Here is a 115,343-nt window from a genome sequence, read left to right as displayed (position 1 = left end):
CGCGCAGCGGATCGGCATCCCGCTCGCGTCGGTCGCCGCCGCGCTGGCGTCCTTGCCGGAAGAACGTACGCCCACCAGGGACGACTGGACCCGGCTGTCCAGCCTGTGGCGGTGCGAACTGGACGACCGCATCGCGCAACTGACCCGCTTGCGCGACCAACTGGACGATTGCATCGGCTGCGGCTGCCTCTCGATTGTGGCGTGCAAGCTACGCAATCCCCTCGACCAATTGTCGGAGCAGGGGCCCGGGCCGCAGCGCTTGTGAACGTGCAGCCCGTATAGACAAATAATTTCTTTGAGTTAATGAACAAAAGATTGCTTATCGGAACTACTTAATTATATGATGATTTAAATCAGTAACCTATTTTGGGGGTCTCATGTTGCGATGTGTATCGATGGGCAGTGCCGTGTTCTTGAATCGGATTTGCGGGGCGGACGCAGCATGAACTTCAACCAAATGCGTGTCGCCAGCCGCCTCGGCATCGGTTTCGGCTTGATGGCTATCCTGCTCGTCGCCGCCACGGTGCTGGGCTTGAACCGGATGGCATTCATCAAGGGGCAGGCGGACAATATTACCAAGGTCAACAACGTGGAGTCTCGCCTCGTCGCGGCGATGGACCTGACGGTGACGGAGCGGGCGCTCGCGATGCGCAACCTCATGTTGTTGGAAAGTACCAACACGAAGGAAGTGCAGATGGAGGTGGACCGCGTCGGCGAACAAGGCCGGAAATACGCGGACGCGGCACAGAAATTGAACGCAATGTTCGACACTGTCCCCGGCACGACCGCCAAGGAAAAGGAATTGATGAAGCAGATCGGCGAGCAGGCGGCGCTCGCCGCGCCGTTCTACCCGCGCGCCGTCCAGCTCGCGCTCGACGGCAAGAAGGACGAGTCCTACCAGCTGGTGCGCTTCGATTTCCGGCCGGTGCAGAAAAAGTGGTGGGCCCTGATGCGGGAACTGGTCGCCTTCGAGCAAAAGCAGAACGATGTCGCGTTGCAAGCGGCCGACGACGCCTACCGGGCCGCGCGCACGCTGATGATCACGTTCGGCTTGCTGGCCCTGGTCACGGGCGTCCTGGCCGGCTGGCTGATCTCGCGCAGCCTGCTGCGCCAGCTCGGCGGCGAACCGGCGGACGCGGTGCACGTTGCGAGCCGCATCGCGGAGGGCGACCTGGCCGTCGACATCGACATCCACGGGGACAATGACAAGAGCCTCATGGCCGCCATGCGCACGATGCGCGACAGCCTGGCCGGCATCGTGAGCCAGGTGCGCACCGGCACCGATACCATCGCGACGGCCTCGTCGCAGATCGCGGCCGGCAACTTCGACCTGTCCGCGCGCACGGAGCAGCAGGCCAGCTCGCTCGAGGAAACGGCGTCGTCGATGGAAGAGATGACGTCGGCCGTCAAGCAGAACGCCGACAACGCGCGCCAGGCGAACACCCTCGCGGTGTCGGCGTCCCACGTCGCCGAAAAGGGTGGCGACGTGGTGTCGCAGGTCGTGACCACGATGGGCGCGATCAACCAGTCGGCGCAGAAGATCGTGGAAATCATCGGCGTCATCGACGGCATCGCGTTCCAGACCAACATCCTCGCGCTGAACGCGGCCGTCGAGGCGGCGCGGGCCGGCGAGCAGGGCCGCGGCTTCGCCGTCGTCGCGACCGAAGTGCGCAACCTCGCCCAGCGTTCCGCCGCGGCGGCCAAGGAGATCAAGGCCCTGATTTCCGACTCCGTCGAGAAAGTCGATTCCGGCAACAAGCTCGTCGAGGAAGCCGGCGCCACGATGCACGAAGTGGTGGACAGCATCAAGCGCGTCACCGACATCATGTCCGAGATCGTGGCCGCGAGCGAAGAGCAGGCGTCCGGCATCGACCAGGTCAACCAGGCGATGACGCAGATGGACACCGTCACCCAGCAGAACGCGTCCCTCGTCGAGGAAGCGGCTGCCGCCGCTCAATCCATGCAGGAACAGGCCGAGCACCTGGCCCGCGTGGTCGGCGTGTTCGTGCTGTCCGCGGCCCAGCGCACCGCCGGGCATGCCGCGGCGGCGCGCACGGAGCCGCTGCTGGCGCCGGTCGTACGGCTCGAATCCAACCGCACGGCGTCGTCCGCGCCGCGCCGCCGGGAGCGCAAATACGGTAGTTGAGCGGGCCGGCGGGCGCCGCGCATGTCTTGGAAGGCCAATATTCAGCAACTCACGTGGGAGCGTCGATGAGCAACGAGATGGCGGTACAGGAAGCAGAACCGAAGTATGGGCCCGCGCTGGCGGATTCGAATATCTACTGGCACGCCGGCAAGGTGACCCCGGCGCACCGGCGCCAATATTTCCGGCACGAGCCGGCGACGATCTGGCTCACCGGCCTGTCCGGGGCGGGCAAGTCCACGTTGGCCTACGAGCTGGAACATCTGTTGCTCGAACAGGGCCATCCGAGCTTCGTGCTCGACGGCGACAACGTCCGCCACCATCTCAACCGGGACCTCGGCTTTTCGGCCGACGACCGGCGCGAAAACATCCGCCGCACGGCGGAAGTGGCCCGCCTCATGAACGAAGCCGGCCTGTTCGTCGTGACCGCGTTCATCTCGCCCTTGCGCGCCGACCGCGAGGTGGCGCGCGAGATCATCGGGCCCGAACGCTTCGTCGAGGCCCACGTCAGCACCAGCATGAAGGTGTGCGAGGCGCGCGATCCCAAGGGCTTGTACGCCCGCGCGCGCGCCGGCGAGATCCCGAATTTCACCGGCGTGTCCGCGCCGTACGAGCCGCCCGAACGTCCCGACGTCGAGGTCGACACGGGGCGGATGTCGCTCGAACAGGCGACGCGCGCGCTGTACGACCACCTGGCCCGGCGCCTGGGCTAGCCATGACGACGGCACGCTACGACGTGTTCAACGGCGACGCTGACGGCATCTGCGCCCAGCATCAATGGCGTCTCGCCTATCCGGGCGCCGGCACGCTCGTTACCGGCGTCAAGCGCGACGTCGCGCTGCTGCAGCGGGTGCCGTGCGGCGCGGCCGACGTGACGGTGCTCGACATCGCCGTCGACGCCAACGCTGCGCCGCTGCGGCGCCTCCTCGACGCCGGCGCCCACGTGACCTGGTTCGACCACCATTCGGCCCGCCAGGCGTTCCCGCACCCGCGCCTGCGCCTGTTCTGGGACGATGCGCCCACCGTGTGCACCAGCCTGCTGGTCGACCGCCACCTGGTGGGCCGTTACCGGCCCTGGGCCGTCGCCGCCGCGTTCGGCGACAATCTGGCCGGCCCGGCGCGCAGCCTGGCGCAGGGCATGGGCTGGTCCGAACAGCGGATCGGCGCTCTCGAGGAACTGGGCACGGTCCTGAACTACAACGCCTATGGCGAGTGCGTCGACGACCTGCACCTGGCGCCGGATGCGCTGTACCGGGCACTGGCGCCGTACGCCGATCCGTTCGATTTCATCGGCGCGTCGAACGAGTACCGGATGCTGGCCACGGGCTATCGCGACGACGCCGCGCGCATGGTCGGCCTGCGTCCGCACGTGGAGTGGCCTCACGGCGCGGTCTACGTGCTGCCCGACACGTGCTGGGCGCGGCGCGTGTCCGGCATCTTTGCCAACCGGCTCGCGGCCGCGGACGGCGAGCGCGCGTTCGCCGTGCTGACGGGATGCTCGGACGGCGCGTACGTCGTCAGCGTGCGTTCGGGCGCGCCGGCCACGCATGCGGCCCACGGCCTGTGCGAGCAGTTCGAAACCGGGGGTGGGCGCCGCGCGGCGGCCGGCATCAACCGCCTGCCGGCGGGCGACGTCGACCGCTTCGTGCGCGTTTTTTCCGATTATTTCGCGGCATGCGGAGGGCGCGTGCATGCGCAATGACGGGGCGCCCCCGTCGCTGGCGTCCCTGGGCGCCCTGTTCCTGCGGATCGGCTGCACCAGCTTCGGCGGCTACATGGCGATGGTGTCGGTGATGCAGAACGCCGTCGTGGCGCGGCGCAAGCTGCTGACGGACCAGGACGTGCTCGACGGCGTCACGCTCGCCTCGATCCTGCCCGGACCGATCGCGCTCAACACCGTCGCCTACGTCGGCTACCGCGTGCGCGGCGCGGCGGGCGCCTGCGTGTGCATGTGCGCGGCGCTGCTGCCGGCGTTCCTGTGCATGGTGGCGCTGGCCGCCCTGTATTTCCGCCTCGGGCATCTGCCGCAGGTGGACCGGGTGTTCATGGGGATCATCCCGGCCGTCGCGGCCGTGGTGCTGGCCGCCGGCTGGCGCATGTGCCGGACCACGGTGCGCGGCTGGCGCGAGGCCGTGCTGGCCGGGGCGGCGGTCGTGCTGGTGCTGTCCTTCCGCGGCCTGCTGGTGACGCTGGCCGTCGTCGTCGCCGCCGCGCTGGCCGGCCGCCTGTGGTTCCGCGAAGCGGGCACCGCGCCCGCGTCCGCACCGTCCGCACCATCCGCACCGTCCGCGCCCGGCAAGGCGGGCTTCCTGTTCGCGACGCCGCTGGTGCTCGTGCCCCTGTTCGCCGGCCACGCGGGCGTGGCGGCCAGGCTGTTCGCCGCGTTCGCCGGCATCAGCCTCCTGATGTTCGGCGGCGGCTATGTCTCGATTCCCGTCTTGCAGCACGCCGTGGTCGACACCTATGGCTGGGTGACGGCGCGCGAATTCGCCGACGCGATGGCATTGACCCAGCTGACGCCGGGCCCGGTGCTGATCGGCGCCGCGTTCATCGGACTGAAGGCGGGCGGCCTGGCCGGCGCGTTCGCCGCGACCGTGGGCGTGTTCGCGCCGACGGCGCTCCTGACGGTCGCGTGCGCGCACAAGCTGCAGCGCTGGTACGCGTCCGCCGCCGTGCGCTCGGCGCTGCGCGGCGTGCGCGCGGCGGGCGCCGGCATGGTGATCGCGGCGGCGTTCACGATCGGCAAGATGGCGGCGCCGGCGTGGTCGTCGCCCGTACTGTTCCTGCTGGCCTGCCTGTTGTTGCTGCGCTGGCGGGTCGAGGCGTTCTGGGTCGTGCCGCTGTGCGGCGCGATCGGTTATTTTCTACTGTGAGGAGAAAGCATGGAATCGAAAACGGCAGTTGCGAACAAGCGTCCCCGCCCGTTGCTGATGATGCCGCTGCGCCGCTGCGGCAGCCACGCGCTGCGGCTGCGCATGAACTTCAATCCCGAATTCCACTCGCCTTATCCGCTGCACATCGTCGACTTCATGCCGCTCGTGCCCCTGTACGGCGACCTGGAGGACGACCGCGCCTATTTCCGGCTGGTCGTGGACGTCATCGGGCTGCAGGCCGTCAGCATGGTCAAGTGGCCGGACATGGTGTACGACCCGGTCGAGATCTTCGAACAGCTGCGCCACGAGCCGCGCAGCGTGCACCGCATCGTGTGGGAGCTGCTGCTGCGCGCGGGCGAGCGCACGGGCGCGAAGATCGTCATGGACAAGTCGCTGGACAGCGTCCACTACGCCGATGAATTGATGCGCCTGTTCCCGGACATGCTGTTCCTGAACGTCGTGCGCGATCCGCGCGGCCAGGTGGCGTCGATGAACCGCGCCATCATCCACGATTTCGACAGCACCCTCAACGCCCGCACCTGGGTCCAGGCCCACGACGCGGCGCGCGCGCTGCTGGACCGCTATCCCGAGCGCACGCTCACGATCCGCTACGAAGACTTCCTGAGCGACCAGGAGGCGACGCTGCGGAGCGTCTGCAGCTTCGCCGGCATCGACTTCCTGCCGCAGATGCTCGACGTGGCGCATTCGCCGGAAGCGCGCAAGATCTCGAAGCTGTCGGCGCTGTGGTCGTCGAACTGCTTCGCGCCGATCCCGGCCAACGCCGACAAGTTCAAGCAGCAGCTCAGCGTCGACGACATCCGCGTGATCGAGACCCTGGCCCGCGACTACATGCAGGCGTACGGCTACGAATTGATGACGGGCGCGGACGCCGTGCTCACGGAAGCGTCGTTCGAGGCCGCCCGGGCGCGCTCCGAGACCGCGAAGCAAGCCGCGTGGCGCGAGCTGGAACAGGCCAACTTCCGCGACTACGTGCTGCGCAAGGCGCGCGCCGACTACCTGGCGCAGGTGCGCGGGCGGCTCGAGCAGGCCGCGGGCGGGCAGGGCAGCGCCGGCGCGACGCCCTATAAACTGGACGTGCTGGAAGAAGCCTTCGAAGTCACGGACTAAGAGTCTATTTCGGCAGGCGTGAACTGGTAGGGTGGGCGGGGGGGTAATGCCGGGGGCATTGCCCCCGCCCACCAAACGTATGCGTCGCAGTAACGCATGGTGGGCACTGGGGTGCCCACCCTACTGGGATAGGTTCCAAGCCTCGTGCCGCGCTGGCGGCCGGTAATAATTAGTGATAATGTTGTGCTATCGACATCGGTATGCCAACACGATCGCCCATGACCCGGCCGCCCCGTCCCCGCCGTCCCACGATGACCGACATCGCCAAGCTGGCCGGTGTCTCGCAATCGACGGTGTCGCTGGTCATCAACCACATGAGCGGGGCGAAGGTGTCGAAGGTGACGCGCGAGACGGTGTTGCGCATCGCGCGCGAGCTGGGCTATCCCGTCGAGCGGCACGCCCACCAGGCCGCCGCGCTGGCCCAGACGCGCAACCTGATCGTCTACCTGACGGACGAACTGACGACGAGCCCACACGCCATGCAGACCATCGACGGCGCCAAGGACGGCGCCTGGGAGCACGACTGCCTCGTCGCCGTGTTCGCCACGCGGGGCGATCCGGAGCTGGAAGCGGCCGTGTTCGCCCGCATGCTGGACCATCCCGGATTGCTGGGCGTCATCTATTCGACGATCTTCACGCGCGCCGTGACGGTGCCGGCGGCGCTGGCCGACACGCCGGTCGTCCTGCTGAACTGCCACACGCGCGACCGCGCCCGCGCGTCCGTCGTGCCCAGCGAACTGCTGGGCGGCTACGCGGCGACGATGCACTTGATCGAGAACGGCCACAGCCGCATCGGCTTCATCAACGGCGAACACTGGATCGAGGCGGCGGCCGAGCGCCTGAAGGGCTACCGGCAGGCGTTGTCGACGGCCGACATCCCGTTCGACCCGGTGCTCGTGCGGGCCGGCGACTGGCAGGTGGCGGCCGGCTACGACCATGCGCTGGACCTGCTGGACTTGCCGCAGCGCCCGACGGCGTTGTTCTGCGCCAACGACTTGATGGCGATCGGCGCGCTCGACGCCGCCCGCGAACGCAACCTCGCAGTGCCGCGCGACTTGTCGGTGGTCGGCTACGACGACCAGGACATCGCCCGCTACACTCACCCGCCGTTGACCACGGTGTTGTTGCCAAACTACGAAATGGGCCGCTGGGCGGCCGATTCCCTGATCGCGCAAGTGCGCGGAAACCACACCACCAAAGCCGTCATCAAGATGGAATGCCCTCTGGTGGCCCGCGATTCCGTGGCCCCGCCGCGGCTCTGAACGTCTTGGCGCCCGGGTTCAAGCGTGCGTCGGTCCGCCCGCTTTTGCGTTAGCTTCATGATAAAAATTATTACTAATAATTGAAGCGGGGAGAATCGCATGAGCACGTTCCAGCGCCGGCCCGTGTGCGCGGCCATCCTTTTGTTGGTGGCGCAGGCGGCCGGCGCCCAGACCAATGATGATCCGGCGGCGGCAGCCGCACCCGTGCAGATCCAGACGGTGACCGTGACTGGCCTGCGCAGCAGCATCCGCAGCGCCGAGGCGATCAAGCGCGACGCCGTGCAGGTCGTCGACGCCATCAACGCGGAAGACATCGGCAAATTCCCGGACCGCGCGGCGGGCGACGCCTTGCAGCGCATCGCCGGCGTGCAGGTGGGCCGCGACCGCGGCGAGACGAACCAGGTCATCATCCGCGGCCTGCCGGACATCGTGACGACGCTGGACGGGATGGAATACTTCACGGGGAACGGGCGCCGGCTGCAGTACCAGGACCTGCCCGTGCAGTCGATCGGCGGCATGGACGTGTACAAGACGGCGACGCCGAACCAGCTCGAGGGCGGCATCGCGGGCGGCATCGACGTGCGCCTGCGCCGGCCGTTCGACCAGAAGGGCCTCGCCGTGACGGGCTATGTGGAAGACCGGCGCCAGAAGGTGACGGGGTCCAGCGCCACCGACACGAAGAACAATCCGGGCGCCGGCTTCTCGGCCAGCGACCGCTGGCACACGAGCTACGGCGAGATCGGCGCGCTGTTCGACGTCGCGTTCAACCGCGAGCACTGGGGCTATCCCGTGCAGTGGGTGGACCGGCCGGACCGCGTCCATTCCGTCGACGCGAACGGCGTCGGCACGCGCCTGAACGACGGCCCGCTCGCGCCGGGCGCCCGGCTGGGCGAGCTGCCGAACGTGGGCGGCATCTACAACGCGGGCGACCGCGACCGCGGCAGCATCCACGGCGCCCTGCAATGGAAGGTCAACCCGACCCTGGAAGCGAACGTGCAATACCTCGGCACGGGCTACCGCGCGCGCAGCGCCGTCGACTATATCCTCGCCATCACGACGTGGACGCCGACCCTGTACAACGTGCAGCTGGCGCCGCAGGGCGCCTACTGCGACACGCCCGAGGGCGTCGTGTGCCCGATCCAGTCGGCGTACGCGCAGGCGAAGCAGTTCGGCGGGCCGTACGACTGGGACCCGTACACGGCCACGTCGACGTGGGGCGTGAAGGAACACACGACGACGCACTTCCTCGACCTGGGCCTGAACTACCGCGAAGGACCGTGGAAGGCGAGCTCCAACTTCGGCTGGACCAGGTCGACGTTCGTCAACGACACCGTGATCGTTGACCAGCAGATTCCCGGCGCCAGCGTCGGCGTCTATACGTATGGCGCGGACGGCCACGGCGGCTATTCGAGCGTGAGCACGCCCACGAGTCCCGACGCGCTGCGCGACCCGAACGCGTTCGTGCTGCGCGGGATGGTGCAGAACTGGGGCGTCTCGAAGGGCGAGCAGGTGCAGTGGCGCGGCGACGCGTCGTACCGGCTGGGCGACGGCTTCATCTCCGGCATCGACGCCGGCGTGCGCTTGTCGAACCACCGCGCCAGCTTCCACGGCGCGGAAGGCCACAGCGACAAGACCGGGGCCGTGCGCGCGAATCCCGTCGCCGCGTTCGGCCCCGGCTTCGAGTCGCTGGTGCCGGGCCTCGACCGCCTGGGCGGCCCGTGGCTCACGCCGTCGCGCGAGTTCCTGATCGACCAGGCCGATACCGTGCGCGCGTTCTACGGCGCGGCGCCGGGCCGCGTGGCGGTCGACCCGACGCGCACCTTCGAGCAGCGCGAAAGCACGAGCACCGTGTACCTGGCCGCGCGCTGGAAGGCCAAGGCGGGCACGATCGACCTGTCCGGCACCGTCGGCGGACGCTATGTCCGCGTGGCGCGCAACCTGAACGGCAACAGCCGCATCGGCGACACGATCACGCCGATCGCCGTCGATTCGACGGAGAACAACTTCCTGCCTAGCGCCGCCGCGGTCATCGGCTGGCGCGAGAACCTGCAATCGCACATCGCCATCGGCAAGACGATCACGCGGCCCGACTTCGCGTCGCTGAACCCGGCGCTGTCCTTGATCCCGCCGACCGTCAACGCGCCCGGCACCGGCTCGGCCGGCAACCCGAACCTGCGGCCGACGCGGTCGATCAACACGGACGCGACGCTCGAATACTACTTCCCGAAGAACGGCTATGCGCAGATCGCGCTGTTCCACCGCGACATCAACGGCTATCTGCAGAACATGGAGTCGAACGAAGTCATCGGCGGCCAGAACTACCGCGTGACGCGTCCGCAGAATTCCGGCACGGGCTCGTTGCGCGGCGCCGAATTCGGCATCCAGAAATTCTTCGATTTCCTGCCTGGCCCGTGGCGCAATTTCGGCGCCCAATTCAACTACACCTGGATAGCCGGCGACAACCAGACGCTCGTCGCGCCGACGGGCACGACGTACCGCACGACGGCGTTGACGAACGTCGCGAAGAAGAACTACAACTTCGCGCTGCTGTACGAAGGCAACGGCATCACGGGCCGGTTGACCGCGACGCACCGCGGCGACTACGTCGAGCAGATCGCCGAGCCGCGCTTCAATATGGACCGCATCGTCAAGGCCAGCACGTTCGTCGACCTGAGCGTCTCGTACGCCATCCACAAGAACGTGTCGCTGCAGTTCGACGCCATCAACCTCACGCACGAAAAGTACGAGAGCTACCTGGCGTCGCCGATGATCCCGCGCGACATCCGCTACAACCCGACCACGTACGGCCTCGGGCTGCGCTTCTCGCTGTGACGATGAAAACCTACCGCAATCCGGTCTGGCCCGAGGCGATGGCGGACCCGTTCGTGCTGCGCCACGACGGCGTCTACTACGCGTACGGCACGGCGCCGGGTGCGGCCGACGGCCGCCAGGTGCCGGTGCTGCGCTCGCCGGATCTCGTGACGTGGGAAGCGCTGGGCCACGCGCTGCTGCCGATCGGCGCAACCGACTATTGGGCGCCGGAAGTGGCGAGTCACGACGGGCGCTTCACCATGTACTACTCGGCCGGATCGAACCCGGAGGGCACGGACCAGAAGCTGCGCGCGGCGGTCGCCGACCATCCGGCCGGACCGTTCGTCGACAGCGGCAAGCTGCTCGTCCCGGACCGGCCGTTCGCCATCGACGCGCATCCGTTCCGCGCCGCCGACGGCCAGTGGTATCTGTTCTACTGCGTCGACTTCCTCGAGACGGCGGACGATTGGCGGATCGGCACGGGCATCGTCGTCGACCGGCTCGTCGACATGACGACATTGGCGGGCGATGCGCGCATCGTCGTGCGCCCGCACGAGGACTGGCACGTGTTCCGCAAGGGCCGTGCGATGTACGGCGCCGTTTACGACTGGCACACGGTGGAGGGCGCGGCCGTGCTGTGCCACGGCGGCCGCTATTACTGCTTCTACAGCGGCGGCGCGTGGGAGCGCGAGAACTACGGCGTGAGCTGGGTCGTGGCCGACGATCCGCTGGGACCCTACACGCGCCCCGAGGGCGGCCACGAGGCGCTGTTGATGCGCACGCCCGGCGGCGGGGACCTGCTGGGGCCCGGCCACAACTCGTTCACCGTGGGGCCGGACGGGCGCACGTGGATCGTGTACCACGCATGGGACCGCGCGCGGACGGCGCGGCGCATGTGCATCGACCGGCTCGATTGGGTGGACGGCAAGCCGGCGACGAACGGACCCACGTGGACAGAGCAACCGGCGCCGTAGGGGGGCATGAAATGCGTGCCCTGCGTCGCGGCGGTTCAAGGTGGGCACGGGGTGCCCACCCTACACGAGGTAAGTGGCGTCAGCGCCGTAGGGTGGGCACCCTGTGCCCACCAAACGCGTGGGTCCCGACGAAACGGGACATTAATCCCAGTCGCTGCCCGCTTCCTCGTCGAACGCCTTGCGGTCGCGCGACATCATCGCCTCGAGTTCCTCGCGCGCCTGCTTGGCGACCGACACGAGCCGCTCCCGGTCCTTGTAATACGGGTAGACCGCATCCAGCGTCTGCTTGTTGTAGCGCCTGAACTTGAGGGCCGCCTGGCGTGTCGCGTACGCGTTCTGGCCGAGGCCCGCCGTCATGACCGAGCGGCCCAGGCGCAGCGCCGACTCGAACGTCTCGCGCTCGATGAGTTCCACGCCGCGATCCATCAGCTGGTAGTAATGCGTGACGTTGCGGGCGCGCGCGAACACGGGCAGGCCGGGGTAGTCGCGCCGCACCGCGTCCACGAGTTTCAAGCTGTCCTCGACGTCGTCGATCGCGACGACCACCGCGCGCGCCTTCGCGGCGCCGGCCGCGCGCAGCAGGTCGGGGCGCGTCGCGTCGCCGTAGAACACCTTGAAGCCGAAGGTGCGCAGGACGTCGATCTGGTCCGGGTCGTGGTCGAGCACCGTCAGGCGCACGCGGTTCGCGTGCAGGAAGCGGCCGACGATCTGGCCGAAGCGGCCGAAGCCGGCCACGATCACGTGGTCCTCGTTCGGCTCGATGCGGTCGGCGTCGCGCTCGCTGCGTCCGCATTCGCGGCCGGCCGCGACGCGGTCGTAGGCCATCAGCGCGAGCGGCGTGACGACCATCGACAGCGCGACGACGACGACGAGGATCGACGCCACGTCCGGCGCGAACACGCGGGCCGTGGCCGCCGCGCCGAACACGACGAACGCGAACTCGCCGCCCTGGGCGAGCAGCAGCGCGAACTGCAGGTGCTGGCCGCGCGCGATGCCGGCCAACCGCGACAGGCCGTACAGCACCGCGACCTTGATGACGAGGAAGCCGGCGACGAGGCCCAGCACGAGGCCAGGGCGGGCCAGGAACACCGCGAAGTCGACGGACATGCCGACGGCAATGAAGAACAAGCCGAGCAGCAGGCCCTTGAACGGCTCCAGGTCCGTCTCGAGCGCGTGGCGGTATTCGGAATCGGCGAGCAGCACGCCGGCCATGAACGCGCCGAGCGCCATCGACATGCCGACCCATTGCATCAGCAGCGCGATCGCGATGACGAGCAGCAGGGCGAACGCCGTGAAGATCTCGCGCGCATCCGTCTTGGCGATGATGCGCAGCAGGGGCCGCATCAGGAAGCGGCCGGCGACGACGAGCCCCGCGAGCACGCCCGCGACCTTGAGCGCGGCGAGCCACGCATTGCCTCCGCCGCCGGCCGCTTCCGGCACGCCCAGCAGCGGCACGATGGCGATCATCGGGATCGCGGCGATGTCCTGGAACAGCAGGATCGCGAACCCGGCCTGGCCGGCCGGAGTCGGCATCAGGTTGCGCTCTTCCAGCGACGCGAGGGCGATCGCCGTCGACGACAGCGACAGGCCGAGGCCCGCGATCAACGCGACTTTCCAGTCGACGCCGGCCAGCAAGGCGGCGCCGAACAGCCCCGCCGCGACGCCCGCGACCTGGGCGCCGCCCCAGCCGAAGATCGGCCGGCGCAACGCCCACAGCCGGCTCGGCTCCAGTTCGAGGCCGATCAGGAACAGCAGCAGCACGACGCCGAATTCGGCGAAGTGCAGGGCGTCCTCGCCGTGCGCGATGAGGCCCAGGCCGAACGGTCCGATCACGATGCCGGCCACGAGATAGCCCAGCACGGCGCCCATGCCGAGCCGCTTCGCCAGCGGCACGACGAGCACGGCGGCGCCCAGGTAGACGACGGCGTTCTGCAGCAGGTTATGCTCCATGGGGGCGCTCCTCCCGGGCAGCGGCCGCGAGGCCCGCATAGCCTTCGAGCCGATGCCGGAACTCGGCCGCGTGCGCGTCGACGGCATCAAGCCCGGCCTGCGCCGCGCCGTGCATGACGAGCGGCGCGATCCAGTCCATGCCGCACAGCGCGGCCGTGGCTTCGTACGGCGCGAGGAAATCGGCGAAAGGCCGGCCGTGCAGGCCGCCGGCGCGGTAGGCGTCCGGCCCGCTGCCCGTCGTCGTGACGAGCCAGAAGCTCTTGCCGCGCAGCGCGCATTCGCCCGTGTGCGCGGCGTCGTTGTAGGCCCAGCCGGGCTGCAGGACGACGTCCATCCACTCCTTCACGAGCGCCGGCATGCCGTACCAGCGGAACGGGTGCAGGAAGACGAGCAGGTGCGCCGCGGCCAGGTGTTCGCGTTCGCGCTCGCCGTCGATGTCGAAGTCGGGATAGAGGTCGTACAGGTCGCGCACCTCGACGCCGGGGAGCGCGCGCGCCGTCTCGGCCAGGCGCCGGTGGACGGGCGAGCGGTGCGGCGCCGGGTGGGCGTAGATCACCAGGATGTTCGGTTCGTTCATGCGGTTGTTATTGTTTGCAACACAGTTTTATAGCATATCCGAATGGCCGGCTTGGACAGGCATGCTTTGCGTCATTCTCGCCCGACATGTCCTACAAGCCAGCCGGGTCCAGGCCTATAGCCCGCCCATGGCGGAGGATTATGATGATCATCAAGGACAACAAATGGAGAGTGCGATGTCCATGCAGAGCGAAGGCAAGGACGCCAAAGGGCGCAACTACGACCAGGTGACGAAGGACGGCACGAGCGCGGCCGAGACGCTGGGCGTGGGCGGGACGGGCGAAACCGGCACCCGGGCACGGTCGGATACGGGCGGCAATCTGCAAAAAGGCCGCACGGACGATTTGCTGAGCAATGACGCCGAGCGTGACAGCGGTGGCGAAGGCTATGTCGGCGAGGAAGCGGGCGAGCTGCAAACCGGACTCGGCGGCATCGGCAGCCTGAGCACCGGCAACGCGGGCAGCCGCCAGTCGGACAGCGAGCCGGAGGACGCGGGCGGCCGGCGCGGGCGTAGCTGACATCGTAGCAAGGCCCGGCCTGGTCCGGGATCGGGGGCGTGCCAGCGGCCTGGCGCGCAGCGCGGGTGGGATGCGTCGGGGGCGGCGTATCCCACCCGCGCTTTTGCGCGCGGCGGGTCAGACGTGCAGCGCGTGCCCCAGCGCGCGCAACGCCGCCTCCTGCACGGCTTCGCCGAGGGTCGGGTGAGCGTGGATCGTGCCCGCCACGTCCTCGAGCTGCGCGCCCATCTCGATGGATTGCCCGAACGCGGCCGCCAGTTCGGACACGCCGGCACCGACGGCCTGCCAGCCGACGATGACGTGATCGGCCTTGCGGGCGACGACGCGCACGAAGCCGTCCGGCGCCTCCAGCGTCAGCGCGCGGCCGTTGGCGGCGAACGGGAAGCTCGCGGCGATGCACTCCACGCCCAGTTGCGCGGCCTGTTGCGGCGTCATGCCGGCGACGACCACTTCCGGGTCCGTGAAGCAGACGGCGGGAATCGCGGCCGGCGTGAAATGGCGGCGCTTGCCCGCGACGATCTCGGCCACCATCTCGCCCTGGGCCATCGCGCGGTGGGCGAGCATCGGTTCGCCTGTCAGGTCGCCGATGGCCCACACGTTGCGCATCGACGTGCGGCACTGGTTGTCGATGCGGACGAAGCGCCCGTTCATGTCGAGCAGCAGGCTCTCGAGCCCATACCCGTCCGTGCGGGGCCGGCGGCCGACGGCGACGAGCACGCGGTCCGCTTCCAGCACCGTGTCTTCGCCGCCGCCGTTTTTCATGCGCACGCCGCGGCCGTCGGCGGCCGGACCGAGCACGCTGGATTCGAGGTGGACGGCGATCCCCAGCCGCTCGAGGCTCGCCGCGACGGGCTTTGCGAATTCGTCGTCGTAGGCGGGCAGCACGCGGCCGGCCGCTTCCACGACCGTGACCCGCGCGCCCAGCTTGCGGTAGGCGATGCCCAGCTCCAGCCCGATGTAGCCGGCGCCGACGACGACGAGGTGGCCGGGCAGCGTGGCCGGCGCCAGCGCCTCCGTCGACGACACGACGGCGCCGCCGAACGGCAGGAACGGCAGCTCGACCGGCACGGACCCCGTCGCGAGCAGCAGGTGCTCGCAGCGGATGCGCAAGGTGTCGTCGCCCTGGGCCACTTCGACCGTCTTGCCGTCGAGGATGCGCGCCCAGCCGCGCACGACCTTCACGCCGTTCTTTTTCAACAGCGCGCCGACGCCGCCCGTCAGCCGCTTGACGATGCCGTCCTTCCATGCGACGGTTTGGGCGACATCGATCGTCGGCGCGCCCGCGCGGATGCCGAGCGGCGACTCGTGCGCCAGGTGCGCGGCCTGGTGGAATGTGTCGGCCGCGTGGATCAGGGCCTTGGACGGGATGCAGCCGATGTTCAGGCAGGTGCCGCCCAGGTCCGCGCCTTCGACGAGGACGGTCGGGATGCCCAGCTGGCCGGCGCGGATCGCCGCCACGTAGCCGCCCGGGCCGCCGCCGATGACGAGGAGGGTGGTGGTGTCGTTCGTCAGTGCCATGCGTTCACTCCACGAACAGGGTGGCGGGCGATTCCAGATAGCCGCGGATCGCCTGGATGAATTCCGCCGCCACCATGCCGTCGATGACGCGGTGGTCGAACGACGACGACAAATTCATCAGCTTGCGCGCCACCATGCCGCCGTTTTTGATGACGGGCCGGTCGACGATGCGGTTCACGCCCACGATCGCCACTTCCGGATGGTTGATGACGGGCGTGCTGACGATGCCGCCCAGCGCGCCGAGGCTCGTGATCGTGATCGTCGACCCGGACAGCTCGTCTCTCGCCGCCTTGCCGTTGCGGGCCGCGTCGGCCAGGCGGGCGATTTCGGACGCGGAGGACCAGGGATCGCGCGCCTCGGCGTGGCGCACGACGGGCACCATCAGGCCGGCGTCCGTCTGCGTCGCGATGCCGATGTGGACCGGCTGGTAGCGCGTGACGACGTTCGCCTCGTCGTCGTAGCGGGCGTTCACGTCCGGGAACTGGCGCACGGCGAGGACGACGGCGCGCATCAGCAGGGGCAGCAGGGTGAGCTTGCCCCGTTCCTCGCCGTAGCGCGCGTTCAGCTGGGCGCGCAACGTTTCCAGGTCCGTCACGTCGATCTCCTCGACGTAAGTGAAGTGGGGAATCCGGCGCTTTGCCAGCTGCATTTTTTCCGCGATCTTGCGGCGCAGGCCGATCACGGGGACGGCTTCCTCGCCTTCGAGATGCGCGTAACGGCCGTCCGCAGCCGCCGGATGGCCGCGCCGCTGGCCGCTCGCATACGCGTCGAGATCGGCGTGCGTGATGCGTCCCGCCGGGCCGCTGCCGGCCACGTATTGCAGTTCGATGCCCAGGTCCCACGCGCGCTTGCGCACGGCCGGCGCGGCCAGCGGCTTGTCGCCGGCCGCGCGCAACGCGGGCGCCGGCGCACGCGCGGGTGCGGGGCGGGAAAGCGGCGGGGACGCGACGGCGGCCGGGGCCTCGGCGACGCTCGCCGCCCCTTGTGCCACGCGCGGCGGCTCCGGCACGTAGCCGTGCGGGACGTCGGCCGGTTCGTCGGCCGGCTCCTCGGCCGCTTCGTCCGCGGCGGCCGCGGGCCGCGCGACGGGGGGCGCATTGCCCGCGCCTTCGACCTCGAGCCGGATCAGCTCCGCGCCGACGGCCAGCGACTCGCCCACCTTGCCGCCGAGCGCGACGACCGTGCCGTGCACGGGCGACGGAATCTCCACGGTCGCCTTGTCCGTCATGACGTCGGCCAGGATCTGGTCCTCGACGATTGCGTCGCCGGGCTGCACGCGCCACGCGACGACTTCCACTTCCGCGATGCCTTCGCCCAGGTCCGGCATCTTGATCACATGCTGTCCCATCCTCAGGCCTCCATCGCTCGCTTGAATGCCGCGCCCACGCGGTCGGGTCCCGGAAAATACGCCCATTCCTGCGCGTGCGGGTAGGGCGTGTCCCAGCCCGTCACGCGCTCGATCGGCGCTTCCAGGTGGTAGAAGCAGTGTTCCTGCACGAGGGCCGCCAGTTCCGCACCGAAGCCGCTGGTGCGCGTCGCCTCGTGGACGACGACGCAGCGGCCGGTTTTTTGCACGGATGCGACGACCGTCTCCAGGTCCAGCGGCCACAGGGTGCGCAGGTCGATGATCTCGGCGTCGATGCCGGTCTCGTTGGCGGCCGCTTCCGACACCCAGACCATCGTGCCGTAGGTGAGCACGGTGAGGTCGGCGCCTTCGCGGAACACGGCGGCCTTGTCCAGCGGGACCGTGTAATAGCCTTCCGGGACGTCGCCGCGCGGATGCTTGGCCCACGAGACGACGGGGCGGTCGTGGTGGCCGTCGAACGGGCCGTTGTACAGCCGCTTCGGCTCCAGGAAGATCACCGGGTCGTCGTTCTCGATCGCGGCGATCAGCAGGCCTTTCGCGTCGTACGGGTTGGACGGCATCACCGTGCGCAGGCCGCACACGTGGGTGAAGAACGCTTCCGGGCTCTGGCTGTGCGTCTGGCCGCCGTAGATGCCGCCGCCGCAGGGCATGCGGATCGTCAGCGGCGCCGTGAAGTCGCCCGCCGAGCGGTAGCGCAGGCGCGCCGCCTCCGACACGATCTGGTCGGTGGCCGGATAAAAATAGTCGGCGAACTGGATCTCGACGACGGGCCGCAGGCCGTACGCGGCCATGCCGACCGCGGTGCCGACGATGCCGCCTTCCGAGATCGGCGCGTCGAACACGCGCTGCTTGCCGTACTTCGCCTGCAGGCCGTCCGTCACGCGGAACACGCCACCGAAATAGCCCACGTCCTGGCCGTAGATGACGACGTCGTCGCTACGTCCCAACATGACGTCCATGGCCGATCGGAGGGCCTGGATCATCGTCATCGGGGTCGTCTTGTCCTGCTGCGCCGGCGCCGCCTGCCCGCCGACGGTATCCTTGTCGATGTCGCGCTTCATTAGACCCCCAGTTGTTGGCGTTGACGGCGCAGGTGTTCGGGCATGTCCTTGTAGACGTCCTCGAACATCGACGCGGCGCTCGGCACGCGGCCGTCGATCAGCGTGCCGTAGCGTTCCGCCTCCTTCTGCGCGGCGACGACTTCCGCTTCCAGTTCGGCCTGCAGGGCCTCGTGTTCCGCGTCCGACCACCAGCCCTTCTTGACGAGGTGGCGGCGCAGGCGGGCGACCGGGTCGCCCAGCGGGAAATAGGTCCATTCGTCGGCGGGGCGGTAGCGCGACGGGTCGTCCGACGTCGAGTGCGGGCCGGCGCGGTACGTCACCCATTCGATCAAGGTGGGGCCGAGGTTGTTGCGCGCCCGTTCCGCGGCCCAGCACGAGGCGGCGTAGACGGCGAGGAAATCGTTGCCGTCCACGCGCAACGACGCGATGCCGGCGCCGACGCCGCGCGCGGCGAAGCTCACGCTCTCGCCGCCGGCGATCGCCTGGAACGTGGAGATCGCCCACTGGTTGTTGACGACGTTCAGGATCACGGGCGCCTGGTACACGTGGGCGAACGTGAGGCCCGTGTGGAAATCGCTTTCGGCCGTGGCGCCGTCGCCGATCCAGCCGGATGCGATCTTGGTGTCGCCCTTGATCGCGGACGCCATCGCCCAGCCGACGGCCTGCGGGATCTGCGTGGCGAGGTTGCCGGAAATGGAAAAGAAGCCCTTGGCCTTCACGGAATACATGACGGGGAGCTGGCGGCCCTTCATCGGATCGCGCTCGTTCGACAGCAGCTGGCACACCATGTCGACGAGCGGATAGTCGCGCGCCATCAGGAGGCTTTGTTGCCGGTATGTGGGAAAACACATGTCGCCGTCGCGCAGCGCGAGCGCGTGGGCGCTGCCGATCGCTTCCTCGCCGAGCGCCGTCATGTAGAACGACAGCTTTTTCTGGCGCTGGGCGATGACCATGCGCGCATCGAAGATACGCGTCTTCATCATCGTGCGCAGGCCGAAGCGCAGGATATCGCGGGACAGGCCCGGATCCCACGGCCCGACGGCGTCGTCGGCGTCGTCCAGCACGCGGATCATGCCGGCGGCGAGTTCGGCCGTGTCCTGGTAGCGGACGTCGACCGGTGGCCGGGGCGTCGTTCCGGCCGGGCGGATATCGAGATAAGAAAAATCGGTCTTGCAACCCGGGCGGCCGGTAGGCTCCGGGACGTGCAGCGACAGAGGTTGACTCTGGCTCATAAACGCTCCCCCTTGGTAAGGTGTGTGCGGCAGCAACATAATAATTCCTGGCGGACAGCGCACGGGAGCTTTCGCCAGGATTTTTCGTGCTGCCCCGCAGCATGCCGGCGCGGGATCGCCGCGCGGCGGCGTGCCGCATCAGGCCCGGACCTTAGCATGCGGTGCAGCGAAGGTGGGCCGATTCGGACAAGGGGATGGCCGGTCGTCCGGCCGATGCGGCAAGCTCAGCCGTGCACGGCGGCCGCGCGCGCACCGCCGCGGCAGCGGGCGGCGGTGGCCGCGATGAAGGCGGCCGTGGCCTCAGGATTGGTCATGGGCAGCATGTGGCCGCCCTCGACCAGTTCCAGCCGCGCGCCGCGGACCTTGTCGGCCAGCGCCTGGCCGTGCGCCTGCGGATCGAGGATGCGGTCGTCCTTGCCGTACAGGATGGACACGGGCAGGTCCAGTTCGGCGTAGCGCGTCTGTTGCTCGGGCAGGCAGTCGGGGAGGAAGCGCAGGTCGTCCGATGCGGCCAGGAAGGCGCCCGGCCGCAGGCCGAGCAGGCCGCCGGCGCGCGTGGCGAAATCGTCCGGCACCGGTTCGGGACCGAACACCGCGTCCAGCGTCGCGCGGCTGTTCTTGATCGAGACGGGCGTCGCGAGCGTCCAGGCGACGATGGTGCGCCACACGGGCGACAAAATCGTCAGGCCCTCGAACACGGACGGCACCCGGTCCTGCATGTGCGTCAGCGGCGCGACGAGGGCGAGTGCGCCCACGTGGCGCGGGTGGTCCAGCGCGAGGGCGAGGGCCAGCGCGCCGCCCAGCGAGTGGCCGACGACGAGCGGCCGCTCGAGCCCCAACTGCTCGATCAGCGCGGCGAGGGCGGCCGCCTGCGTGCGCAGGTCCGCCGGCACGCCCGGCGCGCGCGTCGAGTAGCCGGAGCCCGGCCGGTCGACGGCGACGAGCCGGTGCCGCCCCTGCAGGCGTCCCGTCACGCCGAAGGTGAAATGGGCCAGCTGGCCGGTGAGGCCGTGCACGAGCAGGATCGCCGGCGCGCCCGGGGCGCCGCCGGCGAACTCGCGCACGTGCAGGCGCGCGCCGGGCACGTCGACGCAGCGGCCCGTCGGCGGCAACAGCGCTTCCACCTTGCGCGCCACGTACGCCGTGAACAGGACGCTCAGCAGGACGGCCAGGGCCAGGATGCCCGCGGCGGACAGGACGTAGTTCATCGCACGATCGCTTTCTTTTGGAGGTTCCGCTAAAGGTTGAGGCAGGCTTGATTGACACATAATATTGTCACATTTGGCGTCCATTGTTCTGTGAGAAAATAGAAGAATGCCTCCAGAATCTTCACAAACTGCCCGGCCCTATCGCGGTGTCCCGCAAGATGAACGGCGCGCCCAGCGCCGTTCCCAGTTGATCGGGGCTGCGGTCGCCGTCTACGGCGACCGCGGCTATCGCCAATCCACGGTCAAGGCCGTGTGCGAAGCCGCCGGGCTCACGGAACGTTATTTTTACGAATCCTTCGCCAACAGCGAAGAGCTGCTGATCGCCTCGTTCAACGCCGTCACGTACAGTGTATTGGGCGAAATCCGGGAGGCGGGACGCCGGGCCGGCCGCAGCCGGGTCGCGCGGGCGCGCGCGATGCTGCGGACGTATTTTGCGGCGCTGCAGCGCGAGCCCCGTTCGGCGCGCGTGTTCCTCGTCGAGATCCGCGGTGTCAGCCGGGCCGTCGACAAGGCATTCGATGCCGCGCTGCGTGCCATCGGCGAACAGGTGGGGCGCTACGTCGTGCCGCCGGATGTGCCGCCCGATCCTCTGCTGGAAGCGGGCATTGTCGGCGGCGTGATCCACATCGCACTGCGCTGGATCGAGGATGGCTACACGCCCGACATCGACGTCGTCACCGAGAGCGCGCTGCGCCTCGGCATGGTGCTGGGTCGGCCGCCGCTGCGGCGCCAGGCCGCAGGCTGACGCTCACCCAAGCTTGGGCCAGTCCAGCTCGATCCACGTGGGGGCGTGGTCGCTGGGCTTGGTGCGCCCGCGCACGTCGCGGTCGACGCCGGCCGCCTTCAGCTTCGGTGCCAGCGCCGGGCTGACGAGCAGGTGGTCGATGCGCAGGCCCGCGTTGCGGCCGTACGCGTCACGAAAATAATCCCAGAACGTGTAGATGACTTCGTCCGGATGCAGGGCGCGCAGCGCGTCCGTCCAGCCCTGGTCGAGCAGGCGCCGGTAGGCTTCCCGCGTCTCCGGACGGAACAGGGCATCGTCGACCCAGCGCTCCGGCTTGTAGACGTCGAGTTCGGTCGGCATCACGTTGTAGTCGCCCGCGATGACGACGGGCGCCCCGGTGGCGATCAACTCTTGCGCGCGCACCTGCAGGCGCGCGAACCAGCGCAGCTTGTAATCGAATTTGGGACCCGGCGCCGGATTGCCGTTCGGCAGATACAGGCAGGCGACGAGGATGCCGTTCACGACGGCCTCGATGTAGCGGCTCTGTTCGTCGTCCGGATCGCCCGGCAGGCCGCGCTGCGACTCCTGCGGCTCCGTCCCGCGCGCGAGGATCGCGACGCCGTTCCAGCTTTTCTGGCCGTGCCAGATCGGGCAATAGCCGGCAGCGCGGATCTCCATCTCGGGAAATTTTTCCTGGGGCGCCTTGAGCTCCTGCAGGCAGGCGACGTCCGGCTGCGTTTCCTCCAGCCATTGCAGCAGGGCGGGGAGGCGGCTGTTGATGCCGTTGACGTTGAACGTGGCGATACGCATGTGGTCTCTCGTGGATTGTGTTTGCCGCTATTCTGACCCGAGAATGCCGCGGGTGCCGCACAACAGTACGGAAGTAGTCAAACTACGTTTTGGTTTGCCGTATTTTACGCACATCCTCCCATGCGTGTAGCTTTGCTACGTTAACCGGGTAAAATTCTTCCATTCCAACAACGACAACGACGGGAGACCATGAAACCCATTCCCCACGCCGTGCTCGCCCTGTGCCTGGCCGCCGCCCTCCCGGCCCGCGCGCAGAATGCCGACCGCGCCTACCTCGGCTACCGCAACGACAACGGCACGCTGGACGTCGCCACCAGCGACGGCCGCTACCTGATCCGTGCCTACGACGCGAACATCGTCGAGACGAGCTTCGTGCCGCGCGGCGAGCAATTCGACCCCGTGTCGCACGCCGTCGTGCTGGCGCCCGGCCAGGCGAAGGCGGTGGTGAAGGAGGCGGACGGCCGCATCGAACTCGTCACGGACGGCATCACGGTGACGGTCGAGAAGTCGCCGTTTCGCATCAGCTACGCGTACAAGGGCAAGCCGCTCGTCGCGGAAAAACACGGCTACGGCCATGACGACGGCCTGCAGAGCATCGAATTCTCGCTGCGGGGCGACGAAGCGCTGTACGGCGCAGGGTCGCGCGCGGCCGGCATGAACCGCCGCGGCCAGCGCTTCCGCCTGTACAACAAGGCGTCCTACAGCTTCGGCAACCACGCCGACCAGATGGGTTACGGCATCCCGATGGCCGTGTCGTCGCGCAGGTACGCGCTCCATTTCGACAATCCGCAGGCCGGCTGGCTCGACTTCGACAGCCGCATGGACGGCACGCTGCGCTACGAAGTGATGGGCGGGCGCAAGACCTACCAGGTGATCGCCGGCGACGACTGGGCGCAGCTGATGGACGAGACGACGCGCCTGACGGGCCGCCAGCCGCTGCCGCCGCGCTGGGCGTTCGGCAATTTCGCGAGCCGCTTCGGCTACCATACGGAAAGCCAGGCGCGCGCCGTCGTCGACAAGTTCATCGCCGACAAGATCCCGCTGGATGCGATCGTGTTCGACCTGTACTGGTTCGGCAAGACCGTCAAGGGCACGATGGGCAATCTCGCCTGGGACCGCGACAGCTTTCCCCACGCGGAAGCGATGATGGCCGACTTCGACAAGAAGGGCGTCAAGACGGTCGTGATCACGGAACCGTTCGTGCTGACGACGTCGAAGCGCTGGCAGGACGCCGTGCAGCACGGCGTGCTGGCGACGGATGCGGCCGGCAAACCGTACACGTTCGACTTTTTTTTCGGCAACACCGGCCTCATCGACGTGTTCAAGCCGCAGGCGCGCGACTGGTTCTGGAACATCTACAAGGAACTCAAGGCGGGCGGCGTCGCGGGCTGGTGGGGCGACCTGGGCGAGCCGGAGATGCACCCGTCCGGCGCGCACCACGCGACCGGCACTGCGGACCAGGTCCACAACATCTACGGCCACGAGTGGGCGCGCCTGATCGCGGACGGCTATGCGCGCGATTATCCGCAGGAGCGGCCGTTCATCCTGATGCGCGCGGGCTGGTCGGGGTCGCAGCGCTTCGGCATGATCCCGTGGTCCGGCGACGTGCACCGGGGCTGGGACGGCTTGCAGTCGCAGATGGAGATCGCGCTGCAGATGGGCATGCAGGGCCAGGCATACATGCATTCGGACCTCGGCGGTTTCGCGGGTCCCGTGCTGGACGACGAGCTGTACGTGCGCTGGCTGCAATACGGCGTGTTCCAGCCGATCTTCCGCCCGCACGCGCAGGAGGACGTGCCGTCCGAAGCCGTGTTCCGCACGCCGGCCGTGGAAGCGCTCGCGCGCGACGCCATCCGCCTGCGCTACGCGATGCTGCCGTATAACTACACGGCCGCGTTCGACGACAGCCGCACGGGCATGCCGATGATGCGGCCGGTGCTGTTCGAGGACCCGGACGACGACATGCTCCCGACCGCCGGCGTGGCGTCGACCTACCTGTGGGGCCCCGACTTCCTCGTCGCCCCCGTGACGGCGCCCGGCGCGACCCGCCAGGACGTCGTGTTCCCCCGCAAGGGGAGCAGGTGGTTCGATTTTTACACGGACGCGCCGCACCGCGGCGGCATCATCGAGACGGTCGCCACGCGGCCGGACCGCATCCCGACGTTCGTCCGCGCCGGCGCCTTCGTGCCGCTCGCGCCGCCCATGCAGAGCACGCGCGACTATTCGACCGCGAAGTTGGACCTGCATTACTGGCACGACGCCGGCGTCACCCGGGCCGAAGGCCATCTGTACGACGACGACGGCCGCACGCCGCACGCCTACGAGGCCGGCATGTACGAACTGGTGCGCTTTTCGAGCCGGCTGGCCGACGGCCGCCTGGCCTTGACGATCGCGCCCGAGACGGGCGCCGCGGCGACTCCCACGGCCCGGACGTTCGACCTCAAGGTGCACAACGTGGCGGCCCGGCCGCGCGCCGTGCGGGCCGCCGGACGGGCGCTGGCGTTCCGTTGGGACGCCCGGCGCCGCGTGCTCGACGTGCCGCTGCCGGCCGTGCGTTCGGCCCCGCTGGAGGTCGTCGTCACCCTGTAGCGGTCAGGCGCGCTCCGCGCTTGGCCGGGATTCGGTACACTGCCCATCCGGTTATCCGGATTGCGCATCGCACCATGAAGACCCAATTGTTGCAGGACTTCCAGGAAAGCGGCTCGGCCCAGGCGCCGCCGCCGCACCCGCCAGAGCCGCCGCCACAGGGCGAGCCCGCTCCGGCGGTGCCCGCACGGCCCGCGCGGCCGGCGGTGTGGCACGGCCCCGGCGCGCAGCGCCCCGGCGCCGGCCCGGCCGAGCAGCGGGCGGACCCCGGCGCCATGCAGCGCGCTCCGGACACGCAGGCGCGTGGCCTCGGCGTGGCGATCGAGGCGTGGGCCGAGCGGGCCGCGCAGCACCGGCCGCCGCCGCCCACGGCGCCACTGCCACCCGCGGCGGCGCCGCCGGCCGGCGAGCCGACCGTGCCCGGCGAGCAGGCGCGCGCCAGCCACGTGCCGCCGCCGCGCCAGCGGGAGCCGTCCCCGCGCGCCTTCGCCGATCACGTGCCGCCGCCGCGCCCGCCCGAGCCGGCCCCCGAACCGCGCAGCGATGCGGGCATCGACCCCGGCACGATCCCGCGCCCCACCCAGCCCGACGCGGAAGCCGAGTGGCTGGCCGCGCGCCTGCGCGACGACGCGGCCCGGCGCGAGGAGCCGGCCTGGAGCAGCGTGTGGAAGCGCCGCCTCGTCACCTGGAGCATCGCCGGCAGCCTGCTGGCGGCCCTGGCGGCGGGCGGCTTGTGGCTGTATGAGGAAAACCGGGTCGACGGCGCCCTCGTCGTCGTGGCGAACACGTCGCCGGCAAGCCCGGCACCGGCACCGGCACCGGCGTCACGCGGCGCGCAGGCGTTCGCGGCGGGCTCGCCGGCTCCGGTGTCCCCGTTGCCGGTGCAGAGCCCCCCGGCGGACGCCGTGAAGCCGCTGCCCGCGCCGCCGGAACCGGATGCCGCAACGGCGTCCGCACCCGCACCCGCACCCGCGCCGGCGCTCGACGCGCCCGCGGCGCCGGCGGCCGGTGGCACCGCGGCGCCGGTCGACGTCAGCCAGCCGCCCCGGCGCACGCCACATCACACATCGTCCGCGCGCAGGCATGCCGCCGCTCAGGCCCGCCGCGCGCCCGTCCAGGACGAACCGGCGGCCGCCGCCGCGCCGTCGGCGCGCCAGCGCCGCGAAGAAACCCTGATGCAATGCCGCGCCCACGGCTACGACGAGCGCCAGTGCTACCAGCACGGCTGCATGATGACGCGCTACGGCCTCGCCTGTAGGGGATAGCGGGTGCCCGGCCGTCGACGATGGCCGGGCACCGCGATCGTGGCGAATACACAATCTTGTCTCGGCGGCTACAAACGTTTCATTTAATGCATGGAAATTTCCAGAATGTTATAATGAGACCGCCGACGTTTGACTTTTCGCCGCCATGACCTCCGATTTCACCACCCAGCGCCGCATGCAAATGCTGATCGAGCGCGTCGCGGACTACGCGATCTACATGCTGAATCCCGACGGCACCGTCGCCAGCTGGAACGCCGGCGCCCGCCGCTTCAAGGGCTATTCGGAGGCCGAGATCCTGGGCGAGCACTTTTCCCGGTTCTACACGCCGGCCGACCGCGCCGCCGGCCTGCCGGAACGCGCGCTCGCCACGGCGCTGGAAATGGGGCGGTTCGAAGCGGAAGGCTGGCGCGTGCGCAAGGACGGCAGCCATTACTGGGCCTCCGTCGTCATCGATCCCATCCTGGACGACGAAGGCCGGCTGCTCGGCTTCGCCAAGATCACGCGCGACATCAGCGACAAGAAGCTCGCGCGCGAAGCGCTGCGCCGCAGCGAGGAGCAATTCCGGCTGCTGGTCGACAGCGTGATCGACTACGCCATCTACATGCTGTCGCCGGAAGGCCTCGTGACGACGTGGAACGCGGGCGCGCGCAATATCAAGGGCTACACGGCCGACGAGGTGATCGGCACGCATTTCAGCCGCTTCTACACGGACGACGACCGGCGCGCCGGCCTGCCGGAGCACGTGCTGGTGACGGCGCGCGAGCTGGGCCGCTTCCAGGGCGAGGGCGTGCGCGTGCGCAAGGACGGCACGCGCTTCCGGGCCGACGTCGTCGTCGATGCGATCCGCGACGCGGACGGCCGCCTCGTCGGCTTCGCGAAGATCACGCGCGACGTCACCCAGCGCGTCCAGCTGGAAGAGGCGCGCCACGCGCTGCAGCACGCGCAGCGGCTGGAAGCGGTCGGCAAGCTGACCGGAGGCGTCGCCCACGACTTCAACAACATCCTGCAAGTGATCGGCGGCAGCCTGCAACTGCTGGGCGGCGCCGTGGCCGGCCAGCCCGCCGCGCAACGCCATCTGCAGATGGCCCTGGGCGGCGTCGACCGGGGCGCCAAGCTGTCGTCGCAACTGCTCGCGTTCGCGCGCCGCCAGCCGCTGCAGCCGTACGTGCTGAACCCGGGCCGCGTCGTGCGCAACATGGAGGAACTGGTGCGGCGCGCCGTCGGCGAGCACGTCGAGGTGGAGACCGTCGTGTCGGCCTCGCTGTGGAATGCGACTCTCGATCCGCACCAGCTGGAAAACGTCGTGCTGAACCTCGCCATCAACGCCCGCGACGCGATGCCGGGCGGCGGCAAGCTCACGGTGGAATTGTCCAACACGATGCTCGACGATACGTACGTGAGCGCGGCGCACGAGGTGCCGCCGGGGCAGTACGTGCTGCTCGCGATCACCGACACGGGCACGGGCATGGCGCCCGACGTGCGCGAGCGCGCCATCGAGCCGTTCTTCACGACCAAGAGCGAAGGGCAAGGCACGGGCCTGGGGCTGTCGATGGCGTTCGGCTTCGTCAAGCAGAGCGGCGGCCATTTCCGCATCTACAGCGAAGTGGGCCACGGCACCACGATCAAGGCCTATTTCCCGCGCGCCCTGGAGGCGGAACAGACGCTGCCCGAACCGGTCGCGGGCGAGGCGCGCGGCGGCACGGAAACGATCCTCGTCGTCGAGGACGACCCGAACGTCCAGGCCACCGTCGTCGGCATGCTGTCCCAGCTGGGCTACCGCGTGCTGCGCGCCGACGATGCCGAGATGGCGCTGGCCGTTCTCAAGGCCGGCGTGCGCTGCGACCTGCTGTTCACGGACGTGGTCATGCCCGGCAAGCTCAATAGCACGGAACTGGTGCGCCAGGCGCGGGCGCTGCTGCCGGACATGAAGGTCCTGTACACGTCCGGCTACACGCAGAACGCGATCATCCACGGCGGCCGCCTCGACCCGGGCGTGGAGCTGCTGTCGAAGCCGTACCGGCGCGAAAAGCTGGCGGGCAAGGTGCGCCAGCTGCTGGGCGGCCCGGCCCGGGCGGACGGCCCGCGCGTGCTGCTCGTGGACGACGACGCCCGGGCGCGCGAGCTGTATCGGGGGATCCTGCTGGACGCCGGCTTCCAGGCCGACGAGGCGGCGACGGCGGGCGAGGCCATCGAGCTGCTGGCGCGCGGGCGCTACGACGCGGCCGTCGTCGACTACAGCCTGCCGGACCAGGACGGCCTGAGCTTGGCCCGGCGCATCGTCGCCGGCCATCCGGACGTCGCCATCGTGTTCGCGTCCGGCTACGGTAACCTGGTGGCCGGCGTGGCCGACGTGACGGCCCGTGTGCTGACCAAGCCGTTCACGGATCTGCAGCTGAAACAGGCGCTGCTGGCCGCCATGGCGGACCGCGCCGCCACCGGCAAGCTGGCCTGATCAGACGCGGATATCGCCGAAGAAGCCCAGTTGCAGGCTCGAGGCGATGCGCTGGGCCACGGCCAGCGCCTCCGTCGCGCCGTCGATGCCGAACACGTCGACCGCCGTCAGCCGGAACAGCGTGAGCCAGCGGACGAAGTGCTCCGTCTCGATGCCGGACAGGGCCATGTGCTTGCCGAACACATTGCCCTGGAACTCGCCCGTGCCCAGCAAGACCTTGGTCCAGAACGCAACCATGCGCGGCATGTGCTCGTGCCAGCGGCCGGCCAGCTTCGCTTCGAACACGGGGGACAGCACGGCGTCGTCGCGCACGCGGGCATAAAACGTGTCGACCAGCTGGACGATCGACGATTCGGTGATGGCGGGGGAGGGCATGCGTGGCCTGCGGTAGAAATGGAAACGGCGCCGGGATCGATTATTGACCATCGACCCGGCACCATCATTCTACCAAAGATGCATTTAAAATGCAGTTATTGCCGGCCTGGATTTACTTGGCCAGGCTGGCCGTCTCCTGCGCCGAGGGCCGTGAACGCGGTCTCGACGTTCTCCTTGCGATCGGTGGGGACGGGCAGCATATAGGCAGTCTCGTCGAAGCTCGTGTACGCGTTCAGGTCGCAAATACGCGTATTGTCGCTGAGATATTTCAGTTGTGGCGATGAAGCAGTTTGGTCGCAGGAGCACGATGATGTCTTGCCGGAACGTGCGTCGGCCGGTTAAGGTACGAAGTTCATCCGGGCCGCGCGCACGTTTTCAATCCGACGCCATTGAACGGATTGTTGTGCTAGTCTTTCTTAGCGGCAATCTCAGTGAAAGGAGCGGCGTGGAATCCCAAGTCAAATCTTCCGTGATGGACGCGATCGGCGACACCCCCGTCGTCAGGCTGGGACGTCTGTTCCCCGGCGTGGACGTGGTGGCGAAGCTGGAATACATGAACCCGGGCGGCAGCATCAAGGACCGGATGGTGCGCTTCATGCTGCAAAGCCTGCCGGCGGGCACGGCGCATGTCGTCGAGAGCTCGTCCGGCAACACGGGGGCGGCGCTCGCCATGGCCAGCGCCGTGCTCGGCCTGCGCTGCGACGTCACCGTGCCGCAGACGACGAGCATCGAAAAGATCAAGCGCATCCGCGCCTACGGGGCCGAGGTGCACCTGTGCGCGCCGGAGGACGGCCGCGATCCCGCCGGCGGCTACCAGGCCGTGGCCGAGCGGCTCGCGCAGGGCGAGAACATCCACTACCTCGACCAGTACCGCTCAGCGCTGAACCGCGAAGCCCATTACCGCGACACGGGACCGGAGCTGTGGCGGCAGGTGGCCGGCGAGGTCGACGTGTTCGTGTGCGGCATCGGTTCGGGCGGCACGATTTCCGGCATCGGCCGCTACCTCAAGGAACAGAAGCCGGACGTGGTCGTGCTCGGCGTGGAACCGCGCAACTCGGCATACCGCAAGGTCGTCTCCGACGTGTCCGCGGAAGGGCCGTTCGTGAGCGTCGTCGAAGGCGTGGGCAAGTGCCAGGCGTCGCGCAGCTTCGACCCGGACGTCGTGGACGACGTCGTGCAGATCGCGGACGAAGACGCGCTGGAATGGTGCCGGCGCCTCGCGGCGGAGGAGGGCATCCTGGCCGGCGGATCGAGCGGCTGCGTCGCGGCCGGCATCGCGCAGCTGCTGCCGCAGCTGGCGGGCAAGCGTGTGGCCACTGTGTTCCCGGACTCCGGCGTGTACTATCTGTCGAAGTATTTCTGACTCACTCTGATCCTGGAGGCTGCGGTGTCGGACCTCGTTGCCCTGCTCGGTGCCCGCATCCCCGCCAACCTGGCGCCCTTCATGCTGGCCAACGTCGCGACGCCCGCCGTGCGCGGCTTGCGGCACGGCCCGGATTGTCTCGCGCGCCGGCTCGGGTGCCCGTGCGGCAGCTGGGAGCTGAGGCTGCGCACGGCGCGGCGGCAGGAGCGGCGCGGCCTGTTCGGCCGCAAGACGGTCGCAGCGCCCGTCGCACCGGTCCACGCGGCGTGTCCCGTGTGCGGGCGTGACGTGCTGCTGTTCGACCCGGCCCGGCACGGCTGGAGCGGCCGCCACGGCGACGGCGTGCGCCCGCACGCGGACGACGAGGCGTGGTTCGGCCCCGTGGCCGGCGAAGTCGTCGTCGTGTATTCGTACGAAGCGGAAGACGATTACCGGGCGATGCTGGCCGATGGCTGCCCCGATCCGCAGGACTGGTTCGACTGCTTCGCGATCGTGTTCCGCGCGCCGGGCGCGCAGCCCGTGCTCGTGCTGGCCCAGGCGCGCGCCGGCGCCTAGCGGCGGCCGGCCAGGTATTCCACGCCGTCCGGGCCGTAGCTTTCGCGGTGCGGTTCGTCGCGGCGCAGGTGGAACACGTCGCCGGGGCGGTAGATCTTGATTTCGCCGCCCGCGTGGATGCGGACTTCGCCCTTGAGGATCAGCGCCTTCGCTTCGAACGGATGGGCGTGGTCGTCGAGGCGGCCGTCCGGTTCGCGCCGCACCAGCACCGGCGCCGCATAGCCTTCCGCCTCCAGGGTGTCGAGAAACTCTTGTTGTTCCATGCTCGGCTCGCAACTCGTCGCTTTTGGAATGGGCCGAGTGTAGCATCCATGACGGGACACGCGGCGTACGCGCCGCCAGCGGCCGCTAGGCGCCGGCGCGGGCGAGGCGGGCGCGCCGGCCCTCCGCCGCGCGGTAGCCCGCGGCCAGCGCGACGAGCCAGGCGGGGATCAGCCACACGGACAGGCGCAGTTCCGGCGTCGCATACATGACCGCGACGATCCCGCCGAGATAGAGCAGGCAGGCCCAGTTCGTGAACGGATAGAGCGGGCTCGGGAACGCCGTCCGCTGGCCCGCGGCGCGCTTGGCGGCGCGAAAGCGCAGGTGCGACCAGCTGATCATCGCCCAGTTGATCAGCATGCCGGCCACGGCGAGGCCCATCAGCAAGCCCAGCGCCTTGCCCGGCACGGCGTAGTTGACGCCCACGCACAGCGCCGTGGCGACGGCCGACACGCCCAGCGACGCGAGCGGCACGCCGCGCTCGTTCACGCGCAGCAGCGCGCGCGGCGCGTGGCCCTGCACGGCCAGGCCGTACAGCATGCGGCTGTTGGAGTACACGCAGCTGTTGTAGACGGACAGCGCGGCCGTCAGCACGACGACGTTCAGCACGTGCGCGACGACGCCGGCATCCAGCGCCTTGAAGATCAGCACGAACGGGCTGGCGCCGGGCACGATCTGGTCCCACGGATACAGCGCCAGCAGCACGGCCAGCGCGCCGACATAGAACACGAGGATGCGCCACAGGGTCTGGTTCGTCGCGCGCGGGATCGAGCGCGACGGATCGGCCGCCTCGGCCGCCGTGATGCCGATGACTTCCAGGCCGCCGAACGAAAACATGATGATCGCCATCGACATCACGAGCCCCTTGATCCCGTGCGCGAAAAAGCCGCCGTGCGTCCACAGGTTGGCGACGGACGCCTGCGGTCCCGCCCCGCCGCTCGCGAGCAGGAACACGCCGTAGACGATCATCGCGACGATGGCCGCCACCTTGATCACGGAAAACCAGAACTCGCTCTCGCCGAACGCGCGCACGTTGATGAGGCTGATGCCGTTCGCGAGCAGGAAGCATCCGAGCGCCGACACCCATGTGGGCACGCCCGGGAACCAGTACTGCACGTAGATGCCGACGGCGGACAGCTCGGCCATGCTGACGAGCACGTACAACACCCAGTAATTCCAGCCGGAGACGAAGCCGGCGAAGCGGCCGCAATACTTGTCGGCGAAGTGGCCGAACGAGCCGGCCACGGGTTCGTCGACCATCATCTCGGACAGCTGGCGCATGATCAAAAAAGCGATCAGGCCGGCGATGGCATAGCCGAGCAGGACCGAGGGACCGGCCAGGCGGACCGTCTCCGCCACGCCGAGGAAGAGGCCCGTGCCGATGGCGCCGCCGAGGGCCATCAGCTGGATGTGCCGGCTCTTGAGGCCGCGGTGGAGTTGGGTGTCGTCGGAGGCCATGATGTCCGCTTGCTAAAAGACAAGGATTCTAAAGCAAACGGCGCCGCCTGGCGCGGGCGTCGGGAACGCCATTTTGTGGCAAAAAAACTGCCTTGCAAAAATGCGGTGGATCAAGCATTCTTGAACCGGCTGCACTTCGACAAGATGACCGGCTTATTCCGCAATGTATCCCGAACGCGGCTTTTAGGAATGTCATGATTCAACCGTCCGATGCCGGGTTTTCCGCGCTGTTCCAGGCGCATCCCGTACCCATGTGGGTGTACGACCTCGAGACGTTCCGGTTCATGGCGGTCAATGCGGCGGCGATCGTGCATTACGGTTACGCTGAAGCGGAATTCCTGGCCATGACGCTTCACGATATCCGTCCGGCGGAAGAGCGGGAGCGGCTGAACGACAATCTGCGACAGCCATCCGTACCGAGTATCGAGAAATCCGGAATCTGGCGCCACGCCAGGAAGGACGGCACGCTCATCGATGTGGAAATCACGTCGCATCCCCTGTGGTTCAACGAACGCGCTTGCCGGTTCGTCCTCGCCCATGACGTCACCGAACGCCTGCAGGCGCAGGACAAGATCGTGCGGCTCAGCCGGATCTATGCGGTGTCGAGCGGGATCAATGCCGCGATCACCCGTATTCATACGCGCGACGCTTTGTTCGACGAGGTCTGCCGGATTGCCGTGCACGTCGGTGCATTCAAGACGGCGTGGATCGGCGTGTTCGATCCGGGGGCGCTCGACGGACGCGTCGTGGCATGGTGCGGCTGCGACCGCCGCGCTGTCGACCGGCTGCGCCTGACCTTGCGTGCCGACAGCGTCGACAGTGCGAGGCCGGCATGCGTTGCGGCACGCGAGGCGCGGACGGTGATTTGCAATGACGTCGGAGCGGATGCCGGGCTGGCGCCGCTGGCAAGGGAACTGCTCGAGCAAGGCCATGTCGCCATCGCCGCGCTGCCGCTGTCGTCGGCCGGCCGCGTCGTCGCCGTGATGGTGTTCCTTGCGGATACCGTCGGGTTCTTCAATGTCGAGGAAGTCAAACTCCTCGATGACCTGGTCGGCGACCTCGACTTTGCGCTGCAGTTTATCGACAACAAGGAGCGGCTCAGTTATCTGGCGTATTACGACGTGCTGACCGGACTGGCGAACGCCAGGCTGTTCGAGGACAGGCTGGCGCAATTCATTCTCGCCTCGCCGGCCGGGCAGCACGTCGGCACGATTCTGGTGAATATCGATCGATTCACGCAATTGAACGATGCGCTCGGACGCCACATGGGCGACGCGCTGCTCAAGCAGGTCGCGCAGCGGCTCGACGCGGGGCTCCCGGGCGGCGTCAGCCTCGCCCGGATCGGCGGCGCCACCTTTGCGATCGCCATCGCCGAACTGGCGCAGGATGCCGATCTTGAACGCGTCGTGGAAGACGCGATCCTGGGGGCGATCAACCAGCACTTCCAGCTCGATGGGAACGAGGTCCGCATTCACGCGCGCGCCGGGCTGGCGCTCTTTCCCCGCGATGGCGGCGACGCCGAGCAGCTGCTCAAGCACGCGGAAGCGGCATTGCAGAGCGCCAAGCGCCGCGGCAAGACGTATCTGTATTACTCGCCGGCGATGAATGCAGCCCACGCATCCAGGCTCGCGCTGGAATCGGAGCTGCAGCGTGCCCTCGATGCGCAGGAATTCGTCGTGTACTACCAGCCGCGGGTCGACCTGGTGAGCGGACGCATCGTCAGCGCCGAAGCGCTGATCCGGTGGCGGCATCCCCGGCGCGGACTGGTGTTTCCCGGAACCTTCATTCCGCTGGCGGAAGAGGTCGGATTGATCGAACCGATCGGCGCCTGGGTGGTCGATACGGTCTGCGCCCAACAGGCGCGTTGGCTGCAACGGCAGGTCGACGTCGTGCCGGTCGCGGTCAATCTGTCTGCTGCGCAACTCAAGAATGGCAACATCGTGCAGAACATTTCCGATGCGCTCGCCAAGCATCGGCTCCCGGCCCGCCATATCGAATTCGAGCTGACGGAATCCATGGTGATGAACGACCTGGATATGGCAGCATCCAATCTCCGGACCTTGAAGGAGCTGGGCATCCAATTGTCCCTGGACGATTTCGGAACCGGCCATTCTTCGCTTGCCCACCTGCAGCGTTTTCCGTTTGACGTGGTCAAGATCGACCGGGCGTTCATTCGTGACGTGAATGCCGATACCGGCAACGCGGCGATTGCGACGGCGATCATCGCCATGGCACACAGCCTGCATCTGCGTGTGATCGCGGAAGGGGTCGAGACCGAAGCGCAACTGCAATTCCTGCGCCGGCGCCGCTGCGACGAACTGCAGGGCTTTTACTTCAGCGAGGCGGTGCCGGCCGAGCAATTCGAGACGATGCTCGTCGAGAAAATGCAGCTGGCGCTTGGACAACTCGTCGACGAAGATACTTTGCTGATCGTCGACGACGAACCCAGCAACCTGTCGACGTTGCGGCGACTGCTGCGGCGGGAAGGATACCGCGTACTGACGGCCGGCGGGGGACAGGAAGGTCTCGAGCTGCTCGCCGTGAACAAGGTGCAGGTCATCATTTCCGACCAGCGCATGGCCGGCATGTCCGGGACCCAGTTCATGGGGATCGTCCGGGAGCTCTACCCGGATACCATCCGCATCATCCTGTCGGGATTTACCGACCTCGCGGCGGTGACGGACAGCGTCAACCAGGGGGAACTCTTCAAGTTCATGACCAAGCCGTGGGAGGATGGCGAATTGGTCAGAAATGTCCGCGACGCATTCCGGCTGCACCGGCAACGCAACGGCTAGGGATCGGTCTGCATTCAGTCTCCAGGATGGCCGATGGCCGCGCGGATACGCTCGGCCACTTCGAATACCGCCATGCCGGCCGCCATCGCCGCGACGAACAGCAGCGTGGACCGCCCGCCGACCGCCAGCGCCGTCAGCGCCGGACCGGGACAATAGCCGATCAGGCCCCAGCCGACCCCGAACGTCAGGCTGCCCAGCACGAGCCGCGCGTCGATGCGGCCCGCGCCCGGCAGGTGGATGACGCTGCCGAACAGCGGCCGCACGCGCGTGCGCGCGACCCGGAAGGCGATGGCGGCGACGAGGATCGCGCCCGCCATCACGAACAGCAGCGACGGATCCCACGTGCCCGCCACGTCGAGGAAGGCGAGCACCTTGGCCGGGTTGCTCATGCCGGACAGGATCAGGCCGGCGCCGAACAGCAGGCCGGACAGGAAAGCGGTGACGAGGTTCATGGCGCGCCTCCCAGCACGTGGCGGACGACGTAGACGGTGACGAAGCCGGCCGCCACGAAGCACGCCGTGGCCAGCAGCGAGCGGGGCGACAGGCGCGCGATGCCGCACACGCCGTGGCCGCTCGTGCAGCCGGACCCGAACCGCGTGCCGATCCCGACCAGCAGCCCGCCGGCCGCGAGCAGCGCGGGCGAGTGGTCGATCTGCGCGGGCGGCATCGCGCGCAGCGTCAGCCACACGATGGGCGCGAGGAACAGCCCGGCGATGAAGGCGACGCGCCAGGCGAAGTCGCCTTTCGCGGGCCGCAGCAGCCCGCCGAGGATGCCGCTGACGCCCGCCACGCGGCCGTTGGCGAGCAGCAGCAGGGCCGTCGCCAGGCCGATGAAGATGCCGCCGGCAAGGGATGCCCAGGGCGTGAAATGGAGCCAGTCGATGCGCATGTCATGTCCTCCTTGCAGCGGGATGCCGCCTGTCGTGTGATGGACATGCGGCGCGTGCCCGCGGTTCCGCCGGCTCAGGCGCGGCTCGCGAGGAGCCGGTCGATCCGGTTGCCGTCCATGTCCACGACTTCGAACCGCCAGCCGTCCCAATCGAGCCGGTCGCCGGGGCGCGGGATCACGGCCAGCTGGTACAGCAGGAAGCCGGCCAGGGTGTGGTAGGCGCCGCTGTCCTCGTCCGGAAAGCGGATGGCGGCGCCCGTCAGGTAGCGGAAGCGGTCGAGCACCATGCCGCCGTCCACGAACCAGCTGCCGTCCTCGCGCTGCACGGCGTCCGGCTGGCCGTGGTCCACGGACGGCGTGACGTCGCCGACGAGCGCGTTCATGACGTCCGTCAGCGTCACCATGCCCTGGATGTCGCCGTATTCGTCGACGATCATCGCCAGCTCCGTGCGGCTCTGCTTGAGTTGTTCCAGCAGGTCGATGGCGCTGCTCGATTCCGGCACGTACAGGATGGGCTCGACGGCCGCGCCGATGTCGATGCCCTGCAGCGATTGGCCGCGGATGGCCTGGCCGAACAGGTTGCGCGCGCGCACGATGCCGAGCACCTGCGAGCGGTCGCCCCGGTAGACGGGGAAGCGGCTGTACGGCGACTCCGCGATGCGCGCGAGATTGCGTTCCAGCGGCTGGTCGAGGTCGAGGAATTCCAGGTCGACCCTGGGCGTCATCAGCGCCCGCAAATGCCAGTCGTCCAGGCGCAGGGCGCGCGCGGCGATGTCGTACTCGGCTTTCTCGAACACGCCCGCGTCCGCGCTTTCCTTGATCATGCCCGTCACTTCTTCCTCGGTCGGGGTCTCGTCCTTCTGGCGGTGCATGCCGAGGAGGCGCATGATGGCGTCCGTCGTCATCGCCAGCAGCCGCACGAACGGGTGCGCGAGGCGCGACAGCACGTGCAGCGGGCGCGCGGTCGCGGCCGCCAGCGTTTCCGGATACAGGATCGCGATGCGCTTGGGCACCAGTTCGCCCAGCACGACGGAACAGAAGGCGATGCCGACGACGACGACGGCCAGCGCCACGGGCCGCGCATAGTCGTCCCGCACGCCGAGCGCGGCCAGCCTGGGCGTCAGCCGGGCCGTCAGCGACGCCTCGCCGTACGCGCCGATGAAGATGCTGATGAGGGTGATGCCGACCTGCACCGTGGACAGGAAGCGGCTCGGGTCTTCATGCAGGGCGAGCGCGGTGCCGGCACCGGCGCTGCCCTCGGCCTTCATCTTGTCCAGTCGCAAGCGCTTGGCCGAGACGATGGCGAGCTCGGACATGGCGAACGCGCCATTGAGCAGGATGAGGGCAAGGATGATGACGACGTCGGCCATGCGGGTCCCGGGCTCGGCCGGGACGGCCCATGCCGCCTGCCGGCGGGTCGATCATCGCATGTCGGCAATCGTGCGCCAACGGGCGCACCGTTGCGCGCTCAGGGTTTTGCCGGATTGAAATGCTTCGCGATCCCGGCCCAGCAGTCCTGGTAATTCGCCTGCAACTGCGGCGATTGCAGGGCGTACGGCGTCGCCACGAGCGGGTTGCGGGTCTCGAACATGAACGCCATCGTGTCCGTGACCTTGTGCGGCCGGCTCGTGTCGGCGCTGCTGGCCTTGTCGAACGTGGCGGCGTCCGGGCCGTGGCCGCTCATGCAGTTGTGCAGGCTCGCGCCGCCCGGCACGAAGCCGTCCGACTTGGCGTCGTAGGCGCCGTGCACGAGGCCCATGAATTCGCTCGCGACATTGCGGTGGAACCAGGGCGGGCGGAACGTGTCCTCGCCGGCCAGCCAGCGGGGCGGGAAGATGACGAAATCGAGGGTGTCGACACCCGGTGTGTCGGACGGCGCCTGCAGCACGAGGAAGATCGACGGGTCCGGGTGGTCGTAGCTGATCGAGCCGATCGTGTTGAAGTGGCGCAGGTCGTATTTGTACGGCGCGTAATTGCCGTGCCAGGCGACGACGTCCAGCGGCGAGTGGCGGATGCTTGCGCGCCACAGATTGCCGCCGAATTTCGCGACCAGTTCGAAATCGCCTTCGACGTCTTCGTAGCGCGCCACCGGCGTGAGGAAATCGCGCGGGTTGGCGAGGCCGTTCGAGCCGATCGGGCCCAGGTCCGGCAGGCGCAGCAGGGCGCCGAAGTTTTCGCAGACATAACCCCGTGCTTCGCCATCCGGCAGGTCGACGGCGAAGCGCACGCCGCGCGGGATCACGGCGATCTGCTGCGGTTCCACCTCGACGAGGCCGAATTCCGTCGCGATCGCCAGGCGCCCCTGCTGCGGCACGACCAGCAGTTCGCCGTCGGCCGAATAGAAATAGCGGCCGCGCATGGCTTGGTTCGCCGCGTACACGTGGATCGCGCAGCCGGACATGGCGGCGGGCGAGCCGTTGCCGGCCATCGTCACGAGGCCGTCGATGAAGTCGGTGGGAGAGTCGGGCATCGGCAGCGGACTCCAGCGCATCTGGTTCGGCGAGGCGGCCATGCCGTCGAAGCCCGCGGCGATGCGGCCGTTGACCATCGGCGCGAACGGGCCGTGCAGCGCGGCCGGGCGGATGCGGTACAGCCAGGATCGGCGGTTGTGGCTGCGCGGCGCGGTGAACGCCGTGCCCGAGAGTTGCTCCGCATACAGGCCGTAGGCGGCCCGCTGCGGCGAATTGCGGTGTGCCGGCAGGGCGCCGGGCAAGGCTTCCGTCGCGAATTCGTTGCCGAAGCCGGACATGTAACCTTCAGTCGATGCAGTCAAGGGTTTCTCCAGATTCCGTGGTGTTTACGACACTGTAGAGGAGTGCGGCCGATTTTACGAGGTGAATACAAAAATGTAGACTATTTAGTCCATCAATAACACTATCTCGTGCATGATCGAACCCACTAGCATCGACCTGAATCTGTTGTCGGTATTTCAGGAGGTCTACCGCGAACGCCAGATCTCGGCCGCCGCACGGCGTCTGGGCCTGACGCAATCGGCCGTGAGCAACGCGCTGGCGCGGCTGCGGCGCACGTTCGGCGACGAGTTGTTCGTGCGCACGGCGCACGGCATGCAACCGACGCCGCTCGCGCAGCAGATGGCCGAGCCGATCGGCGCCGCGCTGGCCCAGGTGGCGCTGGCCCTGTCGCAGCGCAGCCGGTTCGAGCCGGCCACGAGCGGCCGCCGGTTCACGCTGGCGATGACGGACGTGGGCGAGGTGTACTTCATGCCGGTGCTGATCGAACGCTGCCGTGCGGCGGCGCCGAACGTGGAAATCGCGTCGATCCGCGCGAACGGCCTGACGTTGAAGGACGACATGGAGACGGGCCGGGTCGATCTCGCCATCGGCGCGTTCGAGGACGTGTCGGAAGCCCTGTATCACCGGGCCTTGTTCCGCCAGCCGTTCGTGAGCATGTTCCGCAAGGACCATCCGCTGGCGAAGGGCGACGTGGACCTGGCGCGCTTCGTGGCGGCGCCGCACCTGATCGTCGATGCGGCCCAGAGCCCTTACGACCGCATCAATGGATTGCTGGAAAAGGCCGGGGTGACGGCCGGGGCCCGGTTCCGGGTGCCGCATTTCACTGCGGTGCCGTACATCGTCAGCACGAGCGAGCTGGTGGTGACGGTGCCCCAGAAACTGGCCGAGAGCGCGGCAAGCCCGTTCGGCCTGAAGTGGATCGAGCCGCCGCTCGCCCTGCCGACGTTGCAGACCAACGTCTTCTGGCACCGGCGCTTCAACCACGATCCCGGCAACCAGTGGCTGCGGGGACTGATCGCCGACGTGTTCGCCGAATGACAGGTGAACGCGCCGGGAGGCGCGAACATTTTAATGAAAAGAGGATAGACAATGGCCGACCTGTTTGACAATCCGATGGGGCTGATGGGCTTCGAATTCGTGGAATTCGCATCGCCCACGCCGGGCGTGCTGGAACCCGTGTTCGAGGCGCTGGGCTTCACCAAAGTGGCCGTGCACCGTTCGAAGGACGTCGTGCTGTACCGCCAGGGCGACATCAACTTCATCGTCAACAACGAGCCGAAAAGCGCGGCCTATTATTTCGCCGCGGAGCACGGCCCGTCGGCCTGCGGCATGGCCTTCCGCGTGCAGAACGCGCACAAGGCCTATGCCCGCGCGCTGGAACTGGGCGCCCAGCCGCTGGACATCCCGACCGGCCCGATGGAACTCCGCCTGCCCGCCATCAAGGGCATCGGCGGCGCGCCGCTGTACCTGATCGACCGCTTCGAGGACGGCAAGTCCATCTACGACATCGACTTCGAATGGATCGACGGCACGGAACGCCACCCGGCCGGCCACGGCCTGAAGCTCATCGACCACCTGACGCACAACGTCTACCGGGGCCGCATGGCGTATTGGGCCGGCTTCTACGAGAAACTGTTCAACTTCCGCGAGATCCGCTACTTTGACATCAAGGGCGAGTACACGGGCCTGACGTCGAAGGCGATGACGGCACCGGACGGCATGATCCGCATCCCGCTGAACGAGGAAGGCAAGGCGGGCGGCGGCCAGATCGAGGAATTCCTGCTCAAGTACAACGGCGAGGGCATCCAGCACATCGCGCTGCTGACGGACGACATCTTCGCGTCGGTCGACGCCCTGCGCGCCGCCGGCGTGCCCCTGATGGCGGCGCCGCCGGCCACGTATTACGAAATGCTGAACGACCGCATCCCGGGCCATGGCCAGGACATCGACGCGCTGAAGGCGCTCGGGCTGCTCGTCGACGGCACGGTCGAGGGCGGCAACCAGCGCTTGCTGCTGCAGATCTTCTCGGAGACGCAGCTGGGGCCCGTGTTCTTCGAATTCATCCAGCGCAAGGGTGACGAGGGATTTGGCGAGGGCAATTTCAAGGCCTTGTTCGAATCGATCGAGCGGGACCAGTTGCGCCGCGGGGCCCTGAAAACGGCCGCGTGACGGCATGGTGGGTGTTTGATGCCGGGGGCATCAAACACGGGCGCCCACCCTACCTGCGCAAAACCATCAACGTTTTCAGCCGTAGGGTGGGCACCCCGTGCCCACCAAAATTCCGTCGCGAACTAAAACATCAATATTTTCAATGTATTGAGCGATTTTTCGCGAACACGCGTGCGCTTCATTTCCAGACAAATATCTGAATGTTGCGCCCATGTCTCATTCTCGGGTTTCCCACAGATTTTCCCACCGGTTTGTAACCAAAAGCGTCTGGGTCGGCACTAGAATTTCCGTACGGCATCACTGCCGACCGACTTTCGACAACCCATTCCCGAGATCATGAGCACCCGACATCGCCCGGCCCCGTGGCCGACCCGGCGCCTTGCCCCGTTGACCCTTCTGCTGGCGGCCGCCGCCCCGTGCGTGCACGCCGCCGACGCCGCCGCGGGCAGCCCGCTGACCACGACGCTGTCCGTCAGCTCGCAATACATCTCGCGCGGCATCCGCCAGACGTGGGGTAAGCCGGCCGCGCTGGCGGAGGTCGACTACGCCCACCCGAGCGGCTGGTCCGCGGGCACCCTGGTCACCAACGTCAGCGACCGCTTCATCGAGAACGGCACCGTCGAATGGGACCTGTACGGCGGCTACAGCGGCACGGCCGGCCCGCTGGGCTGGTCCGCGACCGTCTACTGGTACAAGTATCCGGGCGCCCGCATCGGCGCGACGGACACCGCGTTCGACTACGGCGAACTGTCCGCCGGCATCAGCTGGAAATCGCTGTACGTCCGCTACAACACCACGTACAGCCACGACTTCTTCGGCATCCAGAACGCGCGCGGCACCGGCTACCTGGACGTGGGCGCCGACCACCCGCTGACCGAGAAGCTGACCCTGAACCTGCACGCCGGCGACGGCCGCGTGGCCGGCAGCGGCAACGATATCTGGAACTGGCGCGACATCAAGGCCGGCCTCACCCGCCAGCTGGAGGACGGCTGGACCGTTGCCCTGAACTACACCCGCGCCATCGGCGCGACGGGCGTCTACGACCGCTACACGACGGGCGTGCCGCGGGCCGACGGCCGCCTGGCCGTGTCCAACGTGGCGCACCGCGCCGTCGTGGTGTCACTGACCCGCAAATTCTGATCCGAGGAGAGAGCATGAGACGCAACCCCCTGTCGTCGTTGTCGTTGTCCCTGACGGCGAAGATCTGCGCGACGGCCACCACGCTCGTCGTGCTGAGCCTCGCGGTCACGTCCGCCGTCATCGCCGTGCGCAGCAGCGACAACGCCGAGGAGGCCAGCATGCAGCAGGCGCGCACGTCCGCGCGCGAAGCGGCGGCCGCCGTGCAGGCGCAGCTGGGGCCGAAGCTGGGCGCCGTCTTGAACCTCGCCGCCGCCATGAGCGCGCTGCGCGAGGAGGACATCGCCCCCGCGCGGCCGCAGGTCGCCGCCATGACCCGGGCGACGGTGCGCACGTCGGACGACTTCATCGGCGGCGCCGTCACGTGGGAGCCCAACGCGCTGGACGGCAAGGACGCCGACTACGCCGGCAAGGCGCCGGAATACGACGCGTCCGGCCGCTACATGCCGTACTACACGCGCAACGCGGACGGCACCATGCACGTGGAACCGATCATCTGGCCGACCACGCCCGGCGCCAACGACTGGTACGACGTGCCGAAGCGCACGCGCAAGGTGTTCTTCACGGAGCCGTACTCGTACCCGATCGACGGCAAGGACGTCATGCTGGCCTCGCTCGTCGCGCCGATCCTCGTCAAGGGCGAATTCCGCGGCACGGCCAGCGCCGACTTCAAGCTGGCGCACCTGGGCGAGATCCTCGGCCGCATCAAGGTGCTCGACGGCGGCCGCCTGGCGCTCATCTCGAACGGCGGGCTGTACGCCAGCCACCCGGACGCGGCGAAGAACGGCAAGAAGGCGGACGACCTGCCGCCCGCCGCGCTGGCGGCCGTGCGGGCCGGCCGGACCTATGAATACATCGACCATGCCGGCATCGTGCACCTGGTCGAGCCGCTGCAACTGCATCCGGACATCGCGCCGTGGGCGGTCAAGCTGTCGTTCCCGCACAGCGTCGCAACGGCGGCCGCGCGCCGGCTGATGGGCTATTCGCTGTTCGCGTCGCTGATCTGCGCCGTCGTGGCGGCCATCGTGATGGTCACCGTGCAGCGCCGCCTCACCCGGCCGCTGCGCATCCTCGGCACGACGATGACGGACCTCGCCAGCGGCAACGCCGACCTGAACGCCCGCCTGGACGAGAAGGGCCGCGACGAGCTGGCGCTGATCGCCGCCGGTTTCAACGGCTTCGTCACCAAGATCCAGGACGTGCTGTTGCAGGTGCGCGAGAGCGCCGGCAGCGTGGCCGCGGCCAGCGTCGAGATCAGCCGGGGCAATATGGACCTGTCCGGCCGCACCGAGCAGCAGGCCGGTTCGCTGGAAGAGACGGCGGCGTCGATGGAAGAACTGACGTCCACCGTCAAGCAGAACGCCGACAACGCGCGCCAGGCCAACCAGCTCGCGCTGTCCGCGTCGGACACGGCGCGCCGCGGCGGCGCCGTCGTGGCCGAAGTCGTGGACACGATGGCCGCCATCGACACGGCGTCGCGCAAGGTCGTCGACATCATCGGCGTGATCGACGGCATCGCGTTCCAGACCAACATCCTCGCGCTGAACGCGGCCGTCGAGGCGGCGCGCGCCGGCGAGCAGGGACGCGGCTTTGCCGTCGTCGCCACCGAGGTGCGCGCGCTGGCGCAGCGCAGCGCCGGCGCGGCGAAGGAGATCAAGGCCTTGATCGGCGACGCGTCCGGCAAGGTGGAAGCGGGCAGCGCGCTCGTGCAGGACGCGGGCCGTACGATGGAGGACGTCGTCGCGAGCGTGCGCCGCGTGAGCGACATCGTGGCCGAGATCACGGCCGCAAGCAGCGAGCAGAGCATGGGCATCGGCCAGGTCAACCAGGCCATCGCGCAGATGGACGGCACGACGCAGCAGAACGCGGCCCTCGTCGAGGAGGCGGCTGCCGCCGCGGACAGCCTGCACCAGCAGGCCGACCTGCTCGTGGCGCTGGTGGGCCGGTTCCGCCTCGACGGCGCTGCCGCGGCGGCGGACCGCCCGGCCATCGCGGCCCCGCCTGCGCGCAAGGCCCTCGCCGCGGCGTGAACGCCGGCGGCTGCGCGCCGCCGGTAACGCACGCCCGTGCGGCGTTGCTGCTATCCTTGGGCATCCATGGATGTTCGCCGAAGGAGGTCTCTTGCTGCTCGCGTTTGCCGTACTACTCGTCTTCCAGTGTCTCGGGGAGGGTCTCGTGTTCCTGGCCGGGGTGCCGGTGCCCGGACCGGTCGCCGGCATGCTGCTCCTGCTCGCGGCGCTCGTCGCGTTCCCGCGCCTGGCCGGGATCGTGGAGGCGGGCGCCAACGAATTGCTGCGTCATCTGTCGTTGCTGTTCGTGCCGGCCGGCGTCGGCATCGTCGTGGCGGCGGCCAGCGGCAGCGGGCACTGGCTGGCGATCTGCGCGGCCGTCGTCGGCAGCACGTTGTCGACGCTCGCCGTCACGGCGCTGGTGCTGCAGGCGCTCACGCCCGCGCATAAGAGAAAGGAGGGCGGCGATGTTTAAGTTCGCGGAACTCACCCATTTCTGGGTCTACCTGTCCGCCTCGCCGCTGCTCGGACTGACGATCACCCTGTGCGCCTACGTGTTCGCGCAATGGGTGTACGCGCGCTGCGGCTTTTCGCCGCTCGCCAATCCCGTCGCCATCGCGATCGCGCTCGTGAGCCTCGTGCTGGCCGCGAGCGGCATGTCGTACCCGCGCTATTTCGCCGGCGCGCAGTTCGTCCACTTCCTGCTCGGCCCCGCCACCGTGGCCCTCGCCGTGCCGCTCGCGCGCCAGGTGCCGCGGCTGCGCCGCAGCCTGTTCCCGCTCGCGTGCGCGCTGCTGTCCGGCTGCGCGACGGCGATCGTCAGCGCCGTCGGCATCGCCGTGCTGATGGGCGCATCGCCGGAGCTGGCGCGTTCGCTGGGCCCGAAGTCGGCGACGACGCCCATCGCGATGGCCGTGTCGGAGCACCTGGGCGGCGTGCCAGCGCTGACGGCCGCTCTCGTGATCTCCACGGGCATCTTCGGCGCCGCCACGGCGCGCTTCCTGATGCAGGCATTGCGGATCGAGTCGCACGCGGCGCAGGGCCTTGCGCTGGGCGTCGCGGCGCACGGCATCGGCACGGCGCGCGCCTTCCTGGTCAGTCCGGAGATGGGGGCCTATGCCGGCCTGGGGATGGGCATGAATGGGGTGCTGACGGCGCTGCTGGCCCCTTGGCTCGTGCCGTTGCTGCTCGGCTGGATGGGGCAATGAAGAAGCCCGCAACCGCGTGCGGACGCGGTTGCGGGCAGGGCCGGCGCGAGGTCACGCCATGCCGGGGGAGCGCAGACGGCCTCTCGCCGCTGCGAAAAACGCCTGTCGACCGGCCTTCAAGCCGGCTTGCGGGTGAACGCGCGGGCCGCGAACAGGGCGCTGGCGACGCCGACGACGATGGCGGCCGTGCTGCCGGAAAAGCCGACGGCCGTGTTGGCGGCGATCTTGCCCGCTTTCGGCGTCACCAGTTCCAGGCGCCGCTTCGTCATCTGCGCGCCCAGCTCGCACAGGCGCTCGTGGCTCAGCGACTGCTCGGCGTCCGGCAGCAGCACGGTTTCCTCGTCGGCCACGTGGTGCTGGACGTCGCGCATCAACTGGAACACGAGTTCGTCGTGGCGCGGCGATTTCGGATCGGTGCGGCGCAGTTCGGCGATCACGGCGCGCATCTCGTCGTGTTCCGGCACGCTCTTGTCCATGACCTTCTGGTCGTGGGCGCGCGGGCGCAAGGCGGGATAAAAGATTTCTTCCTCGAGCGTCGCGTGGATTTCCAAGGCGTCGCAGATCGTTTCCGCCAGCGCCTTTTTGACGCTGGGCCGCTTGTCGCGCGTGTATTGGTGGAACGTCACCATCACGTGCGAGTGATCGAAGCGGATCATGTCGGTGATGGATGGACTGAGTTTTTTCAGGGAAAACATGAAGGTCTCCTGTGCGCTGGTTGGACCGTGGGCTCGTTAGATGCATGGTAGTGCGGGCGCTAGAGCTGCCGCGTAGGAGGGCGCCGCACGGTCTTGTCGGCCGATGACGCATGGGGCGTCCGGCCCAGGCTGGCACACTCGGCTGGCTGTCGCTTGCAATCCTACACAGACACGGCTTCGTTGCTGATTACCCGGTGCCGCAACGCTGCGATGATGGCGGCAACCGGGCGCGCTTCGGCGCGTTCGTTTGTCCGCGCGGTAACGCAGGACGCGTTCCGCGCGGGCCATCCAATCCAACACTGGAGGAATCGGAATGTTTGCACACAACAAGCGCCTGCAGTACACCGTGCGCGTCAGCGAACCGAATCCCGGCCTGGCCAACCTGATGCTCGAACAATTCGGCGGTCCGCAGGGCGAACTGGCCGCGGCCATGCGCTACTTCACCCAGGCCGTGGGCGAGGACGATCCGGGCCGCAAGGACATGCTGTTCGATATCGCGACCGAGGAGCTCAGCCACCTGGAGGTCATCGGGCACATCGTCGCCATGCTGAACAAGGGCGCCAAGGGCGAGCTGGCGGAAGCCGTCGACGGCGAGGCGGAGTTGTACCGCAAGATCCAGGGCGCGGGCAACGACAGCCACGTGACGCAAGTGCTGTACGGCGGCGGTCCGGCGCTCGTCAACTCGGCCGGCGTCCCGTGGTCGGCGGCCTACATCGACACGATCGGCGAGCCGACCGCCGACCTGCGCTCCAACATCGCCGCCGAAGCGCGCGCGAAGATCGTCTACGAGCGCCTGATCGCCCTGACGGACGACCCGGGCGTGAAGGAGGCGCTGGGCTTTCTCATGACGCGCGAGATCGCGCACCAGAAGTCGTTCGAGAAGGCGCTGTACGCGATCGCGCCCAACTTCCCTCCGGGGAAAATGCCGGGCGACCCACGCTTCGCCAACACCTATTTCAATATGTCGCAAGGCCCGGGCGAGGTGCGCGGCTCCTGGAACCAGAGCGAGAACTGGGACTTCGTATCGGACCGCGACAAGCAGATGGCCGTCGACGGCGGCACGGGCGAGGCGGACGTCAAGCTTCCGGCCAAGGACATCGACATCCTCAAGCAGATGGCCGACCGCACCACGTCCGATCCGACCATCGACCCGCCGACGGGCGCCGAACTGGGCATGGGTAACCAGACCCTCGCCGACGGCATGACCGTGAACCCGGGCGCCCAGCCCAGCGCGGGCGCGCCGCCGCTGCACTGACGCCCCCACGGCCGAGGGCGCGCAGCCTTCGGCCGCTCAAATAAATTCGGGGTCAGAGCACTTTTCTGGCGAAATTCGGGGTCAGAGCACTTTTGGGCACACAATCTCCGGAGCAGTTTTTTTCGCGCGGATCGAAGCCGGCCCACGGATTCACACGGAGATCGTGCGCACACCGCAGGCTAGCCGGCGCCAGATGTTGACGCGCGGATGATGATCCAAACTGTGCTCTGACCCCGAATTCGAGCCGAAATGTGCTCTGACCCCGAATTTCGCGGGTAAAAAAATGCCCCGGCTCGACCGGGGCATAAGCTCTGCGATGAAAGCGTCGTTCAGTTTCGGATCTCGAGGGCCCGGTTCAGGCTCAGGGCCGCCAGGGAGCCCAGGGCGCCGGACAGCAGGTAGAGGCTGACGTACCCCAGGCCGAAGTTCGCGGCCAGGCCCAGCGCGACGAGCGGGGCGAAGGCGGCGCCCACGAGCCAGGCGAGGTCGGACGTGAGGGCGGCGCCCGTGTAGCGGTATTGCGGCAGGAAGTTCGACGTCACGGCGCCGGCGGCCTGGCCGTACGACAGGCCCAGCAGCAGGAACCCGACGAGGATGAACGTGTTCTGGCCGTTCACGCCGCCATCCATCAGCGTGGGGATGAAGACGGAGAACAGCGCGATCAGCGCCGCCAGCGTGCCCAGCGTGTTGCGCCGGCCGAACTTGTCCGCGATGATGCCGGACGCCAGCACGCCGACGATGCCCAGCCCCGCGCCCATCATCTGGACCTGCAGGAATTCCGCCATCGAGCGCGTGTCGTACAGCTGGATCCACGACAGCGGGAACACGGTCACCAGGTGGAACAGCGCATAGCTGCACAGGGCGGCGAGGGCGCCGATGACGATGTTCGTGCCCTGGTGGCCGATCACTTCGCGGGCCGGCGCCGGGTCGAGCTCATGCTCGTCGAGCAGGTGCGTGTAGTCGGGCGTCGACACGAGCCGCAGGCGGGCGAACAGCGCGACGACGTTGATCGCGAACGCCACGTAGAACGGATAACGCCAGCCCCAGACGAGGAAGTCGTCCTGCGACAGCTCGGCCATCAGGTAGGAAAACAGGCCCGCCGCGATGATGAATCCCGTTGGTGCGCCAAGTTGTCCCAACATGGCGTACCATCCACGCTTGTTTTCCGGGGCATTGAGCGCGAGCAGCGAGGGCAGCCCGTCCCACGAGCCGCCCTGGGCGACGCCCTGGCCGATGCGCAGGATCGCGAGGGAGATGATGGACCACTCGCCCCAGCGCGAATAAGTGGGAAGCATCGAGATGGCGACCGTCGCTGAGCCCATCAGGAACAGGGCGATGGTCAGCTTGATCTCGCGGCTGTACCAGCGCTGGAGCACCATGAAGAACAGCGACGCGATCGGCCGCGCCACATAGGCCAGCGCGAAGATGGCGAACGAGTAGAGCGTGCCCTCGAGCCGGTCGGCGAACGGGAAGAACACGGCGGGGAACACGAGCACCGAAGCGATCGCGTAAACGAAGAAGTCGAAGTATTCGGAAGCGCGGCCGATGACGACGCCGACCGCGATCTCGCCCGGCGCGATGTGACCGTCGCGGGCATTGATGTTCCGGGCCCCGGAGTGGGGTGCTGTGATGGGAGCGGCTCCTGCGCCGCCGTACGTATTCGGGGTGCCTTGCATGTCTTCGTCTCCTTATCAGCCGACGGCCTTTGGACCCTCTGAAATGCTGCAATACGGAAAAGGGTAGGACAAAACGTCCAATCGCCAAACGCACGCCGTTGGCGTTACATTAGCATGTTATTTTTCCCATGTAACGTAAAACAAAAGCATGATTCCTAAGACCCTCCGTCGCGGAATGTTCCTCTCCCCCCTGATGGCAGCCCTTGCCGGCTGCAATACGGTGGTGATGAACCCTTCCGGTGACATCGCCAAGCAAGAGGCGCATTTGATCATCGTGTCGGTGATCCTGATGTTGCTGATCATCGTACCGGTGTTCATTCTGATCATCGTCTTCGCCCGTAAATACCGGGCGAGCAATACCGAGGCGGCCTACGAGCCGGATTGGGACCACTCCACCAAGCTCGAACTCGTCATTTGGGGCGCGCCCCTCCTGATCATCATCGTCCTGGGCCTCGTGACCTGGATTTCCACGCACAAGCTCGACCCGTACCGTCCGCTGGACCGCATCGCCGAAGGGCGTCCGGTTCCCGCATCCGCCAAGCCGCTGGTGATCCAGGCCGTGGCGATGGACTGGAAATGGCTGTTCATCTATCCGGAGCAGGGCATCGCCACCGTGAACGAACTGGTCGTTCCCGTCGACGTGCCGGTGCGCTTCAAGATCAGCGCGACGTCGGTCATGAACGCCTTCTACGTGCCGGAACTGGCGGGCATGATCTACGCGATGCCGGGCATGGAAACGACGCTCAACGCCGTGCAGAACAAGCCGGTGCAGTCGATCGGCTTCTCCGCCAACTACAGCGGCGCCGGCTATTCGGACATGCGCTTCGGCTACCGCGGCGTGTCGCAGGGCGACTTCGACGGCTGGGTCCAGTCGGTCAAGGCCGGCGGCGGCAACCTCGACCGCGCCAACTACCTGACGCTCGAAAAGCCGAGCATCAAGGAACCGGTGCACCGTTACGCGGCCGTCGACAACGACCTGTTCTACCGCGTCCTGAACCGCTGCGTCGCCGACGGCGTCGTGTGCGAGGACAAGATGATGAACGAAGATGCCAAGAAGGCGCGCGAAATGGCCATGCGTAACCCGACCCAACGAGTCGCAGCGATCCGCCTGGCCCAGGCCGGCGGCGCGGTCTGCGCCAAGCCCAATGATCCTGTGAAGAAGAAGTAATCATGCACGAGCAATTTGACTTAACGAAGTTGATCTTCGGTCGGCTCAGCTGGGAAGCGATTCCCTACCACGAGCCGATCCTGATCGGAACCTTTATCATGGTGGCGCTGGGCGGCCTCGTCGTCCTCGGCCTGCTCACGAAATTCAAGCTGTGGGGCTATCTCTGGAAAGAGTGGTTCACCAGCATCGACCACAAGAAGATCGGCATCATGTACATGGTGCTGGGCCTCGTGATGTTCCTGCGCGGCTTTGCCGACGCGCTGATGATGCGCGCCCAGCAGGCGTTCTCGTTCGGCGATTCGCACGGCTTCCTGCCGCCGCACCACTACGACCAGGTCTTCACCGCCCACGGCGTGATCATGATCTTCTTCGTGGCGATGCCGTTCGTGACGGGCCTGATGAACTACGTCGTGCCCCTGCAGATCGGCGCGCGCGACGTGGCGTTCCCGTTCCTGAACAACTTCTCGTTCTGGATGACGACGGCCGGCGCGATCCTCGTGATGGCCTCGCTGTTCGTCGGCGAATTCGCCCGTACCGGCTGGCTGGCGTACCCGCCGCTGTCCGGCATCCTGGCGAGCCCGGACGTCGGCGTCGACTACTACGTGTGGTCGTTGCAGGTCGCGGGTGTCGGCACCTTGCTGTCGGGCGTGAACCTGATCGTGACCATCGTCAAGATGCGCGCGCCGGGCATGGACCTGATGAAGATGCCGGTGTTCACCTGGACCGCCCTGTGCACCAACATCCTGATCGTGATCACCTTCCCGATCCTGACCGCCACGCTGGCCATGCTCGGCCTGGACCGCCTGTTCGACACGCACTTCTTCACGAACGAGCTGGGCGGCAACGCCATGATGTACGTGAACCTGATCTGGATCTGGGGCCACCCCGAGGTCTACATCCTCGTGCTGCCGGCCTTCGGCATCTACTCGGAAGTCGTCGCGACGTTCTGCAACAAGCGCCTGTTCGGCTACTCGTCGATGGTCTACGCGACCTGCGTGATCATGGTCCTGTCGTACCTCGTGTGGCTGCACCACTTCTTCACGATGGGTTCGGGCGCAAGCGTGAACTCGTTCTTCGGCATCACCACGATGATCATCTCGATCCCGACGGGCGCGAAGATCTTCAACTGGCTGTTCACCATGTACAAGGGCCGCATCCGCTATGAACTGCCGATGATGTGGACCGTGTCGTTCATGCTGACCTTCATCATCGGCGGCATGACCGGCGTGATGCTGGCGGTGCCGTCGGCCGACTTCGTGCTGCACAACTCGCTGTTCCTGATCGCCCACTTCCACAACGTCATCATCGGCGGCGTGGTGTTCGGCATCTTCGCCGGCATCAACTACTGGTGGCCGAAGGCGTTCGGCTTCAAGCTGGACCGTACCTGGGGCGTGCGCTCCTTCTGGCTGTGGTCGATCGGCTTCTGGGTCGCCTTCACGCCGCCGTACATCCTGGGCTTCATGGGCGTGACCCGCCGCATGAGCCACTTCGACGACGAGTCGATCCACTGGCTGTTCCAGATCTCGCTGCTGGGCACCCTGATGATCGCCGCCGGCATCGGCTGCCTGCTGATGCAGATCGCCGTTTCGATCATCAACCGCAAGAAGCTGGCCGACGTGACGGGCGATCCGTGGAACGCGCGTACGCTGGAATGGGCGACCTCGTCGCCGCCGCCGGCCTACAACTTCGCGTTCACCCCGGTCGTGCACGACAACGACACCTGGGCCGACATGAAGAAGAACGGCTACCAGCGTCCGCTGAAGGACTTCGTCGCCATCCACATGCCGAAGAACACCTGGGCCGGTCCGGTCATCCCGGGCATCGCGTTCGTCATGGCGTTCGGCATCATCTGGCACATGTGGCTGCTGGTGGGCGTGACGTTCGTCGCGATGATCGCTGCCGCCATCTACCACACGTTCGATTACAAACGCGACTACTACATCCCGGCGGACGAAGTGACCCGCACGGAAGAAGCTCGCACCCGCATGCTGGAAGCCCATGTCTGACATTAACGTAACCCACGCCGGCGCCGCGAGCGCCGACCCGAGCTCGCGCTTCTACGTGCGCGAGCACCACCCGGAAAACGGCACGCTGCTCGGTTTCTGGATCTACCTGATGAGCGACTGCCTCATCTTCGCCTGCCTGTTCGCGACCTATGCCGTCCTGGGCCGCAACTACGCGGGCGGTCCGTCCGGCGCCGAGATCTTCGAACTGCCGACCGTCGCGCTGAACACGGCGTTCCTGCTGTTCTCGTCGATCACGTACGGCTTCGCCATGCTGGCCGCGCAGAAGAAGAACGTGAAGGGCACCCAGATGTGGCTGCTCGTCACGGGCATCTTCGGCGCCTGCTTCCTGTTCCTGGAACTGCAGGAATTCGCGCACCTGATCGCCGAGGGCAACGGCCCGCAGCGCTCGGGCTTCCTGACCGCGTTCTTCTCGCTGGTCGGCACGCACGGCCTGCACGTGACCTTCGGTATCGTGTGGCTCGTCACCCTGATGGTCCAACTCGGCAAGCACGGCATCACCGCCGCCAACTACCGCCGCCTCGCCTGCCTGTCGATGTTCTGGCACTTCCTGGACGTCATCTGGATCGGCGTGTTCACCTATGTCTACCTGATGGGAGTCCTGCCATGAGCGACCTGCACCACGCCCACGCCCACGGCCATGACCACGGCCACCACGACGACGAACTGCACGCCCACGGCAGCTTCAAGGATTACTCGATCGGCTTCATCCTGTCGGTGATCCTGACGGCGATCCCGTTCTGGCTGGTGATGACCCACCAGCTGGCGCCGGGCACGACCAAGTTCGTGATCCTCGGCTTCGCCGCCGTGCAGGTCATCGTGCACATGGTGTACTTCCTGCACATGAACTCGAAGTCGGAAGGCGGCTGGAACATGATGGCGCTGATCCTCACCATCATCCTGCTGTTCATCGTGCTGACCGGCTCGATCTGGGTCATGTACCACATGAACGCCAACATGATGCCCAACATGGGCAACGACGGCGGTTCGGTACACGGCATGCACGACATGCAGTAATGGCGCGGGACGATCACGCAGCGCCGTCCGCTCCCGGCCGCCGGGGTTTCTCCCCGCTGCTGGCGATCGCGGCGCTGCTGCTGGTCGTCCTGTTCGCCGGTCTGGGCACCTGGCAGGTCTATCGCCTGCAATGGAAACTGGACCTCATCGCACGCGTGAACGCACGCGTGCACGCCGCCCCGGCGCCGCCGCCACCGCGCGCGCGCTGGGCCGGCATCACCCCCGCATCCGACGAGTACCGCCGCATCGAGCTGCACGGTGCTTATCTCTACGATCTCACCACCCCCGTCCAGGCCCTCACGGAAGAGGGCAGCGGCTACTGGCTGCTCACGCCGATGTGCACGGCGGACGGCATCATCCTCGTCAACCGCGGCTTCATTCCGGCCGAACTGGGCGCCCCCACTCGCTACACGCCGCGCAAGGCGGCGGGCGATCCGTGCGCCGGCGCCGGTCCCGCGGTCGACGTCACCGGCCTGCTGCGCACGAGCGAGCACGCCAGCCTGGTCACGCGGACGAACGTGCCGGCCGCAGGGCGCTGGTACACCCGCGACGTGGCCGCCATCGCCGCCGCGCGCGGCCTCGCCGCGGCGCCGTTCTTCGTCGACGCCGCCGCCGGCCAGAACCCGCCCGGCAGTCCCGACCGCCCGGTGGGCGGCCTCACCGTCGTGACATTCCCGAACAGCCACCTCGTGTACGCGATCACTTGGTATGCTCTCGCCTTGATGGTCGCGGGTGCCTGGTGGTGGGCCGCGCGCGGCCCCGGACACGACACCGATGACTGACACGACCAAGCAACTGAACCGCGTTTTCGACCCGGGCGCCGCCGCGCCGGCGCGCACGACGTCCGCCGCCGACGTCGAATACGTCGCTGGCCACAAGAACATGCTGCAGCTGATCGAGCTGCGCTGGATCGCCGTCATCGGCCAGATCACGACCATCGCCGGCGCGATCCTCGTGTTCGGCGTGCGCCTGCCGCTCGTGCAGATGCTCGAGGTGCTGGCCTGCCTCATCGCCTTCAACATCGCCAGCCACCTGCGCTGGCACGAACACCGGCCCGTCACGAACAGCGAGCTGTTTCTCGCCCTGCTCGTCGACGTGGCCAGCCTCACGATGCAGCTGTACCTGGCGGGCGGGACGACGAATCCGTTCGCCTTCCTCTACCTGTTGCAGGTGATCCTGTCGGCCGTGCTGCTGGAGGCGTGGTCCACGTGGACCATCGTCGCCATCACGTTCGCGTGCCTGGCCGGCTTGTCCGTGTTCGCCAAGCCGCTCGCGCTGCCGTTCGACCACGCGCGCGGCATCTCGAGCCTGTACGTGCAGGGCATGCTGATCTGCTTCACCGTGAACGCGGCGCTGCTCGTCGTGTTCATCTCGCGCATCACCAACACCCTCAAGGGCAAGGCGGCCCAGCTGGCCGACCTGCGCCAGCGCGCGGCGGAGGAAGAGCACATCGTCCGCATGGGCCTGTTGGCCTCGGGCGCCGCGCACGAACTGGGCACGCCGCTCGCCACCTTGTCCGTGATCCTGGGCGACTGGAAGCGCATGCGCGAATTCAAGGCCAATCCCGACTTGCTGGAAGAAATCACGGAGATGGAAACGCAGCTGAAGCGCTGCAAATCCATCGTCAGCGGCATCCTGCTGTCGGCCGGCGAGGCGCGCGGGGAATCCGCCGCGCGCACGACGATCCGCGGCTTCCTCGACAAGCTCGTCGAGGAATGGCAACATAGCCGCCCCGTGCGCGGATTCGACTACCGCAACGGCATCGAGCACGACCTGCCGGTCGCCTTCGATTCCGCGCTCAAGCAAATGATCGACAACGTGCTGGACAACGCGCTCGAGGCGTCGCCCGACTGGGTCGGCGTGGAAGCGGGCGTGGCGGACGGCATCCTCGTATTGACCGTGCTCGACCGCGGCCCCGGTTTCGCACCCGCGATGCTGGCCCAGTTCGGCAAACCGTACCAGTCCAGCAAGGGCCGTCCCGGCGGCGGCCTGGGCCTGTTCCTCGTCGTGAACGTGGCCCGCACGCTGGGCGGCACGGTGCAGGCGGTGAACCGTCCGGAAGGCGGCGCGGCCGTCACGCTGACCTTGCCGCTGTCCGCGATCGCGCTCGACAAGGAATTGAAACATGCCCATTGATGACGACAAAGATGACGAAGAGCGCCTCCTCCTGATCATCGAGGACGACGACGCCTTCGCCCGCACCCTGGGCCGCTCGTTCGAGCGGCGCGGCTACCAGGTGCTGCAGGCGCCCGGCCTCGACGAGGCGCAGGAGCTGCTGAAGGACCATTCGCCCGGCTATGCCGTCGTCGACCTGAAACTCAAGGGCAACAGCTCGGGTCTCGCCTGCGTGCAGATGCTGCACGCGCACGACCCGGACATGCAGATCGTCGTGCTGACGGGTTTTGCCAGCATCGGCACGGCCGTCGAGGCGATCAAGCTGGGGGCCTGCCAGTACCTGGCGAAGCCGTCCAACACGGACGACATCGAAGCCGCCTTCGGCCACGTCGCGGGCAACACCGACCTCGAGCTGACGAACCGCTCCACGTCGATCAAGACGCTGGAATGGGAGCGCATCCACGCCGTGCTGGCGGAAACGGATTTCAATATTTCGGAAGCGGCACGCCGCCTCGGCATGCACCGGCGCACCCTGGCGCGCAAGCTGGAAAAGCAGCGCGTCAAATAGCCGTCATCCGCCGCCCAGCTTGCTGAGCGCGTACGCGGCCAGGAAGCCGGCCACGGTGATGAGTCCGGCGAAATCGTGCGCGACGTCGAACGCTTCCGGAATCATCGTGTCGACCAGCATGGAGAGGATCGCGCCGGCCGCGACGGCCGTGGTGGCCGCGACGACGCCGGCCGAGAAATCCTGGAACACGGTATAGCCGATCAGCGACGCGATGCCGGACGCGACGGCGATGCCGATCCAGATGCCGAAGACGTAGGCGGTCGAGCGGCCCGCCTTCTTCATGCCCGCCGCGCTGGACAGGCCTTCCGGCACGTTCGACAGGAAGATGGCGCCGACGGCCACCGCGCTGACGGTGCCGCCGCCCAGCATCGACAGGCCGATCACGATCGATTCCGGGATGCCGTCGAGGAGGGCGCCGACGGCGATGGCGACGCCGCTGCCGCTTTGCTCCGATTCCTTCGGCTGCTGGTTGCCGGAACGCTTGCGGTGCTTCGCGCCCTTGCGCGACAGATACCAGTTGGCGGCCGTGTAGACGGCGGCGCCGCCCAGGAATCCGGTCGCCATCGACGCGAAGCCGCCGCGCCGGTAGGCTTCCGCGATCAGTTCGAAGGACAGGGCGGAAATCAGCACGCCGCTGCCGAAAGCCATGATCGCGGCGATGAGGCGCTGCGGCACCTTGAACTTGTAGCCGACGAACGCGCCGATGATCAGGGCGGCGCCCGCCACGAAACCCCAGAATCCGGCCTGTGCCCACAGCGGTATGCCCTGCATTCTCGTCCTCCGGTCGATGTCGTCACGTCCATGATAGCGAGAGCCGGCGCCGGCCGGCGTACGGCACCCGGCCTGTGGTAGATTGCCGGTTTTACCCGGAACATTCATGATCCATCCGCAACTGCGGTCCCGCGCCGGCGCGCTCGCGGCAACGCTGCTGCTGGCCGGCTGCGCGGCCCTGCATCCCCAGCGCCCGCCCGCCGCCGCCTTCGTCGTGCTGGGCGCGGACGGCGCGCCGACGGCCCGCGCGCTCACGACGGCGCGCACCTGCCCATCGATCACGATCGACGGGCGCACGACGGCCATGGCCGTGCGGGCACCGTTCGGCCCGATCCCCTTGCGCGGCAAGGACCACAGTGCGATCTTCCATGCGGAAGCCGTGTCGAACCCCGTGCTGTCGTGCGAGACGGCGATCCCGGCGGGCAGCACGCGTGCCTCCGTCGCGGGCCGGGCGCTGCCGCTGCCCAAGGGGGACATACGGCGCATCGTCGTGATCGGCGACACGGGCTGCCGTCTCAAGGGCAAGGACTTCCAGGACTGCAACGATCCCGAGGCCTACCCGTTCGCGCGCGTGGCGGCCAGCGCGGCCGCGTGGAAGCCGGATCTCGTCGTGCACGTGGGCGACTACCACTACCGCGAAGACCCGTGCCCGGCCGGCCGCCCCGGCTGCGCCGGCAGTCCCTACGGCTATGGCTGGGACGCCTGGAACGCTGACTTCTTCACGCCCGGCCGCGCGCTGCTGGCGGCCGCGCCGTGGGTCGTCGCGCGGGGCAACCACGAAACCTGCGCGCGCGCCGGCCAGGGGTGGTGGCGCTTCCTCGACCCGCTCCGCTACGAGCCGGCCGCGCACTGCGACGACCCGGCGGGGGACGCGCGCGCGGACTACACCGATCCGTACGGGGTGCCCCTGGGCGGCGGGGCGCAACTGATCGTGTTCGACAGCGCGCGCACGGACTGGCACGGCTTCAAGCCGGGCGACGTGCGCATCGCCCGCTACGCCGACACGTGGCGCAAGATCGACGCGCTCGCACGCCGGCAGCGCTACAACATCGCCGTCGACCACCATCCGCTGTACGCGTTCGGCGCCAACCGCGACGCCGCTACGGGCGCCGTCACGCTGTACGGCGGCGACGCCGGCCTGACGCAGGCGTTCGGCGCGCTCGATCCGCGCCTGCTGCCGTCATCGGTCGCCATGTTGCTATCCGGCCACGTCCACCTGTGGGAACAGACGAGCTTCGCGACGGATCATCCGACCCAGTTCGTGGCAGGATTCGCGGGCACGGCGGAAGACATCGTGCCGCTGCCCAGGACGCCCCCGCCGGGCCAGTCGCCTGCGCCGGGCGCGGCCGTCGAGGCGATGAGTTCGTGGATCGACGGCTTCGGCTTCATGACGATGGAGCGTACGGGGCCGGACGCGTGGAGGATCGTCGTCCACGACCGCGACGGGCGTCCGCGCAACACGTGCGCCGTCCAGGGCCGTCATTCGACGTGTGCCGTGCCGCAGGTGTAGGCGAAATCCGGTAAAATGTATTGGCACAAATGAGATTGCCTCGAATACATTTTCATGCAACAATATGATTGTGAGCGGGGCAGCGGTATTGCCGCCTTCGCGATCAGCGATGAGGATACCTTGTATCTTGTGCTCCCGGTTCGCCGGGAGCTTTTTTTTACGGCCGTGCCATCATTACAGCTGGGACAGCATCACGTTGCCGCTGGTTTCGTCCGCCTCGAGCAGGGCGATCAATTTACCGAGATCCTGTTCCAGGCGGGTCAGCGTGGCGGCGTCCAGCGCGGACAGCGCATCGGGCAGCACGCCGGCAAAGGGCAGGGGTGCGCTGCGCAGGATGTCGGCACCGGCTTGCTGGATGCGCAGCGACACGCTGCGCCGGTCCGTGCCCTCGCGGCTGGTCGCGACGAGGCCGCGTTCGACGAGCGTCTTGATCAGGTTGCTGGCCGTCGATTGGTGAATATCCAGTTCGCGCGCGAGTTCGGTCACGCCGATGCCCGCCCGGCGGTCGATGACGGACAACGCCCACAGCTGGGCGCCGCCGACGCCGGCTTCGCGCTCGACCTGGCGGAAATGGCTTTTGACGGAATTGAAGACAACGCGGAACTGGCGCAGGACGCGGGTCGAAGGCGCACCGGCCGGCGACGCCGGCTGCGGCGTGGACGGCTCGGCGGCCGCGTTGGATCGGGAAGTCGAGGACATGCAAGAATGATAGCGGAAAATACGGCGTACTGCCGAAAAATGACATTCAGGAAACCATGCATATAACACCGGAACCGGACCTCCGTCGCGAACTGGGCGACTGGCGCGTATGGACCGTGCGCGCCGTCGTCATCCTTCTTTCCGGCCTGGCCGGCCTCACGGTCGTCGGCTTTTCGTGGTTGTCGGACGTGGCGGTCGAGCGCTTCACCGCCCTCCGCGCCATGGCCTGGTGGAGCCCGCTGATCTGGACCCCGGCCTGCACGGCACTCGTCGTCTGGTGCACGCGCCGCTTCGCGCCGGGCGCGGCCGGGTCCGGCATCCCACAGGTGATGGCGACACTCGAGACGGCAGTGGGCGAAGCCGAGCGCGGCCTGTTCGTGTCGTTGCGCCTGACCGTGGCCAAGATCCTGTTGACGGTCGGCGGCCTCCTGGGCGGCCTGTCGCTCGGGCGCGAAGGCCCGTCCGTGCAGATCGCGGCGGGTGTGATGCTGCAGGCGCGCCGGCTGATTCCCGCCGGCAGCGCCGTCGGCCTGCACGGTCTCCTGGTCGCCGGGGGCGCGGCCGGCATCGCGGCCGCGTTCAACACGCCGCTGGGCGGCGTCATGTTCGCCATCGAAGAACTGGCGCGGGCGCCGGAACAGCGGTCCAGCGGCCTGCTCATCGCCGGCATCGTGCTGGCCGGTCTCGTCGGCGTGTCGGCGCACGGCGACACCGCCTATTTCGGCGTCATCCACATCCCGGTGATCGGCCTCGGCCTGCTGCTGCCGGGCCTGCTCGTCGCCATCGTGTCCGGCCTGGCCGGCGGGCTCTTTTCGCGTCTGTTGATCGCGTCGCTGTCCGGCAAGGGCACGGACCGCGCCAGCCGCCTGCGCGCGCGCCGGCCCGTGCTGTTCGCCGCTGCGTGCGGCCTCGGCGTGGCACTGATCGGCGTCGTGACGGGGGGCGCCGCGTTCGGGTCCGGCTATGCCAGCACGCGTCACATGGTGGAAGGCTCCACCGCGATGCCGTTCGCGTATGCCCCGTTCAAATTCCTCGCAACGTGGCTGACGACGTGGTCCGGCGTACCGGCCGGCATCTTCGCGCCGTCGCTCGCGGTCGGCGCCGCATTCGGCAACGACGTCGCGCTGCTGCTGTACGGCGCGCAGGTGCCGGCCCTGATCGCGCTGGGCATGGTGGGGTTCCTCGCCGCCGCCACGCAGGCGCCGCTGACGTCCTTCATCATCGTGATGGAAATGGTCGACGGGCATGCGATGGTACTGAGCCTCATGATGTGCGCGCTGATCGCGTTCGCCGTCGCCCGCCTCATCAGCCCCGCGCTGTATCCGACGCTCGCGAAGCTGCAACTGGAGCGCATCCCCGCCAGGACCGTGGCGCGGGAGGAGGCGCAGGAGGAAACGGTCGCGGTCGAGTAAAGCGGCACGGAAACGTCCCATCCCGGCGAATGCAAATTTGCTAGGATGGGGCATGCTGACACGGAAAGTGCGCCTCGGCCGCGCGCGCGCGCGGTCCCCGACCCCTGCCGCAGTGCTCACACTGCTGGCGGGGCTGGGATTTACTGCCGCGCTGGTCGTCGGCATGGTCGGCGGCGAACGCGAGCGCGCCCGCTCCGAATTCCTGCAGCGCGCGGAAATCCGCAACGCGACCGTGACCCGCAGCTTCGGCGACGCGCTCGACGTGCTGCAGGCCACGAACGCCCTGTTTGCCGCCGTCGGCGTCGCGACCCGCGCCGAGTTCGGCGCCTTCGCCCGGCCGCTGCTGGCCAACCACCCTTATCTGCAGGCCGTCGTGTTCCACCGCATGGTGAGCAGCGCGGAGCGGCCGGCGTTCGAGGCGGAGAACCAGCGCTACCGTCCCGGCTTCGCAATCCGCGAGCGGCCGGAGACGGGCGATACGAGCAAGCTCGTGCGGGCCGGTCCGCGCCCGCGCTACCTCGTGGTGGACTACGTGGAGCCGCTGGGCGGCAACGAAGTCACGCTTGGCTACGACGCATTTTCCTTCGCGCCGCACGGCAGGGCGTTCATGCGCGCGATCGACACGGGCCAGGCCGCGTCCAGCCGCATGCTGCCGCTGCTGCAGCACGGCGACCATCTGGGCTTCGTGCTGATCCAGCCCGTGTACCGCCGCGGCGCGCCGCTCGTCAATGCCGCCGCGCGCAGCGCCAACGCGCTCGGCGACACCGCCGTCATCATCGACGTGGCCGAGCTCGTCGGCTCGAACCTCGCGAAATCGAATCTGCTCGCGCCGGGCGGCGTCCGGATCGAGTTGTACGGCCCGGGCCAGGATGGCCCGCAGCGCGCCTATTTCTACGATGGGCTGGACCGCACGGCCACCCCGTTCTGGCAATCCTGGATCGGGGACACGCTGTTCACGAACCGCCACGTGTTCGACGTGGCCGGCATGCCGTGGGAACTGCGCATCGCCGGGCGCGCGAGCGCCATGGCCATCGGCACCGGTCCGATCACCGCGCTGATCCTCGGGTGCCTGGTCAGCATCGCCACGTCCGCCTACGTGCAGAGCCGCGTGAAACGCACGCGCCGCATCGAGGCGCTGGTCGAAAGCCGCACGGCCGACCTGCACGAGGCCCTCGACGCGCTGCGGCTGTACCGGCGCGCCATCGACGCCAGCGCGAACGCCATCATCCTCGTCAGCGCGACGCGGCCCGGCTATCCCATCGAATACGTGAATCCCGCGTTCGAGCGCATCCGCGGCTACACGCAGGCGCAAGCCGTCGGGCGCGGCCTGCTGGAACTGGGCGCGCGCGAACCCGACCAGGCCGCCGTGGCCGAGCTGCGCGCCGCCGTCCGCGAGCGGCGCGAGGGACACGTGTCGACGCGCCTGACGTGCGGCGACGGCCGCGAGATGTACGCCGAGGTCTATATCGCGCCCGTCAACAACGAGGACGGCGTCACGACCCACTTCGTGATGACGCAGTACGACGTGACGATGGCCAAGCGCTACGAGGCCGAGCTGGAGTCGCGCGCCCGCTTCGACACGCTCACGGGCCTGGCCAACCGCGCGCTGCTGCACGACCGGATCGACAACGCCATCAACCTCGCGGCCGGGCGCGGCACCGTGTGGGTCGTCGCGCTCGACCTCGACCACTTCAAGTTCGTCAACGACACGCTCGGGCATGACGCCGGCGACGAGCTGCTGAAGACGGCCGCGCAGCGCATCAGCGCGGCCGTGGAACGCTCGGACACCGTGGCCCGCACGGGCGGCGACGAGTTCGTGCTCGTGCTGCCGGGCCGCGAAAACGAGTCGGAAGCGGCCGCCACCGGGAGTGCCGTGCTGCAGGCGCTCGCCCATCCGCTGACGTTGAACGGGCAGGACATCGTGCTGACGGGCAGCGCGGGCCTGGCCGCCTATCCGGTCGACGGCAGCGACGCGGCGACGCTTATCCAGCACGCGGAAGTGGCGATGTACCGCTCCAAGGAACTGGGCCGCAACATGGTGCAGTTCTACATGCCGACGATGAACGCCCGCGCCCGCGAGCGCCTGGCGCTGGAAGGCGCGCTGCGCAGCGCGCTGACGCACGACGAGTTCGAGCTGTACTACCAGCCGCAGGTCGACCTGGGCTCCGGCCACGTCGTCGGCCTGGAGGCGCTGATCCGCTGGCGCCATCCCAGCATGGGCATGGTGCGGCCCGACCGTTTCATCAACCTGGCCGAGGAGACGGGGCTGATCGTTCCGATCGGCGCGTGGGTGCTGCGCACCGCCTGCCGCCAGAGCCGCGCGTGGCAGCACGCGGGCCTGGGCCCGGTGCGCATCGCCGTGAACCTGTCGGCGCGCCAGTTCGCGGAGCCGAACCTCGTGCGCGAGATCGCCCGCGTGCTGGAAGAAACGGACCTGTCGGCGGCCTGCCTCGAGGTGGAGATCACGGAAAGCCTCGTGATGGGCGACGTCGAGAGCGCGATCCGCACGATGCGCGAACTCAAGCAGATGGGCGTGCAGCTGTCGATCGACGATTTCGGCACGGGGTATTCGAGCCTGTCGTACCTGCGCCGCTTTCCCGTCGACGTGCTCAAGATCGACCGCAGCTTCGTGCGCGACATCCCGTTCGACAAGGACGACGCCGCGCTGGTCGCCGCCATCATCGAGCTGGCGCGCGGCCTGCGCATGCGCGTGATCGCCGAGGGCGTCGAAACGGAAGCGCAACTCGACTACCTGCGCCGGCGCGGCTGCGACGAGGTGCAGGGCCACGTGTATGCACAGGCGGCGCCCGGCGCCGACGTCGAACGGCTGCTGCGCACCGGCGGGCACATGCTGCCGCACAACGCCACCGTATGAGCGCGGCCTAACCGAAGGAGTCCCTGCCGTCGGCTATACTTGCGGCCATCACCGAAGAAGCTGACAGGACACGAAGTGGATGACCATAACGACGGCAAGCGCTGGGACGGCCGCGAACGCAGGATGATCGACCGCGCCGGGGCCCGCGCCCGGGACGCCTATGCGCGGGCGCACGGCCACCTGATGACGCAACCGCCGCACCTGCGCTGGATGTACATCGCCGCCGGCGTCGCGCTGCTGATCGCCGCGCTGTTCGCGGTCTGGATCGCGCTGCTGTTTCCGCTCACGCCCGGCATCGAGGACGTCAAGCAGGCGCGCGTGGCGCGGCCCACGGTCGTCGTCTCGGCCGACGGCCGGCAACTGGTCAGCTTCGAGCAGGGCATCCAGATGAAGGTGCCGCTGTCGAAGATCTCGCCGAACGTCGTGAACGCCCTCATCGCGACGGAAGACCGCCGCTTCTACGAACACCACGGCGTCGATTTCACGCGCATCGCCGGCGCCTTCCTCGCCAACCTGAGGGGCGATCCGCAGGGCGGCTCGACGATCACCCAGCAGCTGGCGCGCAACATGTTCCGCGACGAGATCGGCCGCGCGCGCAACATCAACCGCAAGCTGAAGGAACTCATCACCGCCGTCAAGATCGAGAACACGTACAGCAAGCCGGAGATCCTCGAAGCCTATCTGAACACGGTTCCGTTCCTGTACAACACCTACGGCATCGAGGCGGCGGCGCGCACCTACTTCGACAAGTCGGCCGCGCAGCTGAACGAGACCGAGGCCGCCACGCTCGTCGGCATGCTCAAGGGGACCGCATACTACAACCCCGTCACCAACCCGGAGCGCTCGCTCGCGCGCCGCAACGTCGTGCTGGGGCAGATGCTCAAGGCCGGCGTGTTCGACGAAGCCAGGTTCAAGCAACTGGCGAAACGCCCGCTGCGCCTGCATTTCGCGCGCCTGGCCGAACACACCGGCAAGGACGACCATTTCACGGCGTACGTGCGGCGCTGGCTCATGGACTGGGCCGACAAGAACGACGCCGACCTGCAGCAGGACGGCCTCGTCGTGCAGACGACGCTCGACTACGACCTGCAGCAAGAGGCGCTGAAGGCCGTCAAGCAGCAGGCGGGCGCGCTGCAGGCCATCGCCGACGTCGACTGGGCCCATTCCTGGCCGATCAACTCGACGTCGACGCAGACCTATGTCGACATGCGCGGGGGCGTGCACCCGTTCGAATACTACTGGCAATCGCACGCGGACCTGCTCGACGCCTTCGTCCGCGAATCGTCCGACTACCGCAAGGCGGTCGACGGCGGCGAGAATCCCATCGCCGCCCTCAAGCGCCTCAAGGCCGACCGCGATTTCATGCGCCAGTTGAAGAGCGCGAAGTCGCGCCTGGAAGCGGGCTTCCTCGCGATGGATCCGCAGACGGGCGAGATCAAGGCCTGGGTCGGCAGCCGCGACTTCGAGCGCGAACAATTCGACCACGTGGTGCAGGCCGCGCGCCAGCCCGGGTCCACGTTCAAACCCATCGTGTACGCGGCCGCGCTGGAAAAAGGCATCACGCCCGACCATCCGTACCTGGACGCCGTGACGACGATCCGCTTCGACGACGGCACCGTCTGGCGTCCGACGGACAACAGCGGTACGACGGGCCGCCAGCTCACGCTGCGCGACGGCCTGGTCTACTCGAAGAACACGATCACGGCGCAGGTCGTGCGCGACATCGGCGTGGCGCCCGTCGTCAAGCTGGCGCAGGACATGGGCGTGCGCACGAGCAAGCTGGCGCAGGTGCCTTCCATCGCCCTGGGCACGAGCCCCGTCACGCTGCTTGAGATGGTCAACGCCTATGCCACGATCGCGGCGCAAGGCGAGTACCGCAAGCCCGTGTTCGTGCGCCGCATCACGGACCGCAACGGCCAGGTGATCGCCGATTTCGGCCAGCAGACGCCGCAACGCGTGCTGTCGCAGGCGTCCGCCGTGACCCTGATCGACATGATGCGCGGCGTGATCAACCGCGGCACCGGCACGGGCATCCGCTACCGCTTCGGCATCACGGCCGACGTGGCGGGCAAGACCGGCACGACGCAGAACGACGCGGACGCGTGGTTCATCATGATGCACCCGAATCTCGTCGCGGGCGCCTGGGTGGGTTTCAACGACAACCGCGTGACGATGCGGTCGAATTACTGGGGGCAGGGCGGCCACAGCGCGATCCTGCTCGTGGGCGACTTCTTCAAGTCCGCGCTCTCCTCCGGCAAGATCAGCGCCGACACGCTGTTCCCGGGCGGGCACAAACCGGAACCGGTGATCCGCCACGAGGCGCCGCCGCCCGAGGAAGACATCCAGGAGGGCGGCGACATGCAGCAGGAGGGCGGTCCGCCGGCCGACCTGCCGCAGCCGCCGGACAACGAACCGCCCGCGCCGCCGCAGCCGGACCAGCAGCCTGCGGACGGCGGCGGGATCCAGCCGAACGACGCTTGACCACAGGATCGGCGTCCAGATCGCCCCCGGCGCCACGGAATTCACCCGGATGCCCTGTGCGGCCAGCCGTGTATGCACTTGCAATCTTCTATAGTTCGCGGATAATTCAACTATTGGACGTTCCGTACACCAAGGAGAACAGCATGGCGACCGAAACAATCGATCACACTACCTTGACCAAGCTGGCCGAGGCAGGTGCCGTGCGCAGCGCGCACGTGGTTGGACAAGACGGTGGCTGGGGCGTCCTGGTCAAGTACGGCATGACCGAGCGTGTCCTGGCGGCGCAGCGCAGCCACCAGGTGCGCATTTTCCGCAAGCTTGAAACGCTGGTCGAGTACCTGAAAGGTATCGGCATACCGTGCTTCGATGTGGACGCCGCGAACTACAATCCGCACAGCGCGACGACCGCCAGGCGCCCGGATCGTGCCGCTGCGATGAAGGACGCGCACGCGGCGGCGGCCTATACGAAATGGCTCAATGCCGAGGTGCAGGAGGCCATCGACGACACCAGCCCAACCGTCCCGCATGAGGAGGCGATGCGCCAGGTACGCGCCGCACTCAAGCTCGCGTAAGGGGAGCGCGTGCACGTCGTTCACTGGAAAAAGCAAGCTATCAACGATCTCATCAAGATCGGCCAGCATATCGCCAAGGACAGTCCTGCCAGTGCGGAGAAAATGATCAATCTCATCGAGGACAAGGTGACACCGCTCGCTGCCCATCCGAACCTCGGCCGCATCGGTCGCAAACGCGGCACCCACGAACTGGTGGCGCACGAAAACTATGTCGTGATCTATCGAGTACTAACTGAAAAAGTCGAAATCCTGCGTGTCAAACACACGGCGCAACAATGGCCGTCAGCTGCGCCGTAGTCTTTATCGCCCGATTTTTCGCACGACCTCGGTTCGCCTGTGTCGGACGCGACATGCCTACTTGTCCGCGGCAGGGAAGCTTTTGGCTTGGCACTGCGGGCAATACAGATACAAGGTCCGACCATTGCTTAGGATCAGCGATCCGGCGCGATATTGTTGAATCTCCCAAGTACCGGTTACGCCATTTTCAAACGTAACTATCCCGTTCGTGGAGCAGGGCGACCAGTCCAGTACATGCAAATAATCGTGTTTCGCTACTTCGGCAGCTTTGCCGATGTAATCACGAATTTCCTGGGGGCTGAGTTTAAAACTTGAGCACTCTTTAGCCGCTTCCGGTGAAGCAGGATACGTCACGCCACTTTCCAGAATAGTAACTTCCGTAATCGGCGGCAGATGCGTTTTGTACATCGGCGGCTCTAGACCCTCGTCATCAGCCATAGCTACAGGCATGCTCGCCGTTATCGCGATGAGGAGTGAGGTGACTACCATGATGCGGTTTGGGCTTCAGTCGCCGTTTTGCGGGCTACAACTGGGTGCCTGAATATCTCGCTCATCTGTACCCCGAAAGTGGAAGTAAGCTCAGTAACCAGCCAATGAAGTGAAGCATTTTGTTCAGCAGTCACGGGTTCATAAATATTTCGCGCGTTCGTTGCACCAACAATTTCAATTCCAACGCTGTCTTCATTCGAGGGATAACGATCAGGAACTTGCTTTAGCATTTCCCTATGGTGTTCGTTCGTCGGGCTGAAGTGACTCAAGGCATTCATCTCGACCGGACTACAACGATGCTCTGCGAGGCAACGCGAACGAAGTTTACCCACGTGCCAGGTCTGCCGATGCACCGATGCGACCTGATAAATTGTTCCATCTTTGTCGATCAAAAAATGGGCACCCATCGCGCCAGGCAGCATATAACTGCTCAAGCTTGAAGCGGCAGTCGAGCCACCCGTCTGATGAACGATAATACCGTTGATATGATGCATGACTCCGTGCTCGATTAGAGGACGCGGTGTTCGCTTTATACGCTCATCGAGAATGTAGCCTTGACTGTCCACATGGAGCATCAGGTCGCCTCTTCCTGTCACGGTTGCGCCAATCAGGCCACGGTCTTATTCGCTGCCAAATCCCATCCGCCGGACGTGTTTCCACCAGCACCGCCGCCGATCTTCTGCTGAGTGTACTTCTCCGTGATCTTGGCGTAGCGCAGCGTCAACTGGTCGACTACCAGACCACCCCCGCCAAAGGACTTTCTATTGCTGGCCACCAGCACGTTTTCAAGCAAGATTTCGTAATACTTGAGCGGACCATTGCCGTCTGAGCGGAAGAATTCGAGCTTTGCCTTCGGGATCGTCTTGCCCTGGGCGGCCAGTTCCATCAGCTTCGGGGAGGCGAGATCGACCACCTTCGTAATCCGGATCGCGTCGAAGACAGCGCGGCCGACCGTGTGGCCGCCGGCGGTCGACACAGTGCCAGCGGTCGGCTGGATGACACCCCAATCGATGGCCTCAACCTCGATCCAGCCCTTGTGCTTGTCGTCATTCGATTCGCCGTTCACACCATCAATGTGCAAATAAACATCAGCGGCCATGAATGTTCTCCATTAGGAATGCGGCGGTTTCGAAAGCGCTCAGAGGTCGCCGGGCTGTACATCAAAAGATTGTCTCCCAAGTATTGCGTCTATAGATTGGGAATGGTCAAGTCGCGTCCGGTTAAGCTACAGGTTTGGCACATCCGCGACGAGACCTATTCCGCAGCGCTGGCCGAACTGGTCAACGCACAGTCGCGGCATCCCTTCGCAGAGCACTGGGGCGACGGCACCACCTCGTCCTCGGACGGTCAACGCATCTTTGATGTTGAGGAAGCTTGGCAGTTATCCGCGGCAGAACGGCCTGGCCGTCGCATTGGGCGAGCTGGGAAGGATCGAGCGCACACTGTTTATCCTCAACTGGCTCCAGAGCGTGGAACTTCGGCGCCGCGTGCATGCTGGCCTCAACAAGGGTGAAGCGCGCAATGCCTTGGCACGTGCCGTGTTTTTAAACCGCCTTGGCGGGATCCGCGACCGGAGCTTCGAGCAGCAGCGTTACCGTGCGAGCGGCGTCAATCTGGTGACGGCCGCCGTCGTGCTCCGGAATACCGTCTACCTGGAGCGAGCCACGAACGCACTGCGTGGCCACGGCAGGATGTCGACACCGATCTGTTGCAGTATCTATCGCCGCTGAGCTGGGAGCACATTAACCTGACGGGCGATTACGTATGGCGTAGTGGTGCGAAGGTAGGTGCCGGCAAGTTCAGATCGCTGAGACCCCGCCAAACGGCTTGGCGTGCTTTGTTTTCCGTGTTCTGAGGCGAGCTCTTGCTGTTTTTCGGCGGACATCGCGGCCTCTTGTGCGAACGTGGAGGCCCGGATTCCAGGCGCGGATGCCCGGGGGCGGCGTCCGCTTGCGGCGCGACGGGGTCAGTGGCGCGTGCCGCTCAGGTGCTCGCGCACGGCGTTGACGCTGTTGCCGGCCGTCTTGACGGCCTGTTCCAGCTCTTCCTCGCTGACGCCCAGTTCCTTCGACCAGTACTGGACTTCCCATTTTTCGTGCAGATTGATGCGCGAACGGTCCTGCGGGCCGCGGCTGTGCAGATTGTCGGACATGATGGCCTCCTTGATCGGTGTAACCGCAGCATGCCACCGGCCGCGGCCGTATTCCGTTCGGTGTTTCACGTTGTGAGCGCTTGAAAAGCGGGTGGACTAACGGCGGAGAGGTATTTTGTTGTAGGCTAGCGTGATCGACAACAAGGAGAACCTGCATGACGAAGCCCTACGACACTGCCCAGCCCGAACGCGACGCCATCGACGCGCTGCCCGGCGTGGTCGCCCTCGATTTCGGCACGAACTGGTGCGGCTACTGCCAGGCCGCGGCCAGCCACATCGACGACGCGCTGGCGCCGTACGCCGGCGTCCAGCACATCAAGGTCGAGGACGGGCCCGGGCGCAAGCTGGGGCGGTCGTTCAAGGTCAAGCTGTGGCCGACCGTCGTCGTGCTCAAGGATGGCCAGGAGGTGGCACGCGTCGTGCGGCCCGCCGACAGCCGCGAACTGGCCGACGCCCTGTCCAAGGCCGGTGCCGCATGACCGGCGCCGCCACGCACACCCGTCCCGCGCCGAACCGGCCGGCGACCGTCCTGTTCGCGAGCCTGATCGGCACGACCATCGAATTCTTCGACTTCTATATCTACGCCACGGCCGCCGTGCTCGTGTTCCCCAAGCTGTTCTTTCCGGCCGGGGACCCGGCGGCGGCCACGCTGCAATCGCTGGCGACGTTCGCCATCGCGTTTTTCGCCCGTCCCGTCGGCTCGGCCGTGTTCGGCCACTTCGGCGACCGCGTCGGCCGCAAGGCCACTCTCGTCGCCGCGCTGCTGACCATGGGCGTGTCCACCGTCGTGATCGGCCTGCTGCCGACCTATGCGAACATCGGCACGCTGGCGCCGCTGCTGCTGGCGCTGTGCCGGTTCGGCCAGGGCCTCGGCCTGGGCGGGGAGTGGGGCGGCGCCGTGCTGCTGGCGACGGAAAACGCGCCGCCGGGCAAGCGCGCCTGGTACGGCATGTTCCCGCAGCTGGGCGCGCCGCTCGGCTTCTTCCTGTCGAGCGGCGTGTTCCTGCTGCTGTCCGGATCGCTCTCCGACGCCGAATTCCTGCGCTACGGCTGGCGCATTCCCTTCCTGGCCAGCAGCCTGCTCGTGCTCGTCGGCCTGTACGTGCGCCTGAAGATCACGGAAACGCCCGATTTCCAGGCTGTGCTCGAGCGCAACGAGCGCGTCAAGCTGCCCGTCGCGGCCGTGTTCGCGAACCACACGCGCGCGCTCGTGCTGGGCACGCTGGCCGCGCTCGCCACGTTCGTCGTGTTCTACCTGATGACCGTGTTCGCCCTCAGCTGGGGCACGTCCGCGCTGGGCTATTCGCGCCAGACCTTCCTGCTGCTGCAGCTGGGCGCCATCGTCTTCTTCGGCCTGACGATCCCTGTCGCCGCCGTGCTGGCCGACCGCTACGGGCGGCGCGCGGCGATGATCCTCGTGTCCGCCGGCCTGGCGCTGTTCGGGTTGCTGTTCGGGCCGATGTTCGGTTCCGGCAGCCTGGTGCTCGTCGCGCTGTTCCTCGCGCTGGGCCAGTGCCTGATCGGCCTGACCTACGGACCGCTGGGCACGCTGCTGTCGGAACTGTTCCCGGCCGAGGTGCGCTACACGGGCGCGTCGCTCACGTTCAACCTGTCCGGCATCCTGGGCGCCTCGCTGGCGCCGTATGTGGCAACATGGCTGGCCACGCACTACGGCTTGCAGACGGTCGGCTGGTATCTGAGCGCGGCCGCCGTCATCAGCCTCGTGGCGCTGCTGCTGACGGCGCCGGAACCCCGCCGCACACCGGCGGCGGCGCGTTAAGGACGGGAGAAGGCGATGGGACTCACGGGCGGATGCATGTGCGGCGCGGTGCGCTACGAGGCGTCGGGGGAATCGTTCCACCAGACCTTGTGCCATTGCGTCGATTGCCGCCGCGCCAGCGGCGCGCCCGCCCTCGCGTGGTTCAGCGTGCGCAAGGACGCGCTGCGCTGGACCCGCGGCACCCCGGCCGTCAATCCGTCCAGTCCCGGCGTCGAACGCCTGTTCTGCGCCCGTTGCGGCACGCAGCTGACGTGGCACAGCGACGGCGTGCCGGACGAGATCGACGTCACCACGTGCAGCCTGGATGACCCGGACGCCCTCCCTCCGGCCGACCACACGTTTTACGCGCAGCGGGTGCGCTGGTTGCACCTGGCGGACGCCCTGCCACGTTACCCACGGACACGCAAGGAGAGCGGCCACGCTTGATGCCGATGCCACACTGTTTGTCGCATGCGCAATACAATTACAATAAAATACACAACAGCACGCACGATTCGATAGCAAATCGTTAAAATGAAGTTCTATCAATTTACACGGAGAACTTCATGTTCAAGTCTGTCCTGCGTCTTGCCACCGGTGCCGTCCTGATGTCCGCCACGCTGTGCGCTTCCGCCGACTCGGCCACGTACAAGGACTTCAAGCTGTCCGGCGTGCTGCAGGAAATCCCGGGCCCGTCCGCCCGCTGCGCATCGAACTTCGGCGGCACCATCCTGGGCTTCGGCATCAGTTCCCAGGTCGGCAAGGTCACCTTCCTCGCCAGCGACTGCATCACGCCGAACGGCACCACGTACACGTTCAGCAACGGCAAATTCCTCATCACGACGTTGACCGGCGAACTGATCTTCGCCAACTACAGCGGCCAGTTCGTGCCGACGGGCGAGGGGACCAAATTCGTGTTCAGCGGCGCCACGTTCCAGGTCACGGGCGGCACGGGCCGCTACGCCAAGGCCAGCGGCGGCGGCGACATGACGGGCGGCGAGGACATGACGACGGGGCAGGGCACGATCCAGTTGTCGGGCCGGATCCTGATGAAATAAGCGGGCGGGCGCCCCATGACGGCCGGGACCGCCCGGCCGTTTCTTTTGTGGATCAGAACGAATAGACGAGCGTCAACGACGTCTGCGTATCCGTGTTCTTCTTGGTTTCCGGCACGTTCGTATCGTTGCGCGCGCTGAACGCGGCCTTCATCTGCATCGTGTCGTTGATCTTGGTGGACAGCGCCGTCTCGGCGATCGAATGCATGTTCGACGTGCCGCGCTCCACGCTCACGCTCTGGGAAAGCGCCGCGGACGGGCTCACGCGCCAGCGCAGCTGCGCGGCGCCGCGCACGGTCACGCCGGCTTCGCTATCGCCCGCCGCATTCTCGCCGTGGAAATAGCCAGGACCCACCTCGACGTCGACCGTCTCGTTGTCGCGCTTGAGCAACCGGGTGCCGTAACCGATGCCGATCGACGAATAACGGGTGTAGGCGCCGAATTTATCGTTCACATGCGAGCCCAGCAGGAAGGCGCGGTTGCCGTCTTCCAGCAGCTTGAACGCCGCCTTGGCCGACACGGAATAACGCTCCGCCGAACGCGTGCGCGTCGTCGAGCCGTCGTTGTTGTGATTGACGTCTTCCTTGAAAAATCCGCTGACGATGTACTCGTTGCTCCAGTTGGCCGTTTCGTGCCGCGCATCGATCTTGCCGGACACGGAGGTGCCTTCGGTATTGCCGGACGTCGTGATGGCGCCGAGCTCGGCCGACGTGTACCAGTTGCTGCCTTCCGGTATCGCCGTCGTGGGCGCCTGGGTGAAGTAACTGGACGACGGCACGCTGTCGGCCATATCGTCCGGAGCGGCCACCGCCGCCCCGGCGCTGGACAGGGCCAGCACACAAAGCATCAGAGATTTCATAGGCATCTGTACGGCTGCATGCCGTCGCCGTCGGGAGCGATGCACAGCCTGTCGTTCACGGGTCGTCCGCCGCGGGGTCCGGCGGCGGAGGCGACATTGTAGCCTAAAGCGCCGGACGAAATACTTTCACGCGGAAATTTTACATATGCACCGGTGGGGAGCCGATAGAATCGCACAGAAAAATCACGCAATTGTTAACTGCTCAATGATTGTGTTTGCAATTCTGCGCCTACATTGCCTAGAATGCTTGCTTTGCCAACATACCGGCGTGAATGTATTGAATGCATTGAAGGAAGCACAGTGATCAGGCTAGTCATCGCCGACGATCATGAATTGATCCGCGAAGGAATCAAGAAGATCGTACGGCCCTGCACCGACCTAAAAATCGTCGGTGAAGCCGCAGACTTGAAGCAAGCGATCGCCCTCATCGCCCAGGTTCACCCAGACGTCGTGATCCTGGACTTGACGTTGCCCGACTATGACGGGCTGGACGGTCTCGCCGAATTGCGGCGCCATTTTCCCGACCTGCGGGTCGTCATCCTCAGCATGCATCCCGAGGAACGTTATGCATTGGCCGCGTTGCGGGCCGGTGCGCTCGGCTATGTTTCCAAGACCATGGCGTCCGCCGAACTGGTCGAGGCCGTGCGGCGCGCGGCGGGTGGGGGCACCTGGCTGGGGCCGCGCGTCGGCACCTTGCTGGCGGACGAGGCGCGCCCACGTTCACGGCCGCCGCACCACTGCCTGACGCCGCGCGAGTCGGAGATCGTCTCCCTCATCGGCGCCGGCCTGCAGATCAAGCAGGTCGCGGCCGAGCTCGGGATCAGCATCAGTTCCGTCAATACTTATCGCAGCCGCATCTTCCGCAAGATGGGCCTGTCGACGAACGCGGCCCTGATCCGCTACGCGCTGCAGCACGGCCTGGCCGGCTGACCCGTCCGGGCGCTCGGATGCGTTGCCATGTGGCAACAATGTAAACGGGTGCCTGTCATAAAATTCGCGACAGATGTCGGGGGCGAAATTGTGTCGTAGCGGGCATCGCCGAGCGCCTCCCGCTGGGAGATCCGTGTGAAACCGGGTGCGGGCCCTGCAGAAGTAAAGACGGTCGGGCGTCGGGCGGCAACGACAACGAATGTTAATGGTTAGCCATCTTAGCTAATATCAATGCAATTTTACGGCCGGGGTGTGCGCTGCACCGGCCACCGACTGCATTCGATCACTGAGAAGATGACAACAACGCACGAGAGAGACCAGTCCGGCCGGTTCTACGACATCCTCGTGGCCGAGGACAGCCCGACCCAGGCCGAGCACATCGCCCGGCAGCTGGAACAGGAGCCCGATTGCCGCGTGCGGATCGCCCTCGACGGCGAAGCCGCCCTGGACGCCGCGCGCGCCCGGACGCCCGACCTGGTCATCAGCGACATCGCCATGCCCGGCATGGACGGCTATGCGCTGTGCCGCGCCCTCAAGGACGACCCCGTGCTCGCCGCCGTGCCAGTCCTGCTGCTCACCCGGCTGACGAGCCTGCAGGACATCGTGCGCAGCCTGGAGGCGGGCGCGGACGGCTTCCTGCGCAAGGCCTACGACGCCGGCCAGTTGCGCGGCCGCGTGCGCCGCATCCTGGGCAGCCGCGACGCGGGCGACCCGGCGCGGCCGCTGGAAGTGATGGCGGACGAACGGCGCCACATCTACGAACTGCTCGTCGCCACCCACGACGAGGCGCTGCGCCTGAACGCGGAACTGGACGCCCAGCGCCGCGACCTCGCGCGGATGGTCGACTCGCTCGGGCTGCTGGGCCGCATCGCGGGCGCGCTCAACGAGGCCGCCGGCGAAGCGGACGTCGCCCACGCGGCGCTCGAGCACCTGCAGCACGTCCCGGCGCTCGCGGGTGTCGCCATCAGCGCCGCCACGGCCGACGGCACCCTGCGCCTGCTCGCCCAGCGCGGCGGCGCGCCCGCCGCCGACGCCTGCCGGTGCGCGCACGGCGGCGCGGTGGACGATCCGGCATGCGTGTGCCTGCCGCTGTGCGCGGGCGAGCGCCGCCTCGGCGTGCTGCACGTGCGTGCGTGGCCGGACATGTTCGGCGCCGACGAACGCAGGCTGCTCGACGCCGTCGCGCACCAGGTCGCCCTCGCGCTCGAGCGCGCGCGCCTGTACACGCGCGCGGAGGCCCTCGTCGTCGAACGGACGGCGGACCTGCGCTCGGAACGCAACCGCCTGTCCGCCGTCGTCGAAACGGCCGGCACGTTGGTGCTGCTGACCGATCCGGACGGGCGCATCGTGACGTTCAACCGCGCCTGCGAGGAATCGCTGGGCTGGCGCGCCGACCAGGCGCTGGGCCGGCGCTGCTGGGAAGTGATGCGCGGCGCCGACGAACCGGACATCGTGCGCCGGGTGTTCGCCGGCCTGGCCGGCGGGCCGCCGCCACAGCGCCTGCAGGGCGAATGGCGCACGCCGGACGGCCGCACGCGCAGCATCGCGTGGACGCACACGCTGCTGCGGCGCGAAGACGGCAGCGTGGAATTCGTCCTGGCGGCCGGCATCGACGTCACCGAGCTGCGCGGCGCCGAACAGCGCCTGCACTATGCCAGCAACTACGACGCCGTCACCGGGCTGCCGAACCGCGACCTGTTGCGCGAGCGCCTGCGCCGGATGAAGGCGCAGGCCAAGGCCGACGACCGCATCCTCGGCTTCATGCTGCTGCGCTTCGGCCGCATGGCGCTGATCCGCGAAGCGCTCGGCCCGGGCGCGGAGCAGGCGATCCTGCAGGAGGCGGCGGCGCGCCTGCGCGACGTGGGCGCGCTCGACTTCATCGCGCGCTTTTCCGAAGGCGCGTTCGGCCTCGTGCTGGTGCGTGACGACACCGACGAACTGGCCGCCGGCGCGCGCCGCGTGCTGGCCGCACTCGGCGCGCCGTACGCGTACGAGCGGGAGGAGTTCCACCTCGATCCGGCGCTCGGCATCGCGATCTATCCGACCGACGGCGTTGCCTACGAAACGCTGGCCAGGGGCGCGGAAACGGCGCTGCGCCAGGCGGCGGACGGCGTCGGCCAGCGTTACGCGTTCTGGCGTCCGGAACTCAACCAGGACGCCAACGACCGCTTCAAGCTCGAAAGCAGCCTGCGCCGCGCCCTCGAACGGGGCGAGCTGGAACTCCATTACCAGCCCCAGATCACCATCGACGGCGGCGCCATCGCCAGCGCCGAGGCGCTGCTGCGCTGGCGCCATCCGGAGCGCGGATTCGTCCCGCCGTCCGTGTTCATTCCGCTGGCCGAAGAGTCGGGACTGATCCTGGAGATCGGCGAATGGGTGCTGCACCAGGTCTGTTCCCAGCTGCACGCGTGGCGCAGCGCGGGCCTGCCCGTCGTGCCCGTGGCCGTGAACCTGTCGGCGCGCCAGTTCGACGAACAGATCCTCGTCACCGTGCAGCGCGTGCTCGACGATTGCACGCTCGAGCCGGACCTGCTGGAGCTGGAGCTGACGGAAAGCGCCTCGATGGCCGACGCCGACAAGAGCTTCACGCTGCTGGCCCGGTTGAAAGCCATCGGCATCCGGCTCGCCATCGACGATTTCGGCACCGGCTATTCGAACCTCAACTACCTGAAGCGCTTTCCGGTCGACCGCCTGAAACTGGACCGGTCCTTCGTGCAAGACCTGGAGTCGGACGCCGCCGACCTCGCGATCGCGCGGGCCGTCATCACGATGGCCCACGGCCTGCGCCTGTCGGTGGTGGCGGAAGGGGTGGAGACGGCCGGCCAGCTGCGGTTGCTGGCGGACCTGGGATGCGACCTCGTTCAGGGCTGGCTGTTCAGCCCCGCGGTGCCGGCGGAGAAATTCGCCGCGATGCTGGCGACCGGACAGGTGCCGGCCGCCGCCGCGCATCAAGCGCCGATGTAGACGATCTTGAAGGCGAAGAGGGCGGCGATCACCCAGATCACCGGCTTGACCTCGCGCGCGCGGCCCGTCGTCAGCTTCAGCGCGGCATACGTGATGAAGCCGAACGCGATGCCTTCCGCGATCGAGTACGTGAACGGGATCACGAGCGCGGTGATGGCGGCCGGTACGGCCTCCGTCGTGTCGTTCCACTCGATGTCGCCGAGGTCGCGCAGCATCAGGCAGGCGACGAACAGCAGCGCGGGCGCCGTCGCGTAGGCCGGCACCACGCCGGCCAGCGGGGCGATGAACAGGCAGGCGAGGAACAGGACGGCCACCGTCAGCGCCGTCAGGCCCGTGCGGCCGCCGGCTTGCACGCCGGCCGCGCTTTCGATATAGGCCGTCGTGCTCGACGTGCCCAGCATGGACCCGGCGACGATGGCCGCGCTGTCGGCCAGCAGCGCCTTGTTCAGGCGTTCCATCTTGCCTTCCACGAGCAGGCCCGCGCGGCTGGCGACGCCCATCAGCGTGCCGGTCGCGTCGAACAACTCCACGAGGAAGAACACGAGCACCACGTTCAGGATGCCGACGCCGAAAGCGCCCTTGACGTCCAGGTGCATGAAGGTCGGCGCGATCGACGGCGGCGCCGACACGAGGCCGTGGAACGTGTTCCCGCCGAAGAAGAAGGAGAGGATGGTCACCGCGACGATGCCGATCAGGATCGCGCCGCGCACCTTCAGGCGGTCCAGGGTGACGATCAGCAGGAAGCCGAAGACGGCCATGATGGCCTCCGGCTTGTGCAGGTCGCCCGCCTGCACGAGGGTCGCCGGACTGGCCACGACGATGCCGGCGCTCTTGAAGGCGATGAGCGCGAGGAACATGCCCAGGCCGACCGTGATGGCCACGCGCAGCGAGCGCGAGATGCCGTTGACGATCAGCGCGCGCAGGCCGAACACGGAGACGAGGATGAACAGGCAGCCCGACACGAACACGGCGCCCAGCGCCGCCTGCCAGGGCACCTTCGTGCCCAGCACGACGGCGTAGGCGAAGTAGGCGTTCAGGCCCATGCCGGGCGCCATCGCGATCGGATAGTTCGCGTACAGCCCCATCACCAGGCTGCCCAGCGCGGCCACGAGGCAGGTGGCGACGAACACGGCATCCTTGGGCATGCCGGCGTCGCCGAGGATCGTGGGGTTGACGAAGATGATGTAGGCCATCGTCAGGAACGTGGTGACGCCGGCCTGGATCTCCGTGCGCGTGTTGGTGCCGCTCTGGCGCAATTTGAATAGGGATTCGAGCATTCTGTGGCTCCTTGTTGTCGTGATGGCCGCAGGCGTTGCATCCCTGCATCACCGGCCGGTGGGCGAAGCATACCATTCGCGCCGGGCCCGGCGAAGCCACAAAGTCCTTGCGCTGGTAATATATTAGGCCTACCATTCTGATATATCAGAACCGCTACCTAGGAGCTACACGACATGACCGCCTTCATGGACCAGGACTTCCTCCTCACCACCGACGTGGCCCGCAAGCTGTACCACGACGTCGCCGCCGGCCTGCCGGTCATCGACTACCATTCGCACCTGCAGCAGGGCGAGATCGCCGAGCGCAAGACCTTCCGCAACATCGCCGAGCTGTGGCTGGGCGGCGACCACTACAAATGGCGCCTGATGCGCACGGCGGGCGTGCCGGAGGAGTATTGCACGGGCGACCGCTCGGACAAGGAAAAATTCCTGGCCTTCTGCAAGGTGCTGCCGCTCGCGATCGGCAACCCGATCTACCACTGGAGCCACCTGGAGCTGCGCCGCATCTTCGGCATCGACCTGGTCATCAACGAAAAGAACGCCGAGGCGATCTGGGAGCAGGCGAATGCGAAGCTGGCCGGCATGGACACGTGGACCTTCCTGGAGCAGGCCAAGGTGGAAATCGCCTGCACGACGGACGACCCGGCCGACGACCTGCTGCAGCACGCGGAAATCGCGCGCTCCAGCCTGAAGACCCGCGTGCTGCCGGCCTACCGTCCGGACAAGGCCATGCGCATCAATAACCCGGGCTTCGCCGAGTACGTCGCGCGCCTGGCCGACGTGGCGGGCGTGAAGATCGATTCGTTCACGTCGTTGATCGCCGCGCTGGCCAACCGTGTGGAATACTTCCATGCGCGCGGCGGCCGTATTTCGGACCACGCGATCGACATTCCGCTGCCCACCGTCGCCGCGACGGCCGGCCAGCTGGAAGGCCTGTTCGCGAAACGGATGAAGGGCGAGCTGCTGGGCGACCTCGAACAGGCGCAATATTTGCGCGGCCTGCTGGAGGCGATCGGCGCCGTCTACGCAAAGTTCGACTGGACGATGTGCTTCCACATCGGCGCCATGCGCAACAATAACCAGCGTATGCTGGAAACCCTGGGCCCGGACACCGGTTTCGATTCGATCTCGGACATGACGACCAGTAACGGCCTGGTGGCGCTGCTGTCCGCGCTGGACGCGAACAAGCAGTTGCCGAAGACGATGTTGTTCAACCTGAACCCCGCGATGAACGAAGTGCTGTCGACGATGATCGGTAATTTCCAGGACGGCAGCGTGGCCGGCAAGGTGCAGTTCGGCCCGGCCTGGTGGTTCAACGACCACAAGCTCGGCAACCTGAACCAGATCCTCGCCTTCGGCAACCATTCCGTGCTGGGCATCTTCGTCGGCATGGTGACCGACTCGCGCAGCTTCGCCTCCTATCCGCGCCACGACTACTTCCGCCGCCTCGTGTGCCGCCAGCTGGGCGAATGGGTCGCCGCCGGCGAATACCCGGAAGACTACGATGCGCTGGCGACCATCGTGCGCGGCATCTGCTACGAAAACGCCAAGAACTATTTCAAGCTCTGATTGGGCAAACATGCAAAAAGTAATCTGCATTCACCCGGACGACAGCATGCTGGTCGCCCTGACCGACCTGGCGCCGGGTGATGTCGTGACGTGGAACGGGGAGAGCATCCTCGTCGGAACAAAGGTCAAGACCAAGCACAAGCTGGCGCGCCGCGCCTTCGCCGAAGGCGACCTGCTGACGATGTACGGCGTCGTCGTCGGCAAGGCCACGCAGCCCATTCGCAAGGGCGAGGCCGTCACGACCGACAACCTGGCGCATTACGCGTCGGAGGTCGAGATCGGCGAAAGCAAGCCTTACACCTGGACCCCGCCGGACGTGTCGGACCTGCAGGGAACGACGTTCGACGGCGTCGTGCGCGCGGACGGCCGCGTGGGCACGGCGAACTACTGGCTGATCTTCCCGCTCGTGTTCTGCGAGAACCGCAACGTCGAGCACCTGCGCAATGCCCTCGAGGGCCCGCTGGGCTATTCGACCAACGATCTCGCCTCGCTCACGTTCCAGCTGCTGGGCGAGGACATGGAGACACCCAAGCCGGTCGTGCGGCCGTTCCCGAACGTGGACGGCGTGCGCATCATCACGCACAACGGCGGCTGCGGCGGCACCCGCGCGGATGCGCGCTCGCTGTGCAAGATCCTGTCCGCCTACGCCGACCACCCGAACGTGGCCGGCATCACCGTGTTCTCGCTGGGCTGCCAGAACGCGCAGATCGCCATGTTCAAGGACGCCCTCGCCAAGCAGAACCCGAACTACGACAAGCCCGTGCTGATCTACGAGCAGCAGCAGTGGGACAGCGAAGACAAGATGATGAAGGCGGTGCTGCAGGACACGCTGGCGCACCTGAAGGAAGCGAACAAGGTGCAGCGCCGGCCGGTGCCGCTGTCGCACCTGAAGATCGGCGTCAAGTGCGGCGGCTCGGACGGCTTCTCGGGCATCTCCGCCAACCCGGCGATGGGCTATGTCTCGGACATGGTCGTCGCGGTGGGCGGCTCGTCGATCCTGGCCGAGTTCCCGGAACTGTGCGGCGTGGAAGCGAGCCTGATCGAGCGCTGCGTCGAGGACGACGACAAGCGCCGCTTCCTCGGCATGATGCGCGACTTCGAACAGCGCGCGCTGGCCGTCGGCACGCATTTCGCCGACAACCCGAGCCCCGGCAACATCCGCGACGGCCTGATCACGGACGCGATGAAATCGGCGGGCGCCGCGAAGAAGGGCGGCACGTCGCCGATCGTCTCGGTGCTCGACTACGGCGAGCAGACCGACAAGCAGGGCCTCGCGCTGCTGTGCACCCCGGGCGGCGACGTCGAATCCGTCACCGGCATGGTGGCCTCGGGCGCGAACGTCGTGCTGTTCTCGACGGGCCTCGGCACGCCGACCGGCAATCCGATCGTGCCCGTGCTGAAAATCTCCAGCAACAGCCGCGTGGCGGCGAAGCTTTCGGACCTGATCGACTACGACTGCGGCCCGATCATCGAAGGCGAGCCGCTGCCGGACGTGGCGAAAGGCCTGTTCGCCATGGTGGTGGACACTGCCGCCGGCAAGTACAAATGCAAGGCCGACCGCCTGCAGCAGTACGATTTCATCTTCTGGAAACGCGATATTTCACTGTAAAGAAAGACCGACCATGAACCAACTCCGCCGCACCGCCCCGTTCGCGCTGCCCGTCAAGATCCTCCAGTTCGGCCAGGGCAACTTCATGCGCGGCTTCTTCGACTGGCAAATCGACCTGCTCAACGAACGCACGGGCCTCGACGCCGGCGTCGTCGTCGTGCGCCCGCGCGGCGGCTCGAGCGCGCCGCTGCTGGACGTGCAGGACGGCCTGTTCACCGTCCTCGTGCGCGGCCTGGACGAAGCGGGCCAGCCCGTCAAGGCCTACCGCAAGGTCGAATGCGTGCAGCGCGAGATCGACCCGTCCACGATGTACGGCGACTACCTCGCCCAAGCCGGCAATCCGGACCTGCGCTTCGTCGTCTCGAACACGACGGAAGCGGGCATCACGACCAACGACACCGACCGCCAGGCCGACGCGCCGCCGTTCACGTTCCCCGCCAAGCTCACGCAGTTGCTGTTCGCGCGCTACCTGGCATTCGACGGGGCGCAGGACAAGGGCCTGATCCTGCTGCCGTGCGAACTGATCGACAAGAACGGCGACGCGCTGAAGAACGCCGTGCTGCATTACGCGCGCCTGTGGGAGCTGCCGGCCGGCTTCGCGGCCTGGATCGGCGACGCCTGCACGTTCTGCAACACGCTCGTCGACCGCATCGTCACCGGCTACCCGTCCGCGGACGCCGCGCAGATCGAGCAGGAACTGGGCTATGCCGACCCGTTCCTCGTGGCGGCCGAATATTACTACCTGTTCGTGATCCAGGGCCCGGCCTCGGTCGGCGCCGAACTCAAGCTGGCGGGCAGCGGCTTGAACGTGAAGCTCGTCGACGACATCACGCCGTACAAGAAGCGCAAGGTCGGCATCCTGAACGGCGGCCACACGACCCTCGTGCCGGTCGCCCTGCTGGCCGGCCTGGAAGCCGTCGGCCCGGCCGTCGACGACGAACAAGTGGGCGCCTTCCTGCGCGCCGCCATCGCCGAGGAGATCATCCCGGCGCTGGAGATGGACCGTGCGGAGCTGGAAGCGTTTGCCGCCGACGTGCTGCTTCGCTTCCGCAACCCGGCGATCTACCACCGGCTCGCATCGATCGCGCTGAACAGCTGGAGCAAGTTCGCCGCGCGCGTCATGCCGCAGCTGCTGCGCTTCGCGGAACTGCACGACGGCCGTCTGCCGCGCCGCCTCGTGCTGGCCATGGCCGCGACGATGGTGCTGTACCGCGGCGGCGTGATCGACCTCGCCGACGATGCGGCCACGCTCGCGTGGTTCCGCGCCGGCTGGGACAAGGTCGGCACGGGCGCCTGGACGCTGGACGACCTGGCCCGCGGCTGGCTCGCGAACGCGGCACTGTGGGGCCGGGACCTGAACGGCGTGCCGGGACTGGCCGCGCAACTGGCCGCCGACTTGCAGGGCATCGAAGGGCAGGGCATCCGCGCGCTGCTGAAGTAATCCGAGAAGTATCAATCGACAGAAGAAGGCCGAGGGCGCGCCGCGCCCGACGGCCCGGGACCGTGCGCGCCCGAATGGCGGGCGCCATCAAGCAGGAGACAAGCATGAACAAGCCGAAAGGCATGCGCTGGTGGATGGTCGGGCTGGTCACGCTCGGCCTGATCGTCAACTACCTGGCCCGCAACACGTTGTCCGTCGCGGCGCCGACCATGATGGCCGACCTGCACATCGACACGAAGCAGTATTCGTACATCGTCGTCGCGTGGCAGATCTGCTACGCCGTCATGCAGCCGGTCGCCGGCTTCGTGCTGGACGCGACCGGCACCAAGATCGGCTTCGCCGTGTTCGCGTTCGCGTGGTCGCTGGCCTGCGCCGGTGCCGCGCTGGCGTCCGGCTGGCAGAGCATGGCGTTCTTCCGCGGCCTGCTGGGCCTGACGGAGGCGGCCGGCATCCCGGCCGGGGTGAAAGCGACGACGGAATGGTTTCCCGCCAGGGAGCGCTCGGTCGCCATCGGCTGGTTCAACATCGGCTCGTCGATCGGCGCACTGTGCGCGCCGCCGCTGGTCGTGTGGGCGATCCTGCACGCGGGCTGGCAGTGGGCGTTCGTCATCGTCGGCGTGCTGGGCGCCGCGTGGACCCTGCTGTGGATGGTGTTCTACAAGCACCCGCGCGACCAGAAGCTGCTGTCGGACGCGGAGCGCGACTACATCCTCGCCGGCCAGGAAGCCAGGCACCAGGACGGCGCGGCTAAGGCGTCGTGGCGCGACATCGTGCGCAGCCGGAATTTCTGGTCGATCGCGATCCCGCGCTTCCTGTCCGAGCCGGCCTGGCAGACGTTCAACGCGTGGATCCCGCTGTACATGGCGACGGAGCGGCACATGGACCTGAAGGAGATCGCCGCGTTCGCGTGGCTGCCGTTCCTCGCGGCGGACATCGGCTGCGTGCTGGGCGGCTATCTGTCGCCGTTCGTGCACCGGCACATGAAGGTGTCGCTGTTCGCCTCGCGCAAGTGGGTGATGGCATTCGGCTCGCTGTGCATGATCGGGCCGGGCTGCATCGGCCTGGTGGCGAGTCCCTATGCCGCGATCGCGCTGCTGTGCGTCGGCGGGTTCGCGCACCAGACCTTGTCCGGCGCGCTGTACGCGATCACGTCGGACGTCTTCGGCAAGCACGAGGTGGCGACGGCGACGGGTCTCGCCGGCATGTCCGGCTACCTGGGGGCGACGCTGTTCACGCTGTTGTTCGGCATCGTGGTCACGCACGTGGGGTACAGCCCGATGTTCGTCGTGCTGGCCGTGTTCGACCTGCTGGCGGCGATCGTCGTCTGGACCATGGTCCGCACGAACGGTCCGCGGCCCGCCCTGCAAACGGATGCCCCGGCCGCGGCCGACATCCGGTAAACTCTGCGGCCCAGACAACCCACACGCACGACAAGGACATACGATGGCAGCACACACCGTCTACGCGATCGGCGAATGCATGATCGAACTGCAGAAGAGTGCGCAAGGCGAGCACCCCGCGATGGATTACCGCTTCGGCGGCGACACCCTGAACACGGCCGTGTACATGGCGCGCCTGCTCGATCCGGCACTCGCCCAGGTCGCGTACGTGACGGGACTCGGCACGGACGGCATGTCGGCCGAGATGCTGGCCGCGTGGGAGCGCGAAGGCATCGCCACGGACTGCGTGCAGCGCCTGCCGGACCGGCTGCCGGGCATCTACATGATCGAGACGGACCCGGACGGCGAACGCCGCTTTCACTACTGGCGCCGCGACTCGGCCGCGCGTCACTGGCTGGAAGCGCCGGACGCCGGCCGCGTGCTCGCGCAACTGGCCGAAGCGCGCATGGTCTATTTGTCGGGCATCAGCCTGGCGATCCTGTCGCCCGCCGACCGCGACCTTCTGATCGCAACGCTGGCCCGGTGCCGCGCGGCCGGCGGCACCGTCGTCTTCGACAACAACTACCGTCCGCGCCTGTGGGAGGACGCGGAGACGGCGCGGGACGTCTACGGCCGCGCGCTCGCGCACGCGGACATCGCGCTGCTCACGCTGGACGACGAGGTCGCGCTGTACGGCCCGGCCGACGCCGCCGGCGTGGTCGAACGCACGCGCACGCTGGGCGTGGGCGAAGTGGTCGTCAAGTGCGGCGCCGCGCCGTGCGTCGTCTGGCACGACGGGCGCCTGCACGAGGTGGCGCCGGCGCCCGTGAAGGACGTGGTCGACACGACCGCGGCCGGCGATTCGTTCGGCGCGGCCTACATGGCGGCCAGGCTGTCCGGCAAAGGCCCGGAGGACGCGGCGCGCGCCGGGCACCGCCTGGCCGGGACCGTCATCCGCCACCGCGGCGCGATCATCCCCCGCGACGCGATGCCGCGCGACTGAACGCGGCCCACGGCACGACCGAGTTTCGCTACACTTCCGACCATGAACACGCAACCTCCACCCATTCCCGAGATCGACGCCGAGAGCGGCATGAGCGCGTCGCGCCGCGTCTACCTGTGCCTGCGCCGGCGGATCGTCGAAATGAACATGCTGCCGGGCGCGCGCGTCGTGGAGCGCGACATCGCCGAGGAATTCGGCACGAGCCGCACCCCCGTGCACGAGGCCGTGCAGCGCCTGGCCGACGAAGGCCTGATCGAGATCGTGCCGCGCTCGGGCACGTTCGTCGCCCGCATCCCGCTGGACGCGCTGGAGGAAGCCAACCTCGTGCGCCACGCGCTGGAGACGGCGATCATCGAAAAGGCGGCGGGGCGGGTCGGCCCGGAGGACGTGGCGCGCCTGCGCGCGATCCTGGCCGAGCAGGAAGCCGCCATCACCGCCAACGACTTCGCCACCTTCCACCGCACGGACGAGCGCTTCCACGCGCTGCTGACCGAGCTGTCGGGCTATCCGGGCGTGTGGCCGATCATCCAGCAGGCCAAGACGCAGATGGACCGCTACCGACAGCTCACGCTGCCGCTGGAAGGCCGCATGGCCGGGGTGCTGGAAGAGCACCGGGCCGTCGTCGACGCCGTCGAGGCGCGCGACCCGGCCCGCGCCGTCGCCGCCATGCGCGAACACCTCGACCACGTGATGCCGGTGCTCGAGATCACCCGCAAGCTGCGGCCGGAATTCTTCACGACGCACATCGACGTGCGGCCCGCCCGCTGAGGGCGCTTTTTGGGCGCGCGGGCGTTTGGGTGCCGCGCGACCGATTTGCTACCATGGCGACTTGTCCACTCTTATGAAGTCAGCCATGCCCAACAACAAGCGCCCGGCCAAGGGCCCGTCGGCCCAACCCATCCGCAAAGGGAGGAAACCCGGCAAGCCGGCCAAGCCGGCGGAAGCGGAGCCCGACGAACTGGCCCAGAATCTCGTCGACCTGGCGCTCGAGATCACCGAGCGCGAGTCCGCCGACGCGGCCCAGCTCTCCGCCCGGCGGCAAGACTTGACGGTGCTGATCCGGCGCCTGCTGCGGCGCAAGCACGACGACGTGCTCGTCGGCGCCATCGAAGTGGCCCGCTACACGGACGCCGATTGCTGCCGGTTGCTGCGCGAGCGCGTCGAGGAAGAAGCCGCGACGTTGCACGTACGGGGCGACGATGACGCGGAACTCGAGATCGACGCCTTCATGATTCCGCTGTTCGTGCACAGCACCGGCGGGATCGACCAGGACGAGGTGTTCCGCGACGACGCCGATTTCGAAGCCCTGATGGACAGCTTCCGCCAGGCCGGCTTGGCCAGCGCGGGCACCCGGATCGTCCTCGTGCGCCACGTGTACGACCTGGACGCCGTCGACCGCATCCGCTACAGCGACCTGCAGGAGATGCTGCGGGAAGCCGCGCAGGCGCTGCGTTCGCGCAAGCTCGTGCCCACGCCCGCCATCGAAGCGAGCATGCGGCCCTGGATCGGCGGCGACTACGAGCCGGACGACGAGGCGATGGAATTGCGCTTCCTGCTCGGCTTCGCGCTGAAGGCGGCCGGCGACCCGTTTTACCATGTGCCCGCCGACGAGGCGGCCGCGGACGCCTATTTCGAGGGCCGGATGGCGCGCTATCGCATGTGGGCCGGCAGCGTCGCGCCGCTGCTGCAGCGCTGCCTGTCGAGCCACCCGGGCGACGTCGAGCTGAACTTCCTGTACCAGGACCTGTTCTTCGGCGCCAAGGAGCAGGGTGTGGCCGAGCTGGCCATGCTGGCCACCCTGGCCGAAATCAATCAGCGCCTGGACGAGCAACAGCGCGCGCCCGAACGCATCAAGGCCGTCGTCGCGCCGGTCGAGGCGAACGGCGAGCCGGTGCTGCGCGTCAACCTGTACCCGCTGGACGGCGGCGCGCCGCTCGCCACCGTCGACAAGCCGCTGGACCTGGCCGCCGACCTGGAAACCGAGCTGGCCGACCTGTGCGACGCGCTGGGCACGGCCGGCCTGGACGGCGTGCTGCTGGCCCGCGGGTTCGACGCGGGCGGCGAACCGGAAGACGCGGAACCCTATCTTTCGGCCTGAGCCGCGGCGCCGCGCAAGCGTAGATGAGGCGACTTCGTAGTGTATTTTCTTGCGTCCGCGTAGGAGGGAACCTACATGGTTGAGCACTCTGACGAGCTCTCCTAGGGAGACCCGGACCGTATTCCGTTCGACACATTTCCTCATGCCAATATTGCAATGCATAAATGAAAATATTAAGAATTTTGCATGATACGATTCACTGGTCCGGCACTTGATCTGTCGGTGTTGTTCAAGCATCGGCGCATCCGTGGCGGACCTTGAATCCAGATCAACTAGAACGCCCCAAGGCGAAAGGAAATCAACATGCCGACCCTGATCGTGTTTTGCCATCTGCGCTGGGACTTCGTCTTCCAGCGCCCCCAGCACCTCATGACTCGCCTGGCGGAACACTACCGGATCCTGTTTGTCGAGGAACCGGTGTACGACGCGGGGCAGGCGCACCTGAAGAAGACGGCCGTCGCGCCGAACATCACGGTGTGCCAGCCGCATACCGGCATCCAGGCAGCCGGCTTCCACGACGACCAGATCCCCACGCTGCAGACGCTGCTGGCGGACCTCGTCCCGGAAGGCGAACGTCCCGTCGTCTGGTTCTACACGCCGATGGCCCTGCCGCTGCTGCAAGGCTTCGACCCGGCGCTCGTCATCTACGACTGCATGGACGAACTGGCGGCCTTCAAGAACGCCCCCAAGCAGCTGCTGCAGCGCGAAAATGCGCTGCTGAACATCGCCGACCTGTGCTTCACGGGCGGCCCGAGCCTGTACCAGTCCAAGCGCGAGCGCCACGCCAACGCGCACTGCTTCTCGAGCAGCGTCGACGCCAGGCACTTCCAGCAGGCGCTGGACCGCGGCTACAGCCACCCGGAGCAGGAACACCTGGCGCGCCCGCGCCTCGGTTTCTACGGCGTCATCGACGAACGCTTCGACACGGAGCTCGTGCGCCAGGTGGCCGCGGCGCGCCCGGAATGGCAGATCGTGCTCGTGGGCCCCGTGGTCAAGATCGACCCGGCCAACTTGCCGCGCGCGCACAACATCCACTACATGGGACAGCGCACGTACGAGCAGCTGCCGCAATTCCTCGCCGGCTGGGACGTCTGCCTGCTGCCGTTCGCGCTGAACGAATCGACCAGGTTCATCAGCCCGACCAAGGTGCTGGAGTACATGGCGGCCGAACTGCCGTCCGTCAGCACCCCGATCACGGACGTGAAGGTGCCGTACGGCGACGTCGTCGCCATCGCCGACACGCCGGACAAATTCATCGCCGCCTGCGAACGCATGCTGGCGATGACCCCGGCGCAGCAAGCGGCGCTGACGGAGCGCATGCGCGCCATCGTCGCGAACACGTCCTGGCACAAGACGGCGGCGAAGATGCACGAGTTGATCCAGACCACCGCGCCCAGCAACAAGGCGCAGCGCTTCATCGCCCGCGCGGAAGAGGCGGACTTCGACGACGTCGTCAATGCCGAGAACGTGAACCCGCTGCCGATCGCGGCGCTGGCCGCGCGCATGACGCCGCCGAAGGACGGCATGGCGAAGGCGGCCGGCTGAGTCCAGCCGCCCGCCGGCGAAGCGTCCCGCGCCGCCAGGTGCGGGCGCTGTCGTCGCCGTGATGCATCACGTTAATTGCGCAAGAAAAGACGCAACCCGCTGATTATTTTCGGCATTTCCCGCTGCGCGCGATTGTTATCGATACAATCGCGCGATGCGAATCCCTACACTCTTCATCACGCTCCTGCTCGCCCTCGTGTGCGGCCGCGCGGGCGCGCAAGGCACGGCGACCTGGATCTGGTATCCGGGCGACTTCGAAATCTGGCTGAGCAACAAGATGCAGGTCCAGCGCGTCGAACGCGACGTCGCCTGGCCGCCGTTCTGGCGCCTGTACAGCCATCAACCGCAGGTCAACTTCATGCGCCAGGTGGACCTGGCGGCGCCGGAAGACGTCGACGTCACCGTCGAAGGCACGTACAACGTCGCCATCGACGGGCGCTTCGTCCACGGCGACCAGCGCCACATCCACGTCCCCGCCGGCAAGCATGCGCTCAACATCCAGGTCTACAATGCCGTGTCGCCGCCGGCCGTGTACGTGCTGGGCCGGACGATCCGCTCCGACGACGGGTGGACCGTCGGCCCGCGGCCGAACGTGGCCTCGACCGTCCACGCCGCCCGCTGGAATCTCGACACGGCCGCGCAGGCGCCGTCCCGCTTCCGGTTGCCCACGCGCGACGTGCAGCCCGTCAGCGTGCAGCGGGCAGGGCGCTCCATCCTCGTCGACTTCGGCCGCGAGACGATCGGCTTCGTCAAGCTCAGGAACGTCAGCGGCAGCGGCCGCGTGACCTTGACCTACGGCGAATCGCGCGAGGAAGCGCTGTCGGCGGCGGGCGCCGAGACCCTGGACACGGTCACGATCGATGCCGCCCACGGCGACGTCACGGCCCCGACGTCGCGCGCGCTGCGCTACGTGAACATCCAGGCGGATGGGGACGTGAGCGTCGGAGACGTGTCCCTGCGGTACGAATACCTGCCGCTCGCGCACCGCGGCACGTTCCACAGTTCGGACGAAGAATTGAACCGCATCTGGGACGTGGCGCAGCGCACGCTGGCATTGAACACGCGCGAATTCTTCACCGACGGCATCAAGCGCGACCATTGGGTCTGGTCCGGCGACGCCGTCCAGGCCTATCTGATGAATTATTACGCGTTCTTCGACGCCGATACCGTCAAGCGGACCACGTGGGCGCTGCGGGGCGCCGACCCGGTCGACATGCACATCAACACGATCCTGGACTATTCGCTGTACTGGTTCATCAGCATCCGCGACTATTACCAGTACACGGCCGACGCCGACTTCGTGAAAAGCATCTACCCGCGCATGGTGACGCTGATGGATTTCGTGCTGGGACGGCGCGACGCCGACGGCATGCTGGCAGGCCTGCCGGGCGACTGGGTCTTCGTCGACTGGGCCGACATGCCGAAGGATGGCGAGCTGGCCGTCATCCAGCTCTTGTTCGCGCGCAGCCTGGACGCGATGGCCGATTGCGCGACGCTCGTGCACGACGACGCGAAGGCCGCCACCTACCGCCGCCTGGCGACGGACCTCAAGGCGAAGATCATGGCGACGTTCTGGGACCCGCGGCGCCAGGTGTTCGTCCACGCCCGCAAGGACGGCCGGTTGAATCCCCTCGTCACGCGCCATCCGAACATGTTCGCGCTGCTGTTCGGCTACCTGGACGACAGGCAGGCGGCCGCGATCCGCCGGGACGTGCTCATGAGCGACAAGGTGCCCAAGATCACGACCCCGTACATGCGGTTCTACGAACTGGCGGCCCTGGCGGAAAGCGGAGAACAGGCCTATGTCACGGGCCAGATCAAGGATTACTGGGGCGGCATGCTGCGTGCCGGAGCCACGTGCTTCTGGGAGCAGTACGACCCCAACGAGCAGGGTGCCGCGCGCTACGCCATGTACGGCAAGCCGTTCGGCAAGAGCCTGTGCCACGCGTGGGGCGCGAGTCCTTTGTACCTGCTCGGCAAATACTATCTCGGCGTGCGGCCGACGCAGCCGGGATACGCGGCCTACGTCGTGGCGCCCGCCCTGGGCGGCCTGCAATGGATCGAAGGGAAGGTGCCGACGCCGCACGGCGACATCGCCGTGTACGCCGACACCAGACGGATCGAGGTGACGGCGGCCGCGGGGCAGGGCGTGCTGCGCTTCACGAGCACGACGCCGCCGCACGCCGACGCCGGCACGATCCGCCAGGTGGGTGAGCGCAGCTACGAGCTGCCGCTGGAAGGCGGGAAGACGGTGATGGTCACACGGACGGAATGACGATGGCGGGGCTGCCCCGCGGGTAGGTTCGGGGCCCGGTCGCGGAAACGTGTTGCCGGGCTCTAAGGGTGCATTTATAATTCGGAAAGTACATTATAAATTAAAAACCCTGGAGACCTCATGTCCCGTCTTGCGCTCACCTCCGCCTTGGCCCTTTGCGGCTTGCTTTGCAACCCGCTGGCCCACGCCGCCGACAAGGCCGGCCCGCCCGTCAAGCTCACGCATATCGCCGGCCCGTTCACCGCCGACCCGGCGTCGCTGAATAAGTACGAAACCCCCGAATGGTTCCGCGATGCCAAGTTCGGCATCTGGGCGCACTGGGGACCGCAGTCCGTGCCGCGCGCCGGCGACTGGTATGCGCGCAATATGTACATCTACGGCACGCCGCAGTACGAGCATCACCTCAAGCATTATGGCCACCCGAGCAAGTTCGGCTACAAGGACATCATCCCCTTGTGGAAGGCGGAAAAATTCGATCCGGACGCCCTGATGGCCCTGTACGCCAAGGCTGGCGCCAAGTATTTCGTCAGCATGGGCGTCCACCACGACAATTTCGACCTGTGGGATTCGAAATACCACCGCTGGAACGCCGTCAAGATGGGGCCGCACCGCGATATCGTCGGCGCCTGGGAAAAGGCGGCCCGCAAGGCCGGCCTGCGTTTCGGCGTGTCCGAGCACCTGGGCGCCAGCTACGGCTGGTTCGGCACGAGCCACGGGCACGACGAAGTCTTCCCGGAGCTCGGCGTGCCGTACGACGGCGCCGATCCGAAATACCAGGACCTGTACCACACGCCGCACGACGAAATCTTCGGCCCCGGCGCGAAGTGGTACACGAAGAACACCGCGTTCCACCAGGAGTGGTTCAATCGCATCACCGATCTGGTCACGCACTACAAGCCGGATTTGCTGTACTCGGACGGCGGCATCCCGTTCGGCCTGACCGGCAGGACCCTGCTCGCCAACTTCTATAACGACAACATCAAGACCCACCACGGCAAGCTCGAAGCCGTGTACAACCACAAGAACTTCGGTTCCGGCGAATTCCTGCCGAAAGCCGGCGTGCAGGACGTCGAACGAGGCGTCATGAACGGCATCCAGCCGCTGCCGTGGCAGACCGACACGTCGATGGGCGACTGGTTCTACAGCGAGGGGTACAAGTACAAGACGACGCAGGACGTCGTGTACATGCTGGCGGACATCGTCAGCAAGAACGGCAACCTGCTCCTCAACGTGGTGCAGTATCCGGACGGCAGCCTGCCGCCCGAGTCGCGCACCTTCCTCGACGAGATGGCTGCCTGGATGAAGGTCAACGGCGATGCCATCTACGGCACGCGGCCGTGGAAGATCTTCGGCGAAGGCCCGACGAAGCTGGAGTCCGGCGCCTTCAAGGAAAACGCCGCCTACACCGCGAGCGACATCCGCTTCACGACCAAGAACGGCGCGCTGTACGCCATCACGCTGGGCGAGCCGAAGGGCCAGGTACGCATTGCCTCGCTGGGCGCGCGGGCCGGGCTGGAAACGCGGCCGGTCAAGTCGGTGTCGCTGCTGGGCGCGACCGCGGCGCTGCACTGGCAGCAGCAGGACGATGCGCTCGTGATCGACCTGCCGGCCAGCCTGCCGACGGCGATCGCGTCCAGTTTCAAGATCGATTTCTGAAGAGACAACCCATGAACACGAGAATGTTGACATTGGCCGCGGCGATGCTGGCCGCCCTGAACGGCGCGGCCCATGCCGCGCCCGCCGGCCCCGTCACGGTGACCTCGCCGGACGGCAAGGCAGCGATCCGCATCGCGCCGGACGGCGCCAGCTACACGGTGACGCGCGGCGGCGAAACGGTGATCGCCGACTCGCCGCTGGGCCTCGAATTCGACGGTTCGCCCCAGTTCGGCGCGCTCGAACTGGAAAAGGTCGGCAGGACCGCCGTGGACCGCAAGATTCCCCTGGTCGCCACGAAGGCGTCCGTTGCGCGTGACCATTACCGCGGCGCCACGCTCGCCTTCCGCGACCGGACGGACCCGGCCCGCCGCCTGCTCATCGACGTCCGCGCCTACGACGACGGCGTCGCGTTCCGCTACCGCATCGAGGGCAGCGCGCCGGTGCGCCTGCGCGGCGAAAAGACGGCCTTCGTGCCGGCCGGCGATCCGGCATGCCTGATCTCGGAAGCGCAGGGCGCGCATGAGGTGCAGTTCACGCGTCACAAGCTGTCCGAGCTGTCCGACCAGCAGGGCTACGACGTGCCCGTCGTGTGCACCATGCCGTCGGGGAACACCACCTTCGCGATCACCCAGGCTTACCTGGACGGCTATACCGGCGCGTCGTTGCGGCACGAGGGCACGGGCCTGCATGTGCAGCTGTCGGGCATACCGGGCCGTGCCGCGCCCGTGTACGCGTCGCAGGGCGGGTTGCGCACGGCCTGGCGCGTCGTCATGCTGGGCAACCGGCCCGGCGACCTGATCGCGTCCAACCTGGTCGGCAACCTGAACCCGGCGCCGCAGGGCGATTTCAGCTGGGTGAAACCCGGCAAGGCGGCATGGGACTGGTGGTCGGGTCCGCTGGCGGGCATGAAGCCGGACATGGCGGCTTACCGCCGCTACATCGACTTCGCCGCCGCTTCCGGATTCCCGTACTACCTGATCGACGCCGGCTGGGCGCTGGGCAGCGGCGGTTGCTGCGACGCGTTGCCGACGACGGACATCACCCGCGCGGCCGAAGGCATCGACATGCCGGCGCTCGTGCGCTACGCGAAGGACAAGGGCGTCGGCCTGATCCTGTGGGCCCACTGGGAACACGTGAAGTCGCGCATGGACGAGGTCCTGGACACCTATGCGCGCTGGGGCATCAAGGGCGTCAAGATCGACTTCATGGGGCGCGACGACCAGGACATGGTCGACTTTTATCAACGCGTCGCGGCCGGCACGGCCAAGCGCCACCTGCTGCTGGATCTGCACGCGGCGTACATCCCGGCGGGCCTGGAACGCACCTATCCGAACTTCATCACGCAGGAAGGCGTGCTGGGCGCCGAGTGGGACAAGATGAAGAAGACCGTCACCCCGGAGCACAACCTGATGCTGCCGTACACGCGCATGCTGGCCGGACCGATGGATTACACGCCGGGCGGCTTCCGCAACGGCACCCCGGGCACGTTCCAGGTGCGCGCCGTGCTGCCGTTCACCCAGAACACCCGCGGCCAGGAACTGGCGAAATACGTCGTGTACGACAGCCCCCTGCAGATGGTCTCGGACGATCCGGACGCCTACCGCGACGCCCCCGGCTTCGACTTCATCCGCCGCGTCCCGACGGCGTGGGACGAGACCCGTTACCTGGCAGGCGAACCGGGCCGGGACATCGTGCTCGCACGCCGGCTCGGCAAGACGTGGTACGTCGGCGCGATGTCGGCGGACGATGCCGCGACGACGAAGCAGGTCGCCCTGGACTTCCTGCCGGCCGGGCGTTACCGTGCCACGATCTGGGAAGACGGCGCCACGCCGAACGACGTCAAGCGCCGCGAGCAGGACGTCACGGCGAAGGGCGGCCTGACCCTGACGCTGGCGCCGGCCGGCGGCGCGACGGTCATCCTGGAACGCAAGCAGTAACACCGTCGCCCCTGCGAAGGCAGGGGCCCAAGCTGGTTGCATGTCGACGCATGCAAACTTGGGCTCTGGCGTTCGCCAGAGCGACGTTTCGGCGGCGCGTCAGGCCAGCGGATCGATCGCGAACGCGGGCATCCGCACCTTCTCGCGCGCCGCCTCGAGGAATTTGTCCGAGGTCAGCAAGGCTTCGTGGATCGTGACGTCCATGTCGAGGTAGCGATACGTGCCGAGACGGCCGACGAAGGTGACGTTGGTCTCGTTGCGCGCCAGGTTCACGTATTTTTCCAGCTGCGCCTTTTCGCGCGCCTGGCGGATCGGATAATACGGCGTGTCGTTTTCCTCGCACTGGCGGCTGTATTCCATGTAGCAGACCGTGCGCTCGTGCTGTTCCCACGGCGAGAAATGCTTGTGCTCCGTGATGCGCGTGTAGGACTTCGCATCGTCGCAGTAGTTGATGACGGCATTGCCCTGGTAATCCCCGATGTCGCGGAACACTTCGAAATCCAGGGTGCGGTAGGGCAGGCGGCCTTCCACATGGTTGAACCAGGCGTCGATCGGGCCGCTGTAGAACACGTGGTCGTAATCGGACTTGGCAGACGGATCGAAGCGCGTGCCCAGGTGCACGGTGATGCCGGGCACCTTGAGGACGTTTTCCACGAGCGCCGTGTAGCCGTTCGCCGGCATGCCCTGGTATTTGTGGTTGAAGTAATTGTCGTCGTAATTGAAGCGCACGGGCAGGCGCTTCAGGATGCTGGCGGGCAGTTCGCTCGGATGCAGCCCCCATTGCTTCATCGTATAGGTCTTGAAGAAGGCTTCGTACAGCTCGCGGCCGACGAAGCGCAACGCCTGTTCCTCGAACGTGGCCGGACTCTCGATCGACTTGTCGCCCAGCGACTGGATGAAGGCCTGGGCTTCCGCCGGCCGGAACGTCTTGCCGAAGAACTGGTTGATGGTCAGGAGGTTGATCGGCAAGGTGAACACGCGGCCGTTCGTGATTGCCTTGACGCGGTTCACGTAGGGCTTGAATTCGGAGAAACGGTTCACGAATTCCCAGGCCCGTTCGTTATCGGTGTGGAAAATATGCGGTCCATAGACGTGGACCATGACGCCTGTTTCGCTGTCGCGCTCCGAATGGCAATTGCCCGCGATATGGTCGCGCGCTTCGAAGATCTCGACGTTGTAGCCCGCATGGGCCAGTTGATTGGCGATGACAGCCCCGGAAAATCCAGCACCGACGATGGCAATATTTTTTTTCATGCGCGTATCCTGTGTGTTTATCTCTGCCGGCGCGGCAGGCGCTGCCCGGCATGCGCTTTCTCGAGCCTAAAGTTCATGCGTAAACACCGTGGACTTACGGTTACAGAACGGTAGGAATGTGAAATATAGTGCCAAAAATATATCACCCTTCATGCGTTTCGCCCCGCACAATTGGACGGGCACGGAAGGGAGACGGGCTCGTCAATACGGAAGAATGAGCCCTGCGGCTATTTTTTTGTACGCGTCACGAAAATGAAAAAACCGCCGGACCAGGCCGGCGGTTCGATGTCGACGACAGCCCGGCCAGGCCGGGCAGACGCTATCGATCAGCGCTTATCGTCGTTCTTGTGGCTCTGCGAGCCCGCCTTCGCGTGCTGCTCCGGCGTGCCGCCCCGGGTGTGGCTGCCGCTCTGCTGGCTGCCGCTGCTGCCGCTCTGGTTGTTGCCGTCGTTCTTGTGGCTCATCGAGCCCGCGCGGCGCGCTTCTTCCGACGTGAACTCGTGGGCATTGCCCGATGCGTGCGAGGCCTTGCCGCCTTCGGAGGCGATTTCGCGCTGTTTCTGCGGGTCCATCGACGCGAAGCCGCGGTTGCTGGTGTCGCCGCTCTGGTTGTTGCCCTTGTTACCGCCTTGCTGGTTGTTCGATGCCATGATCGTTCTCCTTGAGTTGGTTACGTGCAATGCTGACCCTCTGCCGCATCGGCGTCGGGTGACGTCCGATCGCGAGGGATGAAGTCATGGTAAGCCGCACGATATGCGAGATGAATAGGACTCGTTATGGCTGGCGTGTAGGATGAGTCCGGCAACTGGGTGCAACAACTCAGTGAAACGAAGGCCCGGGCGGCGGCGGCGCCTCGCCGCTGCGGCGGATCGAGTCGGCCAGCTTCGGGTCGGCCAGCCGCACGATCGACAGCGGGTGCGCGAACTCGATGCCCTCCTGCTGAAAGCGGCGATAGATGTCCAGGAATATGTTTTGCTGGGCGTCCATGTGCAGGATGTAGTCGGGGCTGCGGTAGTGGTAGACGATTTCGAAGTCGAGCGACCATTGCCCCCAGCTGAAGAAGTGGGCGCGCTCGAAATCGATGTTCGGCTTGCTGGCGATGATGTCGCGGATGATGTGCGGGATGCGGCACAGCAGGTCCTCCGGCATGCCGTACGCCACGCGCAGCACGAACGCGACGCGCCGCGTCTGCATGCGCTTGTGGTTGTGGATGCGGCTTTTCAGCAGCTCGCCGTTCGAGAACACGACCTGTTCGCCGCCCAGTCCCCGCACGCGCGTCGTCTTGAGGCCGATGTGCTCGACGGACCCGAGCACGTCGCCCACGATGATGAAGTCGCCGACCTCGAACGGCTTGTCCAGCATGATCGACAGCGAGGCGAACAGGTCGCCGAGGATGTTCTGCGTCGCCAGCGCGACGGCCACACCGCCGATGCCCAGGCTGGCCACCAGGGTCGTGATATTGATCCCGAAATTGTCGAGGATCATCAAGGTGACGACCAGCCACAGCAGCAAGCGCGAGATGAAGCACAGCACGCTGCTGGACGCGCGCCGCTCGCCGTCCACGGGACCGACGCTGAACTGGTCGCGCCAGGCACGCAGGCCCGTGTCGCCCCAGATGGCCGCCTGCAGCATCAGCGCGGCGATGGCGGTGCGCGAGACGAATTTGTTCTGCCCGGCCGTCAGTTCGAGGAACGAGCTGCCGCAGTACATGGCGAACACGACGATGAACAACATATAGGTCTGCGACAGCATCCGCGTGACGAAATCGTCCAGCCGCGTGCCCGTGCGGCGCGACACCGTTTCCAGCCGGCGCAGCACGAAGGCGCGCACGAACACCAGGGCGAGCGCCGTGGCGGCGGTCACGACCAATGCCGCCGCCCAATTCTCGAAGGGATTGTTTAGAAAGAAAAAATGCCCCTTTCGGGACAGGAAGGAAAAGATCATCGACACTCCTGGTCGGTCGCAAGCCAGCCGCTAGTTTGGGGGCGGGCGGCATCCCGCCGCGCACAATTGACTTTCGGCAGGGGCCGGAATACATTGCATTATTTGCATCAATCCTTTCGCCGGACACCGATGGCCCCCGACCAGACCACCAAGATCCTGCTCGTCGACGACCAGCCGGCCAACCTGGCGGTGCTGGAAGCCATCCTGGCGGATCTGGGGCAGACGCTGGTCTCCGTCACGTCGGGCGAGGCGGCGCTGCGCGAAGTGCTCGCCCACGATTTCGCCGTCGTGCTGCTGGACGTGCGCATGCCGACGATGAACGGCTTCGAGCTGGCCGAGCTGATCCGCGAGCACCCGCGCACGCACAGCCTGCCGATCATCTTTTTGACCGCCGGCGACGCCGACGAATTCCCGCTCGAGCGCGCATACGCGCTGGGCGCCGTCGACTACCTCACGAAGCCGTTCAATTCCGTCGTGCTGCGGGCCAAGGTCGCCGTGTTCATCGACCTGTACCGCAAGAACGCGGAGCTGGCGCGCATCGAGGAAGAACGCCACCGCGCCCAGCTGCGCTCGCGCGACGCCCGCCTGCGCCTCATCCTCGACAATATCCGCGACTACGCCTTCATCGGCACGGACGTCGACCGCGTCGTCACGGAATGGGAGGGCGGCGCCGCCGCGATCACCGGCTGGGACCTCGACGCCGTGCGCGGCCGCCGCGCCGACCTGCTGTTCACGGCGGACGACCTGGCGCTCGGCCTGCCGGAACAGGAAGCGCGGCGCGCCCTCGAACAGGGCCGTGCCGAGGACCGCCGCTGGCACGTGCGGCGCGACGGCACGCGCTTCTACGCCGACGGCGTGATGGTGCCGCTGCGCGACGAGGCGGGCGCGCACGTCGGCTTCGCCAAGATCATCCGCGACGCGACGACGGAAAAGCTTGCCGCCGAGCGTTTGGCCGAGAGCGAGCAGCAGCTCGAGGAAAACCGGCTCCAGGCCGAGGCCGAGCGCGAGCGGCTGCTGCGCGAGCTGCAGGCGGCCAGCGAGCGGATGCGCGACATCTTCCACCGCGCCCCCGCCATCATGTGCGTGATGAGCGGCCCGGACCACGTGATCGAGATGGCCAACCAGCGCTACCTGGAACTGGCCGGCGGCCGGCCGCTCGCGCAGCTGCCCGTGCGCGCCGCGCTGCCGGAACTGGCGGGACAAGGCTTCGCCGACGTGCTGGACCGGGTCTACGCCAGCGGCGAGGCGGTCGAGGGCAGCAATGTGCGCCTGCTGCTGCACGGCGCCGGCGCCGGGCCGGGCGGGCTGGAAGAGCACTTCCTCGATTTCGTCTGCATGGCCTTGCGCGATCCGCACGGCGCCATTTCCGGCGTCCTGCTGCACGGCGTGGACGTCACCGAGCGCACGCGCGCCAACCTGCTCGCCGTCGGGCAGCGCGGCGCCCTGGAACTCGCGGTCACGGACGCGCCGCTGGGCGACGTGCTGGACGTGCTGGCGCGCACGGCGGAAGACTATTGCGGCGGCGCGGCCCTGGCATCGGTGCAGGTCACCGCGCCGGACGGCCGCCTGCATCACGCGGCGGCGCCGTCGCTCGCGGCCGGCTTCCAGCACGCGATCGACGCCGTCCCGGTCGGCCCCGTCGCCGCCGCGGCCGGCAGCGCCGCGTGGCGCGGCGAGCCGATCGTGTGCGCCGACATCGACGCCGATCCGCTGTGGCAGCAGCACCGCGCGCTGGCCCGGACGCACGGCCTGCGCGCGGCGCGCGCGCTGCCGATCCTGGCCCCGTCCGGCGCGGTCCTGGGGACGTTCACCTTGTACTACCGCGAACGGCGCCTGCCCGGCCCGGAGGAAGAGTCGGCGCTGGCGCTGCTCGCCAACACGGCGTCGCTCGTGATCGGCCAGCGCCACGAGGCGACCGAGCGCCTGGCCGCGGAACACCGTTCGCGCGCGATCCTGGAAAGCATGAGCGAAGGTTTCATCGCCCTCGATCCCAGCTGGCGCATCACGTACGCGAACGCCGCCGCCGAAGCCGTCACCCGCCGGCAGCGCGAGGAACTGGTCGGCGCCCAGTTCTGGGACCTGTTCGCGCGCATGCGCGGCAGCCCGCAGGAACAGGCGCTGCGGCGCACGGCGCTGGCGCGCACGCGCAGCCGCATCGAGGCGTACGACGACGCCCAGAACCGCTGGTTCGAGATCAATTCGTTTCCGATGGAGGGGCCGGACGCGGATGCCGGCGGCCTGGCGCTGTACTTCCGCGACGAGACCGACCGCCGCCGCGCCGAGGAGGGCATCCGCCGCCTGGCCGCCGTGGCCGAGCAATCGTCCGACTTCATCGGCATCTTCACGTCCGACGCCGGCGGCATCTACCTGAATCCGGCGGGCCGGCGCATGGCCGGCCTGGACGACTGCACCAATATCGCCGCGTGGCGCATGATCGACTTCTTTCCGCGCGAGGACCGGCCGTTCGTGCGCGACCACGTGATGGCGGGACTCACGGGCGACGCCGCCGCGTGGGAAGGCGAGCTGCGGCTCGACCAGCCGGACGGCAGCGCCCCGGTCCCCGTCTATTTCAAGGGCTTCGCCGTGCGCGACGCGGACGGCCACAACATCGGCCTGGCGACGATCACACGCGACATCACGGCCCAGAAGCGCGCCGAGGACGAGCTGCGCCGCGTCGCGGCCGACCTGTCGGAAGCGGACCACCGCAAGAGCGAATTCCTCGCCACCCTGGCGCACGAGCTGCGCAACCCGCTGGCGCCGATCCGCACGGGCCTCGACCTGCTGCGCATGGCGCCGCCGGACGCGCAAGCCGCCGCGCGCGTGCACGCGATGATGGACCGCCAGCTGGGGCACCTGATCCACCTGGTCGACGACCTGCTCGACATCGCCCGCATCACGCGCGGCAAGATCGAACTCAAACGGGAAGCCGTCGACCTCAAGGCGATCGTGCAGATGGCGCTGGAAACGAGCGCCGCGCTGATCGACAGCCACGGCCACAGCCTGGACGTCGAGCTGCCCGACGAACCGCTGCCGCTCGAAGCGGACGTGACGCGCATGGTGCAGGTGCTGTCCAACCTCCTCAACAACGCCGCCAAGTACACGCCGGCCGGGGGCCGCGTGGGACTGGCGGCCTGGCGCGAGGATGGCCACGCCGTCGTCGCCGTGTCCGACACCGGCATCGGCATCCCGCTTGATGCCATCGGTTCCGTGTTCGAGATGTTCACGCAAGTGCGCGGCAGCCTCGATCGGGCCCAGGGCGGACTCGGGATCGGCCTGTCGCTCGTGCGCCGGCTCGTCGAGCTGCACGGCGGCCGCGTGAGCGCGTTCTCCGCCGGCCGCGACTGCGGCAGCACGTTCACCGTGCGCCTGCCGTTGCATCCCGGCTCGCCGCACGCCCGGCCGGCGGGCGCGGACGGCGCCTCCGGGGCGCGGCCGCCGGCGGCCCTGCGGGTGCTCGTGGTCGACGACAATGCCGATGCGGCCGACAGCCTCGTCGCGCTGCTGGAAGCGCTCGGCCACGCGACCTCGGTGGCGCGCGACGGTCCGCAAGGGCTGCAGTTGGCGCTGGACGTGCGCCCCGACCTCGTCCTGCTCGACATCGGCCTGCCCGGCATGAGCGGCTACGAAGTGGCGCGCGCGATCCGCAAGAGCCAGGGCGTGCGCCAGATCGTCCTCATCGCGTTGACCGGCTGGGGCGCGCAGAGCGACCAGGCGCAATCGCACGAAGCGGGCTTCGACCAGCACCTGACCAAGCCGGTCAGCCTGGAGTCGCTGGAACAGGCGCTGGCCGCGGCCGCGCGCACGCTGCCATGAGGAAGACGGCGCGACCGGTCGACGTTTCGTGCGGCACGCTCGTCGTGGACGCCGGCGGCCGCCTGCTGCTGGGCCATGTGACGCACACGGCGCGCTGGGACATCCCGAAGGGCTTGCTGGATCCGGGCGAAACGCCGCTCGCCGCCGCCATGCGCGAGCTGCGGGAAGAGACCGGCCTCGCGTTCCCGGCCGACGATTTCCGCGACCTGGGTCGCTTCGACTACCGGCGCGACAAGGTCCTGCACCTGTTCCGCGTGGACGTGGGCGCGGCGCTGCCGGACCTGGCGCACCTGAATTGCACGAGCATGTATCCGCACCACGCGACGGGCGCGCCGACGCCGGAAATGGATGCCTACCGCTGGGCCGACCGGGACGAAGTCGCGGCGCTGTGCTGGCCCCGGATGGCGGCGCGCCTGCTAGCCATCGGCTGGTGAGGCGAACCTGCGCGCTTCGACCTCGCGCAGCACGGCTTCGATCGCAGTCACCGTCGCCGGCTTGGTGAGATGGGCGTCGAAGCCCGCTTCGGCGGTGCGGGCACGGTCGTCGGCGCCGCCCCAGCCCGTGAGCGCGACGAGCACGGTGCCGTCGTGGCGCGGGTCGCGCCGCACGGCCTGCGCCACGTCGTAGCCGGACAGGCCGGGCATGCCGATGTCGAGGAACACGGCGTCCGGATGCAGGCCGTCCAGCATGCGCAGCGCCTGGTGGCCGTCGTGCGCGACCACGACGTCGTGGCCCATCACGGACAGCAGGGCGGCGAGCGTGTCGGCGGCGTCGCGGTTGTCGTCCACGACGAGCAGGCGCAGGGCGGGAATCGCGGCCGCGTCGGCCTCGGGCGTATCCGGCGCGGCGTCGGCGCCGGCGCCGCGCCGCGCCAGCGGCAGGCGCACGGTGAACACGCTGCCCAGGCCCGGCCCTGCGCTGGCCGCCTGGATGGTCCCGCCATGCAGTTCGACGAGGCTTTTCACGAGCGACAGGCCGATCCCGAGCCCGCCCGGCACGTGCTGGGCGGCGTGGGCGACCTGGGTGAACATCCGGAAGACTTCGCCGATCGACTCTGCCGGGATGCCGATGCCATTGTCGGACACGGCGATCAGCGCCTGGTCGCCGTCGCGCTCCGCCGCCAGCACGATGTGGCCGCCGCGCGGCGTGTACTTGGCCGCGTTGTTGAGCAGGTTGCTGACGACCTGCGTGATGCGGGTGGCGTCGGCATGCAGCGTCAGGGGTTCGTGCGGCAGGCGCACGTCGAGCCGGTGGCGCGCGGCTTCGATCAGCGGCATGCTCGTTTCCACCGCCGCGTTCAGCACGTCGGCGAGCGGGACCAGCGCCGGCTTGAGTTCGACCTGGCCGCGCGTGATGCGGGCCACGTCCAGCAGGTCGTCGACGAGGTGCACGAGATGGTCCAGCTGGCGGTCCATGATGTCCTGCACGCGCGCCGTCGCGGCCGGATCGGCGCGCGAGCGGCGCATCAGCTGCAGGCCGCTGCGGATCGGCGCCAGCGGGTTGCGCAGCTCGTGCGCCAGGGTGGCGAGGAACGCCGTCTTGCGGCGGTCCTGTTCGGCCAGGTCGTCGGCGAGGCGGCGCAGTTCGAGCTCGGTGCGGCGGCGCTGCGTGATGTCGGTGAACAGCACGACCACCTTGCGGCTGCCGGCGGGCCCCACGCGCGCCGCGTACACGTCGTACCAGCGCCCGAGTCCCTCGATCCCGTCGACGAAGTGGACCGGCTCGCCGCTGGCGGCGACCTTGTCGAACGCGTCGCACCAGCGCGCCGCGTGCACCGGCACGAGCGCGCGCACGGTGCGCCCGACGGCATCCGCCAGGCCGGTGGCCTTGACGAAGGCCGGGTTCACTTCGAGGAAGCGGTAGTCGCACGGGATGCCGGCGTCGTCGTACAGCATCTCGATCACGCACACGGCTTCGTCGATCGCCTCGAACAGGGTGCGGTAGCGTTCCTCGCTGGCCTGCAGCCTTTCCTCGGCCTGCTTGCGCAGCGTCGCGTCGATCACGACGCCGCGCATCATCCCGCGCTGGCCTGCGCTGCGGTCCAGCTGGCCGCGCGCGAGGACCCAGCGCCAGGCGCCGCCCGGCGTGCGTACGCGGAACGTCGCTTCGTACGGCGCGCCCGTCTCCATGGCGCGGCCGAGCAGCGCCTGCGTGGGCCGCACGTCGTCCGGATGCATGGCGGCGAAATACGCGCCCATGTCCGCGCCGCCCGCGTTTTCCGGCCGCAGCCCGAACATCTCGATCAGGCGCTCGTCCGCGCTGACGCGGCCGCTCGCGACGTCCAGCGACCACACGGCCACCTCGGCGGCGGCGATGGTCGCTTCGAGGCGCGCGCGGGTGTCCCGCAGCGCGGCCTCGGCGCGGCGCCGCTCGGCCGCCGTCGCGTATGCCTCGAGGAAGAAGCGCGCCTTGGCCTTGAGGATCGGGAGCGAGATGGGATCGTGCAGGACGGCGAGCGCGCCGGCGTCGTACAGCGACTCCAGCGCGAACGGCGGCGCGGCGGGGATGCCGTGCGCGATCACGGGCGTGTGCGGCAGCGCGGCGCGCAGGCGGCGCACGCTGTCGAACAGCGCGTCGGTATTGCCGGAGTAGCCGGCCAGCACGAGGGCGAAACCGGGCAGGTCGTCGCCGCCGGCCGCGTGGACGAGCGCTTCGGCCAGCGTGCGGGCGCGCACGAGGTCGTAGCCCAGCTCGGCGGCCACGACGCCGACGGCGGGGTCGGACACGGGACGGTCGCACAGGAACAGCACCCGTCCGGGCGCCGGCCCGTTCATGCGCGCCTCCCGCGACCGGGGCCGGCCCGCGCCGTATTTACCGCGGAATGCATGCGCAGGATGTCGAAGTCATCGTTCTGCGACTGTAGGAGCTGCGGGCCCGGCTGTCAACTGGGCGGCGGACAGCCGGGCGCCGTCCGCCGCCGAACATCGGTAGGATGGGGCCGCGGGACAGCAAGGAGACCACCATGCAAGCATCGAACGAAGGCGCCGGCTACGACGTGGGCGCCATCATGGGCGGCCTGTACGGCGACGGCATCATCGCCTGCAAGGGCGCCTTCAGCGCGGAATGGGTCGCGCAACTCAAGGAAGACATCGAAACCCTGTTCGCCGAGGCGCGCGCCCGTCCGCGCGGCGCCCTGGAACGCGGCCCGTGCCGCTACTACGTCGAAGTCCATCCGGAACGGCTGCGCGGCTTTGTCGACCTGGCCACGCATCCGTGGATCGTCGCCGTGTGCCGGGCCGTGCTCGGACCGGACTACAAGATCGTCGAAGTGGGCTTCGACATCCCGTTCCCGGGCGCCATGCACCAGCCCTGGCACCGCGACTTCCCGGCGCCGCCGGAAACGCTCGTCGGGCGCCGCCTGAATTCGCTCGCCTTCAACCTGACGACGGTGGACGTGACGGAGGAGATCGGCCCGTTCGAGATCGCGCCGGGCACGCAGTGGGACGACCTCGCCGGCGGGGACCTGATGTTCCCCGACCAGTCCCTGTATCCGCGCTACGAGGCGCGCGCCCAGCGCAAGCTTCCGAAGGTGGGCGACATCTCGGCCCGTTCGGCGCTGACGATCCACCGCGGCACCGCGAACCGCAGCCGCCAGTCGCGGCCCGTGCTCGTGCTGGGCGTCGACGCGCCGGACGGCCGCAACGCCGAGAAGCACGACCTGCAGGTCACCCAAGCGTATTGGGATGCGCTGCCGGCCGCCGTGCGCGACCATCTGCGTTGCCGCATCGTGCCCGCGCTGGAACACATCGAGCAGGCCCACACGATCGAGGGCCTGCGCATGGGCGTGACCGGCTAGGATGATGGGCTAGCTGCCTTTGGGCGGCTTGCCCACGCGCCGCAGCCGGTCCGACTGCTGGTCGAGGTTCACTTCCTCGGCCACGTCGTAGCGGCCGTCGTCGGCGTCGTCGGCCGGCAGCAGGTTTTCCGAGCGGTCGTGGGCGCGCTGCGCCTGGCCGGGATCGGCGCGCTGGACATTCTGCGCACCTTCGTCTTTACGTTTCTGTTGGTCCGTCATGCCTTCCTCCATGAATGGTGTCCGGTGTGACGGCCGATTATGGCGCAGGGGAGGGCGGCCGGGCGCACGCTAACGCTGGTCGGGACGCTGCGAGCGCCGCGCCGGCAGGTTCTTTTCCAGGATCGCCCACAGGATCAGGCCATAGGCCAGCAGCCGCACGAGGTAGTGCAGCGGCGTGTCCTCGTTGTCGTCGTACGAGAGGGCCGACACGATCCGGTGCACGCCCTCGATGCCGAACGACAGGGAGAAATACAGGAAGAAGCGGTCGCGCGAACTGCGCCAGAAGCGCAGGAAGCACAGCGCGATGACGAAGGACGCCATCGCGATGGCGCCCGTGAACAGGTCGTTCATTTCGTTCAGCATGTCATTCCTTCTCGTAGATCAGGCCGTACAACAGCAGCAGCACGGACACGAGGGCCGACACCTGGCGCACCGGCAGCAGGTTGATGTCGGGGAACACGACTTTGTCCAGCATGAGGAATACATTGTTGACGGTCATCGCCACGAACGAGGCCCCGCTCCAGAACAGGAGGCGGTGCCCGGTACGCCGATAGCTGCCCAGCAGCAGCCAGGCGCAGGCGAGCGACGTCAGGGTGCACAGTGCATAGATGGTGAACGCCATCAGGAATCCTTTCGCCATTTGAAGGCGTCCGCAAACTGCTGGGCCTTGCGGTCGAGGGAAGAGTGGATGAGGTGGGTAACTTCGACCAGGTTGGTCGCGTACAGGTCGGCCAGGCGGTCGATCCGGTCGCGCAGGCCCTCGTCCGCCGGCGCATAGCGGTAGGCGTCCGCGTCGGGCGCGGGCCAGGGCTCGGCGATCCGCGCGGTGCACAGGTCGGCCAGCAGGTCTTCCGCGGTCTTCTCGCGCACGTACAGCCGGCGCGCGAGCGTGTCGCGGCGCCATGCCTGGTCCGGATCGGCGCGCATCAACAGCAGCGCTTCCAGGAAAGGGACCGAGGGGATGCTGGTCAGCACAAAGCGCCGAAGGTCCTCGGGTATGGTGGGCTTACCCATCGCCATCGTTTTTGGACAAATGTACTTAGCTTTTTGAAACCGTAATTTTATAACATTCCCGCCGGAAATGCACTTGCGTGCGTTCAACCGTGCGCTGGTACGCCTGTGAAAACGCATGAGGAAGCGCATGAGGAAGCGCAAGCGCGCCTCGGCTAAAATGACACAATCTTTGATCTTGTCGAATCATTATGCTCAAGAAGTTATTCGCGCCGGCACTCCCGCTGGCGCTGGCGCTGGCGCTCGGCGGCTGCCACCGCGAATCCACGAACCGGCCCCCGGCCCGCGCGTCCATTGCGGTGGAAGCGCCGCGCCCGCAATCGTGCGCCGACCATTTCGTCGACGGCCAGGCGCCGCGCATCACGAATCCCAAGCTGGGCAAGGAGACCGAAGCGCTGTGCTTCAACGTGTTCAGCGTACTGCATTCGGGCGTCACGCGCACGCCGCTGTGGTCGGCCGAACACCTGCAGGCACAGAATATCGCAGCGGCGCAGGAGTTGTCGCGCGAAAATTCCTTCCACCCGGAACCGCGCCTTCCCGCGGACGAGCGCGCCGAACTGTCGGACTATGCCCGCAGCGGCTTCGACCGCGGCCACATGGCGCCGAACGGCGACATGCCAGACCGCGACAGCCAGCACGACAGCTTCAGCCTCGCCAACATCGTCCCGCAGGACGGCGAGAACAACCGCAACCTGTGGGCCGGCATCGAAGGGGCCGTGCGCAAGATGGCGAAGAAGGAGGGCGACCTGTACGTCGTCACGGGGCCGGCCTTCCTCGGCGCGGACCTGCGCAAGGTCGGCAACGTGCTGGTGCCGACCCATTTGTATAAACTCGTGTACAGCCCGCGCCAGCGCGCCGGCGCCGCCTGGTTCGTGGAGAACACGGCCGGCGCCCGCGCCAACGTGATCCCGATCCCGGAACTCGAACGCATCGTCGGCATCAACCTGCTGCCCGCCCTGACCGACGCGGACAAGGAGCGCGTACTGGCACTGCCGGACATCCGCGTCAAGCCGTCCCGCGGCCGCAACCGCCATTGAGCATCGAGAGGAGAGCCATGAGCAGCACACCGAAATTCGCCCCGTACGAAAACGAGGCCGACGTCGTCGAGATCGGCCGCCTGATGCTGGAGAACCGCCTCGACCGCATCACGATCTCCGGCGACGTCGACCTCACGGCCGACAAGGACGGCCTGGCCAGGGCGCGCCTTCTGCACGACCTGCTGGGGCGCGTCGTGGCGGGCCTGGAAGCGAAAGACCTGCCGGAGCGCCTGCCGCCGCCGGAGGTGCACAAGGTCGCGAATCCGTTCGGCTGACCGACAAGACGGGCCGCAAGGCCCGTTTTTCATGCGGGTGCGGACCGCGGCATACGCATGGGTCGTACCCGGTCAATGGTGCGCGCAACGCGACCGCTTTGGAGTACTCTCGACCAGAGACCGGCACGAGGATCTCCACGCGGAATACGTCATGCTCGGCGCCGAGCAGGTCGGCGTGGCGCGCTTCGACAGGGCCGGCATTCCATCACGATGACAGCGGAGGAACATCATGCGACATACCTTGGTAGCAGTCTTCGACAACCGGAGCGATGCCCAGAACGCCCTGGACGAATTGCTGGCATCGGGCTTCACGCGCAACGAGGCGAGCCTCTCGAGCGCCGATCCGACCGGCCAGTCGAACAGCGTCACCGGCGCGGACACCGCGATGCAGAGCGAGCACGAGGAGGGCATCGGCGCCTCCATCAAGCATTTCTTCACCACGCTGTTCGGGTCCGACACGAACGAGCACGCGATGAAGTACTCGTATGCCGTCACGCGCGGGCACCACGTGCTCACGCTCACGACGGACTCGGAACCGGAAGTGGAGCGCGCGGCCGACATCATCGAGCGCTTCGGCCCCGTCGACATCGACGAACGCCACGGCGAGTGGGCGCGCGGCGCGGCCGGCACGCCGGCCGCGGCGCCGGGCATGCGGCAGGCGGGCATGCAGCAGTCGGGCAGCACGTCGGCGCAATCCGGCAACCTCGGCTCGGCGTCCGGCTCGGCGCAATCGGCGGGCGGCTCGTACCAGGGCACGCCGCCGGGGACGGAGCCCGGTTCGCTGCAATTCACGGGCCACGACGACAGCAAGGATTTTGCGACGCAGAATCCGGAAGATCCGTTCCCGAAAGACACGACGTACCAGGAACCGCTGGGCGCCTCGGAGCAGTCGGGCGGATCGATGAGCGGCTCTCCCTTGCAGGGCACGGCGTCGATTCCCGGCTCGGACGACACGTCGCTGGGCGGCACCGCCAGGATGGGCGAGCAGGCGGGCTCGCAGCAGCGCGACCTGGGGGCGCGCGGCAACGTGCGGGTGTTCGCCCACGACACCATGCCCGCGGCCGGCATCAGCGATACGTACGACGACTATTTCCGCAACGACTGGACGCGGAATTACGCCAGCCTGGGCGGCACTTACGAGGACTACGCACCGGCCTACCGCTTCGGCAACGAGATGCGCCGCAGCGAAAGATACCGCGACCGCGACTGGAGCGACGTCGAGCAGACCTTGCGCAGCGACTGGGACACCCGTCATCCGGGCGCGTCCACGTGGGACAAGTTCAAGGCGGCCGTGCGCCGCGGCTGGGACAAGATCACGCCGGACTCGGAGGATCATTACCGCAGCCACTGGACCGACAATTATTCGAGCCTGGGCAGCTACGACGATTACGCGCCGGCCTACCGCTACGGCAACGAAATGCGCCGCAGCGCGAAATACCGCAACCGCCAGTGGTACGACGTCGAGTCCGACCTCAAGACCGACTGGGAAGCCCGCAACCCTGGCGCCTCGACGTGGGACAAGTTCAAGACGGCGGTGCGCCACGGCTGGGACAAGATCACGCCGGACATGGACACCGACGACTGGTATCACTCGGACTGGCACGACAATTACTCGAGCCTGGGCGGCGGCTACGACGAGTACGAGCCCGCGTACCGCTACGGCACCGAGATGCGCACGAGCGCCAAGTACCGCGACCGGTCGTGGGACGAGGTCGAGACGGACCTGCGCAGCGACTGGGACAAGCGCCATCCGGGCGCGTCGACGTGGGACAAGTTCAAGGCCGCCGTGCGCCGCGGCTGGGACAAGATCACCCCCGACATCGACGACGACAGCTATTACCGCAGCCACTGGAACGCCAGGTACTCGAACGCGAACGAAACGTTCGACAATTACCTGCCGGCCTACCGCTACGGCGACGAGGCGCGCCGCATGGAGAAATACCGCAGCCGCCGCTGGGACGAGGCGGAGCCCGAACTCAAGAGCGACTGGGAGTCGCGCTACACGAGCGGCACGTCGACCTGGGAGAAATTCAAGGAGGCCGTGCGCCATGGCTGGAACAAGATCACGCCGGACATGGACGACTCGACCTATTACCACACGCACTACGAGTCGAACTATGCCGGCAGCGGCGCGGACTACGACGAGGTGGCGCCGGCCTACCGCTACGGCAACGAGATGCGCGTCAGCGACACCTACCGCGACCGTTCCTGGGACGACGCCGAAAGCGATCTCAAGAAGGACTGGCACAGCAGATACGGCACGCCCGACGAGCCGTCCGCCTGGGAACGCATCAAGGCGGCCGTTCGCCACGGCTGGGACAAGATGACGGGCGACACCACCCGCGACGACGACAGCCACTACCGCACCCACTGGTCGAACACGTATGCGGCCAGCGGCACGCGGTACGACGACCTGGCGCCGGCGTACCGCTTCGGCGCGGCGATGCGCAACGACGCGCGCTTCCGCAACAGCGACTGGTCCGACGTCGAGAACGACCTGCACATCGACTGGGAGGAGCGGCACGGCAGGGACGGCGCGGCGGCCTGGGACAAGGTGAAAGAAGCCGTGCGGCACGGTTGGGACCGCGCCACGCTGTAGGGCGCCGCGAACCGGATCAGGCCAGTTCGGTCAGCGGCAGGCTGATCCGGTTCCTGCCCATGTGTTTGGCGCGGTACAGCGCGGCGTCGGCGATGGCGACCAGTTCGCTGGCGCTGTTGTCCGGCGAGGCGATGGCCGTGGCGGCGCCGATGGACACGGTGACGTGCTCGCCGGGCGCCAGGCGGTTGGGGACTTGCAGTTGCTCGACGCGGGTGCGGATGCGTTCGGCCACGCTGGCCGCGCCCTTCAGGGACTGGTTCGGCAGGATGACGGCGAATTCCTCGCCGCCGTAGCGGGCGACGAGGTCGTTGGCGCGCATCTCGCTGGCGACGGCCGTGGCGATGCGCTTGAGGCATTCGTCGCCGCCCAGGTGGCCGTTCGCATCGTTATAGGCCTTGAAATTGTCGACGTCCACCATCAGCAGCGACAGCGGCTGGCGCTGGCGCAGCGCACGCGTCCATTCCGCGTGCAGGGTCTCGTCGAAGCAGCGGCGGTTGGCCAGGCCCGTCAGGCCGTCACGGGTGGCCAGTTGCTCGAGGGCGATCTGGGCCAGTTTCTCGTCCGTCATGTCGCGCAACGTTTCGACGACGGCCGCCAGCCGGCCGCGGTCGTCGTAGATCGGGCTGGCGTCCGCCGCCAGGTAGCGCCGCCGGCCCACGCGCGGCATGTCGCACCAGCTTTCGGCCGACATGTGCTGTTCGTCGGCCAGGCCCGCGCGCGGCTGGATCCGCAGCGCGTCGGCGGCGCGGTCCTCGATCAGCAGATCGGCGAGGGTGGGCCGGCGCTCTTCGAAAAAACTGCGCCAATGGTCGCGCGTGCCGAGGATCTCGCGCGCGGGCACGCCCGTCAGGCGTTCGCAGGCGCGGTTCCACAGCATGACGCGGGAGGTCGTGTCGAGGACGAAGATGGGAATGGCCAGCGTCTCCATCAGCTGGTGGGAGAAAGCGCGATCCGCTCCGATCGCGCCCGAGGAATCCATGAGGCGATGTATTGTTGTTGTGCTTGTCATGACCCGTCCTTCGGTTCTGTTTAGCAATAACTTGCTGACGAGAACCGATTGTGCGCCACGGACAACGGCGCCCCCTTGATCTTGAGCAAGCGGGATGGGCGGCCGGTCACCCCGGGTCGCAGGCGTGCGCGGCGACGATCGCGTGGGCGACGCGGTCCACGCGCGTACACAGCAAGTCGATGCGCGAGGCCAGCAGCGGATCTTCCAGGGCGTACTGGCGGCGCACCTGCAGCAGTTCGGACTGGATCGCCACCAATTGCGCCAGCGGATCGAGATTGCCGCGCCGGCCTTCCGCGCCGGCGGTGAGGCGACCCAGCAACATGTCGGACTCCGCCAGCGCCTGGTCGGCCTGGCTGCGCGCCTTTTGTTCGCGGCACAGCGCCGCTTCCAGGCGCGCGATCCGGTCCTCGCTGCGCACGCGCCGGAACAGCGTGGCGAAGAGCACGGTCATCGTGACGAGCATGAGGACGCCCAGCTGCAGCCGGTCGGGCAGGGCGGGCACGGCGGTGCGGTCGGACAAGCCGATCCACAAGCCGAGCAACAACAGGGCTCCGAGGGTGGCGCGCAGCGACTGGCGCAGCATGGTCTTCATGACGATCCCTTCGACGAGGACTTGGACGACGCGATTAGGAACTTTCCGTACTCAAAGGTACGACTTTCTGAACGGCGCGTTTTTGCTCATGGTCAACTCCAGACACAGCCATCAGGTGGACGGCGGAACCTTTCGGGCCATGTCTCATCCAAGTGTTTTAGTTGCTTTGACAATAGCCGGCACTTGAAGTCGTATTTGCCCACGATCCCGATCGCCCGGATGGAAATATGCATAAGTCCCCCGCACCAAGGCTGTGCGTCGCCGCCCTGTTGGCACCGCTGTTGCAAGCAGGCCCGGTCAGCGCCCAGGCCCCCATGGGGCCAGCCGCCGCGCCAATCGACACTGTCATCGTCACCGGCACCGCGTTCAAGCGCCGCACTTTCGATGCGGCCTACGCCAATTCCTCCATTTCCGAGGAACAAATCGAACGCTACGCGCCGCTCAACACGGTCGACCTGCTCGGCAAGCTGGCCGGCTTCGTCAGCGAACCGTCCGGCGGCGAGAGCGGCAACAATATCAACGTACGCGGTTTGCCCGTCACCAATTTCCAGTTCGTTCCACTGTTACAGGACGGCTTGCCGGTCTTCCAGGAATCGCAGGAGGATTTCCTGAACGCCGACGAGCTGATGCGCGTCGACCTGATGACCGACCACCTGGAGGCGGTGCGCGGAGGCACCTCGCCGATCTACACGTCGAACGCGCCGGGAGCGACCGTCAACTTCATCACCAGGAAGGGCACGCCGGAACCGCATGGCACGGTGCGCGGCACCCTCGGCGACTACGGGCTGGTCCGATTCGACGGCGCGTGGACCGGACCGGTCGGCCACGGATGGCTGCTCAGCATGGGCGGCTACTACCGGTTCGACGACGGGCTGCGCAAGCCCGGCTTCACGGCCGACCGCGGCGGACAATTCCGCGTCAACCTGACGCGCACCCTGCGCCAAGGCGAACTGAACCTGTATGCCGGCCGCCTCCACGACCGCACCATCTTTTACCTGCCGGTGCCCTTGGCCGACCCGCGCGCGCCGGGACGTTCCCTGTCCCATCTGCTCGACCCGCGCAGCGGCACGCTGACCTCGAACGACTTCCGCAACGTGCGCATCCGCACCCTCGACGGCACGCCGGGCGGCGCCATCGACAACGAGGACCTGGCCGACGGCGTGTTCCCCCGGGTGAACGTCGTTGGCGCCAGCCTCGACTGGCGGCTCGCGAGCGGCTGGACCCTGCAGGACAAGGTCCGCTACACCGACGGAAGCGTCAAGTTCAACGCCTTGTTCTCCCTGACCCCGCCCGACGACGCGGCCGCCTTCCAGGCCGCGCAGCTGGACCGCGCGCGCGCCGCCTTCGGTCCCGCCGTGGACCGGCTGGCGTACGTGCTGGCCAACGCGCGCGGCCCGGGCGGGGGGCGCATCCCCTTCGACCCGGCCGGCACCGACGGACTGGTGATCCGCGGGGGCTGGTGGAGCGTCGACACCAAGTTTTCCAATTTCATGAACGACTTCCGTCTCAGCCGGGAATGGGCCGGCATCGGACCGGGCAGCCACACGCTGACGGGCGGCCTGTATTTCAGCGACTACAGGTTCAGGCAGTCGCGCCTGTTCAACGCCATGTTGATGGAAATGCGCGACCGTCCGCGCGCGCTCGACCTGATCGCGCTCGACCGGGCCGGCAATACGCTGGGCTCGGTAACCGAGAACGGGTTTCTCGACTATGGCGACAACAACGACATGGGCGGCGCCGTCGACGGCACCCTGTGGGCACTGTACGCGGCCGACGAGTGGAAACTGTCCAGGCACCTGCGCCTGGACGGCGGCGTGCGCCACCAGTCGACGCGCCAGCACGGCTACGCCGTCATCCGCGCCACCCGGGACCTGGGCAACCCGGCGACGCTGGCCGACGACAACGTGGGCGGGCCATCCGGCAGCGTCGACCGGCGGCGCGAGCATTTCAGGGGCACCGCCTGGACCCTGGGCGGCAACTACGAGTTCACGCCCGAATTCGGCGCCTTCGCGCGCTACACCTCGTCGTTCCGCACGCCGGCCCTGTCCAACATCTATCTCGGGGCGACCCAGGCCCCGGCCTTCAACTCGACCGTCAGGCAGGCCGAGTTCGGCACCAAGCATCGCTTCCCGGGCGGCGCCGCCTACGCCACCGTGTTCTGGAACCGCTTCAAGCCCTTGCGCGACGCGGCGCTCACGGTAGGTGCCGACGGCCAGGTGGTGTCGACCGACTTCGTCGGCACCACCGAGAATTATGGCGTCGAATTCGAGGGCACCTGGCGCGTGGTGCCCAAGCTGGAACTGACCGGGAACCTCACCCTGCAAAATCCGCGCTACAAGAGCCTCGCCGAGCTATCCACGGGGCGGGCGATTCCCGGCGTGGAAGGCAATCAGATCGCGCGTTTTCCCAAGGTGCTCGGCAGCTTCACGCCAACCCTCGACTTCGACCTGTTCGGCTACCGGAGCAAAGGGTACGCGACCGTGTCCTACCAGGGACAGCGCTACGTCGACAGCAATAACTCGACCCGCCTTCCGGCCTATACGACCCTGGACGCGGGATTGATCGTCGACCTGGATTCCCATTTGCGCCTGCAGGTGGCGGGGGCGAACCTCACCAACGAGATCGGGCTGACCGAAGGCAATCCGCGCACCGATGCGCTGGAGGGGCAGGGCACCGGCAACGCCATCTATGCGCGTCCCATCTTCGGCCGGACCGTGCGCATGAGTTTGACGTACAACTGGTAAGCGGGGGGCCAAGCGACGATGACCGGGGCAGGCGGCGGATGGCGGCGAAGCGAACCGCTGCGGCGGCGCGGGCGGGCCGCGCTGGCGGCGTTGCTGCTTTGCGCCGTCCAGGGCGGCGCTGCTGCGCCGGCCCGGCCCATCCTCGTCACCGCCTGGACCCATGCCGAGCCGGAATCGCCCGAATATGGCGCCGTGAAGGCCGCGGCCGATGCCTTCAACCGGCGCCAGCACACTTACCGGGTCGAATTTCTCCCTTCCATGCGCCGTGACTTCCCCACCTGGGTGCACCACCAGGCGGCCAACGGCAGCCTGCCTTGCCTGCTCGATATCGACGGCCCTTACCTGGCCGAGTTCGCGTGGCCGCAGGATTTCCAGCCCATCGACCGCTTCGTGCCACGCAAGATGCTGGACGACTTTCTCCCGTCCGTCGTCGAACAGGGGCGCTACCAGGGCCGGCTCTACAGCCTGGGCCAGTTCGAGTCCGGCCTC

98 protein-coding genes and 1 pseudogene (2 of these 99 running past the window's edge) are annotated in these 115,343 nt (G+C 67.6%); 64 read left to right on the top strand and 35 right to left on the bottom strand.

Annotated features, from left to right (window positions below; genetic code table 11):
* The 9 genes from soxR to ISF28_RS02855 form a co-directional block, all read left to right on the top strand.
* Window positions 1–265, top strand: partial view of a redox-sensitive transcriptional activator SoxR gene (gene soxR / locus ISF28_RS02895; RefSeq protein ID WP_198115609.1) — the 3' portion only. It extends 188 nt beyond the left edge of the window; 265 of the gene's 453 nt are visible here — the last part of the coding sequence; its start codon lies off the left edge, out of view; the stop codon is at window positions 263–265.
* 177 nt (window positions 266–442) lie between these two features.
* Window positions 443–2,146 (top strand): methyl-accepting chemotaxis protein, encoded by a 1,704-nt coding sequence (locus ISF28_RS02890; protein WP_198115608.1) that lies wholly within the window; start codon window positions 443–445, stop codon window positions 2,144–2,146.
* A gap of 65 nt (window positions 2,147–2,211) precedes the next feature.
* Window positions 2,212–2,856, top strand: coding sequence for an adenylyl-sulfate kinase (gene cysC / locus ISF28_RS02885; RefSeq protein ID WP_198115607.1), 645 nt, complete (start codon window positions 2,212–2,214; stop codon window positions 2,854–2,856).
* A gap of 2 nt (window positions 2,857–2,858) precedes the next feature.
* Window positions 2,859–3,845 (top strand): hypothetical protein, encoded by a 987-nt coding sequence (locus ISF28_RS02880; RefSeq protein WP_198115606.1) that lies wholly within the window; start codon window positions 2,859–2,861, stop codon window positions 3,843–3,845.
* Window positions 3,835–5,016: a chromate efflux transporter gene (gene chrA / locus ISF28_RS02875; protein WP_198115605.1), complete on the top strand. Its 1,182-nt coding sequence runs from the start codon at window positions 3,835–3,837 to the stop codon at window positions 5,014–5,016. Before ISF28_RS02880 ends, chrA begins: the two co-directional genes overlap by 11 nt.
* Window positions 5,017–5,025: 9 nt before the next feature.
* The gene (locus tag ISF28_RS02870; RefSeq protein ID WP_198115604.1) at window positions 5,026–6,144 is read left to right on the top strand and encodes a sulfotransferase family protein; all 1,119 of its coding nucleotides are present in this window, start codon (window positions 5,026–5,028) and stop codon (window positions 6,142–6,144) included.
* Window positions 6,145–6,362: 218 nt separating this feature from the next.
* Window positions 6,363–7,406 (top strand): LacI family DNA-binding transcriptional regulator, encoded by a 1,044-nt coding sequence (locus ISF28_RS02865; RefSeq protein WP_229518819.1) that lies wholly within the window; start codon window positions 6,363–6,365, stop codon window positions 7,404–7,406.
* 99 nt (window positions 7,407–7,505) lie between these two features.
* Window positions 7,506–10,238: a TonB-dependent receptor gene (locus ISF28_RS02860; protein WP_198115603.1), complete on the top strand. Its 2,733-nt coding sequence runs from the start codon at window positions 7,506–7,508 to the stop codon at window positions 10,236–10,238.
* 2 nt (window positions 10,239–10,240) lie between these two features.
* On the top strand, window positions 10,241–11,191 hold the full coding sequence (locus tag ISF28_RS02855; RefSeq protein WP_198115602.1) for a glycoside hydrolase family 43 protein: 951 nt from the start codon (window positions 10,241–10,243) through the stop codon (window positions 11,189–11,191).
* A 141-nt stretch (window positions 11,192–11,332) separates the two neighbouring features.
* Here ISF28_RS02855 and kefC read toward each other — a convergent pair whose 3' ends face one another.
* Both kefC and kefF read right to left on the bottom strand, forming a co-directional pair.
* Complete coding sequence (gene kefC / locus ISF28_RS02850) at window positions 11,333–13,141, bottom strand: glutathione-regulated potassium-efflux system protein KefC (protein ID WP_198115601.1); 1,809 nt, start codon at window positions 13,139–13,141, stop codon at window positions 11,333–11,335.
* Window positions 13,131–13,718: a glutathione-regulated potassium-efflux system oxidoreductase KefF gene (kefF, locus tag ISF28_RS02845; RefSeq protein WP_198115600.1), complete on the bottom strand. Its 588-nt coding sequence runs from the start codon at window positions 13,716–13,718 to the stop codon at window positions 13,131–13,133. Before kefF ends, kefC begins: the two co-directional genes overlap by 11 nt.
* Window positions 13,719–13,893: 175 nt before the next feature.
* On the opposite strand from kefF, the gene ISF28_RS02840 reads away from it, so the two are divergent.
* Window positions 13,894–14,235, top strand: coding sequence for a hypothetical protein (locus tag ISF28_RS02840; RefSeq protein WP_198115599.1), 342 nt, complete (start codon window positions 13,894–13,896; stop codon window positions 14,233–14,235).
* A 117-nt stretch (window positions 14,236–14,352) separates the two neighbouring features.
* On the opposite strand, the gene lpdA is transcribed toward ISF28_RS02840, so the two are convergent.
* The 5 genes from lpdA to ISF28_RS02815 all read right to left on the bottom strand — a co-directional run bounded on the left by lpdA (window position 14,353) and on the right by ISF28_RS02815 (window position 20,620).
* Entirely contained in the window at window positions 14,353–15,753 is a 1,401-nt protein-coding gene (lpdA, locus tag ISF28_RS02835; protein WP_198115598.1) for a dihydrolipoyl dehydrogenase, read from the bottom strand.
* 4 nt (window positions 15,754–15,757) lie between these two features.
* Complete coding sequence (locus ISF28_RS02830; protein ID WP_198115597.1) at window positions 15,758–17,101, bottom strand: dihydrolipoamide acetyltransferase family protein; 1,344 nt, start codon at window positions 17,099–17,101, stop codon at window positions 15,758–15,760.
* 2 nt (window positions 17,102–17,103) lie between these two features.
* Window positions 17,104–18,108, bottom strand: a complete 1,005-nt coding sequence (locus tag ISF28_RS02825; protein ID WP_198115684.1) for an alpha-ketoacid dehydrogenase subunit beta — start codon at window positions 18,106–18,108, stop codon at window positions 17,104–17,106.
* 71 nt (window positions 18,109–18,179) lie between these two features.
* Entirely contained in the window at window positions 18,180–19,412 is a 1,233-nt protein-coding gene (locus ISF28_RS02820) for a 3-methyl-2-oxobutanoate dehydrogenase (2-methylpropanoyl-transferring) subunit alpha (protein WP_198115596.1), read from the bottom strand.
* Between the two features lie 224 nt (window positions 19,413–19,636).
* Window positions 19,637–20,620 carry an alpha/beta fold hydrolase gene (locus ISF28_RS02815; protein WP_198115595.1) on the bottom strand — a complete coding sequence of 328 codons (984 nt, stop codon included), beginning with the start codon at window positions 20,618–20,620 and terminating at the stop codon, window positions 19,637–19,639.
* A 106-nt stretch (window positions 20,621–20,726) separates the two neighbouring features.
* Between ISF28_RS02815 and ISF28_RS02810 the strand changes: the two genes are divergently transcribed.
* Window positions 20,727–21,365 (top strand): TetR/AcrR family transcriptional regulator, encoded by a 639-nt coding sequence (locus tag ISF28_RS02810; protein WP_198115594.1) that lies wholly within the window; start codon window positions 20,727–20,729, stop codon window positions 21,363–21,365.
* A 3-nt stretch (window positions 21,366–21,368) separates the two neighbouring features.
* Here the strand turns inward: ISF28_RS02810 and xth are convergent, their stop codons facing one another.
* Window positions 21,369–22,154, bottom strand: coding sequence for an exodeoxyribonuclease III (gene xth / locus ISF28_RS02805; RefSeq protein WP_198115593.1), 786 nt, complete (start codon window positions 22,152–22,154; stop codon window positions 21,369–21,371).
* Between the two features lie 189 nt (window positions 22,155–22,343).
* Here xth and ISF28_RS02800 point away from each other — a divergent pair, with 189 nt between their 5' ends.
* The 3 genes from ISF28_RS02800 to ISF28_RS02790 all read left to right on the top strand — a co-directional run bounded on the left by ISF28_RS02800 (window position 22,344) and on the right by ISF28_RS02790 (window position 28,457).
* Entirely contained in the window at window positions 22,344–24,743 is a 2,400-nt protein-coding gene (locus ISF28_RS02800; protein WP_198115592.1) for a glycoside hydrolase family 31 protein, read from the top strand.
* 74 nt (window positions 24,744–24,817) lie between these two features.
* Window positions 24,818–26,005, top strand: a complete 1,188-nt coding sequence (locus ISF28_RS02795; RefSeq protein ID WP_198115591.1) for a hypothetical protein — start codon at window positions 24,818–24,820, stop codon at window positions 26,003–26,005.
* A gap of 145 nt (window positions 26,006–26,150) precedes the next feature.
* Window positions 26,151–28,457 carry a hybrid sensor histidine kinase/response regulator gene (locus ISF28_RS02790; RefSeq protein WP_229518818.1) on the top strand — a complete coding sequence of 769 codons (2,307 nt, stop codon included), beginning with the start codon at window positions 26,151–26,153 and terminating at the stop codon, window positions 28,455–28,457.
* Here ISF28_RS02790 and ISF28_RS02785 read toward each other — a convergent pair whose 3' ends face one another.
* Window positions 28,458–28,832 carry a group III truncated hemoglobin gene (locus ISF28_RS02785; RefSeq protein ID WP_198115590.1) on the bottom strand — a complete coding sequence of 125 codons (375 nt, stop codon included), beginning with the start codon at window positions 28,830–28,832 and terminating at the stop codon, window positions 28,458–28,460.
* A 445-nt stretch (window positions 28,833–29,277) separates the two neighbouring features.
* Here ISF28_RS02785 and ISF28_RS02780 point away from each other — a divergent pair, with 445 nt between their 5' ends.
* Both ISF28_RS02780 and ISF28_RS02775 read left to right on the top strand, forming a co-directional pair.
* Window positions 29,278–30,195 (top strand): PLP-dependent cysteine synthase family protein, encoded by a 918-nt coding sequence (locus ISF28_RS02780; protein WP_370663379.1) that lies wholly within the window; start codon window positions 29,278–29,280, stop codon window positions 30,193–30,195.
* Window positions 30,196–30,219: 24 nt separating this feature from the next.
* Window positions 30,220–30,750: a hypothetical protein gene (locus ISF28_RS02775; protein ID WP_198115589.1), complete on the top strand. Its 531-nt coding sequence runs from the start codon at window positions 30,220–30,222 to the stop codon at window positions 30,748–30,750.
* On the opposite strand, the gene ISF28_RS02770 is transcribed toward ISF28_RS02775, so the two are convergent.
* Window positions 30,747–31,013, bottom strand: a complete 267-nt coding sequence (locus tag ISF28_RS02770) for a cupin domain-containing protein (protein ID WP_198115588.1) — start codon at window positions 31,011–31,013, stop codon at window positions 30,747–30,749. The genes ISF28_RS02775 and ISF28_RS02770 overlap by 4 nt on opposite strands.
* 85 nt (window positions 31,014–31,098) lie before the next feature.
* Window positions 31,099–32,469: an amino acid permease gene (locus tag ISF28_RS02765; RefSeq protein ID WP_198115587.1), complete on the bottom strand. Its 1,371-nt coding sequence runs from the start codon at window positions 32,467–32,469 to the stop codon at window positions 31,099–31,101.
* A gap of 9 nt (window positions 32,470–32,478) precedes the next feature.
* On the opposite strand from ISF28_RS02765, the gene ISF28_RS02760 reads away from it, so the two are divergent.
* Window positions 32,479–32,667: a hypothetical protein gene (locus ISF28_RS02760; protein ID WP_198115586.1), complete on the top strand. Its 189-nt coding sequence runs from the start codon at window positions 32,479–32,481 to the stop codon at window positions 32,665–32,667.
* On the top strand, window positions 32,664–35,264 hold the full coding sequence (locus ISF28_RS02755) for an EAL domain-containing protein (RefSeq protein ID WP_198115585.1): 2,601 nt from the start codon (window positions 32,664–32,666) through the stop codon (window positions 35,262–35,264). The genes ISF28_RS02760 and ISF28_RS02755 overlap by 4 nt, the downstream gene beginning before the upstream one ends.
* 14 nt (window positions 35,265–35,278) lie before the next feature.
* On the opposite strand, the gene ISF28_RS02750 is transcribed toward ISF28_RS02755, so the two are convergent.
* The 4 genes from ISF28_RS02750 to hmgA all read right to left on the bottom strand — a co-directional run bounded on the left by ISF28_RS02750 (window position 35,279) and on the right by hmgA (window position 38,902).
* A complete protein-coding gene (locus ISF28_RS02750) occupies window positions 35,279–35,716 on the bottom strand; it encodes a DUF6691 family protein (protein WP_198115584.1) in 438 nt (145 codons plus the stop codon).
* The gene (locus ISF28_RS02745) at window positions 35,713–36,153 is read right to left on the bottom strand and encodes a YeeE/YedE family protein (protein ID WP_198115583.1); all 441 of its coding nucleotides are present in this window, start codon (window positions 36,151–36,153) and stop codon (window positions 35,713–35,715) included. Before ISF28_RS02745 ends, ISF28_RS02750 begins: the two co-directional genes overlap by 4 nt.
* Window positions 36,154–36,227: 74 nt before the next feature.
* Entirely contained in the window at window positions 36,228–37,523 is a 1,296-nt protein-coding gene (locus ISF28_RS02740; RefSeq protein WP_198115582.1) for a hemolysin family protein, read from the bottom strand.
* Window positions 37,524–37,621: 98 nt separating this feature from the next.
* Window positions 37,622–38,902: a homogentisate 1,2-dioxygenase gene (gene hmgA / locus ISF28_RS02735; RefSeq protein WP_198115681.1), complete on the bottom strand. Its 1,281-nt coding sequence runs from the start codon at window positions 38,900–38,902 to the stop codon at window positions 37,622–37,624.
* A gap of 136 nt (window positions 38,903–39,038) precedes the next feature.
* Between hmgA and ISF28_RS02730 the strand changes: the two genes are divergently transcribed.
* From ISF28_RS02730 to ISF28_RS02705, 6 genes are all read left to right on the top strand, one after another.
* The gene (locus tag ISF28_RS02730; RefSeq protein WP_198115581.1) at window positions 39,039–39,944 is read left to right on the top strand and encodes a LysR family transcriptional regulator; all 906 of its coding nucleotides are present in this window, start codon (window positions 39,039–39,041) and stop codon (window positions 39,942–39,944) included.
* Between the two features lie 51 nt (window positions 39,945–39,995).
* Entirely contained in the window at window positions 39,996–41,075 is a 1,080-nt protein-coding gene (gene hppD, locus ISF28_RS02725) for a 4-hydroxyphenylpyruvate dioxygenase (RefSeq protein ID WP_198115580.1), read from the top strand.
* Between the two features lie 336 nt (window positions 41,076–41,411).
* Window positions 41,412–42,215, top strand: coding sequence for a TorF family putative porin (locus ISF28_RS02720; protein ID WP_198115579.1), 804 nt, complete (start codon window positions 41,412–41,414; stop codon window positions 42,213–42,215).
* A gap of 14 nt (window positions 42,216–42,229) precedes the next feature.
* Window positions 42,230–44,242, top strand: coding sequence for a methyl-accepting chemotaxis protein (locus ISF28_RS02715; protein ID WP_198115578.1), 2,013 nt, complete (start codon window positions 42,230–42,232; stop codon window positions 44,240–44,242).
* 91 nt (window positions 44,243–44,333) lie between these two features.
* A complete protein-coding gene (locus tag ISF28_RS02710; RefSeq protein ID WP_198115577.1) occupies window positions 44,334–44,696 on the top strand; it encodes a CidA/LrgA family protein in 363 nt (120 codons plus the stop codon).
* Window positions 44,689–45,429: an LrgB family protein gene (locus tag ISF28_RS02705; protein WP_198115576.1), complete on the top strand. Its 741-nt coding sequence runs from the start codon at window positions 44,689–44,691 to the stop codon at window positions 45,427–45,429. Before ISF28_RS02710 ends, ISF28_RS02705 begins: the two co-directional genes overlap by 8 nt.
* Window positions 45,430–45,545: 116 nt before the next feature.
* Here the strand turns inward: ISF28_RS02705 and ISF28_RS02700 are convergent, their stop codons facing one another.
* Window positions 45,546–46,124 (bottom strand): hemerythrin domain-containing protein, encoded by a 579-nt coding sequence (locus ISF28_RS02700; RefSeq protein WP_198115575.1) that lies wholly within the window; start codon window positions 46,122–46,124, stop codon window positions 45,546–45,548.
* A 313-nt stretch (window positions 46,125–46,437) separates the two neighbouring features.
* Between ISF28_RS02700 and ISF28_RS02695 the strand changes: the two genes are divergently transcribed.
* Window positions 46,438–47,379: a manganese catalase family protein gene (locus tag ISF28_RS02695; protein ID WP_198115574.1), complete on the top strand. Its 942-nt coding sequence runs from the start codon at window positions 46,438–46,440 to the stop codon at window positions 47,377–47,379.
* 329 nt (window positions 47,380–47,708) lie between these two features.
* Here ISF28_RS02695 and ISF28_RS02690 read toward each other — a convergent pair whose 3' ends face one another.
* Entirely contained in the window at window positions 47,709–49,055 is a 1,347-nt protein-coding gene (locus ISF28_RS02690) for an MFS transporter (RefSeq protein ID WP_198115573.1), read from the bottom strand.
* A 148-nt stretch (window positions 49,056–49,203) separates the two neighbouring features.
* Between ISF28_RS02690 and cyoA the strand changes: the two genes are divergently transcribed.
* The 7 genes from cyoA to ISF28_RS02655 are packed head-to-tail and all read left to right on the top strand — an operon-like array spanning window position 49,204 to window position 55,947.
* On the top strand, window positions 49,204–50,223 hold the full coding sequence (gene cyoA / locus ISF28_RS02685; RefSeq protein WP_198115572.1) for a ubiquinol oxidase subunit II: 1,020 nt from the start codon (window positions 49,204–49,206) through the stop codon (window positions 50,221–50,223).
* Window positions 50,224–50,225: 2 nt separating this feature from the next.
* The gene (cyoB, locus tag ISF28_RS02680; protein ID WP_198115571.1) at window positions 50,226–52,229 is read left to right on the top strand and encodes a cytochrome o ubiquinol oxidase subunit I; all 2,004 of its coding nucleotides are present in this window, start codon (window positions 50,226–50,228) and stop codon (window positions 52,227–52,229) included.
* Window positions 52,222–52,857: a cytochrome o ubiquinol oxidase subunit III gene (gene cyoC, locus ISF28_RS02675; protein ID WP_198115570.1), complete on the top strand. Its 636-nt coding sequence runs from the start codon at window positions 52,222–52,224 to the stop codon at window positions 52,855–52,857. Before cyoB ends, cyoC begins: the two co-directional genes overlap by 8 nt.
* Entirely contained in the window at window positions 52,854–53,264 is a 411-nt protein-coding gene (gene cyoD / locus ISF28_RS02670; protein ID WP_198115569.1) for a cytochrome o ubiquinol oxidase subunit IV, read from the top strand. The genes cyoC and cyoD overlap by 4 nt, the downstream gene beginning before the upstream one ends.
* Window positions 53,264–54,046: an SURF1 family protein gene (locus ISF28_RS02665; RefSeq protein ID WP_198115568.1), complete on the top strand. Its 783-nt coding sequence runs from the start codon at window positions 53,264–53,266 to the stop codon at window positions 54,044–54,046. Before cyoD ends, ISF28_RS02665 begins: the two co-directional genes overlap by 1 nt.
* A complete protein-coding gene (locus ISF28_RS02660; RefSeq protein WP_198115567.1) occupies window positions 54,039–55,400 on the top strand; it encodes an ATP-binding protein in 1,362 nt (453 codons plus the stop codon). Before ISF28_RS02665 ends, ISF28_RS02660 begins: the two co-directional genes overlap by 8 nt.
* Window positions 55,390–55,947, top strand: coding sequence for a response regulator transcription factor (locus ISF28_RS02655; RefSeq protein ID WP_198115566.1), 558 nt, complete (start codon window positions 55,390–55,392; stop codon window positions 55,945–55,947). The genes ISF28_RS02660 and ISF28_RS02655 overlap by 11 nt, the downstream gene beginning before the upstream one ends.
* 3 nt (window positions 55,948–55,950) lie before the next feature.
* On the opposite strand, the gene ISF28_RS02650 is transcribed toward ISF28_RS02655, so the two are convergent.
* Entirely contained in the window at window positions 55,951–56,718 is a 768-nt protein-coding gene (locus tag ISF28_RS02650) for a ZIP family metal transporter (RefSeq protein ID WP_198115565.1), read from the bottom strand.
* Between the two features lie 106 nt (window positions 56,719–56,824).
* Between ISF28_RS02650 and ISF28_RS02645 the strand changes: the two genes are divergently transcribed.
* Window positions 56,825–58,228 (top strand): metallophosphoesterase family protein, encoded by a 1,404-nt coding sequence (locus ISF28_RS02645; protein WP_198115564.1) that lies wholly within the window; start codon window positions 56,825–56,827, stop codon window positions 58,226–58,228.
* A 174-nt stretch (window positions 58,229–58,402) separates the two neighbouring features.
* On the opposite strand, the gene ISF28_RS02640 is transcribed toward ISF28_RS02645, so the two are convergent.
* Window positions 58,403–58,927: a MarR family winged helix-turn-helix transcriptional regulator gene (locus ISF28_RS02640; protein ID WP_198115563.1), complete on the bottom strand. Its 525-nt coding sequence runs from the start codon at window positions 58,925–58,927 to the stop codon at window positions 58,403–58,405.
* Between the two features lie 56 nt (window positions 58,928–58,983).
* Here ISF28_RS02640 and ISF28_RS02635 point away from each other — a divergent pair, with 56 nt between their 5' ends.
* The 5 genes from ISF28_RS02635 to ISF28_RS02615 all read left to right on the top strand — a co-directional run bounded on the left by ISF28_RS02635 (window position 58,984) and on the right by ISF28_RS02615 (window position 66,564).
* Window positions 58,984–60,339, top strand: a complete 1,356-nt coding sequence (locus ISF28_RS02635) for a chloride channel protein (protein ID WP_198115562.1) — start codon at window positions 58,984–58,986, stop codon at window positions 60,337–60,339.
* Between the two features lie 52 nt (window positions 60,340–60,391).
* A complete protein-coding gene (locus ISF28_RS02630; RefSeq protein ID WP_198115561.1) occupies window positions 60,392–63,214 on the top strand; it encodes a bifunctional diguanylate cyclase/phosphodiesterase in 2,823 nt (940 codons plus the stop codon).
* Window positions 63,215–63,289: 75 nt separating this feature from the next.
* A complete protein-coding gene (locus tag ISF28_RS02625) occupies window positions 63,290–65,695 on the top strand; it encodes a penicillin-binding protein 1A (protein ID WP_370663378.1) in 2,406 nt (801 codons plus the stop codon).
* 143 nt (window positions 65,696–65,838) lie between these two features.
* Entirely contained in the window at window positions 65,839–66,267 is a 429-nt protein-coding gene (locus tag ISF28_RS02620) for an antitoxin PaaA2 family protein (RefSeq protein ID WP_198115560.1), read from the top strand.
* Window positions 66,268–66,276: 9 nt separating this feature from the next.
* A complete protein-coding gene (locus ISF28_RS02615) occupies window positions 66,277–66,564 on the top strand; it encodes a type II toxin-antitoxin system RelE/ParE family toxin (protein WP_198115559.1) in 288 nt (95 codons plus the stop codon).
* Between the two features lie 57 nt (window positions 66,565–66,621).
* Here the strand turns inward: ISF28_RS02615 and ISF28_RS02610 are convergent, their stop codons facing one another.
* From ISF28_RS02610 to ISF28_RS02600, 3 genes are read right to left on the bottom strand one after another with little or no spacing between them, the layout of a single operon-like run.
* On the bottom strand, window positions 66,622–67,053 hold the full coding sequence (locus tag ISF28_RS02610; protein ID WP_198115558.1) for a hypothetical protein: 432 nt from the start codon (window positions 67,051–67,053) through the stop codon (window positions 66,622–66,624).
* Window positions 67,047–67,628, bottom strand: coding sequence for a peptidoglycan recognition protein family protein (locus tag ISF28_RS02605; RefSeq protein ID WP_198115557.1), 582 nt, complete (start codon window positions 67,626–67,628; stop codon window positions 67,047–67,049). Before ISF28_RS02605 ends, ISF28_RS02610 begins: the two co-directional genes overlap by 7 nt.
* Window positions 67,629–67,660: 32 nt before the next feature.
* Window positions 67,661–68,152, bottom strand: coding sequence for an Hcp family type VI secretion system effector (locus tag ISF28_RS02600; protein ID WP_198115556.1), 492 nt, complete (start codon window positions 68,150–68,152; stop codon window positions 67,661–67,663).
* A 126-nt stretch (window positions 68,153–68,278) separates the two neighbouring features.
* Here ISF28_RS02600 and ISF28_RS02595 point away from each other — a divergent pair.
* Window positions 68,279–68,908: pseudogene (locus ISF28_RS02595) on the top strand (Tn3 family transposase); the annotation flags it as partial.
* Between the two features lie 111 nt (window positions 68,909–69,019).
* Here the strand turns inward: ISF28_RS02595 and ISF28_RS02590 are convergent.
* A complete protein-coding gene (locus ISF28_RS02590; RefSeq protein WP_198115555.1) occupies window positions 69,020–69,205 on the bottom strand; it encodes a DUF3606 domain-containing protein in 186 nt (61 codons plus the stop codon).
* Window positions 69,206–69,360: 155 nt separating this feature from the next.
* Here ISF28_RS02590 and ISF28_RS02585 point away from each other — a divergent pair, with 155 nt between their 5' ends.
* From ISF28_RS02585 to ISF28_RS02570, 4 genes are all read left to right on the top strand, one after another.
* Complete coding sequence (locus tag ISF28_RS02585; RefSeq protein WP_198115554.1) at window positions 69,361–69,684, top strand: thioredoxin family protein; 324 nt, start codon at window positions 69,361–69,363, stop codon at window positions 69,682–69,684.
* The gene (locus ISF28_RS02580; protein WP_198115553.1) at window positions 69,681–70,985 is read left to right on the top strand and encodes an MFS transporter; all 1,305 of its coding nucleotides are present in this window, start codon (window positions 69,681–69,683) and stop codon (window positions 70,983–70,985) included. Before ISF28_RS02585 ends, ISF28_RS02580 begins: the two co-directional genes overlap by 4 nt.
* 15 nt (window positions 70,986–71,000) lie before the next feature.
* Window positions 71,001–71,411 (top strand): GFA family protein, encoded by a 411-nt coding sequence (locus ISF28_RS02575; RefSeq protein ID WP_198115552.1) that lies wholly within the window; start codon window positions 71,001–71,003, stop codon window positions 71,409–71,411.
* Between the two features lie 119 nt (window positions 71,412–71,530).
* Entirely contained in the window at window positions 71,531–72,022 is a 492-nt protein-coding gene (locus tag ISF28_RS02570) for a hypothetical protein (protein WP_198115551.1), read from the top strand.
* A gap of 52 nt (window positions 72,023–72,074) precedes the next feature.
* Here ISF28_RS02570 and ISF28_RS02565 read toward each other — a convergent pair whose 3' ends face one another.
* Complete coding sequence (locus ISF28_RS02565; RefSeq protein WP_229518817.1) at window positions 72,075–72,866, bottom strand: DUF481 domain-containing protein; 792 nt, start codon at window positions 72,864–72,866, stop codon at window positions 72,075–72,077.
* Between the two features lie 255 nt (window positions 72,867–73,121).
* Between ISF28_RS02565 and ISF28_RS02560 the strand changes: the two genes are divergently transcribed.
* Both ISF28_RS02560 and ISF28_RS02555 read left to right on the top strand, forming a co-directional pair.
* Window positions 73,122–73,808, top strand: coding sequence for a response regulator (locus ISF28_RS02560; protein WP_229518816.1), 687 nt, complete (start codon window positions 73,122–73,124; stop codon window positions 73,806–73,808).
* 294 nt (window positions 73,809–74,102) lie between these two features.
* Window positions 74,103–76,772 carry a GGDEF/EAL domain-containing response regulator gene (locus tag ISF28_RS02555; protein ID WP_198115548.1) on the top strand — a complete coding sequence of 890 codons (2,670 nt, stop codon included), beginning with the start codon at window positions 74,103–74,105 and terminating at the stop codon, window positions 76,770–76,772.
* On the opposite strand, the gene ISF28_RS02550 is transcribed toward ISF28_RS02555, so the two are convergent.
* Entirely contained in the window at window positions 76,757–78,049 is a 1,293-nt protein-coding gene (locus ISF28_RS02550; RefSeq protein WP_198115547.1) for an NCS2 family permease, read from the bottom strand. The two genes, ISF28_RS02555 and ISF28_RS02550, sit on opposite strands and share 16 nt — an antisense overlap.
* A gap of 174 nt (window positions 78,050–78,223) precedes the next feature.
* Here ISF28_RS02550 and uxaC point away from each other — a divergent pair, with 174 nt between their 5' ends.
* The 11 genes from uxaC to ISF28_RS02495 all read left to right on the top strand — a co-directional run bounded on the left by uxaC (window position 78,224) and on the right by ISF28_RS02495 (window position 94,561).
* Window positions 78,224–79,618: a glucuronate isomerase gene (gene uxaC / locus ISF28_RS02545; protein ID WP_198115546.1), complete on the top strand. Its 1,395-nt coding sequence runs from the start codon at window positions 78,224–78,226 to the stop codon at window positions 79,616–79,618.
* A 10-nt stretch (window positions 79,619–79,628) separates the two neighbouring features.
* A complete protein-coding gene (locus ISF28_RS02540; RefSeq protein ID WP_198115545.1) occupies window positions 79,629–81,227 on the top strand; it encodes a UxaA family hydrolase in 1,599 nt (532 codons plus the stop codon).
* 13 nt (window positions 81,228–81,240) lie between these two features.
* Complete coding sequence (locus ISF28_RS02535) at window positions 81,241–82,668, top strand: tagaturonate reductase (protein ID WP_198115544.1); 1,428 nt, start codon at window positions 81,241–81,243, stop codon at window positions 82,666–82,668.
* A 104-nt stretch (window positions 82,669–82,772) separates the two neighbouring features.
* Window positions 82,773–84,068: an MFS transporter gene (locus ISF28_RS02530; protein WP_198115543.1), complete on the top strand. Its 1,296-nt coding sequence runs from the start codon at window positions 82,773–82,775 to the stop codon at window positions 84,066–84,068.
* Window positions 84,069–84,111: 43 nt separating this feature from the next.
* The gene (gene kdgK / locus ISF28_RS02525; protein ID WP_198115542.1) at window positions 84,112–85,050 is read left to right on the top strand and encodes a 2-dehydro-3-deoxygluconokinase; all 939 of its coding nucleotides are present in this window, start codon (window positions 84,112–84,114) and stop codon (window positions 85,048–85,050) included.
* Window positions 85,051–85,092: 42 nt separating this feature from the next.
* Window positions 85,093–85,818, top strand: a complete 726-nt coding sequence (locus tag ISF28_RS02520; protein WP_229518815.1) for a GntR family transcriptional regulator — start codon at window positions 85,093–85,095, stop codon at window positions 85,816–85,818.
* A gap of 85 nt (window positions 85,819–85,903) precedes the next feature.
* Window positions 85,904–87,148 (top strand): DUF2863 family protein, encoded by a 1,245-nt coding sequence (locus ISF28_RS02515; protein WP_198115541.1) that lies wholly within the window; start codon window positions 85,904–85,906, stop codon window positions 87,146–87,148.
* Window positions 87,149–87,451: 303 nt separating this feature from the next.
* A complete protein-coding gene (locus ISF28_RS02510) occupies window positions 87,452–88,693 on the top strand; it encodes a glycosyltransferase family 1 protein (protein WP_198115540.1) in 1,242 nt (413 codons plus the stop codon).
* A 154-nt stretch (window positions 88,694–88,847) separates the two neighbouring features.
* Window positions 88,848–90,968: an alpha-L-rhamnosidase-related protein gene (locus ISF28_RS02505; protein WP_198115539.1), complete on the top strand. Its 2,121-nt coding sequence runs from the start codon at window positions 88,848–88,850 to the stop codon at window positions 90,966–90,968.
* A gap of 120 nt (window positions 90,969–91,088) precedes the next feature.
* Window positions 91,089–92,624: an alpha-L-fucosidase gene (locus ISF28_RS02500; RefSeq protein WP_198115538.1), complete on the top strand. Its 1,536-nt coding sequence runs from the start codon at window positions 91,089–91,091 to the stop codon at window positions 92,622–92,624.
* Window positions 92,625–92,635: 11 nt separating this feature from the next.
* On the top strand, window positions 92,636–94,561 hold the full coding sequence (locus ISF28_RS02495; protein WP_198115537.1) for a glycoside hydrolase family 97 protein: 1,926 nt from the start codon (window positions 92,636–92,638) through the stop codon (window positions 94,559–94,561).
* A 99-nt stretch (window positions 94,562–94,660) separates the two neighbouring features.
* Here ISF28_RS02495 and glf read toward each other — a convergent pair whose 3' ends face one another.
* The 3 genes from glf to ISF28_RS30300 all read right to left on the bottom strand — a co-directional run bounded on the left by glf (window position 94,661) and on the right by ISF28_RS30300 (window position 97,678).
* Entirely contained in the window at window positions 94,661–95,815 is a 1,155-nt protein-coding gene (gene glf, locus ISF28_RS02490; protein WP_198115536.1) for a UDP-galactopyranose mutase, read from the bottom strand.
* A 326-nt stretch (window positions 95,816–96,141) separates the two neighbouring features.
* Complete coding sequence (locus ISF28_RS02485; protein ID WP_198115535.1) at window positions 96,142–96,465, bottom strand: KGG domain-containing protein; 324 nt, start codon at window positions 96,463–96,465, stop codon at window positions 96,142–96,144.
* 169 nt (window positions 96,466–96,634) lie between these two features.
* Entirely contained in the window at window positions 96,635–97,678 is a 1,044-nt protein-coding gene (locus tag ISF28_RS30300) for a mechanosensitive ion channel family protein (RefSeq protein ID WP_198115534.1), read from the bottom strand.
* Between the two features lie 210 nt (window positions 97,679–97,888).
* Between ISF28_RS30300 and ISF28_RS02475 the strand changes: the two genes are divergently transcribed.
* The gene (locus ISF28_RS02475) at window positions 97,889–101,572 is read left to right on the top strand and encodes a response regulator (RefSeq protein ID WP_198115533.1); all 3,684 of its coding nucleotides are present in this window, start codon (window positions 97,889–97,891) and stop codon (window positions 101,570–101,572) included.
* A complete protein-coding gene (locus ISF28_RS02470) occupies window positions 101,569–102,006 on the top strand; it encodes an NUDIX hydrolase (RefSeq protein WP_198115532.1) in 438 nt (145 codons plus the stop codon). The genes ISF28_RS02475 and ISF28_RS02470 overlap by 4 nt, the downstream gene beginning before the upstream one ends.
* Here ISF28_RS02470 and ISF28_RS02465 read toward each other — a convergent pair.
* On the bottom strand, window positions 101,989–104,346 hold the full coding sequence (locus ISF28_RS02465) for a hybrid sensor histidine kinase/response regulator (RefSeq protein WP_198115531.1): 2,358 nt from the start codon (window positions 104,344–104,346) through the stop codon (window positions 101,989–101,991). The two genes, ISF28_RS02470 and ISF28_RS02465, sit on opposite strands and share 18 nt — an antisense overlap.
* 188 nt (window positions 104,347–104,534) lie before the next feature.
* On the opposite strand from ISF28_RS02465, the gene ISF28_RS02460 reads away from it, so the two are divergent.
* Entirely contained in the window at window positions 104,535–105,368 is an 834-nt protein-coding gene (locus ISF28_RS02460; protein WP_198115530.1) for a phytanoyl-CoA dioxygenase family protein, read from the top strand.
* Between the two features lie 9 nt (window positions 105,369–105,377).
* Here the strand turns inward: ISF28_RS02460 and ISF28_RS02455 are convergent, their stop codons facing one another.
* The 4 genes from ISF28_RS02455 to ISF28_RS02440 all read right to left on the bottom strand — a co-directional run bounded on the left by ISF28_RS02455 (window position 105,378) and on the right by ISF28_RS02440 (window position 106,562).
* Window positions 105,378–105,587 carry a hypothetical protein gene (locus ISF28_RS02455; RefSeq protein ID WP_198115529.1) on the bottom strand — a complete coding sequence of 70 codons (210 nt, stop codon included), beginning with the start codon at window positions 105,585–105,587 and terminating at the stop codon, window positions 105,378–105,380.
* Window positions 105,588–105,656: 69 nt separating this feature from the next.
* Window positions 105,657–105,950 carry a DUF5985 family protein gene (locus ISF28_RS02450; RefSeq protein WP_229518814.1) on the bottom strand — a complete coding sequence of 98 codons (294 nt, stop codon included), beginning with the start codon at window positions 105,948–105,950 and terminating at the stop codon, window positions 105,657–105,659.
* A gap of 1 nt (window position 105,951) precedes the next feature.
* Window positions 105,952–106,209, bottom strand: coding sequence for a DUF5985 family protein (locus tag ISF28_RS02445; RefSeq protein ID WP_198115528.1), 258 nt, complete (start codon window positions 106,207–106,209; stop codon window positions 105,952–105,954).
* Window positions 106,209–106,562 (bottom strand): hypothetical protein, encoded by a 354-nt coding sequence (locus ISF28_RS02440; protein ID WP_370663377.1) that lies wholly within the window; start codon window positions 106,560–106,562, stop codon window positions 106,209–106,211. Before ISF28_RS02440 ends, ISF28_RS02445 begins: the two co-directional genes overlap by 1 nt.
* A 227-nt stretch (window positions 106,563–106,789) precedes the next feature.
* Between ISF28_RS02440 and ISF28_RS02435 the strand changes: the two genes are divergently transcribed.
* From ISF28_RS02435 to ISF28_RS02425, 3 genes are all read left to right on the top strand, one after another.
* Window positions 106,790–107,635, top strand: coding sequence for a DNA/RNA non-specific endonuclease (locus ISF28_RS02435; protein WP_198115526.1), 846 nt, complete (start codon window positions 106,790–106,792; stop codon window positions 107,633–107,635).
* Between the two features lie 17 nt (window positions 107,636–107,652).
* Window positions 107,653–107,910, top strand: a complete 258-nt coding sequence (locus ISF28_RS02430; RefSeq protein WP_198115525.1) for a hypothetical protein — start codon at window positions 107,653–107,655, stop codon at window positions 107,908–107,910.
* Window positions 107,911–108,139: 229 nt separating this feature from the next.
* On the top strand, window positions 108,140–110,509 hold the full coding sequence (locus ISF28_RS02425; RefSeq protein WP_198115524.1) for a hypothetical protein: 2,370 nt from the start codon (window positions 108,140–108,142) through the stop codon (window positions 110,507–110,509).
* A 16-nt stretch (window positions 110,510–110,525) separates the two neighbouring features.
* Here ISF28_RS02425 and ISF28_RS02420 read toward each other — a convergent pair whose 3' ends face one another.
* Complete coding sequence (locus ISF28_RS02420) at window positions 110,526–111,437, bottom strand: GGDEF domain-containing protein (RefSeq protein WP_370663383.1); 912 nt, start codon at window positions 111,435–111,437, stop codon at window positions 110,526–110,528.
* Between the two features lie 187 nt (window positions 111,438–111,624).
* A complete protein-coding gene (locus ISF28_RS02415; protein WP_198115522.1) occupies window positions 111,625–112,110 on the bottom strand; it encodes a hypothetical protein in 486 nt (161 codons plus the stop codon).
* Between the two features lie 227 nt (window positions 112,111–112,337).
* Between ISF28_RS02415 and ISF28_RS02410 the strand changes: the two genes are divergently transcribed.
* Window positions 112,338–114,854, top strand: a complete 2,517-nt coding sequence (locus ISF28_RS02410; protein ID WP_198115521.1) for a TonB-dependent siderophore receptor — start codon at window positions 112,338–112,340, stop codon at window positions 114,852–114,854.
* 18 nt (window positions 114,855–114,872) lie between these two features.
* Window positions 114,873–115,343, top strand: partial view of an extracellular solute-binding protein gene (locus ISF28_RS02405; protein ID WP_198115520.1) — the 5' portion only. Its footprint extends 846 nt past the window's final position; 471 of the gene's 1,317 nt are visible here — the first part of the coding sequence; it begins with the start codon at window positions 114,873–114,875; the stop codon falls past the right edge of the window.

This window comes from Massilia rhizosphaerae, assembly GCF_016093545.1.
GTDB lineage: Bacteria > Pseudomonadota > Gammaproteobacteria > Burkholderiales > Burkholderiaceae_D > Telluria > Telluria rhizosphaerae.
Note: the sequence above shows the minus strand (reverse complement) of the source record. Positions and strands in the feature narration are given on the sequence as shown.

What these genes read in the sequence shown, in the direction of transcription:
- cyoD (WP_198115569.1), top strand. Translation starts at nt 52,854, where the DNA reads ATGAGCGACCTGCACCACGCCCACGCCCACGGCCATGACCACGGCCAC.
- ISF28_RS02770 (WP_198115588.1), bottom strand. Translation starts at nt 31,013, where the DNA reads ATGGAACAACAAGAGTTTCTCGACACCCTGGAGGCGGAAGGCTATGCG.
- ISF28_RS02750 (WP_198115584.1), bottom strand. Translation starts at nt 35,716, where the DNA reads ATGAACCTCGTCACCGCTTTCCTGTCCGGCCTGCTGTTCGGCGCCGGC.
- uxaC (WP_198115546.1), top strand. Translation starts at nt 78,224, where the DNA reads ATGACCGCCTTCATGGACCAGGACTTCCTCCTCACCACCGACGTGGCC.
- xth (WP_198115593.1), bottom strand. Translation starts at nt 22,154, where the DNA reads ATGCGTATCGCCACGTTCAACGTCAACGGCATCAACAGCCGCCTCCCC.
- ISF28_RS02415 (WP_198115522.1), bottom strand. Translation starts at nt 112,110, where the DNA reads ATGAAGACCATGCTGCGCCAGTCGCTGCGCGCCACCCTCGGAGCCCTG.
- ISF28_RS02720 (WP_198115579.1), top strand. Translation starts at nt 41,412, where the DNA reads ATGAGCACCCGACATCGCCCGGCCCCGTGGCCGACCCGGCGCCTTGCC.
- ISF28_RS02530 (WP_198115543.1), top strand. Translation starts at nt 82,773, where the DNA reads ATGAACAAGCCGAAAGGCATGCGCTGGTGGATGGTCGGGCTGGTCACG.
- ISF28_RS02635 (WP_198115562.1), top strand. Translation starts at nt 58,984, where the DNA reads ATGCATATAACACCGGAACCGGACCTCCGTCGCGAACTGGGCGACTGG.
- ISF28_RS02575 (WP_198115552.1), top strand. Translation starts at nt 71,001, where the DNA reads ATGGGACTCACGGGCGGATGCATGTGCGGCGCGGTGCGCTACGAGGCG.
- ISF28_RS02705 (WP_198115576.1), top strand. Translation starts at nt 44,689, where the DNA reads ATGTTTAAGTTCGCGGAACTCACCCATTTCTGGGTCTACCTGTCCGCC.
- ISF28_RS02795 (WP_198115591.1), top strand. Translation starts at nt 24,818, where the DNA reads ATGAAGACCCAATTGTTGCAGGACTTCCAGGAAAGCGGCTCGGCCCAG.
- ISF28_RS02465 (WP_198115531.1), bottom strand. Translation starts at nt 104,346, where the DNA reads ATGAACGGGCCGGCGCCCGGACGGGTGCTGTTCCTGTGCGACCGTCCC.
- ISF28_RS02880 (WP_198115606.1), top strand. Translation starts at nt 2,859, where the DNA reads ATGACGACGGCACGCTACGACGTGTTCAACGGCGACGCTGACGGCATC.
- lpdA (WP_198115598.1), bottom strand. Translation starts at nt 15,753, where the DNA reads ATGGCACTGACGAACGACACCACCACCCTCCTCGTCATCGGCGGCGGC.
- ISF28_RS02765 (WP_198115587.1), bottom strand. Translation starts at nt 32,469, where the DNA reads ATGGCCTCCGACGACACCCAACTCCACCGCGGCCTCAAGAGCCGGCAC.
- ISF28_RS02640 (WP_198115563.1), bottom strand. Translation starts at nt 58,927, where the DNA reads ATGTCCTCGACTTCCCGATCCAACGCGGCCGCCGAGCCGTCCACGCCG.
- ISF28_RS02820 (WP_198115596.1), bottom strand. Translation starts at nt 19,412, where the DNA reads ATGAGCCAGAGTCAACCTCTGTCGCTGCACGTCCCGGAGCCTACCGGC.
- ISF28_RS02470 (WP_198115532.1), top strand. Translation starts at nt 101,569, where the DNA reads ATGAGGAAGACGGCGCGACCGGTCGACGTTTCGTGCGGCACGCTCGTC.
- ISF28_RS02690 (WP_198115573.1), bottom strand. Translation starts at nt 49,055, where the DNA reads ATGCAAGGCACCCCGAATACGTACGGCGGCGCAGGAGCCGCTCCCATC.
- ISF28_RS02610 (WP_198115558.1), bottom strand. Translation starts at nt 67,053, where the DNA reads ATGGTAGTCACCTCACTCCTCATCGCGATAACGGCGAGCATGCCTGTA.
- ISF28_RS02740 (WP_198115582.1), bottom strand. Translation starts at nt 37,523, where the DNA reads ATGGCCGACGTCGTCATCATCCTTGCCCTCATCCTGCTCAATGGCGCG.
- ISF28_RS02535 (WP_198115544.1), top strand. Translation starts at nt 81,241, where the DNA reads ATGAACCAACTCCGCCGCACCGCCCCGTTCGCGCTGCCCGTCAAGATC.
- ISF28_RS02655 (WP_198115566.1), top strand. Translation starts at nt 55,390, where the DNA reads ATGCCCATTGATGACGACAAAGATGACGAAGAGCGCCTCCTCCTGATC.
- cyoA (WP_198115572.1), top strand. Translation starts at nt 49,204, where the DNA reads ATGATTCCTAAGACCCTCCGTCGCGGAATGTTCCTCTCCCCCCTGATG.
- ISF28_RS02515 (WP_198115541.1), top strand. Translation starts at nt 85,904, where the DNA reads ATGCCCAACAACAAGCGCCCGGCCAAGGGCCCGTCGGCCCAACCCATC.
- kefF (WP_198115600.1), bottom strand. Translation starts at nt 13,718, where the DNA reads ATGAACGAACCGAACATCCTGGTGATCTACGCCCACCCGGCGCCGCAC.
- ISF28_RS02555 (WP_198115548.1), top strand. Translation starts at nt 74,103, where the DNA reads ATGACAACAACGCACGAGAGAGACCAGTCCGGCCGGTTCTACGACATC.
- ISF28_RS02540 (WP_198115545.1), top strand. Translation starts at nt 79,629, where the DNA reads ATGCAAAAAGTAATCTGCATTCACCCGGACGACAGCATGCTGGTCGCC.
- ISF28_RS02645 (WP_198115564.1), top strand. Translation starts at nt 56,825, where the DNA reads ATGATCCATCCGCAACTGCGGTCCCGCGCCGGCGCGCTCGCGGCAACG.
- ISF28_RS02810 (WP_198115594.1), top strand. Translation starts at nt 20,727, where the DNA reads ATGCCTCCAGAATCTTCACAAACTGCCCGGCCCTATCGCGGTGTCCCG.
- hmgA (WP_198115681.1), bottom strand. Translation starts at nt 38,902, where the DNA reads ATGTCCGGCTTCGGCAACGAATTCGCGACGGAAGCCTTGCCCGGCGCC.
- cyoB (WP_198115571.1), top strand. Translation starts at nt 50,226, where the DNA reads ATGCACGAGCAATTTGACTTAACGAAGTTGATCTTCGGTCGGCTCAGC.
- ISF28_RS02425 (WP_198115524.1), top strand. Translation starts at nt 108,140, where the DNA reads ATGCGACATACCTTGGTAGCAGTCTTCGACAACCGGAGCGATGCCCAG.
- ISF28_RS02420 (WP_370663383.1), bottom strand. Translation starts at nt 111,437, where the DNA reads ATGGAGACGCTGGCCATTCCCATCTTCGTCCTCGACACGACCTCCCGC.
- ISF28_RS02460 (WP_198115530.1), top strand. Translation starts at nt 104,535, where the DNA reads ATGCAAGCATCGAACGAAGGCGCCGGCTACGACGTGGGCGCCATCATG.
- cysC (WP_198115607.1), top strand. Translation starts at nt 2,212, where the DNA reads ATGAGCAACGAGATGGCGGTACAGGAAGCAGAACCGAAGTATGGGCCC.
- hppD (WP_198115580.1), top strand. Translation starts at nt 39,996, where the DNA reads ATGGCCGACCTGTTTGACAATCCGATGGGGCTGATGGGCTTCGAATTC.
- ISF28_RS02840 (WP_198115599.1), top strand. Translation starts at nt 13,894, where the DNA reads ATGTCCATGCAGAGCGAAGGCAAGGACGCCAAAGGGCGCAACTACGAC.
- ISF28_RS02500 (WP_198115538.1), top strand. Translation starts at nt 91,089, where the DNA reads ATGTCCCGTCTTGCGCTCACCTCCGCCTTGGCCCTTTGCGGCTTGCTT.
- ISF28_RS02435 (WP_198115526.1), top strand. Translation starts at nt 106,790, where the DNA reads ATGCTCAAGAAGTTATTCGCGCCGGCACTCCCGCTGGCGCTGGCGCTG.
- ISF28_RS02825 (WP_198115684.1), bottom strand. Translation starts at nt 18,108, where the DNA reads ATGACGATGATCCAGGCCCTCCGATCGGCCATGGACGTCATGTTGGGA.
- ISF28_RS02495 (WP_198115537.1), top strand. Translation starts at nt 92,636, where the DNA reads ATGAACACGAGAATGTTGACATTGGCCGCGGCGATGCTGGCCGCCCTG.
- ISF28_RS02785 (WP_198115590.1), bottom strand. Translation starts at nt 28,832, where the DNA reads ATGCCCTCCCCCGCCATCACCGAATCGTCGATCGTCCAGCTGGTCGAC.
- ISF28_RS02455 (WP_198115529.1), bottom strand. Translation starts at nt 105,587, where the DNA reads ATGACGGACCAACAGAAACGTAAAGACGAAGGTGCGCAGAATGTCCAG.
- ISF28_RS02570 (WP_198115551.1), top strand. Translation starts at nt 71,531, where the DNA reads ATGTTCAAGTCTGTCCTGCGTCTTGCCACCGGTGCCGTCCTGATGTCC.
- kefC (WP_198115601.1), bottom strand. Translation starts at nt 13,141, where the DNA reads ATGGAGCATAACCTGCTGCAGAACGCCGTCGTCTACCTGGGCGCCGCC.
- ISF28_RS02585 (WP_198115554.1), top strand. Translation starts at nt 69,361, where the DNA reads ATGACGAAGCCCTACGACACTGCCCAGCCCGAACGCGACGCCATCGAC.
- ISF28_RS02450 (WP_229518814.1), bottom strand. Translation starts at nt 105,950, where the DNA reads ATGCTGAACGAAATGAACGACCTGTTCACGGGCGCCATCGCGATGGCG.
- ISF28_RS02445 (WP_198115528.1), bottom strand. Translation starts at nt 106,209, where the DNA reads ATGGCGTTCACCATCTATGCACTGTGCACCCTGACGTCGCTCGCCTGC.
- ISF28_RS02665 (WP_198115568.1), top strand. Translation starts at nt 53,264, where the DNA reads ATGGCGCGGGACGATCACGCAGCGCCGTCCGCTCCCGGCCGCCGGGGT.
- ISF28_RS02510 (WP_198115540.1), top strand. Translation starts at nt 87,452, where the DNA reads ATGCCGACCCTGATCGTGTTTTGCCATCTGCGCTGGGACTTCGTCTTC.
- glf (WP_198115536.1), bottom strand. Translation starts at nt 95,815, where the DNA reads ATGAAAAAAAATATTGCCATCGTCGGTGCTGGATTTTCCGGGGCTGTC.
- ISF28_RS02565 (WP_229518817.1), bottom strand. Translation starts at nt 72,866, where the DNA reads ATGCTTTGTGTGCTGGCCCTGTCCAGCGCCGGGGCGGCGGTGGCCGCT.
- ISF28_RS02605 (WP_198115557.1), bottom strand. Translation starts at nt 67,628, where the DNA reads ATGCTCCATGTGGACAGTCAAGGCTACATTCTCGATGAGCGTATAAAG.
- ISF28_RS02695 (WP_198115574.1), top strand. Translation starts at nt 46,438, where the DNA reads ATGTTTGCACACAACAAGCGCCTGCAGTACACCGTGCGCGTCAGCGAA.
- ISF28_RS02560 (WP_229518816.1), top strand. Translation starts at nt 73,122, where the DNA reads ATGCTTGCTTTGCCAACATACCGGCGTGAATGTATTGAATGCATTGAA.
- chrA (WP_198115605.1), top strand. Translation starts at nt 3,835, where the DNA reads ATGCGCAATGACGGGGCGCCCCCGTCGCTGGCGTCCCTGGGCGCCCTG.
- ISF28_RS02800 (WP_198115592.1), top strand. Translation starts at nt 22,344, where the DNA reads ATGAAACCCATTCCCCACGCCGTGCTCGCCCTGTGCCTGGCCGCCGCC.
- ISF28_RS02580 (WP_198115553.1), top strand. Translation starts at nt 69,681, where the DNA reads ATGACCGGCGCCGCCACGCACACCCGTCCCGCGCCGAACCGGCCGGCG.
- ISF28_RS02890 (WP_198115608.1), top strand. Translation starts at nt 443, where the DNA reads ATGAACTTCAACCAAATGCGTGTCGCCAGCCGCCTCGGCATCGGTTTC.
- ISF28_RS02485 (WP_198115535.1), bottom strand. Translation starts at nt 96,465, where the DNA reads ATGGCATCGAACAACCAGCAAGGCGGTAACAAGGGCAACAACCAGAGC.
- ISF28_RS02865 (WP_229518819.1), top strand. Translation starts at nt 6,363, where the DNA reads ATGACCCGGCCGCCCCGTCCCCGCCGTCCCACGATGACCGACATCGCC.
- ISF28_RS02755 (WP_198115585.1), top strand. Translation starts at nt 32,664, where the DNA reads ATGATTCAACCGTCCGATGCCGGGTTTTCCGCGCTGTTCCAGGCGCAT.
- ISF28_RS02855 (WP_198115602.1), top strand. Translation starts at nt 10,241, where the DNA reads ATGAAAACCTACCGCAATCCGGTCTGGCCCGAGGCGATGGCGGACCCG.
- ISF28_RS02730 (WP_198115581.1), top strand. Translation starts at nt 39,039, where the DNA reads ATGATCGAACCCACTAGCATCGACCTGAATCTGTTGTCGGTATTTCAG.
- ISF28_RS02830 (WP_198115597.1), bottom strand. Translation starts at nt 17,101, where the DNA reads ATGGGACAGCATGTGATCAAGATGCCGGACCTGGGCGAAGGCATCGCG.
- ISF28_RS02505 (WP_198115539.1), top strand. Translation starts at nt 88,848, where the DNA reads ATGCGAATCCCTACACTCTTCATCACGCTCCTGCTCGCCCTCGTGTGC.
- ISF28_RS02860 (WP_198115603.1), top strand. Translation starts at nt 7,506, where the DNA reads ATGAGCACGTTCCAGCGCCGGCCCGTGTGCGCGGCCATCCTTTTGTTG.
- ISF28_RS02475 (WP_198115533.1), top strand. Translation starts at nt 97,889, where the DNA reads ATGGCCCCCGACCAGACCACCAAGATCCTGCTCGTCGACGACCAGCCG.
- ISF28_RS02660 (WP_198115567.1), top strand. Translation starts at nt 54,039, where the DNA reads ATGACTGACACGACCAAGCAACTGAACCGCGTTTTCGACCCGGGCGCC.
- ISF28_RS02550 (WP_198115547.1), bottom strand. Translation starts at nt 78,049, where the DNA reads ATGCTCGAATCCCTATTCAAATTGCGCCAGAGCGGCACCAACACGCGC.
- ISF28_RS02430 (WP_198115525.1), top strand. Translation starts at nt 107,653, where the DNA reads ATGAGCAGCACACCGAAATTCGCCCCGTACGAAAACGAGGCCGACGTC.
- ISF28_RS02870 (WP_198115604.1), top strand. Translation starts at nt 5,026, where the DNA reads ATGGAATCGAAAACGGCAGTTGCGAACAAGCGTCCCCGCCCGTTGCTG.
- ISF28_RS02620 (WP_198115560.1), top strand. Translation starts at nt 65,839, where the DNA reads ATGGCGACCGAAACAATCGATCACACTACCTTGACCAAGCTGGCCGAG.
- ISF28_RS02815 (WP_198115595.1), bottom strand. Translation starts at nt 20,620, where the DNA reads ATGAACTACGTCCTGTCCGCCGCGGGCATCCTGGCCCTGGCCGTCCTG.
- ISF28_RS02745 (WP_198115583.1), bottom strand. Translation starts at nt 36,153, where the DNA reads ATGCGCATCGACTGGCTCCATTTCACGCCCTGGGCATCCCTTGCCGGC.
- cyoC (WP_198115570.1), top strand. Translation starts at nt 52,222, where the DNA reads ATGTCTGACATTAACGTAACCCACGCCGGCGCCGCGAGCGCCGACCCG.
- ISF28_RS02520 (WP_229518815.1), top strand. Translation starts at nt 85,093, where the DNA reads ATGAACACGCAACCTCCACCCATTCCCGAGATCGACGCCGAGAGCGGC.
- ISF28_RS02590 (WP_198115555.1), bottom strand. Translation starts at nt 69,205, where the DNA reads ATGTCCGACAATCTGCACAGCCGCGGCCCGCAGGACCGTTCGCGCATC.
- ISF28_RS02630 (WP_198115561.1), top strand. Translation starts at nt 60,392, where the DNA reads ATGCTGACACGGAAAGTGCGCCTCGGCCGCGCGCGCGCGCGGTCCCCG.
- ISF28_RS02650 (WP_198115565.1), bottom strand. Translation starts at nt 56,718, where the DNA reads ATGCAGGGCATACCGCTGTGGGCACAGGCCGGATTCTGGGGTTTCGTG.
- kdgK (WP_198115542.1), top strand. Translation starts at nt 84,112, where the DNA reads ATGGCAGCACACACCGTCTACGCGATCGGCGAATGCATGATCGAACTG.
- ISF28_RS02410 (WP_198115521.1), top strand. Translation starts at nt 112,338, where the DNA reads ATGCATAAGTCCCCCGCACCAAGGCTGTGCGTCGCCGCCCTGTTGGCA.
- ISF28_RS02700 (WP_198115575.1), bottom strand. Translation starts at nt 46,124, where the DNA reads ATGTTTTCCCTGAAAAAACTCAGTCCATCCATCACCGACATGATCCGC.
- ISF28_RS02600 (WP_198115556.1), bottom strand. Translation starts at nt 68,152, where the DNA reads ATGGCCGCTGATGTTTATTTGCACATTGATGGTGTGAACGGCGAATCG.
- ISF28_RS02790 (WP_229518818.1), top strand. Translation starts at nt 26,151, where the DNA reads ATGACCTCCGATTTCACCACCCAGCGCCGCATGCAAATGCTGATCGAG.
- ISF28_RS02715 (WP_198115578.1), top strand. Translation starts at nt 42,230, where the DNA reads ATGAGACGCAACCCCCTGTCGTCGTTGTCGTTGTCCCTGACGGCGAAG.